This window comes from Streptomyces sp. NPDC093252 (genome assembly GCF_040683675.1).
GTDB lineage: Bacteria > Actinomycetota > Actinomycetes > Streptomycetales > Streptomycetaceae > Streptomyces.
The window spans coordinates 398489-512238 of sequence record NZ_JBFBEM010000005.1 but is presented as its reverse complement, the minus strand read 5'-3'; the positions used below and the strand labels follow the sequence as shown (position 1 = coordinate 512238).

108 protein-coding genes and 2 pseudogenes (2 of these 110 running past the window's edge) are annotated in these 113750 nt (G+C 71.9%); 75 read left to right on the top strand and 35 right to left on the bottom strand.

Features of this window, described 5'->3' with window-relative positions:
* From AB0O01_RS13955 to AB0O01_RS13945, 3 genes are all read right to left on the bottom strand, one after another.
* Positions 1–476, bottom strand: the 5' end (the start) of a protein-coding gene (locus tag AB0O01_RS13955; protein WP_365313098.1) for a DUF5667 domain-containing protein. It extends 784 nt beyond the left edge of the window; 476 of the gene's 1260 nt are visible here — the first part of the coding sequence; the start codon lies at positions 474–476; the stop codon falls past the left edge of the window.
* Positions 477–721: 245 nt separating this feature from the next.
* Complete coding sequence (locus AB0O01_RS13950) at positions 722–1513, bottom strand: ECF subfamily RNA polymerase sigma factor, BldN family (protein WP_365313096.1); 792 nt, start codon at positions 1511–1513, stop codon at positions 722–724.
* Positions 1514–1944: 431 nt separating this feature from the next.
* Positions 1945–2871, bottom strand: coding sequence for an HAD-IB family hydrolase (locus tag AB0O01_RS13945; RefSeq protein WP_365313094.1), 927 nt, complete (start codon positions 2869–2871; stop codon positions 1945–1947).
* Between the two features lie 127 nt (positions 2872–2998).
* Between AB0O01_RS13945 and AB0O01_RS13940 the strand changes: the two genes are divergently transcribed.
* The 5 genes from AB0O01_RS13940 to AB0O01_RS13920 all read left to right on the top strand — a co-directional run bounded on the left by AB0O01_RS13940 (position 2999) and on the right by AB0O01_RS13920 (position 8737).
* Positions 2999–3301 (top strand): glutaredoxin family protein, encoded by a 303-nt coding sequence (locus tag AB0O01_RS13940; protein WP_365313092.1) that lies wholly within the window; start codon positions 2999–3001, stop codon positions 3299–3301.
* A 279-nt stretch (positions 3302–3580) separates the two neighbouring features.
* A complete protein-coding gene (locus AB0O01_RS13935) occupies positions 3581–4366 on the top strand; it encodes a redox-sensing transcriptional repressor Rex (protein WP_365313090.1) in 786 nt (261 codons plus the stop codon).
* A complete protein-coding gene (locus AB0O01_RS13930; protein WP_365313089.1) occupies positions 4363–6087 on the top strand; it encodes a glutamyl-tRNA reductase in 1725 nt (574 codons plus the stop codon). Before AB0O01_RS13935 ends, AB0O01_RS13930 begins: the two co-directional genes overlap by 4 nt.
* Positions 6084–7043 carry a hydroxymethylbilane synthase gene (hemC, locus tag AB0O01_RS13925; RefSeq protein WP_365313087.1) on the top strand — a complete coding sequence of 320 codons (960 nt, stop codon included), beginning with the start codon at positions 6084–6086 and terminating at the stop codon, positions 7041–7043. Before AB0O01_RS13930 ends, hemC begins: the two co-directional genes overlap by 4 nt.
* Entirely contained in the window at positions 7040–8737 is a 1698-nt protein-coding gene (locus AB0O01_RS13920) for a bifunctional uroporphyrinogen-III C-methyltransferase/uroporphyrinogen-III synthase (protein WP_365313086.1), read from the top strand. The genes hemC and AB0O01_RS13920 overlap by 4 nt, the downstream gene beginning before the upstream one ends.
* 17 nt (positions 8738–8754) lie before the next feature.
* Here AB0O01_RS13920 and AB0O01_RS13915 read toward each other — a convergent pair whose 3' ends face one another.
* Positions 8755–9291 (bottom strand): hypothetical protein, encoded by a 537-nt coding sequence (locus AB0O01_RS13915; RefSeq protein WP_365313084.1) that lies wholly within the window; start codon positions 9289–9291, stop codon positions 8755–8757.
* Between the two features lie 138 nt (positions 9292–9429).
* Between AB0O01_RS13915 and hemB the strand changes: the two genes are divergently transcribed.
* Complete coding sequence (gene hemB / locus AB0O01_RS13910) at positions 9430–10422, top strand: porphobilinogen synthase (protein ID WP_365313082.1); 993 nt, start codon at positions 9430–9432, stop codon at positions 10420–10422.
* A 15-nt stretch (positions 10423–10437) separates the two neighbouring features.
* On the opposite strand, the gene AB0O01_RS13905 is transcribed toward hemB, so the two are convergent.
* Positions 10438–11118 carry a DUF4232 domain-containing protein gene (locus AB0O01_RS13905; RefSeq protein WP_365313080.1) on the bottom strand — a complete coding sequence of 227 codons (681 nt, stop codon included), beginning with the start codon at positions 11116–11118 and terminating at the stop codon, positions 10438–10440.
* Positions 11119–11318: 200 nt separating this feature from the next.
* On the opposite strand from AB0O01_RS13905, the gene AB0O01_RS13900 reads away from it, so the two are divergent.
* Together AB0O01_RS13900 and AB0O01_RS13895 are read left to right on the top strand one after the other, a co-directional pair.
* Positions 11319–12605, top strand: a complete 1287-nt coding sequence (locus AB0O01_RS13900) for a helix-turn-helix transcriptional regulator (protein ID WP_365313078.1) — start codon at positions 11319–11321, stop codon at positions 12603–12605.
* Between the two features lie 102 nt (positions 12606–12707).
* The gene (locus AB0O01_RS13895) at positions 12708–13937 is read left to right on the top strand and encodes a PLP-dependent aminotransferase family protein (protein ID WP_365313076.1); all 1230 of its coding nucleotides are present in this window, start codon (positions 12708–12710) and stop codon (positions 13935–13937) included.
* Between the two features lie 87 nt (positions 13938–14024).
* Here the strand turns inward: AB0O01_RS13895 and AB0O01_RS13890 are convergent, their stop codons facing one another.
* Entirely contained in the window at positions 14025–14669 is a 645-nt protein-coding gene (locus tag AB0O01_RS13890; protein ID WP_365313074.1) for an NAD(P)-binding domain-containing protein, read from the bottom strand.
* Positions 14670–14819: 150 nt separating this feature from the next.
* On the bottom strand, positions 14820–16592 hold the full coding sequence (argS, locus tag AB0O01_RS13885) for an arginine--tRNA ligase (protein WP_365313158.1): 1773 nt from the start codon (positions 16590–16592) through the stop codon (positions 14820–14822).
* 259 nt (positions 16593–16851) lie between these two features.
* Between argS and lysS the strand changes: the two genes are divergently transcribed.
* Positions 16852–18594: a lysine--tRNA ligase gene (lysS, locus tag AB0O01_RS13880; RefSeq protein WP_365313072.1), complete on the top strand. Its 1743-nt coding sequence runs from the start codon at positions 16852–16854 to the stop codon at positions 18592–18594.
* An 82-nt stretch (positions 18595–18676) separates the two neighbouring features.
* Here the strand turns inward: lysS and AB0O01_RS13875 are convergent, their stop codons facing one another.
* From AB0O01_RS13875 to AB0O01_RS13865, 3 genes are all read right to left on the bottom strand, one after another.
* Entirely contained in the window at positions 18677–19987 is a 1311-nt protein-coding gene (locus tag AB0O01_RS13875; protein ID WP_365313070.1) for a DUF2637 domain-containing protein, read from the bottom strand.
* 119 nt (positions 19988–20106) lie between these two features.
* Entirely contained in the window at positions 20107–20946 is an 840-nt protein-coding gene (locus AB0O01_RS13870) for a DUF3558 family protein (RefSeq protein ID WP_365313068.1), read from the bottom strand.
* 143 nt (positions 20947–21089) lie between these two features.
* A complete protein-coding gene (locus AB0O01_RS13865) occupies positions 21090–21908 on the bottom strand; it encodes a DUF3558 domain-containing protein (RefSeq protein ID WP_365313066.1) in 819 nt (272 codons plus the stop codon).
* A gap of 217 nt (positions 21909–22125) precedes the next feature.
* Here AB0O01_RS13865 and AB0O01_RS13860 point away from each other — a divergent pair, with 217 nt between their 5' ends.
* A complete protein-coding gene (locus AB0O01_RS13860) occupies positions 22126–23319 on the top strand; it encodes an RtcB family protein (RefSeq protein ID WP_365313063.1) in 1194 nt (397 codons plus the stop codon).
* Between the two features lie 57 nt (positions 23320–23376).
* Here AB0O01_RS13860 and AB0O01_RS13855 read toward each other — a convergent pair whose 3' ends face one another.
* On the bottom strand, positions 23377–24147 hold the full coding sequence (locus AB0O01_RS13855) for an SDR family oxidoreductase (RefSeq protein ID WP_365313061.1): 771 nt from the start codon (positions 24145–24147) through the stop codon (positions 23377–23379).
* Positions 24148–24372: 225 nt separating this feature from the next.
* Between AB0O01_RS13855 and AB0O01_RS13850 the strand changes: the two genes are divergently transcribed.
* The 5 genes from AB0O01_RS13850 to AB0O01_RS13830 all read left to right on the top strand — a co-directional run bounded on the left by AB0O01_RS13850 (position 24373) and on the right by AB0O01_RS13830 (position 29260).
* Entirely contained in the window at positions 24373–24816 is a 444-nt protein-coding gene (locus tag AB0O01_RS13850) for a hypothetical protein (RefSeq protein ID WP_365313059.1), read from the top strand.
* A 98-nt stretch (positions 24817–24914) separates the two neighbouring features.
* Complete coding sequence (locus AB0O01_RS13845; protein ID WP_365313057.1) at positions 24915–26048, top strand: LLM class flavin-dependent oxidoreductase; 1134 nt, start codon at positions 24915–24917, stop codon at positions 26046–26048.
* Positions 26045–26743: an FMN reductase gene (locus AB0O01_RS13840; protein WP_365313056.1), complete on the top strand. Its 699-nt coding sequence runs from the start codon at positions 26045–26047 to the stop codon at positions 26741–26743. Before AB0O01_RS13845 ends, AB0O01_RS13840 begins: the two co-directional genes overlap by 4 nt.
* A gap of 108 nt (positions 26744–26851) precedes the next feature.
* A complete protein-coding gene (locus AB0O01_RS13835) occupies positions 26852–27820 on the top strand; it encodes a response regulator (RefSeq protein ID WP_365313054.1) in 969 nt (322 codons plus the stop codon).
* Positions 27821–29260 carry a HAMP domain-containing sensor histidine kinase gene (locus tag AB0O01_RS13830; protein WP_365313052.1) on the top strand — a complete coding sequence of 480 codons (1440 nt, stop codon included), beginning with the start codon at positions 27821–27823 and terminating at the stop codon, positions 29258–29260.
* A 23-nt stretch (positions 29261–29283) separates the two neighbouring features.
* Here the strand turns inward: AB0O01_RS13830 and AB0O01_RS13825 are convergent, their stop codons facing one another.
* Together AB0O01_RS13825 and AB0O01_RS13820 are read right to left on the bottom strand one after the other, a co-directional pair.
* Complete coding sequence (locus AB0O01_RS13825) at positions 29284–29646, bottom strand: hypothetical protein (protein ID WP_365313051.1); 363 nt, start codon at positions 29644–29646, stop codon at positions 29284–29286.
* A gap of 217 nt (positions 29647–29863) precedes the next feature.
* On the bottom strand, positions 29864–30373 hold the full coding sequence (locus AB0O01_RS13820) for a hypothetical protein (protein WP_365313049.1): 510 nt from the start codon (positions 30371–30373) through the stop codon (positions 29864–29866).
* Between the two features lie 370 nt (positions 30374–30743).
* Here AB0O01_RS13820 and AB0O01_RS13815 point away from each other — a divergent pair, with 370 nt between their 5' ends.
* The 6 genes and pseudogenes from AB0O01_RS13815 to AB0O01_RS13790 all read left to right on the top strand — a co-directional run bounded on the left by AB0O01_RS13815 (position 30744) and on the right by AB0O01_RS13790 (position 34540).
* Positions 30744–31436, top strand: a complete 693-nt coding sequence (locus AB0O01_RS13815) for a hypothetical protein (protein ID WP_365313047.1) — start codon at positions 30744–30746, stop codon at positions 31434–31436.
* Positions 31437–31644: 208 nt separating this feature from the next.
* Complete coding sequence (locus AB0O01_RS13810; RefSeq protein ID WP_365313156.1) at positions 31645–32190, top strand: sigma-70 family RNA polymerase sigma factor; 546 nt, start codon at positions 31645–31647, stop codon at positions 32188–32190.
* A 173-nt stretch (positions 32191–32363) separates the two neighbouring features.
* A pseudogene (locus AB0O01_RS13805) lies at positions 32364–32663 on the top strand (sortase-dependent protein); the annotation flags it as partial.
* A gap of 29 nt (positions 32664–32692) precedes the next feature.
* Positions 32693–33310 carry a class F sortase gene (locus AB0O01_RS13800; RefSeq protein ID WP_365313045.1) on the top strand — a complete coding sequence of 206 codons (618 nt, stop codon included), beginning with the start codon at positions 32693–32695 and terminating at the stop codon, positions 33308–33310.
* A 131-nt stretch (positions 33311–33441) separates the two neighbouring features.
* On the top strand, positions 33442–33933 hold the full coding sequence (locus AB0O01_RS13795) for an RNA polymerase sigma factor (protein ID WP_365313043.1): 492 nt from the start codon (positions 33442–33444) through the stop codon (positions 33931–33933).
* Positions 33917–34540: a hypothetical protein gene (locus AB0O01_RS13790; protein ID WP_365313041.1), complete on the top strand. Its 624-nt coding sequence runs from the start codon at positions 33917–33919 to the stop codon at positions 34538–34540. The genes AB0O01_RS13795 and AB0O01_RS13790 overlap by 17 nt, the downstream gene beginning before the upstream one ends.
* Before the next feature lie 7 nt (positions 34541–34547).
* On the opposite strand, the gene AB0O01_RS13785 is transcribed toward AB0O01_RS13790, so the two are convergent.
* The 4 genes from AB0O01_RS13785 to AB0O01_RS13770 form a co-directional block, all read right to left on the bottom strand.
* Positions 34548–35621, bottom strand: coding sequence for an ABC transporter ATP-binding protein (locus tag AB0O01_RS13785; protein WP_365313039.1), 1074 nt, complete (start codon positions 35619–35621; stop codon positions 34548–34550).
* Complete coding sequence (gene modB, locus AB0O01_RS13780; protein ID WP_365313154.1) at positions 35618–36376, bottom strand: molybdate ABC transporter permease subunit; 759 nt, start codon at positions 36374–36376, stop codon at positions 35618–35620. The genes AB0O01_RS13785 and modB overlap by 4 nt, the downstream gene beginning before the upstream one ends.
* A 200-nt stretch (positions 36377–36576) precedes the next feature.
* A complete protein-coding gene (gene modA, locus AB0O01_RS13775; RefSeq protein WP_365313037.1) occupies positions 36577–37425 on the bottom strand; it encodes a molybdate ABC transporter substrate-binding protein in 849 nt (282 codons plus the stop codon).
* Between the two features lie 72 nt (positions 37426–37497).
* Positions 37498–37884, bottom strand: coding sequence for a TOBE domain-containing protein (locus tag AB0O01_RS13770; RefSeq protein ID WP_365313036.1), 387 nt, complete (start codon positions 37882–37884; stop codon positions 37498–37500).
* A 138-nt stretch (positions 37885–38022) separates the two neighbouring features.
* On the opposite strand from AB0O01_RS13770, the gene AB0O01_RS13765 reads away from it, so the two are divergent.
* From AB0O01_RS13765 to AB0O01_RS13750, 4 genes are all read left to right on the top strand, one after another.
* Complete coding sequence (locus tag AB0O01_RS13765) at positions 38023–38514, top strand: molybdopterin-dependent oxidoreductase (protein ID WP_365313034.1); 492 nt, start codon at positions 38023–38025, stop codon at positions 38512–38514.
* Entirely contained in the window at positions 38511–39545 is a 1035-nt protein-coding gene (locus tag AB0O01_RS13760) for a class I SAM-dependent methyltransferase (RefSeq protein ID WP_365313032.1), read from the top strand. The genes AB0O01_RS13765 and AB0O01_RS13760 overlap by 4 nt, the downstream gene beginning before the upstream one ends.
* A gap of 206 nt (positions 39546–39751) precedes the next feature.
* Positions 39752–40699 (top strand): LysR family transcriptional regulator, encoded by a 948-nt coding sequence (locus AB0O01_RS13755; RefSeq protein ID WP_365313030.1) that lies wholly within the window; start codon positions 39752–39754, stop codon positions 40697–40699.
* A 113-nt stretch (positions 40700–40812) separates the two neighbouring features.
* Positions 40813–41973: an NAD-dependent formate dehydrogenase gene (locus AB0O01_RS13750; protein ID WP_365313028.1), complete on the top strand. Its 1161-nt coding sequence runs from the start codon at positions 40813–40815 to the stop codon at positions 41971–41973.
* A gap of 59 nt (positions 41974–42032) precedes the next feature.
* Here AB0O01_RS13750 and AB0O01_RS13745 read toward each other — a convergent pair whose 3' ends face one another.
* Positions 42033–42437 (bottom strand): helix-turn-helix transcriptional regulator, encoded by a 405-nt coding sequence (locus AB0O01_RS13745; RefSeq protein ID WP_365313026.1) that lies wholly within the window; start codon positions 42435–42437, stop codon positions 42033–42035.
* Positions 42438–42477: 40 nt separating this feature from the next.
* The gene (locus tag AB0O01_RS13740) at positions 42478–42933 is read right to left on the bottom strand and encodes an SHOCT domain-containing protein (RefSeq protein WP_365313153.1); all 456 of its coding nucleotides are present in this window, start codon (positions 42931–42933) and stop codon (positions 42478–42480) included.
* A gap of 241 nt (positions 42934–43174) precedes the next feature.
* On the opposite strand from AB0O01_RS13740, the gene AB0O01_RS13735 reads away from it, so the two are divergent.
* The gene (locus AB0O01_RS13735; protein WP_365313025.1) at positions 43175–44584 is read left to right on the top strand and encodes a DUF2252 domain-containing protein; all 1410 of its coding nucleotides are present in this window, start codon (positions 43175–43177) and stop codon (positions 44582–44584) included.
* A 55-nt stretch (positions 44585–44639) separates the two neighbouring features.
* On the opposite strand, the gene AB0O01_RS13730 is transcribed toward AB0O01_RS13735, so the two are convergent.
* Together AB0O01_RS13730 and AB0O01_RS13725 are read right to left on the bottom strand one after the other, a co-directional pair.
* Positions 44640–44840, bottom strand: coding sequence for a hypothetical protein (locus tag AB0O01_RS13730; RefSeq protein WP_365313023.1), 201 nt, complete (start codon positions 44838–44840; stop codon positions 44640–44642).
* Positions 44841–44930: 90 nt separating this feature from the next.
* Positions 44931–47603 carry a LuxR C-terminal-related transcriptional regulator gene (locus AB0O01_RS13725; protein WP_365313021.1) on the bottom strand — a complete coding sequence of 891 codons (2673 nt, stop codon included), beginning with the start codon at positions 47601–47603 and terminating at the stop codon, positions 44931–44933.
* A 483-nt stretch (positions 47604–48086) separates the two neighbouring features.
* Between AB0O01_RS13725 and AB0O01_RS13720 the strand changes: the two genes are divergently transcribed.
* On the top strand, positions 48087–48494 hold the full coding sequence (locus tag AB0O01_RS13720) for a hypothetical protein (protein ID WP_365313020.1): 408 nt from the start codon (positions 48087–48089) through the stop codon (positions 48492–48494).
* A gap of 316 nt (positions 48495–48810) precedes the next feature.
* Positions 48811–49356: a flavoprotein gene (locus AB0O01_RS13715; protein WP_365313018.1), complete on the top strand. Its 546-nt coding sequence runs from the start codon at positions 48811–48813 to the stop codon at positions 49354–49356.
* A 50-nt stretch (positions 49357–49406) separates the two neighbouring features.
* On the opposite strand, the gene AB0O01_RS13710 is transcribed toward AB0O01_RS13715, so the two are convergent.
* Positions 49407–49844, bottom strand: coding sequence for a hypothetical protein (locus tag AB0O01_RS13710; protein WP_003974483.1), 438 nt, complete (start codon positions 49842–49844; stop codon positions 49407–49409).
* A gap of 662 nt (positions 49845–50506) precedes the next feature.
* Between AB0O01_RS13710 and hemL the strand changes: the two genes are divergently transcribed.
* The 8 genes from hemL (at position 50507) to AB0O01_RS13670 (ending at position 59263) form a co-directional block, all read left to right on the top strand.
* Positions 50507–51823 (top strand): glutamate-1-semialdehyde 2,1-aminomutase, encoded by a 1317-nt coding sequence (gene hemL, locus AB0O01_RS13705; protein ID WP_365313016.1) that lies wholly within the window; start codon positions 50507–50509, stop codon positions 51821–51823.
* Positions 51823–52554, top strand: coding sequence for a histidine phosphatase family protein (locus tag AB0O01_RS13700; protein WP_365313014.1), 732 nt, complete (start codon positions 51823–51825; stop codon positions 52552–52554). Before hemL ends, AB0O01_RS13700 begins: the two co-directional genes overlap by 1 nt.
* Before the next feature lie 275 nt (positions 52555–52829).
* On the top strand, positions 52830–54179 hold the full coding sequence (locus AB0O01_RS13695; protein ID WP_365313013.1) for a hypothetical protein: 1350 nt from the start codon (positions 52830–52832) through the stop codon (positions 54177–54179).
* Between the two features lie 66 nt (positions 54180–54245).
* Positions 54246–54896, top strand: a complete 651-nt coding sequence (locus AB0O01_RS13690; RefSeq protein WP_365313012.1) for a TlpA disulfide reductase family protein — start codon at positions 54246–54248, stop codon at positions 54894–54896.
* Between the two features lies 1 nt (position 54897).
* A complete protein-coding gene (locus tag AB0O01_RS13685) occupies positions 54898–55701 on the top strand; it encodes a cytochrome c biogenesis protein CcdA (RefSeq protein ID WP_365313010.1) in 804 nt (267 codons plus the stop codon).
* A gap of 7 nt (positions 55702–55708) precedes the next feature.
* Positions 55709–57721 (top strand): cytochrome c biogenesis protein ResB, encoded by a 2013-nt coding sequence (locus AB0O01_RS13680; RefSeq protein WP_365313008.1) that lies wholly within the window; start codon positions 55709–55711, stop codon positions 57719–57721.
* A complete protein-coding gene (ccsB, locus tag AB0O01_RS13675; protein ID WP_365313006.1) occupies positions 57718–58836 on the top strand; it encodes a c-type cytochrome biogenesis protein CcsB in 1119 nt (372 codons plus the stop codon). Before AB0O01_RS13680 ends, ccsB begins: the two co-directional genes overlap by 4 nt.
* A 40-nt stretch (positions 58837–58876) precedes the next feature.
* A complete protein-coding gene (locus AB0O01_RS13670) occupies positions 58877–59263 on the top strand; it encodes a nuclear transport factor 2 family protein (RefSeq protein ID WP_365313005.1) in 387 nt (128 codons plus the stop codon).
* Positions 59264–59271: 8 nt separating this feature from the next.
* Here the strand turns inward: AB0O01_RS13670 and AB0O01_RS13665 are convergent, their stop codons facing one another.
* Complete coding sequence (locus AB0O01_RS13665) at positions 59272–59694, bottom strand: PLDc N-terminal domain-containing protein (RefSeq protein WP_365313003.1); 423 nt, start codon at positions 59692–59694, stop codon at positions 59272–59274.
* An 89-nt stretch (positions 59695–59783) separates the two neighbouring features.
* On the opposite strand from AB0O01_RS13665, the gene AB0O01_RS13660 reads away from it, so the two are divergent.
* The 3 genes from AB0O01_RS13660 to AB0O01_RS13650 all read left to right on the top strand — a co-directional run bounded on the left by AB0O01_RS13660 (position 59784) and on the right by AB0O01_RS13650 (position 62934).
* Positions 59784–61241, top strand: a complete 1458-nt coding sequence (locus AB0O01_RS13660) for a menaquinone biosynthesis decarboxylase (protein ID WP_365313002.1) — start codon at positions 59784–59786, stop codon at positions 61239–61241.
* 151 nt (positions 61242–61392) lie between these two features.
* Complete coding sequence (gene mqnP, locus AB0O01_RS13655) at positions 61393–62313, top strand: menaquinone biosynthesis prenyltransferase MqnP (RefSeq protein ID WP_365313000.1); 921 nt, start codon at positions 61393–61395, stop codon at positions 62311–62313.
* A gap of 45 nt (positions 62314–62358) precedes the next feature.
* On the top strand, positions 62359–62934 hold the full coding sequence (locus AB0O01_RS13650; protein ID WP_365312998.1) for a Uma2 family endonuclease: 576 nt from the start codon (positions 62359–62361) through the stop codon (positions 62932–62934).
* On the opposite strand, the gene AB0O01_RS13645 is transcribed toward AB0O01_RS13650, so the two are convergent.
* Positions 62925–63470: a rhomboid family intramembrane serine protease gene (locus AB0O01_RS13645; protein ID WP_365313152.1), complete on the bottom strand. Its 546-nt coding sequence runs from the start codon at positions 63468–63470 to the stop codon at positions 62925–62927. The genes AB0O01_RS13650 and AB0O01_RS13645 overlap by 10 nt on opposite strands.
* A gap of 417 nt (positions 63471–63887) precedes the next feature.
* Here AB0O01_RS13645 and AB0O01_RS13640 point away from each other — a divergent pair, with 417 nt between their 5' ends.
* From AB0O01_RS13640 to AB0O01_RS13595, 10 genes and pseudogenes are all read left to right on the top strand, one after another.
* Entirely contained in the window at positions 63888–64580 is a 693-nt protein-coding gene (locus AB0O01_RS13640; RefSeq protein WP_365312997.1) for a UbiX family flavin prenyltransferase, read from the top strand.
* A 116-nt stretch (positions 64581–64696) separates the two neighbouring features.
* Positions 64697–65152: an Lrp/AsnC family transcriptional regulator gene (locus tag AB0O01_RS13635; protein WP_279550938.1), complete on the top strand. Its 456-nt coding sequence runs from the start codon at positions 64697–64699 to the stop codon at positions 65150–65152.
* A 54-nt stretch (positions 65153–65206) separates the two neighbouring features.
* Positions 65207–66178, top strand: a complete 972-nt coding sequence (locus AB0O01_RS13630; protein ID WP_365312996.1) for an aminofutalosine synthase MqnE — start codon at positions 65207–65209, stop codon at positions 66176–66178.
* 16 nt (positions 66179–66194) lie between these two features.
* A complete protein-coding gene (locus AB0O01_RS13625) occupies positions 66195–66797 on the top strand; it encodes a GNAT family N-acetyltransferase (protein WP_365312995.1) in 603 nt (200 codons plus the stop codon).
* A 208-nt stretch (positions 66798–67005) separates the two neighbouring features.
* Positions 67006–67299 (top strand): annotated as a pseudogene (locus tag AB0O01_RS13620) (DUF4229 domain-containing protein); the annotation flags it as partial.
* Between the two features lie 461 nt (positions 67300–67760).
* Positions 67761–69062, top strand: a complete 1302-nt coding sequence (locus AB0O01_RS13615; RefSeq protein ID WP_365313151.1) for a dicarboxylate/amino acid:cation symporter — start codon at positions 67761–67763, stop codon at positions 69060–69062.
* A 211-nt stretch (positions 69063–69273) separates the two neighbouring features.
* Positions 69274–70104 (top strand): TetR/AcrR family transcriptional regulator, encoded by an 831-nt coding sequence (locus tag AB0O01_RS13610; protein WP_365312994.1) that lies wholly within the window; start codon positions 69274–69276, stop codon positions 70102–70104.
* Positions 70105–70670: 566 nt separating this feature from the next.
* Complete coding sequence (locus AB0O01_RS13605; RefSeq protein WP_365312993.1) at positions 70671–72650, top strand: AMP-dependent synthetase/ligase; 1980 nt, start codon at positions 70671–70673, stop codon at positions 72648–72650.
* 79 nt (positions 72651–72729) lie between these two features.
* A complete protein-coding gene (locus AB0O01_RS13600) occupies positions 72730–73131 on the top strand; it encodes a hypothetical protein (RefSeq protein WP_365312992.1) in 402 nt (133 codons plus the stop codon).
* A 55-nt stretch (positions 73132–73186) separates the two neighbouring features.
* The gene (locus AB0O01_RS13595; protein ID WP_365312991.1) at positions 73187–75307 is read left to right on the top strand and encodes a tetratricopeptide repeat protein; all 2121 of its coding nucleotides are present in this window, start codon (positions 73187–73189) and stop codon (positions 75305–75307) included.
* On the opposite strand, the gene AB0O01_RS13590 is transcribed toward AB0O01_RS13595, so the two are convergent.
* Complete coding sequence (locus tag AB0O01_RS13590; RefSeq protein WP_365313149.1) at positions 75240–75743, bottom strand: DUF6817 domain-containing protein; 504 nt, start codon at positions 75741–75743, stop codon at positions 75240–75242. The two genes, AB0O01_RS13595 and AB0O01_RS13590, sit on opposite strands and share 68 nt — an antisense overlap.
* 275 nt (positions 75744–76018) lie before the next feature.
* Here AB0O01_RS13590 and AB0O01_RS13585 point away from each other — a divergent pair, with 275 nt between their 5' ends.
* A complete protein-coding gene (locus AB0O01_RS13585; protein WP_365312989.1) occupies positions 76019–76912 on the top strand; it encodes a LysR family transcriptional regulator in 894 nt (297 codons plus the stop codon).
* Here the strand turns inward: AB0O01_RS13585 and AB0O01_RS13580 are convergent.
* On the bottom strand, positions 76899–77249 hold the full coding sequence (locus tag AB0O01_RS13580; RefSeq protein WP_365312987.1) for a DUF397 domain-containing protein: 351 nt from the start codon (positions 77247–77249) through the stop codon (positions 76899–76901). The two genes, AB0O01_RS13585 and AB0O01_RS13580, sit on opposite strands and share 14 nt — an antisense overlap.
* A 58-nt stretch (positions 77250–77307) precedes the next feature.
* Between AB0O01_RS13580 and AB0O01_RS13575 the strand changes: the two genes are divergently transcribed.
* Positions 77308–77712, top strand: a complete 405-nt coding sequence (locus AB0O01_RS13575) for a hypothetical protein (protein WP_365312985.1) — start codon at positions 77308–77310, stop codon at positions 77710–77712.
* Between the two features lie 344 nt (positions 77713–78056).
* On the opposite strand, the gene AB0O01_RS13570 is transcribed toward AB0O01_RS13575, so the two are convergent.
* The gene (locus AB0O01_RS13570; protein ID WP_365312983.1) at positions 78057–80102 is read right to left on the bottom strand and encodes a hypothetical protein; all 2046 of its coding nucleotides are present in this window, start codon (positions 80100–80102) and stop codon (positions 78057–78059) included.
* Between the two features lie 166 nt (positions 80103–80268).
* Here AB0O01_RS13570 and AB0O01_RS13565 point away from each other — a divergent pair, with 166 nt between their 5' ends.
* Positions 80269–81639: a cytochrome P450 gene (locus AB0O01_RS13565; protein WP_365312982.1), complete on the top strand. Its 1371-nt coding sequence runs from the start codon at positions 80269–80271 to the stop codon at positions 81637–81639.
* Between the two features lie 30 nt (positions 81640–81669).
* Here AB0O01_RS13565 and AB0O01_RS13560 read toward each other — a convergent pair whose 3' ends face one another.
* Both AB0O01_RS13560 and AB0O01_RS13555 read right to left on the bottom strand, forming a co-directional pair.
* Positions 81670–81984, bottom strand: a complete 315-nt coding sequence (locus tag AB0O01_RS13560; protein WP_365312981.1) for an AzlD domain-containing protein — start codon at positions 81982–81984, stop codon at positions 81670–81672.
* Positions 81981–82688: an AzlC family ABC transporter permease gene (locus AB0O01_RS13555; protein WP_365312979.1), complete on the bottom strand. Its 708-nt coding sequence runs from the start codon at positions 82686–82688 to the stop codon at positions 81981–81983. The genes AB0O01_RS13560 and AB0O01_RS13555 overlap by 4 nt, the downstream gene beginning before the upstream one ends.
* Before the next feature lie 83 nt (positions 82689–82771).
* Between AB0O01_RS13555 and AB0O01_RS13550 the strand changes: the two genes are divergently transcribed.
* The gene (locus tag AB0O01_RS13550) at positions 82772–83347 is read left to right on the top strand and encodes an XRE family transcriptional regulator (protein WP_365312977.1); all 576 of its coding nucleotides are present in this window, start codon (positions 82772–82774) and stop codon (positions 83345–83347) included.
* A gap of 176 nt (positions 83348–83523) precedes the next feature.
* Here AB0O01_RS13550 and AB0O01_RS13545 read toward each other — a convergent pair whose 3' ends face one another.
* Entirely contained in the window at positions 83524–83727 is a 204-nt protein-coding gene (locus tag AB0O01_RS13545; RefSeq protein WP_003992177.1) for a cold-shock protein, read from the bottom strand.
* A gap of 298 nt (positions 83728–84025) precedes the next feature.
* Here AB0O01_RS13545 and AB0O01_RS13540 point away from each other — a divergent pair, with 298 nt between their 5' ends.
* The 5 genes from AB0O01_RS13540 (at position 84026) to AB0O01_RS13520 (ending at position 89502) form a co-directional block, all read left to right on the top strand.
* Entirely contained in the window at positions 84026–84874 is an 849-nt protein-coding gene (locus tag AB0O01_RS13540; protein WP_365312975.1) for a menaquinone biosynthesis protein, read from the top strand.
* 240 nt (positions 84875–85114) lie between these two features.
* Positions 85115–86878, top strand: coding sequence for a serine/threonine-protein kinase (locus AB0O01_RS13535; RefSeq protein WP_365312973.1), 1764 nt, complete (start codon positions 85115–85117; stop codon positions 86876–86878).
* 6 nt (positions 86879–86884) lie between these two features.
* The gene (locus tag AB0O01_RS13530; RefSeq protein ID WP_365312972.1) at positions 86885–87592 is read left to right on the top strand and encodes an A24 family peptidase; all 708 of its coding nucleotides are present in this window, start codon (positions 86885–86887) and stop codon (positions 87590–87592) included.
* A gap of 92 nt (positions 87593–87684) precedes the next feature.
* Entirely contained in the window at positions 87685–88884 is a 1200-nt protein-coding gene (mqnC, locus tag AB0O01_RS13525; protein ID WP_365312970.1) for a cyclic dehypoxanthinyl futalosine synthase, read from the top strand.
* Between the two features lie 15 nt (positions 88885–88899).
* Positions 88900–89502 (top strand): hypothetical protein, encoded by a 603-nt coding sequence (locus AB0O01_RS13520; RefSeq protein ID WP_365312968.1) that lies wholly within the window; start codon positions 88900–88902, stop codon positions 89500–89502.
* Positions 89503–89613: 111 nt separating this feature from the next.
* On the opposite strand, the gene AB0O01_RS13515 is transcribed toward AB0O01_RS13520, so the two are convergent.
* The gene (locus AB0O01_RS13515; RefSeq protein ID WP_365312966.1) at positions 89614–90666 is read right to left on the bottom strand and encodes a chitinase; all 1053 of its coding nucleotides are present in this window, start codon (positions 90664–90666) and stop codon (positions 89614–89616) included.
* 150 nt (positions 90667–90816) lie between these two features.
* Between AB0O01_RS13515 and AB0O01_RS13510 the strand changes: the two genes are divergently transcribed.
* Positions 90817–91512, top strand: a complete 696-nt coding sequence (locus AB0O01_RS13510; RefSeq protein WP_365312965.1) for a demethylmenaquinone methyltransferase — start codon at positions 90817–90819, stop codon at positions 91510–91512.
* Between the two features lie 108 nt (positions 91513–91620).
* On the opposite strand, the gene AB0O01_RS13505 is transcribed toward AB0O01_RS13510, so the two are convergent.
* Both AB0O01_RS13505 and AB0O01_RS13500 read right to left on the bottom strand, forming a co-directional pair.
* Positions 91621–91950 carry a PASTA domain-containing protein gene (locus AB0O01_RS13505; RefSeq protein WP_365312963.1) on the bottom strand — a complete coding sequence of 110 codons (330 nt, stop codon included), beginning with the start codon at positions 91948–91950 and terminating at the stop codon, positions 91621–91623.
* A gap of 139 nt (positions 91951–92089) precedes the next feature.
* Entirely contained in the window at positions 92090–92596 is a 507-nt protein-coding gene (locus AB0O01_RS13500; RefSeq protein WP_365312961.1) for a GNAT family N-acetyltransferase, read from the bottom strand.
* Positions 92597–92719: 123 nt separating this feature from the next.
* Between AB0O01_RS13500 and AB0O01_RS13495 the strand changes: the two genes are divergently transcribed.
* Positions 92720–94027, top strand: a complete 1308-nt coding sequence (locus AB0O01_RS13495; protein WP_365313148.1) for a geranylgeranyl reductase family protein — start codon at positions 92720–92722, stop codon at positions 94025–94027.
* Positions 94028–94167: 140 nt separating this feature from the next.
* Here the strand turns inward: AB0O01_RS13495 and def are convergent, their stop codons facing one another.
* Positions 94168–94794: a peptide deformylase gene (gene def / locus AB0O01_RS13490; protein WP_365312959.1), complete on the bottom strand. Its 627-nt coding sequence runs from the start codon at positions 94792–94794 to the stop codon at positions 94168–94170.
* A 129-nt stretch (positions 94795–94923) separates the two neighbouring features.
* On the opposite strand from def, the gene AB0O01_RS13485 reads away from it, so the two are divergent.
* Positions 94924–96780, top strand: a complete 1857-nt coding sequence (locus AB0O01_RS13485) for an FAD-dependent oxidoreductase (protein WP_365312958.1) — start codon at positions 94924–94926, stop codon at positions 96778–96780.
* 28 nt (positions 96781–96808) lie between these two features.
* On the opposite strand, the gene AB0O01_RS13480 is transcribed toward AB0O01_RS13485, so the two are convergent.
* Positions 96809–97669, bottom strand: coding sequence for a C40 family peptidase (locus AB0O01_RS13480; protein WP_365312957.1), 861 nt, complete (start codon positions 97667–97669; stop codon positions 96809–96811).
* A 767-nt stretch (positions 97670–98436) separates the two neighbouring features.
* On the opposite strand from AB0O01_RS13480, the gene AB0O01_RS13475 reads away from it, so the two are divergent.
* The 14 genes in view from AB0O01_RS13475 to nuoN are tightly spaced (at most 15 nt apart) and all read left to right on the top strand, a layout consistent with a single transcriptional unit that may run on beyond the window.
* Entirely contained in the window at positions 98437–98796 is a 360-nt protein-coding gene (locus AB0O01_RS13475) for an NADH-quinone oxidoreductase subunit A (RefSeq protein ID WP_007383963.1), read from the top strand.
* Positions 98797–98809: 13 nt separating this feature from the next.
* On the top strand, positions 98810–99364 hold the full coding sequence (locus AB0O01_RS13470) for an NADH-quinone oxidoreductase subunit B family protein (protein ID WP_362753241.1): 555 nt from the start codon (positions 98810–98812) through the stop codon (positions 99362–99364).
* Complete coding sequence (locus AB0O01_RS13465) at positions 99361–100101, top strand: NADH-quinone oxidoreductase subunit C (protein WP_365312955.1); 741 nt, start codon at positions 99361–99363, stop codon at positions 100099–100101. The genes AB0O01_RS13470 and AB0O01_RS13465 overlap by 4 nt, the downstream gene beginning before the upstream one ends.
* Positions 100098–101420 carry an NADH-quinone oxidoreductase subunit D gene (locus tag AB0O01_RS13460; protein ID WP_365312954.1) on the top strand — a complete coding sequence of 441 codons (1323 nt, stop codon included), beginning with the start codon at positions 100098–100100 and terminating at the stop codon, positions 101418–101420. The genes AB0O01_RS13465 and AB0O01_RS13460 overlap by 4 nt, the downstream gene beginning before the upstream one ends.
* On the top strand, positions 101417–102274 hold the full coding sequence (gene nuoE / locus AB0O01_RS13455) for an NADH-quinone oxidoreductase subunit NuoE (RefSeq protein WP_365312953.1): 858 nt from the start codon (positions 101417–101419) through the stop codon (positions 102272–102274). Before AB0O01_RS13460 ends, nuoE begins: the two co-directional genes overlap by 4 nt.
* On the top strand, positions 102271–103620 hold the full coding sequence (gene nuoF, locus AB0O01_RS13450) for an NADH-quinone oxidoreductase subunit NuoF (RefSeq protein ID WP_365312951.1): 1350 nt from the start codon (positions 102271–102273) through the stop codon (positions 103618–103620). The genes nuoE and nuoF overlap by 4 nt, the downstream gene beginning before the upstream one ends.
* Positions 103617–106121 (top strand): NADH-quinone oxidoreductase subunit G, encoded by a 2505-nt coding sequence (locus tag AB0O01_RS13445; protein WP_365312949.1) that lies wholly within the window; start codon positions 103617–103619, stop codon positions 106119–106121. Before nuoF ends, AB0O01_RS13445 begins: the two co-directional genes overlap by 4 nt.
* Positions 106118–107485, top strand: a complete 1368-nt coding sequence (gene nuoH / locus AB0O01_RS13440) for an NADH-quinone oxidoreductase subunit NuoH (protein WP_365312948.1) — start codon at positions 106118–106120, stop codon at positions 107483–107485. The genes AB0O01_RS13445 and nuoH overlap by 4 nt, the downstream gene beginning before the upstream one ends.
* Positions 107478–108080 (top strand): NADH-quinone oxidoreductase subunit NuoI, encoded by a 603-nt coding sequence (nuoI, locus tag AB0O01_RS13435; protein WP_365312946.1) that lies wholly within the window; start codon positions 107478–107480, stop codon positions 108078–108080. The genes nuoH and nuoI overlap by 8 nt, the downstream gene beginning before the upstream one ends.
* Positions 108077–108919 carry an NADH-quinone oxidoreductase subunit J gene (locus AB0O01_RS13430; protein ID WP_365312945.1) on the top strand — a complete coding sequence of 281 codons (843 nt, stop codon included), beginning with the start codon at positions 108077–108079 and terminating at the stop codon, positions 108917–108919. The genes nuoI and AB0O01_RS13430 overlap by 4 nt, the downstream gene beginning before the upstream one ends.
* Positions 108916–109215 carry an NADH-quinone oxidoreductase subunit NuoK gene (gene nuoK / locus AB0O01_RS13425; protein ID WP_073940625.1) on the top strand — a complete coding sequence of 100 codons (300 nt, stop codon included), beginning with the start codon at positions 108916–108918 and terminating at the stop codon, positions 109213–109215. Before AB0O01_RS13430 ends, nuoK begins: the two co-directional genes overlap by 4 nt.
* Positions 109216–109230: 15 nt before the next feature.
* Complete coding sequence (nuoL, locus tag AB0O01_RS13420) at positions 109231–111144, top strand: NADH-quinone oxidoreductase subunit L (RefSeq protein WP_365312943.1); 1914 nt, start codon at positions 109231–109233, stop codon at positions 111142–111144.
* 5 nt (positions 111145–111149) lie between these two features.
* Positions 111150–112721 (top strand): NADH-quinone oxidoreductase subunit M, encoded by a 1572-nt coding sequence (locus tag AB0O01_RS13415; protein ID WP_365312941.1) that lies wholly within the window; start codon positions 111150–111152, stop codon positions 112719–112721.
* Positions 112718–113750 carry the 5' portion of an NADH-quinone oxidoreductase subunit NuoN gene (gene nuoN, locus AB0O01_RS13410; RefSeq protein WP_365312939.1) on the top strand. The gene runs 617 nt beyond the window's last position, so 1033 of the gene's 1650 nt are visible here — the first part of the coding sequence; the start codon lies at positions 112718–112720; the stop codon falls past the right edge of the window. Before AB0O01_RS13415 ends, nuoN begins: the two co-directional genes overlap by 4 nt.

The window sequence follows — 113750 nt, the reverse complement described above, 5'->3', positions numbered from 1 at the left end:
TAGAGCGAGTCACCGGGGAGGGCGTCGGAGCTGGCGGCGGCGACTCCGCCGAAGGCGCCCGCCGCCACGCTCACGCTCAGACCGCCGGCCGTGAGGCCCTTGGCGAGCCGACTGCGCGGGCGGAACTTCCCCAGTGAGGCGGCCCGGTGAGCGCCCTTGGTTCTACGGGAGCGCTGCTCGGGCACCGAAGGGTCCGCTGCCGCCGCTGTGGCGGTGCCCTCCTGGAGCATTGCCTCCATCGCGGCCACCAGTTGTGCCCGCTGAACGACCTTGACCTCGGGGTCCAGCTCCGGACGGGGCAGCTCGCCGAGACGGGTCGCGAGGGCCAGCAGACGGCCCTGCTCGGTCTGTTCGGCGGCTGCCGCGGCCGGGGGCGAACCCTCGGTCTGCTCGGCCGCCGTGCCCCGGCCGGACTGTTCCTCCGTGGCCTGGGCGAAGGCGTTCGCCCGCCGGTGTGCCGATACGTTCGCGATCACTGGCGGCACCTCCTCTCGTCATGACGGTCGACTCCCCAGGGGGTCCTGAGGGTTGCACGCCCTGGCCATGAGCACACGATCGGGTGATCGGAGTCGGCCAGGGGGTGACCACAGGGAGCCTGCATCCCGCACAACGAGCGGCGCGGCACTTGGGTTACGGACTGCGGATGATCGGATCGGGGAGCCAACGGACTTTCACTGACCGTGAGTTGATGGTTGCTGAACGTGTGTGAGCGAAGTGGGGGTCAGCGGGCGTCCTCGGGGAGCAGCCGGGCGAGGGTGCGGACGGCGCGGTACTGGAGGGTCTTGATCGCGCCCTCGTTCTTGCCCATGACGCGGGCGGTCTCCGCGACGGACAGGCCCTGGAGGAAGCGCAGGGTCACGCATTCCTGCTGCTGGGGGTTGAGCCGACGGACCGCGTCGAGCAGGGCGGCGTTGGAGAGGGACTCCAGGACCGAGTCCTCCGGGGAGCGCTCGACCTCGTTGGCGTCGAGCATCTCGCCGGTGGTGACCTCCAGCCGGAAGCGGCTGGACTTGAAGTGGTCGGCGACCAGGTTGCGGGCGATCGTGACCAGCCAGGCGCCGAAGTCGCGGCCCTGCCAGGTGAAGGTGCCGATCCGGCGGAGGGCGCGCAGAAAGGTCTCGCTCGTGAGGTCCTCCGCGGTGGCCTTGCCGCCGACGCGGTAGTAGATGTAGCGGTAGACGGTGTCGCTGTACTGGTCGTAGAGGCGGCCGAAGGCGTCGGCCTCGCCCGCCTGGGCGCGCTCCACGAGATCCATCATGCGGGCGCTGTCGCTGTCGGCCGCGGGACGGCGGGCGGGGGCGGTCGCGGTTGCGGCGCCGGTCGTGCGGGACCTTCTGCCGACCGCGGCGGTTCCTTCGGCGAGTGCGTAGCACGGGCCTACGGGCGCGGTGGCGGAGGTGGAGGCGAGGGCGGGGACGGCGTACGCGGTGGGGACGAGGTCGCGCAGCAGTTGTTGGACCGTTGCGCGCAGCGTAGCCAGGCCCGAGGCGTCAACCCCGACGTGTGGGTACACGGGACTCCCAGAGGCAGAGCTTCCATCACGTGCAGTGCGGGACCGTTCACCCGTCGTAGCGACGGAGGGGTACCGGTTTGCGTCTGAGGAGAATAACGCTTCGTGCAGGCCCTGCTACACCCAGTTGCTCAAATCATCGATTACGTCGCTTCTGTAACCGGTTGATGCTCGATCAAGTGTCGATGTCTGAACGGCTGTTGATTGGATCGGATCGGTTTGGGGGTGGATACGGGGCGTGTTGTGGCGGTGCGCGGACAAGGGGAGTGGTCAGGGGGTTTCTTGGGTACGGTCCGACGATTGGCCGGTTTTCGGGGATGGGCCGGTTGGGTGTGTCGGGGTTTTTCGGGTGTGTCGGTGTTTGTGCGGGGTGGGGGTGTGTGGTGGTGGGGGTCACTCGAATGGTGCCGGGGCCCGGGGCGGGGCGTGCGGGGCTAGCGGCGCTTTCGGTGCAGGGCGATGGCTGCCGCTGTGCCGCCCGCCACCGCGCCCACTCCTGCCGCCGCCGGGATGCCGACCTTGGCCGCCTTGCGGCCCGTGCGGTAGTCGCGCAGGCGCCAGTCGAGGGTGCGGGCGTGCTTGCGGAGCTTGCTGTCGGGGTTGATGGCGTAGGGGTGGCCGACCAGGGACAGCATGGGGATGTCGTTGTGGGAGTCGCTGTAGGCGGCGCAGCGGGTCAGGTCCAGGTGCTGGGCGGCGGCCAGGGCGCGGACCGCCTCCGCCTTCGCCGGGCCGTGCAGCGGTTCGCCGACCAGCTTGCCGGTGTAGACGCCGTCGACCGACTCGGCGACCGTGCCGAGCGCGCCGGTCAGGCCCAGGCGGCGGGCGATGACGGTGGCGATCTCGACGGGGGCGGCGGTGACCAGCCAGACCCGCTGGCCCGCGTCCAGGTGGGCCTGGGCGAGGGCGCGGGTGCCGGGCCAGATGCGCTCGGCCATGTACTCGTCGTAGATCTCCTCGCCGATCGACATCAGCTCGGCGACGCGGTGGCCCTTGACGATGGACAGGGCGGACTCGCGGACGTCCTGCATATGGTCCGGGTCCTCGAAGCCGGCCAGTCGGAACCAGGTCTGCTGCCAGGCGAACTTCAGCAGGTCGCCGGTCTCGAAGAACTTCCGCTTGTAGAGGCCGCGGCCGTAGTGGAAGAGGGCGGCGCCCTGCATGACCGTGTTGTCCAGGTCGAAGAAGGCGGCGGCGCGGGTGTCGCCGGGGACCGGGAACGCGGGTTCCCCGCCGGCGGCCGGTTCCGCGGCGGACCCCTCGGTGGTCTTGCGCGCGGCCTCGGCCGAAGCCTCGCCTGCCAGAACGCTCCGCGCCGTGGCGGAGCGCCTACGGGGGGTGAGCCATCGTAGAGCGGCCATGTCCGTGAGCATAGCCAGTCTGTTCGGTGGTTCCGGAGTGGGGAGGTTTGCGGGGTGTGAACTCTCCGCGTCCCGGGCGTGACGGCGGGGCGGGTGCGGCGGGCGGTTCCGGCGGGACAATGACGTCATGAGTCCCCTCTTTCGGCGCAAGGAATCCGGCGGTGCCGGTGGCCCGGATCCGCGTGGGCGGGTCGTCACCCTGATCGGCAGGCCCGGCTGCCATCTGTGCGACGACGCCCGGACGGTGGTCGAGAAGGTGTGCGGGGAGGTGGGGGCCGCCTGGGAGGAGAAGGACATCACCGGGGACCGGGCGTTGTACGACGCCTACTGGGAGCAGATTCCCGTGGTGCTGGTCGACGGGAAGCAGCACACGTTCTGGCGGGTCGACCCGGACCGGCTGAGGAAGGCACTGACCGGCCAGTACAAGTAGTCCGAAAATCGCTTAGGATCGACGGCGAATCGGTCTCGGGGGCGTGGACCTTGAAGGAGTGTGTGCGGTTTGACCCCCAGGGTCGTGGGTGCGCGGTGCCTGTGCGCCGGTGTCCGATGTGTGCGCCGGGGGCGCGTGACCCCGGTCACGTTCGCCGGGCAAATCGGACACCATCTTTGTGCACGCGTTCACAAAGACATAGCCTGCTGTCGACGGGGCGGTCCGGGGACACCGGAGACACATGCCCGCCCGCAGCCCCGCTCTACCCGCAGGAGCACCGTGGCAACTGGCCGAACTCACCGACCGGCGACCCGTAGCCGAGGGATTCCCGAGGCCACCGTCGCCCGGCTTCCGCTGTACCTCCGTGCCCTCACCGCGCTCTCCGAGCGTTCGGTGCCCACCGTCTCATCCGAGGAACTGGCCGCCGCCGCGGGGGTCAACTCCGCGAAGCTGCGCAAGGACTTCTCGTATCTCGGTTCCTACGGGACGCGTGGCGTGGGCTACGACGTCGAGTATCTCGTGTACCAGATCTCCCGCGAGCTGGGGCTGACCCAGGACTGGCCGGTTGTGATCGTCGGTATCGGTAACCTCGGCGCCGCGCTCGCCAACTACGGCGGGTTCGCCTCCCGCGGTTTCCGGGTCGCCTCGCTGATCGACGCCGATCCGGCGCTGACCGGGCGGACCGTCGCCGGGATCCCGGTGCGGCACACCGATGATCTGGAGCAGATCATCTCCGACAACGGCGTCTCGATCGGGGTGATCGCCACCCCCGCCGGGGCCGCCCAGCAGGTGTGCGACCGGCTGGTGGCCGCCGGGGTCACCTCGATCCTGAACTTCGCCCCGACCGTGCTGAGCGTTCCCGAGGGTGTCGACGTCCGCAAGGTCGATCTCTCCATCGAACTCCAGATCCTCGCCTTCCACGAGCAGCGCAAGGCCGGTGAGGAGCAGGAGCAGCAGGAGCAGGAGCGCTCCGGCGGGAGCGCCGCGCCCGCCGCCCGCAAGGGCGTCAAGGAGTCCGCCGAGCAGGGGCCCGACGGGGACGTACCCGCCGTGATGCCGGCATGAGTCTGCTCGTCGTCGGGCTGAGCCACCGCAGTGCCCCCGTCAGTCTCCTGGAGCGGGCCGCGCTGAGCGGTGACGCCCGGATCAAGCTGGCCCAGGACACGGTCGCCGCCGACCCGGCCGCCGAGGCGGCGGTGCTGGCCACCTGCAACCGCATCGAGCTGTACGCCGACGTCGACAAGTTCCACGCCGGGGTCGCCGAGCTGTCCACGCTGCTCGCCCAGCACAGCGGGGTCGGCCTGGAGGAACTCACCCCCCATCTCTATGTGCACTACGAGGACCGGGCCGTCCACCATCTCTTCTCGGTGGCCTGCGGGCTCGACTCCATGGTCGTCGGCGAGGGGCAGATCCTCGGGCAGATCAAGGACTCGCTGGCCACCGCCCAGGACGTGCACACCGCCGGGCGGCTGCTCAACGACCTGTTCCAGCAGTCCCTGCGGGTCGGCAAGCGCGCCCACACCGAGACCGGCATCGACCGCGCCGGGCAGTCGCTGGTCACCTTCGGGCTCCAGCAGCTCGCCGCCGGTGCGGAGACGGCCGCCTGGGCGCGCGGGAAGCGGGCCCTGGTGATCGGGGCCGGCTCGATGTCCTCGCTGGCCGCCGCCACGCTGGCGCGGGCCGGGGTCGCCGAGATCGTGATCGCCAACCGCACCGCCGAGCGCGCCGGGCGGCTGGCCGAGATCCTTCACCAGTCCGGCGAAACGGACGTGCTGGCCCGCGCGGTACCGATGGACGCGGTGCCGGACGAGCTGACACGTGCCGACATCGCCGTTTCCTGCACCGGAGCCACCGGGCTCGTCCTCACCGCCGACCTGATCGCCGAGGCCCTGGAGGGCCGCACCGGCGTGCCCGCGGTCGAGATCGACGACGACCGGGAGAGCCGTACCCGGCCCGGGGGCGGGCTGCCGCCGACCTCCGTGGGGAGCGAGGACGGGTGTCCGCTGGACCTCGCCGCCGCCCAGCCCGGGTTCTCCGTCCTGGGCGAGGCCGCCGTCGCCGGGATGGACGCGGCCACGCTGGAGCAGCACGCCACCTGGGCGGCCGGGGGAGCCGCCGCCGAGCGGCGCGAGAGCGCCCGGCGCGGGCCCGGCGCCGACGCCGGACTGATCAGCGCGCTCGCCGTGACCGCCGCCGCCACCGGCCGGGTCCCCGAGCACCGCAAGCCCGAACCGGTGGCCGCCCCCGGGCGCCCCGAGCCGGTGCTGTTCCTGCTCGACCTCGCCATGCCCCGCGACATCGACGCCGCCGTCCACCGCCTCGCCGGGGCCCGGCTGGTCGACATCGAGACCCTCGCCGGAGCCTCCGCCGACGCGCCCATGGCCGCCGATGTCGACCTGGTGCGCGGAATCGTCTCCGCCGAGGTCACCGCCTTCGGCGCCGCCCAGCGTGCCGCGCACATCACCCCGACCGTGGTCGCGCTGCGCACCATGGCCGCCGAGGTCGTCGCCCAGGAGATCGCCCGGCTGGAGGGGCGGCTGCCCGCCCTCGACGACAAGCACCGCGCCGAGATCACCCAGACCGTGCGCCGCGTCGTCGACAAGCTGCTGCACGCGCCGACCGTACGGGTCAAGCAGCTCGCGGCCGAACCCGGCGGCGCCGGGTACGCGGACGCGCTGCGGACCCTGTTCGACCTCGACCCCGAGACGGTCGCCGCCGTCTCCCAGGCTGCCCAGGCCGTTTCCCGGGCCGAGGACAGCACGGAAGTGAAGGACCGACGGGTATGACCGAGAAGGCACTGAGACTGGGGACGCGGCGCAGCAGGCTCGCCATGGCCCAGTCGGGACTGGTGGCCGACGCCGTGCGCCAGGTCACCGGACGTCCCGTGGAACTCGTCCCCATCACCACCCAGGGCGACATCTCCCGCGAGCACCTCACCCAGATCGGCGGCACCGGTGTCTTCGTCACCGCGCTGCGGGACGCGCTGCTGCGCGGCGAGGTCGACTTCGCGGTCCACTCCCTCAAGGATCTGCCGACCGCCCAGCCCGCCGACCTGGCGCTGGCCGCCGTGCCCCCGCGCGAGGACCCGAGGGACGTCATCGTCGCCCGGGACGCGCTGAAGTTCACCGACCTGCCCCGCGGGGCCCGGATCGGGACCGGCTCACCGCGCCGCACCGCGCAACTGAACGCGTACGCGCGCGGCCACGGGCTGGACATCGAGACCGTCCCGATCCGCGGAAACGTCGACACCCGCATCCGGTACGTGCAGGATGGGGACCTCGACGCCGTCGTACTGGCCGCCGCCGGGCTCAACCGGATCGGCCGCGGCGACGAAGTGACCGACTTCCTGTCGGTCGACACCGTTCTGCCCGCCCCCGGCCAGGGGGCACTGGCGATCGAATGCACCGCGGACAACGCGGAGCTGATCGCCCTGCTCGGCGAACTCGACGACCCGTTCACCCGGGTCGCCGTGACCGCCGAGCGATCACTGCTCGCCGCCCTGGAGGCCGGCTGCTCCGCCCCTGTGGGCGCGCTGGCCGACCTGCTGGGCGACGGGCGGACTGCCAAGGAAATGCGTCTGCGGGGCGTCGTCGGCACGACCGACGGCACCCGTACGGTGCAGATGTCCACCACCGGTCCCGTGCCCGAGACGCACGAGGGCGCGATGGCTCTCGGCCGCGAACTCGCCGCCGAGATGCTCGCCCAGGGCGCGGCCGGTCTGATGGGGGAGCGAGCACAGTGAGCCCCACCACCCTTCCCGCCGGTCCCGACCACGGGCACGTCACCTTCCTGGGTGCCGGACCCGGAGATCCGGGACTGCTGACCTTGCGCGCCGTGGAGGCGCTGACGCACGCGGACGTACTGGTCGCCGAGCATGAGGTGCTCGACGTCGTACGCGTCCACGCGCGGCCGGGCGTCTCCGTGGTGAACACGGATCCGGAGTCCCGCGCCTCCGATCCGGGCACACCGCAGCTCACGGTCGTTGACGGTTCGTCAACTCCCGTTCAGAGCCCTGCCCATCGGGATGCCGCACATCTTGTCATGGAGGCCGCGCGGGGCGGCAGGCGGGTGGTGCGTGCCGTCTCCGGGGACCCGGGGCTGGACACCTACGCGGCCGAGGAGATGCTCGCCTGCGCCGCCGCCGGGGTGCCCTTCGAGGTCGTCCCCGGGATCGCCGCCGCCGTCGGCGTGCCCGCCTACGCCGGGGTGCCGCTGCGGGACGCGGAGGGCGCGGACGTCCGGTTCGTGGACGCCCGGACCGCCTCCGACCGGTGCTGGACCGAGGTCGGGGCGTCGGACGGCACGGTCGTGGTGTCGACCTCCCTGGACTCGGTGGCTTCGGCCTGCGGGGAACTGGTGTCGGCCGGCCGCAAGCCGGACACCCCGATCACCGTCACCGTCGCCGGGACGACGACCCGGCAGCGCACCTGGACCGCCACCCTCGGCACCATCGCGCAGACCCTGAAGCAGGCCAAGGTGCTGCCCTCGCCCGAGGGCGGGCGGCCGGTGATAGCCGTGGTCGGTGAGCGCAGCGCCGCCGCCCAGCGCGACCAGCTCTCCTGGTTCGAGTCCAAGCCGCTGTTCGGCTGGCGGGTGCTGGTGCCGCGGACCAAGGAACAGGCCGCGTCGCTCTCCGACCAGCTCCGCTCCTACGGGGCCGTACCGCACGAGGTGCCGACGATCGCCGTCGAGCCGCCGCGCACTCCGCAGCAGATGGAGCGGGCCGTCAAGGGCCTGGTCACCGGCCGCTACGAGTGGATCGCCTTCACCTCCGTCAACGCGGTCAAGGCGGTCCGGGAGAAGTTCGAGGAGTACGGGCTCGACGCCCGCGCCTTCGCCGGGATCAAGGTCGCCGCGGTGGGCGAGCAGACCGCCAACGCGCTGATCGCGTTCGGTGTGAAGCCGGACCTGGTGCCGAGCGGGGAGCAGTCCGCGGCGGGCCTCCTGGACGACTGGCCGCCGTACGACCCGGTGTTCGACCCGATCGACCGGGTGTTCCTCCCGCGGGCCGACATCGCCACCGAGACCCTGGTCGCCGGGCTGATCGAGCTGGGCTGGGAGGTGGACGACGTCACCGCCTACCGGACCGTGCGGGCCTCGCCGCCGCCGGCCGAGACCCGGGAGGCGATCAAGGGCGGCGGCTTCGACGCCGTGCTCTTCACCTCGTCCTCCACCGTGCGCAACCTGGTCGGGATCGCCGGGAAGCCGCACAACGTGACCGTGATCGCCTGTATCGGGCCCGCCACGGCCAAGACCGCCGAGGAGCACGGGCTCAGGGTGGACGTGATGGCTCCCGAGCCTTCCGTGCACCGGCTCGCGGAGGCGCTGGCCGAGTTCGGCACGCGGCGGCGGACCGCCGCGGTCGAGGCGGGCGAGACGGTCACCCGGCCCAGCGAGCGACGGCCGGGGGCGCGCCGCAGGCGCAGTACGACATAGGGGAGCGCGGCCCGGGGTTACTGCGCCCAGGTGCGCAGGAGTTGTTCCCGGGCCGCCCGCTTCGGGGTGGCCGGGCCCGCCGTGCGGCCCCAGTCGGCCATGGCCGACAGCGTCGTCGACATCGTCGCGGCGCCCTCGGTGAGGCGGGCCAGGACGGTGTGGGAGAGGGCGGCCTCGGAGGCGGTGTAGCCGGTGGCCGCCGCCACGTACACGCTCGGTTCGTGGGTCGCGTCCGGGGTCTCCACCCGGACCGTCATCAGCGCCGGGTCCCCCTCCGCGAGGCCGCTGTACGGGCCCGGGGCCATGTCCAGGACCGCGCCGACCGTGCCGAGCGCCAGGTCCGTCACCGCGCCCGCCCGGCGCCGCAGGGTCTGGACGGGGACATCGGTGACCGTGAGGGAGCGGACGTCCTCCCAGGGGTAGAGGGCCGACTGCCTGTCGCCCAGGGCCAGGACGCCCTCCGGGGTCAGTCGGACGCCGGGGGCGAGGCCGGACGGCTTCGAGCCCAGATAGACATCGCCCTCGGTGATCCAGAACAGGCCGACCATGGCCATGCGGTACTCACTCCACTCATGCGCTCGGGTGTCGCTGTCTAGGACGCAGGGTGCGGGGCCCGCGTTCCCGCGCGGGGCCGGGGCGGGCCGACCGGGCGTCGGCAAAGGGGGCGGGGCGGCGGGCGTAGCGTAGGGGGCATGTCGAAGTACGGATCCTTCCCCGGGGCGCGGCCCCGCCGGCTGCGCGGGTCTGCCGTGATGCGGCGGATGGTGGCCGAGACCCGGCTGCACCCCGCCGATTTCATCCTGCCCGCCTTCGTCCGGGAGGGCGTCAGCGAGCCGGTGCCGGTCGCCGCCATGCCCGGTGTCGTCCAGCACACCCGGGACAGCCTCAAGAAGGCCGCCGTGGAGGCCGTCGAGGCCGGGGTGTCCGGGATCATGCTGTTCGGGGTGCCCGAGGAGAGCAAGAAGGACGCCCTCGGCACGCCCGGCACCGATCCCGACGGGATCCTCCAGGTCGCCCTGCGGGACGTCCGCACCGAGGTCGGTGACGCCCTGCTGGTGATGTCCGACCTGTGCCTGGACGAGACCGTCGACCACGGCCACTGCGGGGTGCTGGACGCGCAGGGCCGGGTCGACAACGACGCCACCCTGGAGCGGTACGCCGAGATGGCCCGGGTCCAGGCCGACGCCGGGGCCCATGTCGTCGGGCCCAGCGGGATGATGGACGGGCAGGTCGGGGTCGTCCGCGAGGCCCTGGACCGGATCGGGCGGCAGGACGTGGCGATCCTCGCCTACACCGCCAAGTACTCCTCCGCCTTCTACGGACCGTTCCGGGAGGCCGTCGCCTCCTCGCTGACCGGGGACCGCAAGACGTACCAGCAGGACCCCGCCAATGTCCGGGAGTCGCTGCGGGAACTGGCCCTGGATCTGGCGGAGGGCGCCGACATGGTGATGGTCAAGCCCGCCGGGCCGTACCTCGATGTGCTCGCCAAGGTCGCCGACTCCGTCGACGTACCGGTCGCCGCCTATCAGATCTCCGGGGAGTACTCGATGATCGAGGCCGCCGCCGAGAAGGGCTGGATCGACCGGGACCGGGCGATCATCGAGACGCTCACCGGCATCAAGCGGGCCGGTGCGCAGAACATCCTCACCTACTGGGCCACCGAAGTGGCCCGCAAGCTGGTCTGAGCCGCCGCCGGGCCCTCAGTCGAGGGCGCTGCCGGGCTCGGACTGCCAGTACGTCACCGAGAGGGTGCTGTCGTAGTGGATGCCCCCGGCCGGGAGGGTCGGGGTCGCCGAGGGGCCACCGTCGCTGTCCGGGGTGGGGCCCTGGAACATCACCGTGAGCCTGCGGCCGGTGCTGCCGCCCGTGCCGGAGCCGTCGGCGGCGCTCAGCCGGATACCGGCGTAGCCGGACTCGCCGGGCTCCAGCATCGGCACCGACTGGGGCTTGGTGTCCTCGATGGCCTGCGGCACCCACTGCATCTCGTCGAAGCGGATCACCGGGTAGTACATCAGGGCACAGACCTCGGAGCCGGTGTTGGTGACGGTCATCAGCATGTGGTTGAGGGGGCGGGGGACCTCCTGGACGGTGGTGCGGGTGTTGGTGCCGTTGCAGAGGGTCCAGTCGTTGTCGTCCGGGGTGGGGTTCCGGGTCGGGTCCGGGTTCGGGCGGGGGGTGTTGGTGGTGGTGCCGCCCTGGCCGGAGGGGGCGGTGTCGCCGTCCTTGCCGGTGGTGGTGGTGTCCGGTTCCGGGGTCTGCTCGGTGAGGGTGGGGGCTCCCTCGTCGCGGGTGCCGGTGCCGTTCGCACAGGCGGTCAGGGCGAGGGCGGTGAGGGCGGCGCCGGTGGCGGCGAGCAGTCGGGTGCGGTGGAACGTACGCATGGTGGATCCCCGTTTCTGTGCAGGTCCGAGGTGTGGCGTGCTGGGATGACCGGAGCTTGTCCGCCGGTTCGTCCCGGCCGCCAGCGCTCCCGGGCCATTCGGGACGCTGGAATGACTGCAACCGTCTGACCTGGGGGAACGTCGTTCCCCTGGAACGGGGAAATGGGACGAGGGAGAGGGAAGAACGGGTGTCGGAAGGCATGGGTCCGACCGGGTTCGCGGAACTTCTGAGGGAGCTGAAGGAGCGCTCCGGACTCAGCTACGGGGTGCTCGCCAAGCGGCTGCACCTGAGTACGTCGACACTGCACCGCTACTGCAACGGCGATGCCGTCCCCGCCGACTACGCGCCCGTCGAGCGTTTCGCCCGGGTGTGCCGGGCCGCGCCGGAGGAACTGGTCGAGTTGCACCGGCGGTGGGTGCTGGCCGACGCGATGCGGGGGAGCGGGGCGAAGAAGGGGGCCGAGGAGAAGGAGGCCGAGGTTTCGGAGGAGGTTGCGGCGGCTGTGGAGTTGCCGGGGCCGCCGCTGCTGTCGGCCGGTGCCGCGGGGCGGGCCCGGGGGCTGCGGCGGCGTACCGTCGTGCTCGCCGGGGTCGCCCTGGCCGCGGTGCTCGGGGCGGTCGCGTTCGCGGTGGGGCTGCCGACGGAGGGGGCCGGGCGGGGCGGGGGCGAGCGGGCGGCGGGGGTGGGGCCCGGTGTCGGCGGGGGGTCCGGGGAGCCGTCGGGTGGTGGATCGCCGTCGGTCCCGGGTTCGGCCTCGCCGTCGGATGCGTCCTCGCCGTCGGTCTCGGTCTCGTCGTCCTCTTCGGCTTCGGCTTCGGCTTCCGCTTCTGTGGGGGGTGGTGGGGGCGCGGTGGACGCGGGGGTGCCGCCGCTCGCCGTCACCACCCGCCCGTACACCTGGGAAGGGCCCTGCTCCCAGCACTATCTGATCGACCGTGCGCCGGCCGAGGTCGGGCCGCCGCCCGTGGAGCAGGACGCGCCCGCGTGGGTGGGGGCGTACCGGGCGGTGTCGGCGGGGGAGCAGGTGCTGTCGCTGACCGTGCAGGGCACCGGGGCGGACACCGTGGTCGTGGAGGGGCTCGCGGTCCGGGTGGTCGGCCGGGACACGCCGCTCGCCTGGAACGACTATGTGATGGGTGTCGGGTGCGGAGGGGACGTACCGGTGCGGCCGTTCAGTGTCGCGCTCGACGGGGCGCGGCCCGAGGTGGTGGCGGGGGCGGGACAGCGGGACTTCCCGTTCAAGGTCAGCGAGTCGGATCCCGAGGTCTTCGAGATCACCGCGGACGCCTCGGCGTACGACGTGTCCTGGTATCTGGAGCTGCGCTGGTCCAGTGGGGAGCGTGGGGGGACGGTCGTCGTCGATGACGGTGGGCGGCCGTTCCGGACGAGTGGGAACAACGGGCGGCCGGGGTACCAGTTCCCGCTGGGCGGCGAGGAGTGGGTGGACGCGGTGGACGGGACGGAGGGGGACGGGGAGGGGCCCTGAGGGGAGAGGGCCAGTGGAGCGTCCGGATCGCGGAAATGTCTGTGCAGGGTGCAGTCATCTCCGTAGGCTGCGCGGATCCAGCCACCTGAGGAGCCGCCGCCCATGACCGTCGCCGAGTCCGCGCCCCTTCCGCCCGCCCGCTCCGGGCCCGCCGCCCTGCCCCCGTTCGCCGCGCGGGCACGGGCCGTCGGGGGGTCCCCGGTGCGGGACATCCTCGCCGTCACCGCCCGGCCCGAGATGATCAACTTCGCGGGTGGGCTGCCCGCGCCCGAGCTGTTCGACACGGAGGGGATAGCGGAGGCGTTCCGGGCGGTGCTGGCGGAGACGCCGGAGCGGGCGTTGCAGTACGCGACGACCGAGGGCGAGCCCGCGTTGCGAGAGGGGCTGGCGGGGCGGTTCCGGGGGCGCGGGCTCGCCACCGATGCCGGGGACCTGATCGTCACCACCGGGTCCCAGCAGGGGCTGGCGCTGGTCGCGACGGCTCTGCTCGAACCCGGGGACACGGTGCTGGTCGAGGACCCGTGCTACCTCGCCGCGCTCCAGGCGTTCGGCTTCGCCGGGGCGCGGGTGGTGGCGGTGCCCGGGGACGCGTACGGCATCGATCCCGGGGCGCTGGAGGAACTGGTGGTGCGGGAGCGGCCCAAGCTGCTCTACACCGTCCCCACCTTCCAGAACCCCACCGGCCGCACCCTGCCCGCCGACCGCAGGGCCGCCGTCGCCGCCGTCGCCGCCCGGCGCGGGCTGTGGATCGTCGAGGACGACCCGTACGGCGAACTGCGCTTCGAGGGCGAGCGGGTGCCGTGGATCGCGGCGCAGCCCGGGGCCGGTGACCGGGTCGCGCTGCTCGGTTCCCTCTCCAAGGTCATGGCACCGGGGCTGCGGCTCGGCTGGCTGCGGGCCCCCGCCCCGCTGCTGCGGGCCTGCGTGGTCGCCAAACAGGCCGCCGATCTGCACACCCCGACCGTCAACCAGCTCGCCGCCGCCCGCTATCTCGCCGACCGCGATCTCGACGCCCATGTCGGCCGGGTCGCCGCCGTCTACCGGGAGCGGCGGGACGCCATGCTCGCCGGTCTTGCCGATGCCCTGCCCGAGGGCTCGACCTGGAACCGGCCCGAGGGCGGCATGTTCCTCTGGGCGCGGCTGCCGGAGTCGTACGACACCACCGCGCTGCTGCCGGGGGTCGTCGCGCACGACGTGGCCTATGTCCCGGGGGCGCCCTTCTTCGCCGGGGAGCCCGACCGGGCGACGCTGCGGCTCTGCTTCGTGACGCAGACGCCGGAGGAGATCGGGGTCGGGCTGGGGCGGCTGCGGGCGGGGCTGCTGGGGGAGTGAGCGCCGGGTGCGCCGGGTGGGGGCCGGTGCGCCGGGTGGGGGCGCCCGTCCTCTCCCCCGGGGAGGACGGGCCACCGCACGGACGCGCTACTTCGCCGGGACGACCCGCAGGCCGAAGTGGTGGGTGCCGAGTGCCTCGGCGATACCGATGAACAGATACGCCATATGCTCCTGACCGGCCGCCGCCCCGATGCCGCCGAGGTCGAGCAGTGACTCCCCGGGCCAGCCGAGGTCGGTGAGCAGAGCCGAGACGGTCCGTTTGGCCTCCGGGTCGTCGCCCGACAGGAACTGTGTGCTGGGGCCGGTCAGCACCGCCGGGTCCGCCATCACCACCGCGTCCACCGTGGTGAAGGTCTTCACCACCCTGAGGTGCGGGAACGTCCGCTGGATCTCCTCGCCGAGGGACTCGTGGAGATGGGAGAGGGTGCCCTCGGGGGTGAAGCCCACCGCGATGTCCATCAGGACCTTGCCGGACAGGGCGTCCGCGTCGATGCCGCGGAGCAGGGCGACGGACCCGGTCCCGGGGGTGACGTTCACCAGGACCTCGCCATGGGCCGCCGCCTGGGCGACGGACGCCACGGGCAGACCGTCCAGCTCGGCCTTGCGGGTCTCCGGGTGGCGTGAGCCCAGCAGGACATCGTGCCCGGCGTCGATCAAGGCGGGGGCGAGGGCACGGGCCACATGGCCGGTGCCGAGGAAGCCGATACGTACGGGATTCTCGGTGGTTCGCATACCCGGGACGCTAGGCGCGCGCCCCGGGCGGCGGCATCGGGCCGGGGGACCATCCGGGGCGTACGTCCCGGACGGTCCCGTCCTCACAGGGACGTACGTCCCCCGGCCCCGGCCTCGGACTTTCGGCCCGCGCCCCGGCGTGCTCGGAGCTCAGAGGCGCTCGGGGGTGCGGATGCCGAGCAGCGCCATGCCCCGGTGGAGCGTACGGGCCGTCACCTCGCACAGGAACAGCCGGTTCTCCACCTGCTCCGGCGTCTCGGCCTTCAGCACCGGGCACTTGTCGTAGAAGGTCGTGTACAGCGACGCCAACTGGTACAGATACGCCGCCAGCTTGTGCGGCGCGTACTCGCCCGCCGCCTCCGCGACCGTCGTCCCGAACCCGTCGGCGTGCAGCCCCAGCGCCCGCTCCGCCTCGTGCAGCGCCAGCTCCGGGTGGGCCACCGCGGGGCGGGTCTCGCCGGCCCGGCGCAGGATCGACCGGATCCGGGCGTACGCGTACTGGAGGTACACCGAGGTGTCCCCGTGCAGCGACACCATCTGGTCCAGGTCGAACTTGTAGTCCCGGCTCGCCGATGTCGACAGGTCCGCGTACTTCACCGCACCGATGCCGACCTGCGCTCCGCGCTCCGCGATCTCCTCCTCGGAGAGGTCCTGTGCCTTCTCCCGGACCACCGCCGACGCCCGCTCGATCGCCTCGTCCAGCAGATCCACCAGCCGTACGGTCTCGCCCTCACGGGTCTTGAAGGGCTTGCCGTCCTTGCCGAGGACCGTGCCGAAGGCGAGCTGGTGGGCCGTGGTGTCGTCGTTCAGCCAGCCCGCCCGGCGGGCGGTGTCGAAGACCATCCGGAAGTGCAGCGACTGCCGGGCGTCCACGACGTACAGCAGGGTGTCCGCCTTGAGGTGGAACACCCGGTCGCGGATCGCGGACAGATCGGTGGCCGCGTAGCCGTAGCCGCCGTCCGACTTCTGCACGATCAGCGGGACCGGATTGCCGTCCGGGCCCTTGACGTCGTCGAAGAAGACACAGAGAGCGCCCTCGGAACGGACCGCGACCCCGGACTCCTCCAGGAGGCGGCAGGTCTCCGCGAGCATGTCGTTGTAGCCGGACTCACCGACGATGTCCGGGTCCCGGACCTCCAGGTCCAGCTTCTCGAAGACGGAGAAGAAGTAGATCTTCGACTCGTCCACGAACTTCTGCCACATCGCGAGGGTGTGCTCGTCGCCCGCCTGGAGGTCCACCACCCGGCGCCGGGCCCGCGTCTTGAACTCCTCGTCCGCGTCGAACAGCCCCCGCGCGGCCTTGTAGAGCCGGTTCAGACCGGACATCGCCTCTTCGCCGGCGTCTCCGGTATCTCCGGTGCCGCCGTGGTCCAGTTCGTGCGGGTGCTCGTCCAGGTACTGGATCAGCATGCCGAACTGGGTGCCCCAGTCGCCGATGTGATGGCGCCGGACCACCGTTTCCCCGGTGAACTCCAGCAACTGCACCACGGCGTCGCCGATCACCGCGGAGCGCAGATGCCCGACGTGCATCTCCTTGGCGACGTTCGGCTGGGCGTAGTCGATGACCGTGGTGCCGGGGTGCGGGGCCGTGGGCACGCCGAGACGGCCCGTGTCGTCGGCGTAGCGCTCCGCGAGGTTCCGGATGATCGCGGCGTCGGTGACCGTGATGTTCAGGAAGCCGGGGCCGGAGACCTCGATGTCCTGGATCAGCTCACCCGTGGTGACCCGGGCGACGACGTCCGTCGCCAGCTCGCGGGGGTTGCGCTTCTCCTTCTTGGCCAGCGCGAGGATGCCGTTGGCCTGGAAGTCGGCTCGGTCGCTCCGTCGCAGCAGTACGTCTCCGACGGTTTCCGGGAGGGTGGCCGTGAGGGCGGAGGACAGGTGCTGATCGACTGCGTCGCTGAGGGACGTGACCGGGGCCATGGGGTGGGTGCCGTTCTCCTCGTGGGGATTGTTAGACACGGTCAGTATTTCATGGGGGGTGTAGCGGTTTTCTCGGGCGCTGCGGGCCGGTGGGGGTTGGTCGCGCAGTTCCTCCCCCAGAGGGGGTACCCCCAGCGCCCCTGTGCCCTGAGCGCGGCTGTGCCGCTGTGAAAAGGGGTTTTCGTCGATCGGAGGGTTGCTGGGAGAATGGCGGGGTCGGCCGGTGACCGTACCCGGCTGCCTCTGGAGAAAGAAGGACGTGCCGATCGTGGCTCAGAGCACCGAGACCACCGACTGGGTCTCCCGTTTCGCGGATGAGGTCATCGAGGAGTCGGAGCGCCGGGCCCCGGGCAAACCGGTCGTCGTCGCCTCGGGGCTCTCCCCCTCCGGACCCATCCACCTGGGCAACCTCCGCGAGGTCATGACCCCCCACCTGGTCGCCGACGAGATCCGGCGCCGGGGCCGCGCGGTACGCCATCTGATCTCCTGGGACGACTACGACCGCTACCGCAAGGTGCCCGCCGGGGTCACCGGGGTCGACGAGAGCTGGGCCGAGCACATCGGCAAGCCCCTCACCTCTGTCCCCGCCCCGCACGGCTCCGCCCACCCGAACTGGGCCGAGCACTTCAAGGCCACCATGGTCGAGGCCCTCGCCGGGCTGGGCGTCGAGTTCGACGGCATCAGCCAGACCGCCCAGTACACCTCCGGCGTCTACCGCGAGCAGATCCTGCACGCCATGCGCCACCGCGCCGACATCGACGCCATCCTCGACCAGTACCGCACCAAGCCGAAGGCGTCCGCCAAGCAGTCGCAGAAGCCCGTGGACGAGGCCGAGCTGGAGGCCGCCGAGGGCTCCGGCGCCGCCGCCGAGGACGACGGCTCCTCCGGCGCCTCCGGCTACTTCCCGTACAAGCCCTACTGCGGCAACTGCGGCAAGGACCTCACCACCGTCACCTCCTACGATGACGACACCACCGAGCTGACCTACTCCTGCGGCGCCTGCGGCTTCTCCGAGACCGTCCGGCTGAACGAGTTCAACCGCGGCAAGCTGGTCTGGAAGGTCGACTGGCCCATGCGCTGGGCCTACGAGGGCGTCGTCTTCGAGCCCAGCGGCGTCGACCACTCCTCACCCGGGTCCAGCTTCCAGGTCGGCGGGCAGATCGTCGGCATCTTCGGCGGCAAGCAGCCCATCGGCCCGATGTACGCCTTCGTCGGGATCTCCGGGATGGCGAAGATGTCGTCCTCGCGCGGCGGGGTGCCCACGCCCGCCGACGCTCTGAAGATCATGGAGCCCCAGCTCCTGCGCTGGCTCTACGCCCGCCGCCGCCCCAACCAGTCCTTCAAGATCGCCTTCGACCAGGAGATCCAGCGGCTCTACGACGAGTGGGACAAGCTGGACGCGAAGGTGAGCGAGGGTGCCGCCCTGCCCGGCGATGTCGCCGCGCACGCGCGGGCCGTCGGCACCGCCGGGGGCCCGCTGCCCCGCACCCCCCGCCCGCTGCCCTACCGCACTCTCGCCTCCGTCGCCGACATCACCGCCGGACACAGCGACCAGGCCCTGCGGATCCTCTCCGAACTGGACCCCGAGCAGCCGCTCGCCTCCCTGGACGAGGTCCGGCCCCGGTTCGACCGCGCCGAGGCGTGGATCAACACCCAGGTCCCCGCCGACCAGCGCACCATCGTCCGCGACCAGCCCGACACCGAGCTGCTCAAGTCCCTCGACGACCACGGCCGGGAGTCCCTGCGGCTGCTGCTCGACGGACTCGCCGGACAGTGGTCGCTGGACGGGCTCACCCATCTCGTGTACGGCGTGCCCAAGGTCCAGGCCGGATTCTCCGCCGACGCCACACCCAAGGAGCTGCCGGCCGAGATCAAGGCGGCCCAGCGGTCCTTCTTCGCCCTGCTGTACCACCTGCTCGTCGGGCGGGACACCGGGCCCCGGCTGCCGACGCTGCTGCTCGCGGTGGGGCAGGAGCGGGTGCGGGGGCTTTTGGGGGAGTAGGGGTTCTCCGTTTACCGGGGGGAGCAGGAAGAGGGCGGGCGTTCGGCGGGGTTTGCGCCGGGCGCCCTCTTTTTGTTTCGGGTTACGCGATGTGCTCGTCTTCCAGGTCCGCCATATGGCGCTTCTGGAAGCGCAGCACCATCCGCTTGGCGTCCGCGTCCGCGAGCGGAGTGCCGTACGTGGCCTCCACGTCGTTGCTGAACTCACGCGGGGTCGGATAGCCGCTGCCGCTGCTGATCGGCTGCTTGAAGACCTGGTACAGGTCCTCTTCGGAGGGCTCGGTGGGGTCAGCGGGGTCGGCGGGCTCGGCGGGCGGGGTGCCGCCGCCCTCGCCCAGCTCCCGGGTACGGCCCGGACTCACCGGGATCGGGAAGGTGCCGGTGTCCTCCGGGGAGGGGGGCGGGTCCAGCGGGGGTTCCTCGAACTGGGGCGCCTGCTCTTCGTAGCGCTGCTGCTCCGCGTACCAGTCAGCGTACTGCTCCACCGGGTCGTAGGTGGGGTCGTAGGCGCCCTGGTAGTCGACTTGCTGGGGGGCGTTGAACCAGGGGCTCTGCGGGTCGGGCACGTGGGGGTCGGCCACGGGCTCGGGGCGCTGCCCGCTGTGAGGTGCCGCCGCGTCGGTGCGGGGGCGGACCGCGGTCAGGTCGTGGGGGAGAGCGGCGGGGAGTTCCATGGCCGGCGGAGGCGGCGGGATCAGCGCCGGTTCGATGCCTGCCGCTGCCAGGCCCGCCGGGGCCGTGTCGGCCAGGGGGACGCCGTACTTCGCCAGGCGCAGGGGCATCAGGGACTCGACCGGGGCCTTGCGGCGCCAGGCGCGGCCGTAGCGGGAGCGCAGACGGGCCCGGTACACCAGGCGCTCCTGCTCCAGCTTGATCACCTGGTCGTAGGAGCGCAGCTCCCAGAGCTTCATCCGGCGCCAGAGCAGGAACGTGGGGACCGGGGAGAGCAGCCAGCGGGTGAGGCGGACGCCCTCCATGTGCTTGTCGGCGGTGATGTCCGCGATCCGGCCGATCGCGTGCCGGGCCGCTTCGACGGAGACCACGAAGAGGATCGGGATCACCCCGTGCATCCCCACGCCCAGCGGGTCCGGCCAGGCCGCCGCGCCGTTGAAGGCGATCGTCGCCGCCGTGAGCAGCCACGCCGTCTGGCGCAGCAGGGGGAAGGGGATACGGATCCAGGTGAGCAGGAGATCCAGGGCCAGCAGGACACAGATGCCCGCGTCGATACCTATCGGGAAGACATAGCTGAAGTTCCCGAAGCCCTTGTCCAGGGCCAGTTCACGGACCGCCGCGTAGGAACCCGCGAAACCGATCCCCGCGATGATCACGGCACCGAAGACGACCAGACCGATGAGAACGCGGTGCGTCCGTGTCAGCTCAAGTGGCGCGGCCACCCGTACTCCCCTCCCACTGCGTGTCGTTGCGCGTGCGCGTGCGCTTGCGCGCGGCCAACAGAGTGGCACATGTGAGCGAAAGACGGGGGGCCGGTCTCCGGTCCGTGACTACACCGACGTCAGCTCTTCGCCACCGACGCGCCGGCGGACGGGGAGGAAGAGGACTTCTCGGAAGGGGCGCCGGAGGCGGAGCCGGACGGGGGCGAGCCCTCCTCGTTCGCCTTCGTCACCGACTCGACGGCCGCCTTCGCCGCCGCCTTCGCGTCCTTCAGCAGCTCATCCGCGTCCGGGGTCTTCTCGCCCGCCAGACCGGCGCCGTTGTAGTCGAGGGTCACCACCACGTTCTCGACCCGGGCTATCACCGTCTGCTGCTTGAAGTCGCCCTCCGACTTCTTCAGGTCGTACCGCACCGCCGTCGCCGTCTGGCCGGTGCCCGACAGCGCCTCCGACTTCACGTTCTTGGCGCCGTCCACCGCCTTGGTGTCCGTGACCTGCTTCTCGTAGTACTCCTGGGCGAGTTCGTCCCCCGCGCCGCGCGTGGCGTCCGACTCGAAGCGCAGCAGCGACACATTCAGCCAGCGGAACTGCGAGCCGTCCACACCGTTGTTGTCCAGGCTGCTCCAGGAACAGCTCGCCCGGGTCGTCGGGTCGCCCGACGAACCCTCCTTGCCCTTGGTGTCCTCCGGCACCAGGTCCTCCAGCGTCTTCTTCGGCAGCACACCGCACACCTCGGGCAACTGCCGGTACGCCGCCGCCTGCACGGTCGGGGAGGGGCTCGCGGAGGCCGCCGCGCTCTCGGACGCCTTCTTCGCGTCGTCACCGCCGTCGCTGTCGCCGCCGTCCGAGCCGGAGGAGCAGGCCGCCGCCAGCAGCAGCACGGGAACGGCCGCCGCCCCGAGCAGCACCCTGCTCCTGCGCCGGGGGGCGTACTGGTCGGCTCGCTGTGCTCGTTGCTGCATGGGCTGCGTGGTTCCTTCACTCATGACGTACGTGCCTTCTGCCATCGGATCGGGGGCCGAGGGGCCACGGTACGCGGTGAAGAACCCGGGTGAGCCGGGTTCGCCCGCTTCACGGGCAAGGGTGTGGAACGAGTCACATGTCGTCAGCCGGAGAGTGAATCCGCCAGCCGCGCGGCGAGATTACGCGCCTTGTCCTGCATTTCCTGGCTGTCGGGGACCGCGCCGACCGTGCCCGGCTGCTCCGCGTACTCGATCGTGACGATCACATTCGACGTGCGGAACGCCACAGTCACCGTGCGCTGCTCCGCCGTCGAACCCGAGTCGCTGAGGGCGTCGTCGAGGAACGCCTCGTCGCCGAGGTCGTCGAGCGTGCGCGGCTGGAGACCGGTGGGGGAGGAGAAGGGGGTGGAGGGGGTGGAGGGGGAGGAGGTGGAAGAGGGAGAGGGGGAGGGGGGAGAGGAAGGGGTGCCTGAAGGCGAAGGGGAGGGGGAGGCGGAGGGGGGCGGGGTCGGTTCCGGGAGGTCGGCGGCGGTGCGGGCGGTGGCGAAGAGTTGCTCCGCCTGGGTCGCGTCGCTCACCGCGGTGTCGTACGACACCACGCGCTCGAAATCGACCAGGAGATGGTCCGTCGCGGTGGCCGACTGGACCTTCCAGCGGCAGCCGACCTTGCGGTCCGTGTCGTAGGTGAGGGTGGCCTCGCCCTCGTAGGCTCGCTCGCGCTGCTGCGCGTCCGGCATCTCCTGGACGCCGGGCAGCAGGGAGTCGAGGGTGTCCTCGCCGACCACGCCGCAGGGTTCGGGCAGGGTGCGGTAGCGGCCGGGCTCGGCGGCGGCGCTGGCCGTACCGGCGTCGCCGGGGTTGGAGTTGTCGGACTCGCCGGTCTCGCCGGAACCGCCGGTGCAGCCGGCCAGCAAGGCGGCGAGGAGGGCGGCGACGCCGGGTACGTACGCCTTCCGCTGCACGGTCAGGCTCCTCTCGACGGGGGTTTCGGCCTGGTGGACGCGGGCCGGGACTCCAGTGTCCCCGCTGGTTAATCGCTTGCTGCGCGGGGGTGGTCACCGGGCACCATGTGTATCGCACGCCGAGCCGTGGACGCCGGTCCGTTGCCCCTTTTCTGGACCTTGGCGCCGGTTTTGCGATTTCAGGCTTTTGCTTTCTTTCCGGTCCTGGGGGATGGATATGTCGTATGTAGAGGTGCCGGGGGCGAAGGTGCCCATCCGGATGTGGGCCGACCCCGCGTCCGTCGAGGACGGGGCGATGCAGCAGCTCCGCAATGTCGCCACCCTGCCCTGGATCGAGGGCCTCGCCGTGATGCCGGACGTGCACTACGGCAAGGGCGCGACGGTCGGGTCCGTGATCGCGATGCGGGGTGCGGTGTGCCCGGCGGCGGTGGGGGTCGACATCGGGTGCGGGATGTCGGCGGTGAAGACGTCCCTGACGGCGAACGATCTGCCGGGTGATCTGTCCCGGCTGCGGACGAAGATCGAGCAGGCGATCCCGGTGGGGCGGGGGATGCATGACGAGCCGGTCGGTCCGGGGCGGTTCCATGGGCTGGCCACCGGGGGGTGGGACGGGTTCTGGGGGCGGTTCGACGGGGTTGCGGATGCGGTCAAGTTCCGTAATGAGCGGGCTCGTAAGCAGATGGGGACGCTTGGGGCCGGGAATCACTTCTGCGAAGTTTGTGTGGATATGTCCGGTTCGGTGTGGCTCATGCTGCACTCCGGGTCCCGGAACATCGGCAAGGAACTCGCCGAGCACCACATGGGCGTGGCCCAGGGGCTCCCGCACAACCAGGGGCTCGTCGACCGGGACCTCGCGGTGTTCGTCGCGGACACCCCGCAGATGGCCGCCTACCGCAACGATCTGTTCTGGGCGCAGGAGTACGCCAAGTACAACCGCACGCTGATGATGGCGCTCCTGAAGGACGTGGTCCGCAAGGAGTTCAAGAAGGCGAGGCCCACCTTCGAGCAGGAGATCTCCTGCCACCACAACTATGTGGCGGAGGAGCGGTACGAGGGGATGGACCTGCTGGTCACCCGGAAGGGCGCGATCCGCGCCGGATCCGGCGAGTACGGCATCATCCCGGGCTCGATGGGCACCGGGTCGTACATCGTGAAGGGGCTCGGCAACGAGAAGTCCTTCAACTCGGCCTCCCACGGCGCCGGTCGGCGGATGAGCCGCAACGCGGCCAAGCGGCAGTACACCACCAGGGACCTGGAGGAGCAGACGCGGGGCGTGGAGTGCCGGAAGGACTCCGGTGTCGTGGACGAGATCCCGGGTGCCTACAAGAACATCGACCAGGTGATCGACCAGCAGCGGGATCTCGTGCAGGTGGTGGCGAAGCTGAGGCAGGTGGTGTGCGTCAAGGGGTGAGCGCCCGCTGGCGCCGAAGGGTGGGCGCCCCCTCAATCGCCGAGGGGTGGGCGCCCACTAGTGCCCCTCGCCCGATTCCCGGTACAGCTTCGTGTTCGATGCCTGGGCCCTCGGGCGGACGACCAGGAGGTCGATGTTGACGTGGCTGGGGCGGGTGATCGCCCAGGTGATGGTGTCGGCCACGTCGTCGGCGGTGAGGGGGGCCGGGACGCCCTCGTAGACCTTGGCCGCGCGGGCCTCGTCGCCGCCGAAGCGGGTCAGGGCGAACTCGTCCGTCTTCACCAGGCCGGGGGCGATCTCGATCACCCGGACCGGGCGGCCGACGATCTCCAGGCGGAGGGTCTCGGCGAGGACATGGGCGCCGTGCTTCGCGGCGGCGTAGCCCGCGCCGCCCTCGTAGGTGGCCAGGGCCGCGGTCGAGGAGACGACGACCACCGTGCCGTCGCCGCTCGCCTCCAGTCCGGGCAGGAGGGCCTGGGTGAGGTGGAGGGTGCCGAGGACGTTCGTCTCGTACATCCGGCGCCAGTCCTCCGGGTCGCCGCTCTCCACCGGGTCCAGGCCCAGCGCGCCGCCCGCGTTGTTGACCAGGACGGCGATCGCCTTGAAGGCGGTCGCGAACTCGTTCACCGCGGCCCGGTCGGTGACGTCCAGGGGGTACGAGGTGGCCTGGCCGCCGGCTGCCGTGATCTCCTGCGCCAGCGCGTCGATGCGGTCCTTGCGGCGGGCGGTCAGGACGACGCGGTAGCCGGCCGCCGCGAGCTGCCGGGCCGTCGCCGCACCGATGCCGCTGCTCGCGCCGGTGACGATCGCGATGCGGGAGGGGGGCATGGAGGGCTCCTGGGGGTTGGGGGTGAGGTTGTGCCGGGTGTGGGGGCAGCTTGGCATGGGGGTGGGGGGTCGGTCGGGGCGGGATCACCTGTTGGACGGCGGTTGGGGTGGTGGGGTTTGGGGATATTTTTGGTGTTATGGGTTTTTTGGGGTGACTAGTGGTGGGTGGTGGTTGCTGTGGGATCTGGGTCTTTGCGCGGCTGGAAGCGGGTGCTGGGTGGGTGTGTGCTCGCTGTGGGGGTGATCGGGTCGTCGGGGGTCGGGGTGGCCGTCGGGGCCGGGCAGCCCGAGGCCGACCTCGCTTATCACGGGGACGCGCTGATGAGTGCCGGGCGGGTGGATCTGCGGTTCGTGCCGCGCAATCACGGGCCCGCCGGGGTGTCCGACGCGACCGTGCGGCTGCGGTGGTCGGCGGCGCTGGCGGACCGGCAGGAGCTGCCGGTGGGGTGTGCCCGGTCGGGGGAGCGGGTGGTGCTGTGCCGTACCGGCGCGCTCGCCGCCGGTGAGGTGGGGCGGCCGGTGGAGCTGCGGGTCCGGCTGCGGGAGGCGCCGACCGAGGTGCTGGTGGAGTTCGACACGGCGTGGGGCGGCGGGGCCGTCGACCGCAACGGGGAGAACGATCAGCAGCGGGTGCTCGTGCTCGATACCGGGGACACCTATTACTTCTGATCGCCGCCCTGCTTCTGATCGCCGTCGGGAATAGCGGTGACGGGTGCCTCGTTCTCCGGGTATAGTTGAACCGTAAACAACCTGGAGGGTGAGCGACCATGCAGTTCGGGATCTTCAGCGTCGGGGATGTCACCCCGGACCCGACGACGGGACGGACGCCGACCGAGCGCGAGCGGATCAAGGCGATGGTCGCCATCGCGCTCAAGGCCGAGGAGGTCGGACTGGACGTCTTCGCGACCGGCGAGCACCACAACCCGCCGTTCGTGCCGTCCTCGCCGACGACCATGCTCGGTTACATCGCCGCCCGCACCGAGCGGCTGGTCCTGTCCACGTCGACGACGCTGATCACCACCAATGACCCGGTGAAGATCGCCGAGGACTACGCGATGCTCCAGCACCTGGCCGACGGCCGGGTGGACCTGATGATGGGGCGGGGCAACACCGGGCCGGTCTATCCGTGGTTCGGGCAGGACATCCGGGAGGGCATCAACCTCGCCGTCGAGAACTACGCCCTGCTGCGGCGGCTGTGGCGCGAGGACGTGGTGGACTGGGAGGGGAAGTTCCGGACGCCGTTGCAGGGGTTCACCTCGACACCGCGTCCGCTGGACGGGGTGGCGCCGTTCGTCTGGCACGGGTCGATCCGGTCGCCGGAGATCGCCGAGCAGGCCGCCTACTACGGTGACGGCTTCTTCCACAACAACATCTTCTGGCCGGCCGACCACACCAAGCGGATGGTCGAGCTGTACCGGCGCAGGTTCGCGCACTACGGGCACGGGACGCCGGAGCAGGCGATCGTCGGGCTCGGCGGGCAGGTGTTCATGCGGAAGAACGCGCAGGACGCGGTCCGTGAGTTCCGGCCCTACTTCGACAACGCGCCGGTCTACGGGCACGGGCCCTCGCTGGAGGACTTCACCGAGCAGACCCCGCTGACCGTGGGCAGCCCGCAGCAGGTCATCGAGAAGACGCTCGCCTTCCGCGAGTACGCCGGGGACTACCAGCGCCAGTTGTTCCTGCTGGACCACGCCGGGCTGCCGCTGAAGACCGTCCTGGAGCAGCTCGATCTGCTCGGGGAGGAGGTCGTGCCCGTGCTGCGCAAGGAGTTCGCCATCGGGCGGTCGCCGGAGGCGCCGGAGGCTCCGACGCACTCCTCGCTGGTCGCCGCCCAGGCTGCCGACAAGGCCGCCGACAAGGACAAGGACAACGAGAAGCAGGGAGAGGTGAGTGGCGTATGAAGCTGGTCGTCGTCTCGGCGGGGCTGAGTGTGCCCTCGTCCACCCGGCTGCTGGCCGACCGGCTCGCCGCCGCCACCGGGCGGGCCGCGCCCGGCGGGGCCGGGGCCGAGATACGGGTGGTGGAGCTGCGTGAGCTGGCCGTGGAGATCGCGCACAACTTCACCAGCGGTTTCCCCGGCACCAAGCTGGCCGACGCGCTGGACGCGGTCATCGGCGCGGACGGGCTGATCGTGGTCACCCCGGTGTTCACGGCCTCGTACAGCGGGCTGTTCAAGTCGTTCTTCGATGTGCTGGACAAGGACGCGCTGGACGGCAAGCCGGTGCTGATCGCCGCGACCGGTGGCACCGCCCGGCACTCCCTGGTGCTGGATCACGCGCTGCGCCCGCTCTTCTCCTATCTGCGGGCGGCCGTCGTGCCGACCGGGGTCTACGCGGCCTCGGAGGACTGGGGCGCGGAGGGCCTGGAGGAGCGGATCGAGCGGGCGGCGGGGGAGCTGGCGGCGCTGATGGCGGCGAAGGGCGGGGTTGCCGGGGTCGCCGGTGACGCCGGGGACGGTGGCGGCCGGGTGACGGTGGTCGGGCCCCGGGTGGTCGCCGGGCGGTCGCCGGAGCGCGGTCCGGCCGCGCTGACCGACGCGGCGTTCGAGACGGTGGTGCCGTTCGAGCAGCGGCTCGCCGCGCTCCGGCAGGGCTGAGAACCGCCGGGAGGGGGCGGAGGCGGGCGGGGTGAGAGGGGAGTAAGAAGGGCGTACCGGGGGCGCAGGACAAGGTGTGCGCCCCCGGGGTTTTGCCACACTGGGTCCGTGGCCCCGACTCTGCTGCTCGCCGAAGACGATCGCGCGATCCGGCACGCCCTGGAGCGTGCCCTCACCCTGGAGGGCTACCGGGTGACCGCGGTCGCCGACGGGGTCGAGGCGCTGGCCAGCGCCCACCGCACCCCGCCGGACATCCTGGTCCTCGATGTGATGATGCCCGGCATCGACGGCCTCCAGGTCTGCCGGGTGCTGCGCGCCGAGGGCGACCGCACCCCCATCCTGATGCTCACCGCGCTGGTGGAGACCCAGGACCGGATCGCGGGCCTGGACGCGGGCGCGGACGACTATGTCGTCAAGCCGTTCGATGTCGAGGAGGTCTTCGCCCGGCTGCGCGCGCTGCTGCGCCGCACGGGCGACGGTGGCGACGGCGGACCCGGAGCCGGAACCGGAGCTGCGGCGACGGTGGCGGCGGCTCCGGGTGACCCCGCCCCCAGTGATACCTCCGCCTCCGGCGATACCTCCGCCTCCGGCGATACCTCCGCCTCCGGCGGTGCCCAGGTCTCCGGTGCTCCCTCTGCCTCCGGCGCCCCCCCGGCCTCCGCGGGTACCCCCGCCTCGGCCGGTACCCCCGCCCCCGCCGGCACCCCCGGCATCCCCGCCCTGGACCGTGCCCCCGCCCCCGCCGTCCCGGCCCCCGATCCCTCCCCCGCCGTCGCTCGCCAGCTTCTCGCCGCCGGGCTGCGGATGGACCCCGAGGCCCGCCGGGTGTGGCGCGGCGGGCGGGAGCTGGAGCTGACCCGGACCGAGTTCGAGCTGCTGGAGCTGCTGCTGCGCAACGAGGGGATCGTCCTCGACCACTCCACCATCTACGACCGCATCTGGGGCTACGACTTTGGCCCCGGCTCCAAGAACCTCGCCGTCTACGTCGGCTATCTCCGCCGCAAACTGGACGAGCCCGGCGCCCCCCAGTTGATCCACACGGTCCGCGGGGTGGGTTACGTGCTGCGGGAGGACTGAGTGGGGCTCGGCCGCAGCGGGCGGCTGCCCCGGCTGCTCTCCCTGCGGACCACGCTCGCCGTGTCGTTCGCGCTGGTGGCGGCGGCCGTCACGGTCCTGGTCGGGATCCTCTCCTACAACTCCGCCGCCCGGCTGCTGCGGGTGGACAAGGAATCGATCTTCAACGAGGTGGTGCGGGACCTCCAAGGCGAGATCCGCGACCGGCGGATGTCCCCGCGGGACTTCTCCTCCTCCGCGCCCGGCCACGACCTGGTCCGCCCGGCCCGTACCGATGTGCAGGTGCTCGGCGCGGACGGCCGGGTCGTCGACAAGGGCAGCCCCGGACTGCCGGTGACCGACGCCGACCGGAAGATCGCGGCGGCGGCCCTTGCCGGGCGGCTGGTCGTGCACAAGGACATCGACGTCGGGGACGATGTCTACCGGATCGCCACCGTCGCGCTGGGCGACGGCCGGGGCGCGGTGCAGGTGGCACAGGAGTTCAGCGACACCGAGGATCTGCTGCGGACCCTCCAGCAGCGCATTCTGCTGCTGATGGCGGCGGTGGTGGCCGCCGCCGGGGTGTTCGGCTGGTGGCTGGCCCGGCGGATCACCCGGCGGCTGGTGGCGCTCACCTCGGCCGCCGAGGCGGTGGCCCGCACCCGGCGGCTCGGTATCGACGTCCCCGTCGCCGGGAGCGACGAGGTGGGGCGGCTGGGCCGGGCCTTCGACCGGATGCTGGGCCGCCTCGCCCAGTCCGAGGACGACCAGCGGCGGCTGGTGCAGGACGCCGGGCACGAACTGCGCACCCCGCTCACCTCCCTGCGGACCAACATCTCCCTGCTGCGCCGGATGGACGAGCTGCCCCCGGAGACCCGGGAGGAGCTGGTCACCGACCTCGGGAACGAGGCGCGGGAGCTGACCGACCTGGTGAACGAGCTGGTCGACCTGGCCGCCGGGCAGTCCGACACCGAGCCCCCGCAACGCGTCGACCTCGCCGACCTCGCGGAGGAGGTGGCGGGCGCGGCCCGCCGTCGTACCGGGCGGCGGATCGTGCTGCGGGCCGCCGGGGACACCTCGACCCTGGGGCGTCCGCAGATGCTGACCCGGGCGCTGACCAACCTGGTGGAGAACGCGGCCAAGTTCGACCGGGGCGGCAGCGAGCCGATCGAGATCGTCGTCGCCGGTCCGGCCCGGCCGGGGACGGTCCGGGTGGAGGTGCTGGACCGGGGGCCGGGGGTCGCGGACGCCGATCTGGTCCGGGTCTTCGACCGGTTCTTCCGGGCCGCCGACGCACGGGCGCTGCCCGGGTCGGGGCTCGGTCTGTCGATCGTCCGCGAGGTGGCGCTGGCCCATGGCGGTGCCCCGTTCGCCCACCGCCGGGAGGGGGGAGGGTCGGTGGTCGGCTTCACGGTGGGCGGGGGTGGGGGCGGGGAGGGGGAGGGGAACGAGGACGGGGGCTGAGGGGTTCGTCGGCTGGGGGCGGGCTACGGTCGCGGTGCGCGTGCCCGGTAGCCCGAGGCCGCCTCCCTCCCCATCGCCGCCGTGACCGTGACGTACAGGGGTGTGCCCGTCGCGAAGGCGGTGGTGATGTCGGTGCCGAGCGGGCCGTCCGGCAGCGGGATCTCCTCGCGGGTCTCGCCCGTGGTCTCCACCAGCAGGGAGAGCTGTCCGCCGGTGATGTCCCGCAGCAGGTACTGGGTGCGGGTGACGACCGGGACCACCACGTCCGTGGCCACGGGACAACGGGCCTCCAGGGGCGCCCGGGTGAAGAGATCGACGCCGGTGAGGCGGACCGTCTCGCGGTCGACCGAGACCGTGACGATCCGGGCGGGGCGGCCGTGCAGCACGGCGTGGCCTCCGGGGCGCAGACCGGACGCGGGGGCGCGGTAAGTTGGTGCTGGTGCTGGTGCTGGTGCTGGTGCTGGTGCTGGTGCTGGTGCTGGTGCTGGTGGTGTCGTCGGTGTCGGTGTCGTCGTGGGAACGTCCGTCTCGCTCATCGCGCGCCTCTCGACCGGGTCGACCGGGTCCACCGTCGGACAACCAACGAGCGGGGGCCCGGGGAGGCTACGACGCCGTTCGCCGGGCGGCGCCTTCCGGCCACACCACCTCGACCGGCAGCCCCGCCTCCCGCGCCACCCGTACGGCGTCCGCGGTGCCGCCGCCGGTGCCGGGCGCGGTACGGCCGTCCCAGACGGCGATCAGCCGGTCGGCGCGGGCGAGCATGGCGCGGTTGGCGTCGGCGTAGGCCGCCGGGCCCGCCTCGGGGTGCGGGAGGACGAGGAGTTCACCGGCCGCCGCCGCGAGCCGGTCGAAGGTCCCGGCGTGGCCGGGCCCGACCACCCGCTCCCGGTAGTCGAGCGAGGGCACGATCGCGACGAGCCGCCCCCCGAGGTCCAGTACGGCGTCGGCGAAGAGCGAGTCGGCGCCCATGGCCAGGCAGGACACCCCGGTCAGCCCGCCGTCCGCGAAGGGGGCGAGGGCGGTGCGCAGGGCGTCCCGGACGAGCGGGACGCTCGCCTCGGTGAGATGGATGTGCCCGGTGATCGCGATCGTGGTGGGGGTGGTCGTGGTCATGGTCCGGACTCCGTATCCGGTCTCCGTGCCGGCCTTGTGCCGGTCTCCGTGCTGGCTCTGTGCCGGTCTCCGTACCGGTCTCGTACTGGCCTCGTGCTGGCCTCGGTACCGGTCTCGGTACCGGCCGAGGCTAGCGTCCCGGACCCCGATGCGGCAGAGTCGGTCTAGACCTTTTTCCGGTGGAGGGGATTCCACAACCGCCCCGGTGGGCAGACGTGTTGTGGATCACGTGCGTGGAATCGAGCGCCGGAAGGGTGCCGTCCGTATACCGGACCGTACTCGGGACCGTACGCGGTCCGCTCCGGCGGCAGGATCTCGGAGCGGATGCTCGGACGCAGCCGCCCGCAGGCGGATGCGAGGATGAGGCGCCATGACCGCAGGGTGGTGTTCGCGCACGATACGGGCCGCGTTGTTCGCGGCCGTCTGTGTGCTGCTCGCCGCCCTGGGGCACGTGATGATGTCCGGCAGCCCGGTCCCGGGCTGGATGCTCGCCGCCGGACTGGCCGCGACCGGCGCCACCGGCTGGTGCCTGGCCGGACGGGAGCGCGGTCCCGGGCTCGTGGTGACCGTCTCCGTCCTCACCCAGACCCTGCTGCACTCCGGCTTCTCCCTGGCGCAGTCCGCCACCGGAGCCGCCGGAGCCACCGGGACCGGCGGTGCCACCGCCCCCGGCATGAGCCATGCCTCCATGGGAGCCGCGCCCATGGGATCCGTGGGTTCCATGGGATCCGTGGGTTCCATGGGGTCGATGGATCACATGGAGCATCTCGGGCACGCCGTCCAGGGCTCCTCCTCCCTCGGCATGTACGCCGCCCACCTGCTCGCCGCCCTGCTCAGCGGGGTGTGGCTGGCCTTCGGGGAGCGGGCCGCCTTCCGTATCCTGCGGACCTTCGCCGGACGGCTCGCCGCACCGCTGCGGCTGCTGCTCGGGCCGGTGCCGCTCACCGGGGCGCCGCCGTCGGCTCCGGCCCGGCGCCGCGACGGCGGTGACGCCGCCCGCTCGCTCCTGCTCGTCCACGCGATCACCTCCAGGGGACCGCCCGCGGGGACCGCTGTCGTCTGACGACAGCCGGTTCGCCCGGGGCCGCCGTCCGCGCCGCCCCGGGTCACACCGCCGTGGGCCCGGCTCCGGCCCCGCGGCTCTCCCCGCCTGCTCACCGTGGCACCGGACCGCCCGCGCACCCGCGCCGGGGCGGCCCGGCGCCCGGTCCACCCCGAAGGAACGACTGGTGATCACCCCCACCCTGCCCGTCCCCGAGAGAACCCCGCAGATGGACCTCGACGACGTCACGACCGCGCTCGCGCTCGCCGCCCGCAGCGGTGACGCGCTCGCCGTCGAACGGTTCGTCCGCGCGCTGCACCGCGATGTGCTGCGCTACGTCGCCCATCTGTGCGCCGATCCGCAGGCCGTCGACGATCTCGCCCAGGACACCTTTCTGCGCGCGCTCGGCAGTCTCCACCGGTTCGAGGGACGCTCGTCGGCCCGTGCCTGGCTGCTCTCCATCGCCCGGCGGGCCGTGATCGACAGCTACCGGTACGCCGCCGCCCGGCCCCGGCCGTCGGACACCGCCGACTGGCAGCTCGCCGTGGAACTCGCCCAGCCGCGCGGGCTGCCCGGCTTCGACGACGGGGTCGCGCTGCTCGATCTGGTGGCCGCGCTGCCCGCCGAGCGCCGGGAGGCGTTCGTCCTCACCCAGCTCCTCGGACTGCCGTACGCGGAGGCCGCCGAGGTCAGCGACTGCCCGGTGGGGACCGTCCGGTCCCGGGTGGCCCGCGCCCGCGCCACGCTGACGGCCCAGCTCGACCGGGCGGCGTGAGGGGGCGGGTGCGCGAGTGAGGAGGGGGAGGGGGCCTGCCCGCCCCCTTCCCCTCCGCGGCTTTGCCAGTTCTTTACAACCCGTTCCGTTTCCGGCTCGTCTCTCCGCTCGATCCGTCCGCACCCCACCGGACGGTCCGCAGAAGAAGCTGACGAAAGAGAGCGAAGAGCCCGATGCGCCGAACCCTTCTCACCGCCGCGGCACTGCTGTGCACCGCCGTCCTCGCGGGCACCGCCCCCGCCTTCGCCACCGACCCGAAGCCCACCCCGAGCGTCTCGGTCCCGCCGAGCGAGGCCCCGTCCCCGGTGCCCAGCCCCTCCGACCCCGACCGGGCCACCCCCACCGTGGCGCCCTCCGACCCCGACCGGGCGACCCCCACCGTGGCGCCCAGCGACCCCGCCCGCGCCACTCCCACCGAGGCGCCCGGCGGCCAGGTCAGGGTCGTGCCCAGCGGCGCCCCCGACACCGGTGTGCCGGCCGTGGACGGTCCGGGTTCGCGGGCATGACCCCGGCGCTGCTGTCCCGGCGCGCCTTCGCGCTCGCGGCCACCGCCACCACGGCCGCGCTGCTCACCGGGTGCGGGGGAGGCGGGGACGGCGGGGGCAGTGGGTCCGGGAAGGCGGCGGAACCCGAAGGCCCCGCCGGTTCCACCGGCTCCTCCGACGCCTCGCCCCCCGTCCGCCTCACCATCCCGGCGATCGATGTCGACACCCCGGTCATCCGGCTCGGGCTCGATCCCGACGGGACGGTGGAGGAGCCGCCGGTCACCGCGGACGACCGGGCCGGCTGGTACGAGCACTCCCCGGTGCCGGGCCGCCTCGGACCCTCCGTCATCCTCGGCCATGTCACGGTCGGCGAGTTCGGCGACGGCGTCTTCCGTGCCCTCGGCCGGCTGCGCCCCGGCGACGGCATCAGCGCCCGGCTCGATGACGGCACCGAGGCCGAGTTCGCCGTCACCTCCCTGCGCACGGTCCGCAAGGCCGACTTCCCGACGGACGAGGTGTACGGCGACGTGGACCGGCCCGAGCTGCGGCTGATCACCTGCGGCGGTCCCCGTACCGGCGACGACGAGTACCGGGACAACGTGATCGTCTTCGCGGAGCGGCGCGGGGACACCTGACGACGGCGGGGGCGGGACCGGCGCCGGCGGCGGGAACGCCCGGCGCCGGTCCGGCCTCTTGACCGCTGAAGACCCAGGCCACACCCACGCATACCCCGGCCCCCCGGCACCCCCCACACCCTTGGAGAGCGTTGAAACGGTCCCGTGAGAGCGCGGCGTCCGAGCTGTTCGCCGTCCTCTATCCGCGTCTGGCCGGCTGGTGCCGCCGTCTGGTGGACGACGACGAGACGGCGCACGAGATCGCGTCCGAGGCGTTCACCCGGCTGTGGGCCCGCTGGACCAAGGTCGAGGAGCCGCGCGGCTTCGTCTATGTCACGGCCGCGAACCTGGTCCGGGACCACTGGCGCAAGCTGGAGCGGGAGCGGCGGGCCGTGCGCCGGGCCGGTCACGAGGTGGCGGTCCGCCCGCACCCCGAGCAGGCCGACCCCTCCGTACGGCTGCTGGTGCAGTCGCTGCCGGAACGGCTGCGGGTGCCGATCCTGCTCCACTACTACGCTGACATGCCGATCCGGGAGGTGTCCGCGCTGACCGGGCGCAAGGAAGGGACCGTCAAGGCCGATCTGCACGCGGCCCGCGAACTGCTCCGCGTCCACCTGAGGAGAAGCCTTGACCACACGCTTTGACCCGGAACCGGAACCGGAGCCGGGACCGGAATCCGGACGGGGACCCGGGCCCGGGGGCGGCGGCTCCGCCCGCTTCGGCGACCTCGGCGACGCCGGGGACATCGGTGGTACCGGTGCCCCGGACGGTTTCGGCGGTCCCGACGACCCGCTCGCCGTCATCCTGCGCCCCGCCCCCGGGGACCGGCTCCCCGTGCCGCCGGGGCGTTACGAGAGCGTCCGGCGGGCCGCCGCCCGGCGCCGGATGCTGCGGACCGCGGTCGGTGCCGGGCTGGCCTGCGCCGCCGCCGCGCTGATCGCGCTGCCCGTCGTCCGGTCCACCGCCCCCGACGGCCCCCGGCAGCCGACGGTCCCGCTGGCCCCGCCCGACCCCTCGCCCAGCGTCTCCGTGCCGGAACGGACGCCCACGCCCTCGGCGTCCCACCCCCCGACCCCGTCCCTCGCCACGCCCTCCACGCCCTCCGAGCCCAGCGAGCCCACCGCCCCCTCCGACGCGGACACGATCGTCCCCGGGCGCCCGCCGGTCCCGACCCCGACCCCCACCCCGTCGCCGACCGGGACCTCGGGGCGGCCGACCCCGTTCCCCACCACCGCCCCGGAGCGCGGCTGACCCCCGCTCACGCCGGGTAGGCGTGGGTCTGGGCGGCCTTCACCGAGGCCCAGACCTCGACGCCGGGCCGCAGCTCCAGCTCCGCCGCCGCGACCGTCGTCAGATCGGCGAGCACCGGCAGTTCGCCGGTCAGCGCCGCCCGGAACTGGTTCCCGTGGGTCTCCATCCCGGCCACCGTGCAGTGCCACAGGTTGCGGGCGCTGGCGCCGGTCGGGCGGTCGCGGTGCAGGGTGACGGCGGTGGGCGGGAACGCGACGAAGACCGGGCCGGTCAGCTCCTCCGTGGTGGTGATCTCGGGCCCGTCGGGGCCGGAGACCCGCACGGTGTGGCCGGTGGCGGTGCCCCGGTAGAGGTTGAGGCCGACCAGGTGGGCGATGTAGTCGGTGCGGGGGCGGCGGGCGATGTCGCCGGGGGCGCCCTGCTGGACGATCCCGCCGTCCTCGATGACCACCAGATGGTCGGCGAGGACCATCGCGTCCAGCGGATCATGGGTGACCAGGACGGCGACCGCCTCGAAATCGGCCAGATGGCCGCGGAGCTGGGCGCGGACGTCGAGCCGGGTCCGGGCGTCCAGCGCGGCCAGCGGTTCGTCCAGGAGCAGCAGCCGGGGACGGGTGGCCAGGGCGCGGGCCAGCGCGACCCGCTGGGCCTGCCCGCCGGACAGCTTGCGCGGCTTCTTGCCCGCGTGCGCGGCGAGATCCATCCGGGCCAGCCACTCGGCGGCCTGGGCGCGGGCCTCGGCCTTGCCGGTGCCGTGGCAGCGCGGGCCGAACGCCACATTGTCCAGCGCGGTGAGGTGCGGGAAGAGCAGGTAGTCCTGGAAGACCACCCCGACCGGGCGGGCCTCGGGCGGGACACGGTCCAGGGCGCGGCCGTCCAGCCGCAGATGGCCGTCGCTGAGCGGGACCAGCCCGGCGAGCGCGCGCAGGGCGGTGGTCTTGCCGGCGCCGTTCGGGCCGAGCAGGGCGATCACGTCCCCCGGGCGGGCGGTCAGGGTCACATCGAGGCGGAAGGCGCCGCGCTCGACGACCAGCCGGGCGTCCAGCCCCTGTGCGGGGAGGGTGGTCGGGTGGTCGGTCATGACGGGGCCATCCAGCGGTCGCGCAGTCCGGCCAGGACCGCGATGGACACGGCGAGCAGGACCAGACTGAGGGCGATGGCCGCCTCCGGGTCGTTCTGGAGGGCGAGATAGACGGCCAGCGGCATGGTCTGGGTACGGCCCGGGAAGTTCCCGGCGAAGGTGATGGTGGCGCCGAACTCGCCCAGCGCCCGCGCCCAGGCGAGCACCGCCCCGGCGGCGACGCCGGGGGCGATCAGCGGCAGGGTGACCCGGCGGAACGCGGTGAAGCGGGAGGCGCCCAGCGTGGTGGCGGCCTCCTCGTAGCGCCGGTCGGCGGCGCGCAGGGTGCCCTCCACGCTGATCACCAGGAACGGCATCGCCACGAACGCCTCCGCGATCACCACGCCGGTGGTGGTGAACGGCAGGGTCAGCCCGAACCAGTCGTCCAGCCAGCGGCCCACCACCCCGTTGCGGCCCAGCGCCATCAGCAGGGCGACACCGCCGACGACCGGCGGCAGCACCAGCGGCAGGGTCACCAGGGCCCGGACCAGGCCCCGGCCGGGGAACTCGACCCGGGCCAGCAGCCAGGCCAGCGGCACCCCGAACACCAGGCACACCAGCGTCGCCAGGGTCGCGCAGATCAGCGAGAGCTGGAGCGCCTGCCACACCTCGGTACTGCTGAGCAGTTCCGGCATATCGCCCCAGGGGGCCCGGATGAGGAGGGCGGCCAGCGGCAGCACCAGGAAGACCAGGGAGACGAGGGCGGGCAGCAGCAGGGCGAGGGGGACGCCGCCGCCGAGACGCCGGGGCCGGGACCGGGGCCGGGGCCAGGGTAGGGGCCGGGGCCAGGATCGCCCGGTCCTTCCCGTAACGCTCTTCCCCGTTCCCTTCCGCGTTCCCTTCCGCCGGACGCGGCGGCGCCGCGGGCCCCCGGTGAGGGTGTCCGCGGCGCCGGGCGGCTCGGGGGTGTCGTCCGTCACGGCTGGAGGAACCCGGCGTCGATGAGTACCTGCTGCCCCTCGGCGGACCGCACCAGCTCGATGAACGCCTCGGCGGCGGAGGCGTTGGGCGCCTCGCGGAGCAGGGTGATCGGGTAGTCGTTGATCGCCTCGGACGCCTCGGGGAACTCCACGCCCTCCACGTCGTCACCCGCGGCCAGGACATCGGTCTGGTAGACGACCGCCGCGTCGGCCTCCTTGAGGACCACGCTGTTCAGGGCCGACCGGACGTCCTCCGCGTAGGAGGCGGGCGTCAGCTCCAGACCGGCCTCGTCCAGCGCGGTCTGGGCGGCGGCCCCGCAGGGCACGGCCTCGTCGCAGAGCACGACCGTGAGGTCGGGGTTGGTGAGGTCCTCCAGGGAGTCGATGTTCTCCGGGTTGCCCGGGAGGGTGGCGATCTCCAGTTGGTTGCGGGCGAAGGTGGCGGGGGTGCCCTCGGCGTCCCCGGCGTCCGTGACGATCTGCATCGTCCGGGGGCTCGCCGAGGCGAACACATCGGCCGGGGCGCCCCCGGTGATGCTCGCCGCGAGGGCGTCGCTGCCGCCGAAGCTGAAGGTCACCGTGACCTCCGGGTGGGCCTGCTCGAACTGCTCGCCCAGCGCCTCGAAACTGTCCTGGAGCGAGGCCGCCGCGAACACCGTGACCTCGCCCGAGAGGTTCGGGGCGGTGGAGGCGGAGGCGGAGCCGGACGGCGACGTGGAGGAGTCCGAGGCCGACGACGAGGAGGAGTCGTCGGAGCTGCACCCGGTCATTATCAGCAGGGCGGCGGCGGTGCCTGCGCCGGCCGACTGCATGGTCCACCGGGTCCGGCGCGCGGAACGGGTCATCACGGGTCCACTCCCTCTGGTCTGCGGAACCCTCAAGGGCCCCTGGTGTGCTGCCTGGTGAGCGGCCCCGCCCTAAGGCCGCTCCACGACCACATTGGTCGACTTGATCACCGCGACCGCCGGGACACCCGGCTCCAGCGCCAGTTCCTCGGCCGACTCGCGGCTGACCATCGCCACCACCCGGAACGGCCCGGCCTGGATCTCCACCTGCGCCGACACATCCCCGAGGATCACCTCGGTGACGATGCCGGACAGCCGGTTGCGGGCCGAGGAGCCGGTCGGCTCCCGTTCCGCCCGCCGGGAGGCGCGCGCATAGGCCGCGAGCGCAGGCCCCGGGATGATCCGATGGCCCAGCTCATCGCGTTCGGCGATGAGCTTGCCGCCGTCCACCAGCCGCCGCACGGTGTCCACGCTGACGCCCAGCAGGGCGGCGGCCGTCCCGATCCGGTAGGTGTGCATGTGCCGATGATACTGCCGCACTTGCTAGGCGAAAGTCTTCTGTCACATCGCATGAGCCTGATCACTTTTCGATATGCCTCGCATGTGCGTTTGTACGGGAGTGGAGTTCGGGTACCGTCAACCGGGAGGTGATAGCCCGTGAGTCAGTCCCTCACCGCCCCCGGTCCGGCCGTCCGCCCGCTCGCCGAACTCGCCCTCACCGGCGATCTGGGCCGCCCGTCCCGGCTGACCGTCCCCGATCTGCTCGGCTGGCCCCAGCACCGCGCCGAGGTCGCCTTCGAGTGCGCCACCAGCGGCGTCCAGCGCCACCGCTTCACCGGCCCGCTGCTGCACGAGGTGCTCAGCGACGCCCGCCCCGCCTTCGACCCCGCCCGCCGCAAGGACCGGCTGCGCTTCCTGATCGCGGTGCGCGGCGCCGACGGCCATCACGCGCTGCTCACCTGGGCCGAGATCGACCCCGACTTCGGCCGCGCCCCCGTCCTGCTCGCCGTCACCCTCGACGGCCACCCCCTGGACCGGGCGGGCCCCCAACTGGTGCTCCCCCAGGACCGCTGCGGCGCCCGGCACATCAGCGGCATCGACACCGTCCATGTCGACGGCGGCTATCCCGCCGGGAACGGCACCCGGTGACCCGGGACGCCCTGCTCCTCGAACACGCCCCGCACCCCGCGCCCCACCCCGCCACCGAGGCCCTGGAACACGCCGGGCTACGGGTCCGGGTCTGCCGGGTATGGGCGGGGGAGGGCGTACCCGGGGCACTGGAGGGCGTGGTGGCGGTGGTGGTGACGGACGACGGGACGTACGGCGACGGCGGCGGCGGTGAACCTCCGTGCGGGGCAGCCGAGGTGACGCTGCTGCGGGCCGCGCTCACCGCCGGGGTCCCGGTGCTCGGCGTCGGCCTCGGCGCCCGGCTCCTGGACCGCGCGGCACCGGGCACCACCGGGGCGGGCGGGGACGGCGGTGGGGACGGCGACGGCGTCCGGGTCTGGCCGCCCCTGCCCCCCGGCCCCGGCACCCCCGACCCCACCCCCCTCCTCACCCGGTTCGCCGACCACGCCGCCCGGCGCTCCGCCCTCACCGCCACCCGGGCCTTCTTCACCCCCCGCGCCGCCGACTGGGAGGCCCGGTTCGCCGCCGACGGGCCCCGCTACGCGGCGGCGGTCGCCCGGATGGGCCTGCGCGGCGGACAGCGGGCGCTGGACGTGGGCTGCGGCAGCGGCCGTGCGCTGCCCGCGCTGCGCGCCGAGGTCGGCCCGGCGGGCGCGGTCCTCGGCGTCGACCTCACCCCGGCGATGCTCACCGCCACCGCCCGCGAGGGCCGGGGCGCACTGGCCCGGCTGCTGCTGGCCGACGCCTGCCGGCTGCCACTGGCGCCGGGCGCGGTGGACGGCGTCTTCAGCGCCGGGCTGGTCGACCACGTCCCCGACCCGGCCGCCGCGCTCGCCGAGTGGGCCCGGGTCACCGCCCCCGGCGGGGTGCTGCTGCTGTTCCACCCCTCCGGCCGCGCCGAGCGCGCCGCCCGCCACGGCCGCCCCCTGGACCCCGCGGACCCCCTGGACCGCGCCAACCTGCACGCGGCGCTGGAGGCCGCGGGCTGGCGTCCCGCCCACTACGAGGACGCCCCCCACCACTTCCTGAGCCGATCCGTCCGCCCGGGGTGACCGCCCCTACCCTTGCCCGCCCCCTCCCGCCCCCTCCCGCCCCCTCCCGCCCCCTCCCGAACCCTCCCGGACTCCCCTGAACCCTTCCCGAGCCGGGCCGCCCCCTCCCACCCCCTCCCGAACCCTCCCACCCCTCCCGAACCCTCCCGAGCCGAGCCGGGCCGCCCGAGGCCGGTGACCGGCGTGACCCGAGGAGCCGTCCGCCCGTGCTGCGTCAGTTGGAGTACCTCGTCGCGCTCGCCAGGGAGCGGCACTTCGCCCGCGCGGCAGCCGCCTGCTACGTCTCCCAGCCCTCCCTCTCCGCCGCGATCCGCCGCCTCGAACACGAACTCGGCGTGCCCCTGGTCCGGCGCGGCAGCCGGCGCTACGAGGGGCTCACCCCGGAGGGCGAGGTGGTCCTCGCCTGGGCCCACCGGATGCTGGCCGAGCAGGACGCGCTGCGCCAGGAGTTGTCGGCGCTGCGCGGCGGACTGACCGGCACCCTGCGCCTGGGCGTCGTACCGACCGCGCTCCCCGTCGCCTCCCTCCTCACCACCCCGTTCTGCGACCGGCATCCGCGGGCCGGGGTCACCCTGGAGTCGCTGTCCTCGGCCCAGATCCGGCACGGCCTCGCGGAGTTCGAACTCGACGCGGCGATGACCTACCTGGACGACGACACCCTGCGCCGGGTCCGCAGCCTCCCCCTCTACGAGGAGCGGTACATGCTGCTCACCCCGGTCGACGGCCCGCTCGGCGCGGCGGACCGTGCGCGCTGGGCGCAGGCCGCCGCGCTGCCGCTGTGCCTGCTGTCCCCGCGGATGCGCAACCGCCGGATCATCGACGAGTGCTTCGCCGCCGACGGGGCCGTCGCCGCGCCCGCCATCGAGTCCGACAGTGTCGCCGGGCTGTACGCCCATCTGCCGGGCGGGCGCTGGTCCAGCGTGGTCTCGCACGCCTGGCTGCATCTGTTCGGGGTGCCGGACGGCATGCGGGTCGTCCCGCTGGAGGGCCCCGCGCACGGACCCCGGGTCGGGCTGGTGGTGGCCCGCAGCGAACCCCAGTCGATGCTGGCGCGGGCCCTGCTGACGGTGGCCCGCGAGGCGGGCGTACGGGACGCGCTGGACGCCCGGCTGCACACCTATCTGCGGCCCGCCGCACCCCGGCACCGCTCATAGCCATCCGCTATCCCCGCATAGCAACGTTCGTTTTGACCGGGCCGAACGACCCCGAGGATGGTGAGAGGCACCACAACGCCAGTCACCGCAATGGAAGTTGAGGAGCCGCGACCATGGCCAAGGTGCTCTGCGTCCTGTACGACGACCCCACCGACGGTTACCCGGCGACCTACGCCCGGGACGACCTGCCGCCCATCGACCACTACCCCGGCGGCCAGACCACCCCCACCCCCGAGGCGATCGACTTCACCCCCGGCCATCTGCTCGGCAGTGTCTCCGGGGAGCTGGGGCTGCGCGACTTCCTGGAGAAGGCCGGCCACACCCTCGTCGTCACCTCCGACAAGGAGGGCGCCGGTTCCGTCTTCGACCGGGAGCTGGCGGACGCGGACATCGTGATCTCGCAGCCGTTCTGGCCGGCGTACCTCACCGCCGAGCGGATCGCCGCCGCGAAGAACCTGAAGCTGGCGGTCACCGCGGGCATCGGCTCGGACCATGTCGACCTGGACGCGGCCATCGCGCGCGGGGTGACCGTGGCCGAGGTGACCTACTGCAACAGCATCAGCGTCGCCGAGCACGTGGTGATGATGACGCTGTCCCTGGTCCGCAACTACCTCCCGTCCCACCGGGTGGTCCTGGACGGCGGCTGGAACATCGCCGACTGCGTGGCCCGCTCCTACGACCTGGAGGGGATGCACGTCGGCACGGTCGCCGCCGGGCGGATCGGCCTCGCGGTACTGCGCCGCCTCGCGCCCTTCGACGTCAAGCTGCACTACACCGACCGGCACCGGCTGCCCGAGGCGGTCGAGCGCGAGCTGGGGCTGACCTGGCACGAGAGCACCGCCGACATGGCCCCGCACTGCGATGTCATCACCATCAACGCCCCCCTGCACCCGGAGACCGAGGGCCTCTTCGGCGACGAGCTGCTCGGCACGATGAAGCGGGGCGCCTATCTGATCAACACCGCGCGCGGGCTGATCGTGGACCGGGACGCGGTGGTCAGGGCGCTGGAGTCCGGGCAGCTCGCCGGGTACGCCGGTGATGTCTGGTACCCGCAGCCCGCCCCCGCCGACCACCCCTGGCGGTCCATGCCCCACCACGGCATGACCCCGCACATCTCCGGCTCCTCCCTCTCCGCGCAGGCCCGCTACGCGGCCGGGACCCGGGAGATCCTGGAGTCCTTCTTCGCGGGCCGCCCGATCCGCGACGAGTATCTGATCGTGGACGGCGGCGCCCTGGCCGGGACGGGCGCGCACTCGTACTCGGTGACGAAGTAGGACGGGGGGAGGACGGGGGAGGGGGCGCCCCTTTTTGGAGTGAGGGGTGGGGGGCGCGGTCAGGCCCGGTCGATGTGCACATTGGTCGACTTGACCCGCGCGGTGGCCTCCATCCCCACCTCCAGCCCCAGTTCCTCCACCGCCTCCCGGGTGAGCAGCGAGACCAGCCGGTGCGGCCCGGCCTGGATCTCCACCTGCGCGGCGACATCGCCGAGCTTGACGGCGGTGACGATCCCGGGGAAGGCGTTGCGGACGGAGGTGTGCGGGGTCTCCTCGTCGCCGGGCCCGGCCGTGCCGCCCTTGGCCAGTTCCACCGAGAACGCGGCGAGGGCGGTGCCCTCGATGAACCGCCGCCCGGCCTCGTCACGATGGGTGGCGACCCGGCCCGCGTCCGCCCAGCGCCGGGCGGTGTCCGGACTGACGCCGAGCAGCCGGGCGGCCTGACCGATGGTGTAAGCGTGCATGACGGCCAAGATAGGTGACGGCCGCCCCCGCCCGGGTGCCCTACCGGCTGCCGCTGTCGCCGCTCCCGCTCCCGCCGACGCCCGCGCCGTGCCCGGTCAGCACCAGTTCCTTGGCCCGGCGGAACTCGTCGTCCGTGATGTCGCCCCGGGCGCGGATCTCGGACAGCTTGGCCAGCTCGTCCGCGCTGCTGGTCCCGGCGGAGCCGCCCGCCGTCTTCTTGATGTAGTCGTCGAACTGCTCCTGCTGCGCCCGCGCCTGCTCGATCTCCCGGCGGCCCATGTTCCGGCCCCGCGCGATCACGTAGACCAGCACGCCGAGGAAGGGCAGCACGATGCAGAACACCAGCCAGCCCGCCTTCGCCCAGCCGCTCAGCCGGTCGTCCCGGAAGATGTCGAGGACGACCCGGAACAGCAGGATGAACCACATGATCCACAGGAAGAACAGGAGCATGGTCCAGAAGGCGCTCAGAAGCGGATAGTCGTACGCCAGATACATGGGTGCGCTCTTCTCTCTTCGCCGGTCCCCCTTGCCGTTCGTGTCGAGGGTCCGCCCGCCCGGCGCCCCGCGGGTCACCCCCGGAGGGTGATCCGGTCCAGTCGCCCGGGGAGGGTGATCCGGGCCAGTCATCCGGGGAGGGCGATCCGGTGGAGTCGGCCCCCCGCTGGTGAGGTGCGCGAACCTCTGATGAGCTGGAGGGTGGAGCGGGGGACGCACGAAGACACTGGGAGGTCCGGCCATGACCTCGGCGAGCGACTTCACCGCCGCCCTCACCCCCGCGGAGCGGGCGGCGTACGGCAAGCAGGCGCGGGAGCGGGTGTCCCGCTCGGCGCACGCCCGGTTCGAGCCGCCCCCGGACCGGTTCGACCCGATCGCGGTGATCGAGGGGCAGTCCGCCGAGCGCGTCCCCGAACTGGTGCCGCTGCGCTACGGACGCATGATGGAATCGCCGTTCCGCTTCTACCGGGGCGCGGCGGCCATCATGGCGGCCGACCTGGGCGCCCAGCCCGACACCGGCCTCGGCGTCCAGCTCTGCGGCGACGCCCACCCGCTGAACTTCCGGCTGCTGGCCTCACCGGAGCGCCGCCTGGTCTTCGACATCAACGACTTCGACGAGACCCTGCCGGGCCCCTTCGAGTGGGACGTCAAGCGGCTCGCCGCCGGGCTGGCCATCGCCGCCCGCGCCAACGGCTACCCGGTCAAGGACCAGAACGACCTGGTCCGGGCCTGCGTCGCCGAGTACCGGCTGCGGATGCGGGAATTCGCCGGGATGCGCACGCTGGACATCTGGTACTCCCAGGACGACCCCGACACCGTACGGGAGCTGCTCGGCTCCTCCCTCGACGCCCGCTCGGAGCGCCGTACCCAGCAGGCCGCGCGCCGGGCCCGCACCCGGACCAGCACGAAGGCGTTCGCCAAGCTGACCACCGTCACCGCCGAGGGCCGCCGGATCGCCGCCGACCCGCCCCTGATCACCCCCCTCGACCAGCTCCTGGACGACCCGTCCGAGGAGGGCCGGGAGAAGGAGCTGCGGGGCGTGCTGGAGAGCTACGCGCGGACCCTGCCCACCGAGCGCCGCCATCTGCTGCGCCACTACCGGCTGGTCGACATGGCCCGCAAGGTGGTCGGCGTCGGCAGCGTCGGCACCCGCTGCTGGGTGGTGCTGCTGCTCGGCCGGGACGACGACGATCCCCTGCTGCTCCAGGCCAAGGAGGCCGGACCGTCGGTGCTGTCCGGCCCCACCGGCGGCGACGGCTACGACAACCAGGGCCGCCGGGTGGTCGAGGGACAGCGGCTGATCCAGACGACCAGCGACATCCTCCTCGGCTGGACCCATGTCGTCGGCCTGGACGACCGCCCCCGGGACTTCTACGTCCGCCAGCTCTGGGACTGGAAGGGCATCGCCCGCCCCGAGACCATGGACCCGCGGATGCTCACCCTCTTCGCCCGGCTGTGCGGGGCGTGCCTGGCCCGCGCCCACGCCCGCTCCGGCGACCCGGTCGCCATCGGCGCCTACCTGGGCGGCGGCGACCGCTTCGACCGGGCGCTCGCCGAGTTCGCCCAGTCCTACGCCGACCGCAACGAACGGGACTACGAGGAACTGCGGACGGCGGTACGGGACGGCCGGGTGCGGGCCCAGCACCTGTAGGCCGTACGACGGCCGACGTACGACGGCCGGTGTCACCCCTCCGGGAGGGCCGGTGTCATCCCTCCGGGAGCTGGCGCAGCTCCACCACGCGCAGGCCGAGCGACTGGAACCGGGACAGCAGCCCGTACAGATGCGCCTCGTCGACGACCGGCCCGAACAGCACGGTCTGGCCCAGGATCACGACATGCCGCAGCTCCGGGAAGGCACGCGTCAGCGTGTCCGACATCAGCCCGTCGACCCGGATCTCGTAGCGCATGCCTACGATGCTGGGCCGGGACGGGGGCCCCGCGGTTCACCCGATACAGGTGAGCCGGGGAGGGGAGGGGGACGGAGCGGGCGGGGGGGCTCAGAGGAGCCCCAGTTCGCGGGCGCGGCGCACGGCGTCGTTGCGCCGGTTCACGGCGAGCTTGCGGTAGACGCCCTTGAGGTGGGTCTTCACGGTGTTGACCGAGACACACAGGTCGGCGGCGATCTCCTGCGTCGACATCATCCCCGCCAGCCGCCGCAGCACCTCCCGCTCCCGCTCGCTCAACTCCCCCACGGGCGGCGAGTCCCCGCCCACGGCACCCCCACCCACCCCATCCCCGCCCACGGCACCCCCACCCACCGCGTTCCCGCACGGCAGCCAGCCCGCCGCCAGCTCGTCCAGTGGCGGCGCGGTGAGCAGCGGCCCGAGCCACGCCCCGGCGTCGAGGAACGGCCGCCGCAGCCGCTCGCGCCGCCCGTCCAGCAGCGCCTGCCCCAGCAGCCGCCGGGCGGTACCGGTGTCCCCGGCCAGCTCCGCGAGCCGGGCCCGCACCAGCGCGGCCCGTACGGTCACCGCGGGTCCGGCGCGATGATCGCCCCGTACCCGCCCCACCAGGGCGGCGGCGGCGCGGGCCCGCCCGGCGGCCAGCAGCAGCCACGCACCCTCGACCGCGTCCAGCGGCGCCGGACACCCGGCCCCGGCGAGCACTTCAGCGGCTTCGGCAGCTTCAGCGGCTTCGGCACGGCCCGAGGCGAGGGCGAGCGCCGCGCGCCGGGCGTCGATCCAGGGAGAGGGGGTGGCACCGGGAACGATCCCCGGCACCACCCCTCGGGGGTGCCCGCGGGCGAGCGTCAGCCGGGCCCGGACGAGGGCGCGGACGGCATCCAGCAGCGGGTCGCTGAGCGTGCCGCCTGCCGTGGATGTCTCCCGCCCCTGGGAGGTGTCCGTCCCGCCGGCCGTTTCGTCGAGCAGTGCCCGGGCCCGGTCGAGGTCGTCGCGTTCGATGGCCACGGCGGCGAGGACCAGCGCCCCGAGACCGGTCCCCGCGCCCCCGGCCGGGACCTTCCGTTCCGCCCGTCTGGGCCAGCCGTACAGATGGTCGATCAGCGCGAGCAGCTCCCGTGCCTCGGCCCGGGGCCCGTCGCAGGGGTCGCCGCCCGGGGCGGCCTCGGTGAGCACCGCCCGCGCCTCCTCGAACCGCCCGCCCCACACATACGCGCCCCCCACCTGGACGAGCAGCAGCGCCCGCAGCTCGGGATGGCGCCCGAGCAGCGCGGCGGGTACGTCCGTACAGGCGGCGGAGAAGTCGTGCAGGGCGCGGGTGGCGAGGTCGGGGTCGCCGGTGAGGCGGGCGCCGACGCCGTGCAGGAAGGCGGAGCAGACCCGGGTGGCCGGGGACACCTCCCCCCGGTCGGCGCGCGCGAGCAGGGCGAACCCGAGCCGGATGTCGCGCGCGCGGAAGGCGCGGGCGGCGTGCAGCAGGACGGTGGAGGAGGAGAGCGGCCGGCATCCCCCGACTCCCTCCATGCCCTCCATGCCCTCCATCCCGGCGAAGAGCCGTTGCAGCCCCCCGGCGCGCAGACCGGTGAAGTACTGCCCGAGGGCGAGGTCGTCCACGAGGGCACCGGCGGCGAAGTCCCAGTCGCCTGCGGCGGCGGCGTGGGTGAGGGCCTCGGCGAGATCCCCGGAACCGAGCAGGCGGCGGGCGGCCCGGCGGTGCAGCTCGGGTTCGAGGCCGGGGAGGCGTACCCGCAGATGGGCGCGGAGGATCTCCCGGAAGAGCGGGTGGAGCCGGTACCAGTTGTGCCCGAGCGGCTCCACGAAGGCGTTGTCGCGGTGCAGCCCGACCAGCAGCGGTTCGGCGTCGGAACGCCCGGTGAGGGCATTGGCGAGCGGGGGGCTGAAGCGCCGCAGGACGCTGGTCCGCAGCAGCAGGTCCTGGGCGTCGCCGGACTGCTGTGCGAGCACCTCGGCGAGCAGGAAGTCGGCGACGGCACCGCGGTCGGCCTCGAACTCCTTGAGATAGATCTCGGGGTCGTCGGCCTCCAGCGCGGCCATGGCGCACAGCCGCAGCCCCGCGGCCCACCCGCCGGTCCGCTCCACCAGGGCGTGCACGGTCGCCGACGGCAGCCGCAGCCCGTGCAGCTCCAGCAGCAGGGCGGTCTCGTCGTCGGTGAAGGCCAGCTCGGCGCCGCGCACCTCGGTGAGCTGCCCGGCGACCCGGTACCGGTGCAGCGGCAGCAGCGGCTCGGTCCGCGCGACCAGCACCAGCCGCAGCCCGCCCCCGGCGTGCCGCAGCACGAACTCGATCTGCTCGGCGACCTCGCCCCCGGTGACCTGCTCGAACGCATCGACGACGGCCACGACACCGCCGTCGTCCCGCCCGCGCAGTTGCTCGGCGAGCAGGGCCAGCATCCGCCGGTCGACCCGGACGGCGTCCGCGGGCACCCGCAGTGCCGGGGCGACCCCGGCCCGCCGCAGCGACTCCAGCAGATACGCCCAGAACTCCCCGGGGCGACGGTCCCCGGCCTCGGCGGTGAGCCAGGCCACGGGCCGCCCGAGCCCGGCGGCCCACTCGGCGACGGCGACCGTCTTCCCGGCCCCGGCGGCGCCATTGACCAGGGTGAGCGGGGTCGCCAGCCCTTGATCCAGATGCCGGGTGAGGCGCGCCCGGCGGAGGGCGCGGGCGGGGCGGTCGGGCACGACCGTGCGGGTGAAGAGAAGAGGATCCCCGAGCGGGTCGTCGCTGCGCGGCACATCCACGACGTTCACCACCCCAGCCTTCGGAGGACGGCAGGGCCCGGCGCCCGGCCGGTCGGCGGGACGGGCATCACGGCTCCATGATCCCAGCCGGGGGGCGGGGGCGCGCGCTGCGGGCGGGCGCTGCGGGCGGGGGCGGGGCGGGGCGCGGGATTGGCGGGGGGCGCCGGGTCGGCGGGGGCCGGGTGTGGTGGCGGTGGCCGGGCGCCGGGTGGCCGGGTGACTGGGTGTGATGCCGACACCGGGCGATGGTGCCGGGTGCCGGGCGGCTGGGCGGCTGGCGGTGGGCCGCTGGGCGCCGGATGACTGACTGGCCGGGTGCCGGGTGGCCGCGTGGCCGGGTGTGATGCTGCCCGTCGCTTTCCCCCACCCCCCGGTGGGAGAATCCACCACAGCGTCCAGCGTCGAACGTCGAGCGTCCACGCCGATGAAGCCGATGAAGCGGTCGGTGTCCCCGCCGCCGGGGAGGACGGGAGGGAACCGGGTGCCGTCAGCATGATCAAGTGGGTGTTTCTGAGCGCCGGGGCCAGACCCGTCCCGCACCCCGTGGCCACCCCGCTGGTGTGGGCGACCGCCTTCGCGGGTGCCCTGACCTTGGTGGCCCTGCACAACGCCCTCATGGGCCCGGACCGCCCCGGCCCCGCCCTCGCCGCGCTGTCACTGCTGGCGGCGCTGCTCGGCGTATGGGCCCGTTTCACGGCGGCGCCGGGTATCGCGGTCCTGTGCTGGCTGTTCCTCAACGGCTTCGCGATCCCGCCCGCGGGCACCCTCACCTGGACCGCCCCGCGCGACACCCTGTGGCTGGCCTGCCTGCTGACGGCGGCGCTGGTGGGGACAGTGGTGGCGAGGGTGGCGCACGCGAGGGCGGCGTATCGGCGGGTGACGGCGGGGGGTTCCCTGTAGCGGGCGGGCTGCGGCTCAGGGGGTCTGCGACTCAGCGGGTCTGCGACTCAGTGGGCCTGCGGGTCTGCGGAGCCTCACCCTCACCGCCCGGTCGAGCGTCGATGAGTTCACGGCGGTTCGCGAGCACCGCCGACCTTCGCGGCGACCGAGGCCCGCAGATACCCGAGGAACCCGCGCAGCAACACTTTCAACATCTGGGGCGGCGAGGGTATCCGCCGCCCTGGCCCCGGGCAGCCCTTCTGCGAGGCGCAGCCCGCGACCGCCGCCGCGCACTGCCCGAGCTGCACCACTTCAGCCGCCAACTGGGAGCCCCCGCGTGACTGACCCGCACGGTAACCCGTTCCTCCAGATCGTCGTCTGCGCGGCCGGTGTCGCCGCCGATGTCAGCCGGCTGATCACCGCGGCGCAGGAGCGGCACTGGGATGTCGGCGTCATCGCCACCCCGCAAGGGCTCGGCTTCCTGGACGTGGCGGCGGTCGAGGCCCGGACCGGTCGCCCCGTCCGCTCGGCCTGGCGGTCCCCGGGAGAACCCCGCCCGACGCGGACCGCGGATGCGATCGCCGTCGCCCCGGCGAGTTTCAACACGGTCAACAAATGGGCCGCCGGGATCTCCGACAACCTCGCCCTGGGCGTCCTGTGCGAAGCGCCCGCCATGGGGATTCCGGTCGCTGTGCTGCCGTATCTCAATTCCGCCCAGGCCGCCCATCCCGCCTACCGGCAGAGTCTGGATCGGCTGCGCGAGATGGGCGTCCTGATCGGCTCGTACGAGCCGCACCGTCCGAAGGCCGGGGGCGGCGCCCACCGCTACCGCTGGGCGGAGGCGCTGGAGCTGCTGGCGCCCCATTCGTCCCGGTGGCCGTGATCAGTGCCGTCGTGCCCGCGAGAGAGGGAGGAAGAGGGAAAAACCCCGGCTCAGGGCCACACCAAGCAGTACGGCTGATGCCCCGCCTCATGCAACCGGTGCGAGAAGTCCTGCCACTCGTGCAGCAGTTGATACACATTGAACGCGTCCCGAGGCCCCCCTCGATCCGGCACCGTCGACCAGATGAACGCCGCCGCGCCCACCGCTTCCTCGCCGATGCCGCGCAGGGGGTCGACGACCGTCATGGGGAGCTTGACCACCGCGTAGTCGGGGTGCAGCACGACCAGCTCCAGGGGCGGGACCTTGTGCAGCGGGACGCCCTCGATGCCGGTGAGGACCATCGCGGCCATCGTCTCCGGCTTGATCTTGGTGAACATGCCGTTCATCCCGAGTTCGTCGCCGCCGAGTTCCTCGGGGCGCATCGAGATCGGCACCCGGGCCGCGGTCGCCCCGTCGGGCGCGCCGAAGTACTTGTACGTCACCCCCACCCGACCACCATTCCTGCTCCCGGCCCGCAGGCCGTCCAGTCGGCGGTCGATCGGTCGGTCGATCCGTCGGTCGATCGGCTCGGGTTCGTTCGGCGCACCCTGTGCCTGACGTGTCTCGGCGGCTTCCTCCGCGTCGCGCCGGTGCCTTCCCCGCCGGGCACGTCGAGGACCCAGGTCATCAGTCCCCTCGCCCAGTCCGCCACCGCGATGCATATCTCCACCCGACTGCTTTTCTGGGACGCCCGGCCCCGGCCGTGCAACCCGATCATCGTGTCAGTGACCTCCCCCACGGCCGCTCGCCGAAACGTGCGGTGAAACACCTGTCCGCAGGTTCTTCGCAGCACCCATCCCATACGGCCGTGGACGCTGTACGTATCAACGGTCATTTTCGCAGATGGTCCGGGAAGGATCATCGGTTTGCGCCGCCGGTTCGCGCCACGACCGCCCGCACGCCCCCATGCCGCGCTGCCCCGCTGCCCGGATGCCCGGATGCCCCCACGCCTCTGTGCCTCTGCGCCCTCCGAGGGTCACCCGCTCGCCCCCGGCCCCCTCACCCTCCCCACACCCCCCGACCACGCCCACCCCCCTCCACCCCCACCCCCTGTCCTACCCTGAGGTATCACTGCCCCCGGAGTCCGAGAAGTCGGAGAAGTCGCAAGGTCATGAGCGAACTGCCATATCCATACGAAGCACCCGCCTCGCAGGCGCTGTTCGACCGTGCCGCGGCCGTCACGCCCGGTGGCGTGAACTCGCCGGTCCGTGCGTTCCGCGCGGTCGGCGGCACCCCCCGGTTCATGGTGTCCGGCACCGGGCCGTATCTGACGGACGCGGACGGGCGCGAGTACGTCGACCTCGTCTGTTCCTGGGGGCCGATGATCCTCGGGCACGCGCACCCGGAGGTGAGCGCCGCCGTGCAGGCGGCCGTCGCCCGCGGTACCTCCTTCGGTACGCCCGGTGAGGGCGAGGTCGCGCTCGCCGAGGAGATGACCGGGCGGGTCGGCCCGCTGGAGCAGGTCCGGCTGGTCAGCAGCGGCACCGAGGCCACCATGTCCGCCATCCGGCTGGCCCGCGGCTTCACCGGGCGGACCAAGGTGATCAAGTTCGCCGGCTGCTACCACGGGCACGTGGACGCGCTGCTCGCCGCCGCCGGGTCCGGCCTCGCCACCTTCGCGCTGCCCGACACCCCCGGGGTCACCGGGGCGCAGGCCGGGGACACCATCGTCCTGCCGTACAACGACCTCGAAGCCGTCCGGGCCGCCTTCCGGGCCCACCCGGGCGAGATCGCCTGTGTGATCACCGAGGCGTCCCCCGGCAACATGGGCGTCGTCCCGCCGCTGCCCGGGTTCAACCAGGGGCTGAAGGACGCGTGCGCGGAGCAGGGCGCGCTGTTCATCTCCGACGAGGTGATGACCGGGTTCCGGACCAGCCGGGCCGGGTGGTTCGGGATCGACGGGGTCGTGCCCGATCTGATGACCTTCGGGAAGGTCATGGGCGGGGGCTTCCCCGCCGCCGCGTTCGGGGGGCGGGCCGATGTGATGGCGCACCTCGCCCCGGCCGGGCCCGTCTACCAGGCCGGCACCCTCTCCGGGAACCCGGTCGCCACCGCCGCCGGGCTCGCCCAGCTCCGGCTGCTGGACGAGGCGGCGTACGAGACCGTCGACGCCGTGTCCGCCCGGATCCAGGGGCTGGTCGCCGACGCGCTGGGCAAGGAGGGCGTCGCTCATCGCATCCAGAACGCCTCCAACATGTTCTCCGTCTTCTTCACCGACCGTGAGGTGCGGGACTACGAGGACGCGCGGCGGCAGGAGTCGTTCCGCTTCAACGCCTTCTTCCACTCGATGCTCGCGAGCGGGGTGTATCTGCCGCCCTCGTCCTTCGAGTCCTGGTTCGTGTCCACCGCGCACGACGACCGGGCCGTCGAGCGGATCGCCGACGCGCTCCCGGCGGCGGCCCGAGCGGCGGCGGAGGCCACGGAGTGATGGCGTACCAGGAAAAAGGGGTTGAAGAAGGGGTCGAAAAGGGAGAAGGGGGCGGTGGGCGGGAGCTGACCGTCGTCCATCTCGTGCGGCACGGCGAGGTCGCCAACCCCGAGGGCATCCTGTACGGGCGGCTGCCCGGCTACCACCTCTCCGAGCTGGGGCAGCGGATGGCCGACCGGATCGCCGACCACCTCGCCGACCGGGATGTCACCCGGGTCGTCTCCTCCCCGCTGGAGCGCGCGCAGGAGACCGCGGCCCCGATCGCCAAGGCGCACGGCCTGGACATCGCGACCGACCGTCGGCTCATCGAGGCCGGGAACGTCTTCCAGGGCAAGACCTTCGGCGTCGGCGACGGCGCCCTGCGCCGCCCCGAGAACTGGCGCCACCTCACCAACCCGTTCCGCCCGTCCTGGGGAGAGCCGTACGTCGATCAGGTCGTGCGGATGATGGGGGCGCTGGACGCCGCCAGGGACGCGGCGCGCGGGCACGAGGCCGTGCTGGTCAGCCATCAGTTGCCGATCTGGATCGTCCGGTCGTACATCGAGCGGCGGCGGCTGTGGCACGACCCGCGCCGACGGCAGTGCACCCTCGCCTCGCTGACGTCCTTCACTTACGAGGGCGACCGGATCGTGTCGGTGGGTTACTGCGAGCCCGCGCTGGAGCTGGTGCCGCCGCATCTGCGGGTGGGGGCCAGGCCGGTGAAGGGGAAGGACAAGGCGTTCGGGGCCTGAGGCCGTCCGGCCGTTTCCAGTAAGCCGGTGCCGTCAGGCCGCTGCCGCCCGGATGCTGCCGTCCGGCCGTTGCCGTTCGGCGGTTGCCGGTCGGTCCTTGCCGGTCGGTCCTTGCCGTCCGGCCGCTGCCTTCCGTGCCCTGCGCTCCGCGCTTCGTACCCCTTGTGACCCGATCGTCATATTTGTCGGCAAACCTTCACTTCTGCAAGGAACCTCCCCGTTCCTGTCCGCCTCTGACTGGGTGACCACAGAGGACGTACAGGGACGGGGACTCCATGTCGCACATCAGCCGCAGGGGAGCGATAGGACTGGGCGCGGGCGTCGCCGCCACGGTGGGGCTCGCGGCGTGCGGTACCGGTACTGGTGCCGGTACCGGTACCGGGGCGGACGGCTCCGGGGGGTCGGGGCAGGGGCGGGACGGGGGGAGTCCCTCGCCCAGTGCCAAGCCCATCGGCGACGGATCCACCTCCTTCACCGGCAAACAGCCCCGCCAGCCCGGGGCGCCCCGGGCGCTGGAGCCGGGGGAGACCCCGCCGCAGTTCGTGGTCTTCTCCTGGGACGGGGCCGGTGAGGTCGGCAACGGGCTTTTCCCGCGCTTCCTGGATCTCGCCAGGGAGCACGACGCCGGGATGACCTTCTTCCTCTCCGGGCTCTATCTGCTGCCCGAGTCGAAGAAGCGGAAGTACAACCCGCCGAACAACGACCGCGGCGCCTCCGACATCGGCTATCTCACCGACGCCCACATCAGGGACACCCTGGCGAACATCCGCCGCGCCTGGCTCGAAGGCCATGAGATAGGCACCCACTTCAACGGGCACTTCTGCGCCGGTTCCGGCTCGGTCGGCAACTGGACCCCGCAGCAGTGGCGCAGCGAGACGGACCAGGCCAAGGCGTTCGTGAAGGAGTGGCGGACCAACACCGGCTGGACCGATCTGCCGTCCCTGCCCTTCGACTACGACAAGGAACTCGTCGGCGGTCGCACGCCCTGTCTGCTCGGCCAGGACAATCTGCTGCCCGTCGCCCGCGAGCTGGGCTGGCGCTACGACGCCTCCTCACCCGGCGGACGCCAGGTCTGGCCGGTCAAGCGGAACGGGATCTGGGATCTGCCGTTGCAGCAGATACCGTTCCCGGGGCGCGGCTTCGAGGTGCTCTCCATGGACTACAACATCCTCGCGAACCAGTCCGTGAACTCCACCAACGCCCCCGCCCACCACTACCCGGGCTGGCGCGAGCAGGCCACCAAGGCGTATGTGAAGGGGTTCAAGCGGGCTTTCGAGACGAATCGGGCGCCGTTCTTCGTCGGCAACCACTTCGAGCAGTGGAACGGCGGGATCTACATGGACGCCGTCGAGGAGTCGATCAAGCACATCGCGCGCGAGCGGGAGAAGGGTGAGGACGTCCGGATGGTCTCCTTCCGGCAGTTCGTGGACTGGCTGGACGTGCAGCGGCCCGAGATGCTCGACCAGCTCCGGACGCTGGATGTGGGGCAGGCGCCCACCGGCGGCTGGCAGGGGTTCCTCGGCGGCGGCGCGGCCACCTCCTCCTCGCCCTCCTCGGCCACCTCCGCCTCACCCTCCTCGGCCACCTCCACCCCACCCTCCTCGGGGGCGTCGAACGCGGCCTGAAATGGCCGTTTGCGGTCCCGAGGGGGGTGCCCAAGATCCCCGGAACGGACATGCGAAACTTTTCACATGAGTGCCGCCAGCCGCGCCCCCCTGTGCTCGAACCGGTCCCGCCGCAGCCATCGCACCACCGCTCCCGCCCGCCGCCGCGCCGCCCTGGGGGCCGGTGCCGCCGTGGTCGCGCTGTTCGCCACCGCGTGCAGCTCCGGCGGTACGTCCGGCGGAGGCGGCGGCACCGGCTTCATCACCGGCGCCGACGGCATCGCCACCGTCGAGCCGGGTGAGCGCACCGACGTCCCCGAGCTGTCCGGCCCGACCGTCGACGGCGCGACCGCGGATGTCGCCGACTACGAGGGCAAGGTCGTCGTCCTCAACATCTGGGGCTCCTGGTGCCCGCCCTGCCGGGCCGAGGCCAAGAACTTCGAGAAGGTCTACCAGGACGTCAAGGACGAGGGCGTCCAGTTCGTCGGCATCAACACCCGGGACCCCTCCACCAATCTGGCCCAGGCATTCGAGGACGAGTACGGGATCACCTACCCGAGCCTGTACGACCCGACCGGCAAGCTGATGCTCCGCTTCGAGAAGGGCACCCTCAACCCGCAGGCCATCCCCTCCACGCTGATCATCGACCGGCAGGGCAGGATCGCCGCGCGCACCCTCCAGGCACTCAGCGAGGAGAAACTGCGCTCCATGCTCGAACCGGTGCTGGCGGAGAAGTGACATGACCGGATTGTCCGGAGTGTCGACGCTGGCCGCGAGCGGCTCCCTCGACCTCGCCGCCGTCGGCTACAACAGCACGGTCCTCAACGGCGCCCTTCTCGTCGCCCTGCCCATCGCCCTGCTCGGCGGGCTGGTCTCCTTCTTCTCCCCCTGCGTCCTCCCCCTCGTCCCCGGTTATCTCTCCTATGTCACCGGAGTCACCGGCACCGATCTCGCCGAGGCCCGCCGGGGGCGGATGGTCGCCGGGGCCTCCCTCTTCGTCCTCGGCTTCACCGCCGTCTTCGTCTCCACCGGGGCGCTCTTCGGGTTCTTCGGGCAGACCCTGATGGAGAACCAGAGCGTTCTCACCAAGGTGCTCGGCGTCATCATGATCGTGATGGGCGTCTTCTTCATGGGTCTGATGCCCTGGCTCACCCAGCGCGAGTTCCGCCTCCACCGGCGCCCGGTGACCGGACTCGCCGGCGCCCCGCTGCTGGGCGCGCTGTTCGGCATCGGCTGGACGCCCTGCATCGGCCCCACCCTCTCCTCCGTGCTGATCCTCTCCTCCGAGCAGGGCAGCGCGGGCCGCGGCGCCATACTCACCATCGCCTACTGTCTCGGCCTCGGCCTGCCCTTCGTGCTCGCCGCGGTCGCCTTCCGCCGGGCCCTCGGCGCCTTCGGCTGGATCAAGCGCCACCATGTCTGGGTCATGCGGGTCGGCGGCATCATGATGATCGCGACCGGTCTGCTGCTGCTGACCGGCGTCTGGGACACCCTCGTCCAGCAGATGCAGACCTGGTCCAACGGCTTCACTGTGGGGATCTGATCGACCGATGAGCGACACCGACACCGGGACCGGCACGGGAACCGGGACCGACAGCGGCACCGGGACCGACAGCGGTACGGGCACCGGCACCGCGACCGGCACCGCGACCAACGTCGACGCCGACACCGGCACCGGCACCAAGTCCGGCGCCCGGGACAAGGGCCCCGCCGCCGCGCGCGCCGGGAAGCGGGCGGCGACCCGCACCCCCGACGACGACGGACTCGGCGAGGCCGGCACCCGGCTCTCCACCGCCCCCCGCGACGACGCCCCGAACCTCCCCTCCCTCGGGGTGATCGGCTGGCTGCGCTGGTTCTGGCGCCAGCTCACCTCCATGCGGGTCGCGCTGCTGCTGCTTCTGCTGCTCTCGCTCGCCGCCGTACCCGGCTCCCTGATCCCGCAGAGCGGTATCGACATCACCCAGGTCGACGACTTCCGCGAACGGCACGAGACCCTCGCGCCGATCTACGACCGGCTCGGCCTCTTCAATGTCTACAGCTCGGTGTGGTTCTCCGCGATCTACATCCTGCTGTTCATCTCCCTCATCGGCTGTATCGTCCCGCGCACCACGCAGTTCGTCGGCCAGCTCCGCAGCCGCCCCCCGGGCGCGCCCAAGCGGCTCACCCGGCTCCCCGCCTACACCACCTGGCGCACCGAGAGCGAGCCCGAGCAGGTCCACGAGGCCGCCCTCGCGATCCTCAAGCGTGGCCGGTTCCGCGCCCACCCCGCCGGGGACTCCATCGCCGCGGAGAAGGGCTATCTGCGCGAGGTCGGCAATCTGGCCTTCCATATCGCGCTGGTCGTGATGCTGATCGCCTTCGCCTGGGGCCAGCTCTTCAAGTCCGAGGGCAACAAGCTGATCCTGGAGGGCGACGGCTTCGCCAACACCCTCACCCAGTACGACGACTTCAAGTCCGGCAACCTCTTCTCCCAGGACGACCTGGACGCCTTCAGCTTCATCCTCGACGACTTCCGCGGCACCTACGAGCCCACCGGCCCCAACCGCGGCACCCCCCGCACCTATGAGGCGACGATCACCTACAGCGTCGGCGCCTACGGCGAGGAGAAGACCACCACCCTCCGGGTCAATGAACCTCTGGCCATCGGCGACACCAAGGTCTATCTCGCCAGCCACGGCTACGCGCCGATCGTCACCGTCCGCGACGCCACGGGCAAGGTCGTCATGGACAAGGAGGCCGTGGCCCTGCTGCCGCTCGACGGTTTCTCCACCTCCACCGGCGCCATCAAGGTCATGGACGGCTACCGCAACGCCGACGGCGAGCGGGAGCAGCTCGGCTTCAACGCCTTCTTCGTCCCCACCTTCGCCGGTGAGGGCGAGGGCACGATGGTCTCGCAGTTCCCCGCGCTGCTGAACCCGCGCCTGGCGCTCTCCGCCTACCACGGCGACCTCGGGGTCGACGCCGGTATCCCGCAGAGCATCTACCGGCTCGACCAGACCAATATGGAGGAGTTCAAGGACTCCAAGGGCGAGCTGTTCAAGCAGCGGCTGGCCGTCGGCGACACCATGACGCTGCCCGACGGGGCCGGGTCGGTCACCTTCGAGGGCGTCCAGGAGTGGGCCGGTTTCCAGATCGCCCAGCAGCCCGCCAGCGGCTGGGCCCTGGCCGGGTCCGTCGCCGCCATCTTCGGTCTCGCCGCGTCCCTGTTCGTCCAGCGCCGCCGGGTGTGGGTGCGGGCCGTCAAGGGCGCCGACGGGATCACCGTCGTCGAGATGGCCGGGCTCGGCCGCAGCGAGTCCGCGAAGGTACCGGAGGAACTCGGCGAACTGGCCGGGCTCCTGTACGACAAGGCACCGGGCACCCCCGAGCCCGCCGACCCCGACACCCCGGACCTCGACGCCCCAGAGTCCGGCGCACCAGAGCCCGACGCTTCAGACCCCGGCGGCTCGGACCCCGACACTCCGGCCCCTGACGCCCCTGATGCCCCTGACGCCCCCGAGCCAGCCGACCCCGTATCCGACTCCCCCGACCCCGCCGTACCTGCCGAAGGGGCTGAGAAGTGACTCTCGCCGCCGCGACCAACGAGAACCTCGCGAACATCAGCAACACGCTGATCTACTCCTCGATGGCCGTCTACACCCTGGCCTTCTTCGCCTATATCGCCGAATGGCTCCTCGGCAGCCGCAGCAAGGTGGGCCGCACCTCCGCCGCCCTCACCGCGGACACCTCCGCGGACGCGGCCACCACCGCACCGGCCGTGACGGTACGCAAGGCCGGCGGGACCGCCGTGCTGGAGCGGCCCAAGGTCGTCGTACGGGCGGTGGCCGGGGCGCGGGACGTGCCCGACGGGCCCGGTGCGCACGGGGGCAGTGAGAAGGGCGACCTCTATGGGCGTATCGCCATCTCGCTCACCGTCGTCGCCTTCCTCGTGGAGTTCGGTGGGGTGCTCACCCGCGCGCTGTCCGTGCAGCGGGCGCCGTGGGGCAACATGTACGAGTTCAACATCACTTTCTCCACCGTGGCCGTCGGGGTCTATCTGCTGCTGCTCGCGCTCAAGCAGAACGTGCGCTGGCTGGGTCTCTTCCTGACCACCGTCGTCCTCCTCGATCTCGGCCTGGCCGTCACTGTCTTGTACACCGCCAGTGACCAATTGGTTCCCGCTCTGCACTCGTACTGGCTCTACATCCATGTCTCCACGGCGATCCTGTGCGGCGCGGTCTTCTATGTCGGCGCGGTCACCACACTGCTCTACCTCTTCCGGGACTCCCACGAGGCCAAGCTCGCCTCCGGCGGCACCCCCGGCCGCTTCGCCCACTCCTTCCTGGAGCGGCTGCCCGCCGCCGCCTCCCTCGACAAGTTCGCCTACCGCGTCAACGCCGCCGTCTTCCCGCTCTGGACGTTCACGATCATCGCGGGCGCGATCTGGGCCGGGGACGCCTGGGGCCGCTACTGGGGCTGGGACCCCAAGGAGACCTGGTCCTTCATCACCTGGGTCGCCTACGCCTGCTATCTGCACGCCCGCGCCACGGCCGGCTGGAAGGGCCGCAAGGCCGCGTACCTCGCCCTGATCGCCTTCGCCTGCTGGCTGTTCAACTACTACGGCGTCAACATCTTCGTCTCCGGCAAGCACTCCTACGCCGATGTCGGCCTCGGGGCGCTCCAGGCCGTCGGGTTCTGAACACCGGCCGGTCCCGGAGCGGGCCGGTCATACTGAGGGGATGCAGGAAGAGACCGCTCAGTTCGCGATCGACACGTTCCTCTCCGCCTTCAACGCCTCCGACGACACCTATGTGCCGGGCCTGCTCGCCCAGGCCCTCACGCCCGATGTCCTTCTCTTCGGCCCCCTCGGCCGCAGTGAGGGCATCGAGGCGGTCGAACGGTTCGTCCTGGACATCCGCAACCACCCGGCGGGCACCGGCACGATGGTCCGCGCCTCCGGCGTCGACATGCCCGACGAGTGGGCCCGGTACCGGTGGGTGTTCACGACGCCGGGCGGCGGGCCCCGGCTGGCCGGGACGGATGTCGTCCATCTGCGCCGCGACCGGATCGACCAGATCGTGGTGTTCGCGGGGGAGATCAAGCCCGGGGCACAGGCGGGGGCATAGCCGGGGCGTCATACGCCCTTGGGACCCTCGTCCTTCCCGGAGTCCCTGCCGGTGTCCTTCCCCGAGTCCTTCTCGTCGTCCCTCTCGCCGTTCTGCCCGTCGTGGGCGTCGCCCTCCCCGGACCCCTTCCCCTCGCGGGGCGGGCGCGTCTCGTCGGAGAGGGACTTCAGGAACTCGGGGTTGTCGTCGGGGGCGACGAAGCGGGCGCGGCCGGAGCCGGAGCGGACGCCGGACCAGCCCTCGGCGGCCGGGGAGCGCTTCTTCCCGGCGATCAGCCAGGACAGCGACCCCACCAGCGGGAACAGCAGCACGAGGATCGCCCACAGCGGCTTGGGCATATGACGGATGTCCTCGTCCTTCGTACTGATGCAGTCGATGAACGCGTAGATGCTCAGCGCCAGCGGTACGAGGAACATCAGCAGCCTGAGCATGGGTCGAAAGCCTCCTGGAACGCGGGGGAGGGCGGCTCGCACCGGCCCCGTGACGGGGCCAGGGTAACCGCTCGGGGATACTGGACCCCATGGCTTACGACGATCTTCGCTCCCTGCTCAGGGCACTGGAGCGCGAAGGGGACCTCAAGCGCGTCAAGGTCGAGGTGGACCCGTACTTGGAGGTCGGTGAGATCGTCGACCGGGTGCAGAAGGCGGGCGGTCCGGCGCTGCTCTTCGAGAACGTGAAGGGCTCCTCGATGCCCCTCGCGATGAATGTGTTCGGCACCGACCGGCGGCTGCTGAAGGCGCTGGGGCTGAAGTCGTACGGCGAGATCAGCGAGAAGATCGGCGGGCTGCTGCGGCCCGAGCTGCCGCACGGGTTCGTCGGGGTGCGCGAGGCGTTCGGGAAGCTCGGCGCGATGGCCCACGTACCGCCGAAGAAGGTGAAGCAGGACAACGCCCCGGTGCAGGAGGTCGTCCTGCACGGGGACGAAGTGGACCTGGAGCAGCTCCCGGCGCTGTTCACCTGGCCGCAGGACGGCGGGTCGTTCTTCAATCTGGGCCTGACCCACACCAAGGACCCCGAGACCGGTATCCGCAATCTCGGGCTCTACCGCCTCCAGCGCCACGACAAGCGCACGATCGGCATGCACTGGCAGATCCACAAGGACAGCCGCAACCACTACCAGGTCGCCGCCCGCCGAGGTGAGCGCCTCCCGGTCGCCATCGCCTTCGGCTGCCCGCCCGCCGTCACCTACGCCTCCACCGCCCCCCTCCCCGGGGACATCGACGAGTACCTCTTCGCCGGGTTCCTCGCGGGCAAGCGGACCGAGATGGTCGACTGCAAGACCGTCCCGCTCCAGGTCCCGGCGCAGGCCGAGGTCGTGCTGGAGGGCTGGCTGGAGCCGGGGGAGATGCTCCCGGAGGGGCCGTTCGGCGACCACACCGGCTTCTACACCCCGCAGGAACCGTTCCCCGCGCTGACCATCGACTGCGTGACCATGCGCAGGCGCCCGCTGCTCCAGTCGATCGTGGTGGGCCGCCCCCCGACGGAGGACGGCCCGCTGGGAAGGGCTACAGAGCGCTTTTTCCTGCCCCTCCTGAAGATCATCGTGCCGGACATCGTGGACTACCACCTCCCGGAGGCGGGCGGATTCCACAACTGCGCGATCGTCTCGATCGACAAGAAGTACCCCAAGCACGCGCAGAAGGTCATGCACGCGATCTGGGGCGCCCACATGATGTCCCTGACCAAGCTGATCGTGATCGTGGACAGCGACTGCGATGTGCACGATCTGCACGAGGTGGCGTGGCGGGCGCTCGGCAACACCGACTACGCCCGCGACCTGTCCGTCGTCGAAGGCCCGGTCGACCATCTCGATCACGCCTCCTACCAGCAGTTCTGGGGCGGCAAGGCGGGCATCGACGCGACGGAGAAGTGGCCCGAGGAGGGCTATACGAGGGACGGCGGCTGGCCCGACATGGTGGTGTCGGACCCGGCCACGGCGGCGACGGTCGACCGCCGCTGGAAGGAGTACGGACTGTGACGGCCACCGGGACGACGGCCACGGGGACGCGTACGGGCACGGGTACGGCGACGGGGCCGATGGCCACGGGCACCGCGGAGACCGGCGCCCTCGCCGCCGCCACGGCCCCGGGGCCCGCCCCCCGCCACCCGGGTGAACCGGGGTGCGCCCGGTGAGCAGCGCCTCCGCCGCGATCCCGCAGCCCGGACGCCCCGGACGCCCCGGACGCACCAAGGCGTTCCTCCGGCTGGTGATGATCGAGCACTCGGTCTTCGCCCTCCCCTTCGCCTACATCGCCGCGCTCACCGCGATGTACGACTGGGACCGGAACATCCACTGGGGCCGGCTGCTCCTGGTCACCGTCTGCATGGTGGGCCTGCGCACCTTCGCGATGGCCGTCAACCGGATCATCGACCGCGAGATCGACGCCCGGAACCCGCGCACCGCCCACCGCGAACTGGTCACCGGCGCGATGTCGGTCCGGCACGCCTGGACCGGCGCCCTGATCGCCCTGGTGGTCTTCCTGGGCGCGGCGGCGCTGCTCAACCCGCTGTGCCTGGCCCTCGCCCCCATCGCGGTCGTCCCGATGGTGGTGTACCCCTACGGCAAGCGCTTCACGAACTTCCCCCAGGCCATCCTCGGCCTCGCCCAGGCCATGGGCCCGATCGGCGGCTGGCTGGCGATCAGCGGCACCTGGTCCTGGGACGCGGTCATCCTGGGCCTGGCCGTCGGCATCTGGATCGGCGGATTCGATCTGATCTACGCCTGCCAGGACGTCGAGACGGACCGCGAGGTCGGGGTCATGTCCGTCCCCGCCCGCTTCGGCATCCCGGCCGCGATCTGGGCGGCCCGCGTCTGCCACGCCCTGACCACGGCCCTGTTCGCCTGGTACGCGCTCGCCACCGACGCCGGGGCGTTCTTCTGGCTGGGCCTGCTGATCGTCGCCGGGGCGTTCGTCTACGAGCACTCCATCGTGCGCCCCCATGACCTGTCCCGGCTGAACCGCGCCTTCTTCAGCGTCAACGGCTTCATCGGCATCGCGCTGTTCGTGTGCGCGCTGCTGGATCTGCTGGTGCGGGGGCTGACCGTGTAAGGAGCGTGCGGCCTACGATGAGGGGCAGGACCTCAGGAGGCCACCGTGACCGTCACCTCGGACCTTGACCGCCTGCACTCACAGCTCAGCAAGCTGGGGGACATTTTTCCCGGCTATGTGATGGAGATCGTCGAGGGCTGCATTGTGATGAATCCGGTCAAGCCGTTCCACGGTAAGACCATCCAGCGTGTGTGGGGACTTCTTGAGGACCAGCTCTCTGCGGAGTGGTCCGTGGTCAGCGATGTGGCGTTTCCGTTTGACGACGTCAATGAGTTCTGCCCGGACTTGGCCGTCATTCCCGCCGCTGAGGAGGACGCGAACCAGGGGGCCTATCCGGCGGATCTCATCGAACTCGTCGCCGAGGTGGTGTCCCCGGAGAGCGTCCGCCGCGACTACGAGATCAAGGCCCAGCGCTATGCCTCGCGCGGTATCCCCAACTATCTGATCTTCGATCCGCTCAAGGGGCATGTGGTCACCCTGTGGAACCCCGGTCCGAAGGGTTATCGCGGCCGGGACACCATCGTCTACGGGCCTGAGCTGACCGTCGATTCCCCGCTGGGGAAGCTCAGGATCGACACCGGTCGGCTGCCGATCGACCCCAAGGCCCGGCCTCAGGCCTGAACCGCACCCCCGACCGGTCTCCGCCCCCGCACCAGGAACGCCGCCGCGACCCCCGCTATCAGCCCGATCAGATGCCCCTGCCAACTGATGCCGGTCTGGGTCGGGGCCAGGCCCGCCAGGAAGGTGCCGCCGTAGACCGCGGCGACCAGGACGCCGACCAGGATGCCCAGCGGGCGGCGCTCCACGAAGCCGGTGACCAGCAGATAGCCGAAGAGGCCGAAGATCAGGCCGGACGCCCCGGCCGTGTTGGTGCCGGACGGGGCGACCAGCCAGACCCCCACCCCGTCGGCCACGACGATCAGCGCGCACACCAGCAGGAACCGGCGTATCCCGCCCAGCGCGGCCAGGAAGCCCAGGACCAGCAGCGGGACCGTGTTCGCCATCAGGTGGCCGAAGCCGAAGTGGATGAAGGACGCCGGGATCACATCGATCAGCTCGGACGGGGTGCGCGGCACGATCCCGAAGCCGTCCAGCTCATGGCCGGTGAGGACATCGACCACCTCCAGCAGCCACAGCAGCGCCACGAAGCCCAGCATCAGCTTGGCCGCCGCCCACGCGCGGGCGCCTCCGCCCCGCCGCCCGCCCGGCTGACGGGCCCGGCCCGGTCCCGGAGCCGATCCGTGGTGGCCCGATCCGTAGTGGCCCGATCCGTGATAGTTCGCCATGACACCCCCCGCGACTGGTTTGTCCCTCCAAGGAACGCCTCGGACCCCATCCCCGGTTCCCGGCCCACCGGGGCGGATCGCTCCCGCCCCGCCGTGCCCGGTGGCTCCCGCGCCCTGCCGTGCCCGGTGGCTCCCGCCCTGCCGTGCCCGGCCCCGTGGCTCCCGCCCCGCCGTGCCCCGTGGCTCCCGCCCGGCCAGGGCGAATGGCTGGCGTCGGCCCCCGCCGGATCCTCCCTTCCCCGCCGGGCCGGATATTCGCACCCCCTCGGGCCGGATAGGCTCGGAGGTGTGAACCCAGTCAAGCCAGGAGAGACGCCCCGTCCGCCTTGGATCGTGGGGGTCTCCGGGGCTTCCGGCACTCCTTACGCCGCCGCTGTGCTCCGTGCCCTCCTCGCGGCGGGGGAGCGGGTCGACCTGGTCGTCTCCCGCGCCTCCCGGCTCACCCTCCTCGACGAGACCGGCCTCCCCTTTCGGGACGCCCACTGGCAGGACGACCTGCGTGAATGGCTCTCCCGGGGTGCCGACGGCAAGCCCGGCACCTTCGCCCCGGACCTCGGCGGCGTCCGCTACTGGAACGCCGGTGACCTGGCCGCCGGGCCGTCCTCGGGGTCGTACGCCACGCAAGGGATGGTCATCGTGCCCGCCTCCACGGCCTGTGTCGCCGGGGTCGCCCTCGGGCTGTCCAAGGATCTGCTCCAGCGTGCCGCGAGCGTCACCCTCAAGGAGCGCCGCCCCCTGGTCGTCGCCGTCCGGGAGACCCCGCTGAACGGGCAGACCCTGCGGCATCTGGTCACACTGGACGACGCGGGGGCGGCCGTCGTCCCCACCTCGCCCGCCTTCTACGCGGGCGCCACCCATATCCAGGACCTGGTGGACTTCGTCGCCGGACGGGTCCTGGACGCCGCCGGGGTCCCCCACTCCCTCTACCGGCGCTGGACCGGCGAACTCGGCGGCGGATCGGCCGCCCCCGCCACCGGCTGACCGCCCGCCCCCAAGGCCCCGGAGCCCCAAGGCTCCAAAGCCCCAAGGCTCCAACAGACCTCTCCAGCACGCACGAACACCCCTACTTCGGTACTTCAGTGGAAGGCTTCTATCGCATGGACGCCGTGGACAGGCAGCTCATCCAGGCCCTGAGGGAGAACGGCCGGGCCTCGTACGCCGAGCTGGGCCGTCTCGTCGGACTGTCGGGGCCGAGTGTCACCGACCGGATCAACCGGCTGGAGGCGGCCGGTGTCATCACCGGCTACCGGGCCACCGTGGACGCCGCCTCGCTCGGGCTCGGCGTGATTGCGCTCATCGGCATCTCGCTGTCCGACGCCGCCGACCACGAGGACGTGGCCCGGCGGCTCAAGGACCTCCAGGAGATCGAGGACTGCTGGTTCATCGCCGGGGACGACTCGTTCATGCTCAAGGTCCGCGCCACCGACGTGGACGGCCTGGAGAAGATCATCCGGCGGCTGTCCGGCACCAAGGGCGTCTCCCGCACCCGGACCACCATCGTGCTCTCCACCAAGTGGGAGAACCGGGTCGGGGAGTTGCCCGAAGAGGTCTGAGACCGCAGGCGTACGGTGGGGCGGGTCGGGTTGCCGGAGAGAAAGGGCAGGTGCATGGAGGTCGGGGTCAAGCGCGAGCTGGAGGAGAAGGTCCGTTCCGGTGAGCGGCTGACGCGCGAGGACGGCCACGCGCTCCACGCGGCGGACGACCTGGCCTGGCTCGGCGGTCTCGCCCACGGGGTCCGCACCCGCGTCAACGGCACGGCCGGGCACTTCGTCGCCGGACGGCACATCGACACGCCGGTCGAGGACGCTGTGGCGCTCGCCGGGGACCTCGCGGACGAGGGCCTGACCGAGCTGCGGCTGACCGCCGGAGTCCGGGACGGGCTGCCCTGGGAGGCGTACCCGCGCGCGATGCGGGCGCTCCGGGACGCCCTGCCCGGCGTGTCGCTCCAGATCTTCACCGCCGGGGACATCCTGACCCTGGAGACCCTCGCCGGGCGGGACGCCTCCGCCGTCCTGGACGAACTGATCGACGCCGGACTCGGCGCCCTCACCACCGGCTCCACGGGCGCCACCGAGACCGGCTTTGCCGAGTCCGGCGACGACTGGCCCGGCCTGTCCCGCGTCCACCGCCTCGCCCACGCCAAGGGCCTCCTGACGCCGGCCGTCGTGGGCCACGGCCCGGACGGCGTCGACCATCTGCTCCAACTGCGCGCTCTCCAGGACGAGACCGGCGGCTTCCAGGTCCTCGTCCCGCTGCCCCGCCCGCAGGGCCCCGCGGTCACCCCGCTGGAGGCGCTCAAGACCTTCGCCGTCGCCCGGCTCCTGCTCGACAACGTCCCGCACCTGAGGGCCCTGTGGACGGCGTACGGCCTCCAGACCGCGCAGCTCGCCCTCCAGCACGGCGCCGACGACCTGGACGGCTCGCTCACCGAGGCGGACCTCACCCGGGACGACCTGGTCGCGCTGATCCGGGACGCCGGATTCCGCCCGGTCCGGCGGGACGCCCGCTACGGGACCGTCCAGGAGCACGAAGGCCCCGACCCGGCCCGCCGGGAGGCCCCGCAGCCGATGCGGATCTGACGCGATGCCCGTGTCCATGTCCACGTCCACGTCCGGTGACACAGGTGACACAGGTGACACAGGTGACTCCGGTGACTCCGGTGACTCCGGGGCCCTGGCCTTCACCCTCGACCCTGCCGTCGACCCCGCCCTGCGCGACGGCATCCTCGACCTCTGGGTCGATGTCACCCACGCGGGCGGGGCCGTCGGCTTCGTGCCCCCGGTGGACCGCGAGACGATCCGCCCCGAACTGCTCAAGCACTTCACGGCGATGGCCGACGGCCGCACCCGTCTCCTCGTCGGCCACGACGAGGACGGCCGGGTCGCCGCCACCGCCTTCTTCGCCTTCAACACCCACCGGCTGATGACCCACTGGGTGTGGCTGTACACGGTGATGGTCCACCCCCGCCACCAGGGCCGCGGCCACGGTCGCGAACTGCTCGCCGAGGCCGCCCGCGTGGCGCGCGGGGCCCCCGGGTTCGACGGCGTCGAGGCGATCCGGCTGGGCTGCCGCGGCGGCCACGGCCTGGAGCGGTTCTACGGTTCCTGCGGCTACAAGGAGGTCGGCCGCATACCCGGGGCGATCCGGGTGGCGCCGGGCGACGACCGCGACGACATCGTCATGCTGCTGCCCCTGTGACCAGACCCCGTACGGCCCCCCCTACTGACCCCCCTCCGCGACCGGCCGTAACGGCGTGCTTCACTGGACGGTGTCCCCCCGGTGAACGCGACGACTGAACGCGGCGACTGATCACGACGGCCGAATACGATCACCGGAACACGATCGCCGAACACGATCACCGAAACACGGCGACGCGGAAACGCAGGAAACGGAAGAGTGGATTGAGATGCTCCGCTACACGCTGATGCGCCTCGGGATCTTCGTGGCCTGCCTGCTGGCCGTCTGGGGCCTCGTCTACTCCGGGATCGCGCCGCGCGGGCTCGGGGAGTCCAACGGCATGTGGATCGTCCTGCTCGCGCTGGTGATCTCGGCCCCCATCAGCTTTGTGGCGCTGCGCAAGCAGCGGGACGTCGCCTCGGTCGGGATCGTCGGCCGGGTCGACCGGATGAAGGCCAACCTGGACGCCAACCGCACCCAGGAGGACGACGCCGACGACGCCGCCCGCGCCGCGCAGGCACAGCACCAGGAGCAGGCGCAGGTGCAGGCGCAGGCCCAGCCCTCGGCCCAGTCCCAGACCCGGAGCCGCGCGCAGTCGCAGGGCCACACGACGGGCCAGGCGCAGACCTCGTAAGCGCGCCCCGCACCTTCACCCCCGCACCCCGGTTCGCCCCGGGGTGCTTTGCTTTGGCGGGGTATAGGGCGTGTTGTACCTCTCAAAGAAAGGCTTTGAGGATCTCAAAGCCTGGGTGTTACGGTCTAGACATGAAGTCCGCAGCCGAGTCCGCCATGCCTCCGAGCGTTCCGCTCGTCGAGCGCCTGCATGTGGACCTCTGCCGGTGCGCCTCCGCAAGCTGTCGTCACTGACAACGTTCTCCCGGACGTTCCCTGGACCAGTCCCCGGTCCGGGCCCGCCCGTTCGGCCACTTCGGCCAGTTCAGCGCCAGCACTTCCCCGTCCCCGTCGCGCATCCCCCACCGGAGCCTGTCCGTGTCTGACACGAAGTCCCTCAAGCTGCCCATAAGAGTGCCCTTCTGGGCGCAGATCATCATCGGTCTCCTGCTGGGCGTGGCGCTCGGCTGGATCGCCAGGTCCGCCGATGTCTCCTGGCTGGTGACCACGCTCGACAAGATCGGCGGCATCTTCATCGGCCTGCTGAAGCTGGCCGTCGCCCCGCTCGTCTTCTTCGCGATCCTGGTCTCCATCACCAATCTGCGAAAGGTCAACAACGCCGCCCGGCTGGCCTCCCGCACCCTGCTCTGGTTCATGATCACCTCGCTGATCGCGGTCGCCATCGGCATCACCATCGGCCTGGTCACCAACCCCGGCTCGGGCACCGGCCTGACCCCGGCCGACGGCGCCGCGCCCGAGAACCGGGGCTCCTGGCTGGACTTCCTGACCGGGATCATCCCGACGGACGTCATCACCCCGTTCACCGAGCTGAACGTCCTCCAGATCGTCTTCATGGCCGCCGTCGCCGGTATCGCCGCCCTTCAGCTCGGCGAGAAGGCCCAGCCGATCCTGACCCTCAGCGAGTCGGTCCTCGAACTGCTCCAGAAGGCCCTGTGGTGGGTCATCCGGCTCGCCCCGCTCGGCACGGTCGGTCTGATCGGCAACGCCATCGCCACCTACGGCTGGGACCTGATCGGCAAGTACGCCACCTTCACCGCCGACATCTACATCGGCTGCGCGATCGTCCTCTTCCTCGTCTACCCGGTGCTGCTCGCCACCGTCGCCAAGGCGAACCCGCTCCAGTTCTTCAAGGGTGCCTGGCCGGCGATCCAGCTCGCCTTCGTCTCCCGCTCCTCGGTCGGCACCATGCCGGTCACCCAGCGGGTCACCGAGCGGCTCGGGGTGCCGAAGGAGTACGCGTCCTTCGCGGTGCCGTTCGGTGCCACCACCAAGATGGACGGCTGCGCCGCGATCTACCCGGCCATCGCCGCGATCTTCGTCGCCCAGATCTTCGACGTCCAGCTCGGCGTCGGCGACTATCTGCTGATCGCGTTCGTCTCCGTCGTCGGCTCCGCCGCCACGGCCGGACTGACCGGCGCGACCGTGATGCTGACGCTCACCCTCTCCACCCTCGGCCTGCCGATGGAGGGCGTCGGTCTGCTGCTCGCCATCGACCCGATCCTCGACATGATCCGCACCGCCACCAATGTGGCCGGGCAGGCGCTGGTCCCGGTGCTGGTCTCGGCCCGCGAGGGCATCCTCGACCGGGACGCGTACGACAAGGCGGGCGGCGGTTCGCCGCTGGAGGACAAGCGGGTACCCGTCCCGGCCTGATCCGGCCTCCCCCTGGGCAGTCCCTACAGTTCCTACAGTCCCCATAGCTCCCACAGTCCCCACGGGAATCCGGTCCAGGGGCCGTCCGCGTCGTCTCACTCGTCGAGACGCGGGCGGCCCCCGGGGCGTGCCGCGGGCGGGTCGTGGGGGTCGTGGGGGGCCGTCCGGAGCATGGTCATCACCGGCCCCGGCCGGACGTACGCTAAGGCGCATGGGTGCCGTGAAGACCAAACGGATGCCGCGCGCGGTGCGTGAGCAGCAGATGCTGGACGCCGCCGTACGGATCTTCGGGCGGCGCGGGTACATGGCGGCCTCCATGGACGACATCGCGGAACTCGCGGGTGTGTCCAAGCCGTTGGTCTATCTGTATCTGAACTCCAAGGACGACCTCTTCACCGCCTGTATCCGCCGCGAGGCCCAGGCGCTCGCCGACGCCGTGCGCGCCGGGGCGCGCGCCGGTCTGCCCGCCGACCGGCAACTGTGGGAGGGGCTGCTGGCGTTCTTCACCCACACCGCCGAGCACCCCGACGGGTGGGCGGTGCTGCATCTGCGGGCGCGCACCCATGGGGACCGGTTCGCGGCCGAGGTCGATGAGATGCGCGCGGAGATCGTGGCGTTCGTCGGGCAGTTGATAGCAGCCGCGGTGCGGGACGCCGGGGCGGATGTCCGGCCGGACGCGGGCGCGCATGTCCGGCCGGACGTTGGCGCGGATGCCCGGCTGGGCGCGGGCGCGGATGTCCGGCCGTTCGACGGGGTGGATGCCCGGCCGGACGCCGGGCAGGGTGGGCCGGAGCCGGAGCCGGAGCCGGAGCCGGAGCCGGAGCCGCAGCCGCAGCCGGAGGTGGAGCCGCAGCCGGAGGTGGACCTTGCCGGGCTGGCCGAGGCCCTGGTCGGCGCCGCCGAGTCCCTCGCGGCCTGGGCGAACGCCACGCCCGGGATCACCGCCCGGCAGGCGACGGCCTCGCTGATGAACTTCGCCTGGACCGGCCTGGGCGCACTCCTGGGCGGCCACCGCTGGACACCGCCTCCGCCGAACCCCTGACCCACCCGGATGTCCGCCGTCCCCTCTGACCGGCCGGGGGCGGGGGTGCCCCGCTCGGACTCCCTGGCCCTCTGACCGGCCAGGGCGGACCCGTCCCGCTCGGATCCTCTGGCCCTCTCACCCGCCCTTGGCGGACCCGTCCCGCCCGGACGTCCCCGGCCCCCTGACCCGTCCCAGGGGCGGCTGCCCCCCGTCCAGACCTCCTCCCAGCCCGCTGACCCGCCCGCCCGGGGCGGACATCCCCGCCCAGACCTGCACCCGGCCCCCCGACCCGCCCCCGGCGGGACCCGCCGCAGACTTCGCCGCCCCCCTACCCCGCCCCCGCCGGAGGCGCCCCCCACCCCCAAGCGGACGCGCCTAGCCGCAGACCTCCGCCGTAAAGTCCCCGAACCCGCACCAACTCCCCATCACCCCGCCGTACGATCACGACTCGTCCGGCGCGGAGGCCGACCCGCGGCCGTGCCGCCGCTGAACGCCTCCCCACGCCCAGCGCGTACCACAGGCAGCAGAGCGCAGTAGTCGCTCACCACGCACGCACGGCTGCCACCGCAGGCCCAGGAGCTGCCATGACCCTCCCGCACCCGTCCTCCCCCTCAACCGAACCCTCTTCCTCCCCCTCCCCCTCCCCCTCCTCCCCCCTCCCCTTCGAGGACTACGACCCCGACGGCGGGCCCGTGCTCGTGGTGCCGGAGGTGCGGTGGGTGGACGGGGAGGTGCGGGAGGCGGCCGTACCGGCGCTGGTGGCGGCCGGGTCGCACGGCTCGCTGGCCGATCTGCCGTTCGACAACGCCTCGGAGGCGCCCGCGCACCCGGTGCTCAGCCGGCGCACGGCGGACGGGAGCTGGCGGGACGTCACGGCGGCGGAGTTCGCGGCCGAGGTGCGGGACGTGGCCAAGGGGCTGATCGCGGAGGGGCTGAACCCGGGGGACCGGATCGCGCTCATGTCCCGGACGTCGTACGAGTGGACGCTGCTGGACTTCGCGGCGTGGGCGGCCGGGCTGGTGAGTGTGCCGGTGTATCCGACCTCGTCCGTCTTCCAGACGCGCTGGATCCTCCAGGACTCGGGCGCGGTCGCGCTGCTCACCGAGACCGCCGAACAGGCCGCCGCGCTGGGCCCGGAGCTGGGGCATCTGCCCGATCTGAAGCATCTGTGGACCATCGGCAAGGGGCATGTCGAGCGGCTGGCGGAGCTGGGGCGGGCGCTGCCGGACGCGGAGGTGGACGTCCGGCGCGGGGTGCTGGGACCCGACACCCTCGCCACCATCGTCTACACCTCGGGTACGACGGGTCGCCCCCGGGGCTGCGCGCTCACCCACGGCAACTTCCTCACCGAGGTCGACAACGCGATCGAACTCCTCTACCCCGTCTTCAAGGCCCGCCACCACGACGAACCCGCCACCCTCCTCTTCCTCCCCCTCTCCCATGTCTTCGGCCGGATGGTGGCCATCGCGTGCGTCCGCGCCCGGGTCCGCCTGGGCCACGCGCCCAGCCTCAGGTCCGAGGACCTCCTCGCCGACCTGGCCGCCTTCCGCCCGACCTTCCTCCTCGCCATCCCCTACATGCTGGAGAAGGTCTTCCACAGCGCCCGCGCCACCGCCGAACGCCGGGGCAGGGGCGGTTCCTTCGACCGCGCCGCCCGGGTCGCCCGCCGCTACGGCGAGGCCCTGGAGTCCGCCGAGCACGGCACGGGCGAGGGCCCCGGGCGGGGACTGCGCGCCGCCCGCGCCCTCTACGACCCTCTCGTCTACCGCAGGATCCGGGCCGCCCTCGGGGGCCGGGTCCGCCAACTGATCTGCGGCGGCTCCCCGCTCTGCCGGGACATCTCCGCCTTCTACGCGGGCGTGGGTCTGGAGATCTACGAGGGGTACGGGCTGACCGAGTCGACGGGCGCGGCGACCCTCACCCCGCCGCTCCGCCCCCGGATGGGCACGGTCGGCTGGCCCCTGCCCGGGGTCCGGGTCAGGATCGCGGCGGACGGCGAGATCCTGCTGGCCGGCGGCCCGGTCTTCCGGGGCTACTGGAACCCGGCGGCGGGCGGGGTCGTCCCCGCGTCCCCCGACGGCTGGTTCCCGACCGGCGATCTGGGCCGCCTGGACGACGACGGCTATCTCACCCTCACCGGCCGCAAGAAGGAGATCATCATCACCGCGGGCGGCAAGAACATGGTCCCGGCCCCCCTGGAGCACTACCTCCGTACCCACCCCCTGATCTCCCAGGCCCTGGTCCTCGGCGACCGCCGCCCCTGCGTCACCGCCCTGATCACCCTCGACGCCGACGGCATCACCCACTGGCGCCGCATGAACGGCAAACACCCCGTACCCCCGGAACTCCTGGTGGACGACGAGGAACTCCTCGCGGTCCTCCAGCGCGCGGTGGACGAGGCCAACAAGCTGGTCTCCCGCCCGGAGTCGATCCGCCGGTTCACGGTCCTGCCGGTCGACTTCACGGAGACCGGCGGCCACCTCACCCCCACCATGAAGGTCCGCCGCGAGCAGATCCTGCGGGACTTCTCGGCGGTGGTGGAGGAGATGTACGCCGGGGAGTGAGCGGATTCGCGGGGCGCGGGCCGGGGCGGGCGTGCCAGCATGGACGGTCCGACAGGCTGACGCGCTCGGGGGGTTGGCGATGACGGCTGCTGTGGTGCGGTGGCTGGTGGCGGTGGTGGGATCGGCGGCGGCGTTCGCGGTGGTGGCCGTGCCGTGGGCGGTGCTGGTGGAGGGGGGTGACGACCCCTGGGACGTGATCGGCCCCGTGGCCGGGGTGGCCGCGGCGGGGACGCTGGCCGCGCTCGGCTGGTGGGCGTCACAGGCGACGGGCGGCCCGGGAGTGCGCCGGGTGCGCCGGGTGCGCCGGGTACGGCAGTCGGCGCGCGGCGGCGGCCGGATCCGGCAGACGGGCGGGAGCGCGGGGACGTCCGGGAGTACGGGTTCCGGGAGTACGGGTTCCAGTGGGCCCACGGACATCCGCCAGCGCGCCCGCTCGAACGGCTCCGGCGACATCGACCAGGTCGGCGGGGACCGGGGCTGACGGTGACGATGGTGATGACGGTGATGGTGATGGTGATGGGGGAGTGGGGCGGCTGATGGCGGTGGAGGGCTCGGGGGAGCGGCGGGCGCGTCAAGGGGCGCGGGCGGGCCGGGACGTGACACAGGTGGCCGGGGACCTGCACCTGCATCCGGCCCCGGAGCCGGGCCCCTCGGTGGAGTGGCCGGTGTGGGTCGGGGACGTACCGCGCAGGGCGGCGGCGTTCCAGCCGAGGACGGCGGTCCGGAAGAAGGCCGACGCGGCGCGGGGCAGGGGCGCGGACGTGGTGCTGTCCGGCCCCGGTGGGGTGGGCAAGAGCCAGTTGGCGGCCTCCCTGGCCCGTGAGTCCCGGGACGCGGAGCGCGGCGAAGGGACCGGCCTGGATGTGCTGGTGTGGGTCCGCGCGACCAGCACGGACCAGGTGATCAGCGCGTACGCGCAGGCGGCGGGGCGGTTGCAGCTCCCGGGCCTGTCCCCGGACGACGACGACAGCGCCGCCCGCCTCCTGCTGCGCTGGCTGGCCGCGACCGGGCGCCGCTGGCTGGTGGTGCTGGACGACATCGACGACCCGGCGGACGTCCGGGACTGGTGGCCGGACAGCGGGGCGGGACGCGGCTGGGTGGTGGCGACGAGCCGACGGGACGACGCGGAACTCAGCGGGGCGGGGCGCGCGTTGATCAGACTGGGCCTGTACTCGGACGGGGAGGCGCGGGCCTACTTCCACCGCAGGCTGGCGGACGCGGGCCACGGCCATCTCCACGACCCGGGCCGGGCGGTCGAGCTGGCGCGGGCGCTGGGGTACCTGCCGCTGGCCCTGGGGCATGCCGCCGCGTATCTGATCAACAAGCGGGTCGTGATGGCCGACTACCTCGCCCTCCTGGAGAACACCGGAAACCGGCTGGGCGACCTGCTCCCGCCGAGCGCGGACACGGAGGGGTACGGCCGCCCGGTCACCGTCTCCCTCCTCCTCTCCCTGGACGCGATCGAGGAGACCGACCCCAGCGGCCTGGCCCGTCCCCTCCTCCACCTGGCCGCCCTGATGGACCCCCTCGGCCACCCCGCCGACGCCTGGACCACGCTGGAGGCGCGGGACCACCTGGGCACCGTCCGCCCACCCCGGCGCCGCCGCTTCCGCAAGTACCGCCCGGCGGTCACGGAGGCGGAGGTGCGGGACGTCCTGGAGCGGCTGCGGATCTACGCCCTGATAGCCCAGGACACGGCGGGGGCGCCGATCCGGATGCACGCGCTGACCGCGCGGGCGGTACGGGAGTCGATGGCGCCGGAGGCCCTGTCCACGGCGGCGCGCGTCGCCGCCGACGCGATCATGGGCTTGTGGCCCCGGCATGAGCACAAGGAGCGGGAAGCAGCCGCACTGCTCCGCGCGAACGCGATCCACCTCGAAGAGACCACCCGCCCGGCGCTCTGGCGGCCCGAGGTCCACTCCTGCGTCTTCCGGGTCAGCCGTAGCCTCACCCAAGCCGGTCTGTACGACCAGGCGGTGGAGAACGACGAGACGGCCGTCCGCGTGAGCACGGAGATCTATGGCCCGGAACACCTCCACACACTCCTCGGCCTGCACAATCTCGCCGTCTCGTACAACGATGCCGGGCGGAATCAGGACGCCCTGCCCATTCGTGAGCGGGTGTTGGGACATTGGGAGCGGCTCTTCGGCGTCGGTCACCCCGACACCCTCACCGCCCGCCACAATCTCGCCGTCTCCTACAGGGATGCCGGGCGGGTCGAGGAAGCGCTGGATCTGAGTGAGCGGGTGTTGGCGGACCGGGAGCGGCTCCTGGGTGTCGACCACGCCGACACTCTCAGCGCCCGCCACAATCTCGCCATCGCCCTCGGTGACGCCGGGCGGGTCGAGGAAGCGCTGGATCTGAGTGAGCGGGTGTTGGCGGACCGGGAGCGGCTCCTGGGTGCCGATCACCCCGACACCCTCCACGCCCGTCACAATCTCTCGGTCTCCTACCGGGACGCCGGACGGATGCCGGAGGCGCTCGCGCTCAACGAGCAGGTACTGACCGAGTACGCGCGGATCCTCGGAGCCGACCACCCCGACACGTCCCGCGCCCGAGCCGTACTCGCCAAGTTCCGCGCCACCGCCCCTATCCCCGAAGAACCGCCCGGCAATCCCCCCAGGCCGCATCCCCCAGCAGCGGACGCATCCGGCTGAACAGCGCCAGCAGCTCCCGCCCGTACCGTGCCCGGAACTCCTCGTCCCGCTCCGCGAGGTCCAGTTCGTTCGCGGCCGTCAGCTCGGCGAAGTCCCTCAGCCGCCCCGCCGGAGGCATCCGCACCACCCCCGTGAACCGGTCATGGAACGGCCCCTCCGGCAGCCCCGGATACGTCGCCCCCCGATCGCAGCTCGCGTACAGATACACCAGCGCCTCCGCCTCCGCCCCGATCGCGGCGGCGATCGCGCCCCGCCGGTCCAGTGGCAGCAGTGCCTTCGGGAAACCGTCCGTCCCGTACAGCGCGTGGCAGAACCCGGCCAGTTGCAGCGCGGGCCGCGCCTGCCATCTCGCCAGCCTCAGATGCACCCGGTCGAGATGCGCGTACAGCGTCCCGCCGGGATGCGGAATCGATTCCGCGCCGAGATGCCGCAGCAGGGTCGCGGCGCGGGTGTGGGTGGACGGCGGCGGTGCGGTCGTCCCTTTGCGCGGCTGTACGGAGGGCACGGTTGTCCCCTTTCCGACGCGGCTCGTCGTGGGGTCGGCACCCGCTCCGCGATCGGCCCCGGTCCGGACCCGGGGCACGAGGAACGGACAGCGGGTTGCCGCCCTGGGGAGCGCGGCCGGCTCCCCGGTGATCGATCGTCCCAATGGCCACTCCGCCAAGTCAATCCTAAGAATTTCTCGCAACACCCAAGTGTTAGCTTGGAGTTATGACTCTTGAGGATCTGCGTATCTTCGTCGCGGTGTGCCGCGCGGGCAGTCTGAGCGCGGTGGCGCGGCAGTTCGGGGTGACGCAGTCGGCGGTGAGCCAGCATGTCAAACGCCTGGAGCGGGAGACGGGGGTGAGCCTGCTGGAGCGCCAGCCGCGCGGGGTCGTCCCGACGCGGGCCGGGCAGATTCTCGAAACGGCGGCGTCCGAGGGGCTGGCCGGCCTGGATCTGGCCCTGCGCAATCTCCGCGAACTGGCCGACGGCGAAACAGGCTCGGTCCGGGTGGCCACGGGTGCGACAACCGTCCGGCACTTCATGGCGGACGCGGTGGTGGCCTTTCGCCAGCGCTATCCCGAGGCCAGCCTCGAATTCCGTACGGAGCCCTCCAGCCGGGCCTGCTTCGACGCCCTCACGGACAGCGAACTGGACCTGGCGTGGGTGACGCTGGGACCGCCGGTGCGGGGCATAGAGCAACGGGCGGTGGTGGATCTGCCGTGGGTCCTGGCCGTACGCGCCGACGACCCTCTCGCCGACCGCCCCCACGCCCGGGTCCGGGAACTGGCCGACCTGCGCCTGATCCGCCTCCCCCCGAACTCGACCTCGGCCGCACAACTCGACGCCGGATGCGCGCAGTTGGGCGTACGGTTCGCCTTCGACACCAGCGTGACGGACTGGGACACGGCACTGCTGCTGGCGGAGCTGGGCTTGGGCAGGGCGGTGGTTCCCGCCCTGCCCCGCTTGCACATCAATGGCACGGACGCGGTGCCCTCCGGGGACCTGCGGCTGGTTCCCCTCCCCGAGTTGCCCCCGCTGACGGTTGGTTGGGCGGTACGCCGCTGGTCGGCGCTGTCCCCCCTGGCGAGGGCATTCGCGGAAACGGTCAGCGTCCCGTGAGCCCCAGGAACCGGTCCCAGGCGTCAGTGGAGAGGGTGAGCTGGGGGTCGGTGGGGTTCTTGGAGTTGCGGATGTGGATGGTGTGGGGGCGGGTGGAGATTTCTACGCACTCGCCGCCCTCGCCGTCGCCGTGCCTCGACCGAGATCCTGCGTGTCGAGGTGAGCGATCCGAGGGGCGAGCGCAAGGCTCCGGTTCGTCACCGACCCGGGCCGAGAATGGACGGGGCCTGATCACCGTCCCCTGCTGGGCCTGGCGTGGGGGAGAGTGGACCGGCGGATCGGCAAGACGGTGTAGGCGGAGGTGTCCCTGAAGGAGCCGGGTGGCGGCCACCGGCATGTCTGGGAGTGAGGGCTCCTAGACTTGCACGGCCCGCCCAGAGAGGATTTTGATGCCCATGCGTTCCCGACGGTTCCAAGCCTTCGTCCTTGATGTACTCAAGAACACGCCGGGAGCGACCCAGGTCCAGACCCTGGCGGATGCCGGCGACACCAAGCATCCGTGTGGTGTGGCCGTCATCACACAAGGCGACGAGTCCCTCTGGCAGATCGTCGGTCAACTCGCCGACGGCGAACGCCATGATCATGAGGATCAGCCTGGGGAGGGGCCTCTGGCCGAATGGGCCGAGGCCAAGCCGGGTGACAACGCCGAGGGCGTCCTCGCCGCAGCGATCGGCCGGGCGGAGTCCCCGGAGATCGCCCGCATCGAGCGGTGGTCGGTACGGGAGGGGGAGCGCCCGGGGCGTCAGGGGCTCACGGTGTACTTCCACAACGGCTCGCGCGCGTACATGCGGAAGCTCTAGGTTCCTTCTCCGGTCCTGTGGGGGAGGTCGCACAGCACCACCTGTCAGCACCACCCAACGGTGTGAGGAGCTTGATATGGGATGCACGCATGCCAACCCCAACCACTTCGATCCAGGACAGTGCTCTGCCGCATGCCCTGTCTGCGGTGCGTACGGCAGCGCTGAGCCCGGTCAGCCGACCGCCATGCACCAGGCGTCGGGCAGCCGTGAAACCTGCCCCGGCAGCGGCCAGCCCGCCGTCTGACATGCGCTGGTAGTCCCCGAGCCGACCGCCACCCCCGGCGGCGGTCGGCCCCGGGTCGCCGCACCCCGTGCCGAAGGCGCTCCCTCAAGGAGCCCGGCGCTCACACCTGGTCGCCCGTGCGCTGAGCGCTGCCCGCCCCGCACATCACCCACCCCACCCGAAACGCCTCCAGCATCACGTCATGGGCCGCGCCCGGTGCCATCACGGCCCGCATCAACCGCCGTATCGCCACCCGCGTGTTGGGCGAGTTGCTGGTCATCGCCCTGTGCAGCTCCGGGACCCGGTGCCAGAGGCTCACCTCCTTCTCCAGGGCCTCAGCGAGTGTCCCGGCGCCCACGGAGTCACGGTCCAGGCCGTGCAGTACATGGGCCAACTCGCCCTCCAGGCGCTCGGCGCACCCACAGACCCTGTCAGCACCAAGACCCCTACGAACCCCCAAAACCCGAACCCCAAGGTCTTCACGAACCCCACGACCCTCACCAACCCCCCGCGCGGCGCGCGCCCCCCGCGCGGCGGCCGACTGCACCCGGTCCCAGTCGCCCGGCGCGGGCTCGTCCGGGACCGGCTCACCCCGTAGCCGCGCGCCGAACCGCATCACCCGGGCGTAAACGTTTCCGCGCTCGCCCCACCAGCAGTAGGCCATCCCGGACAGCAGCATCCGGTCCGCGATGTCATCGTTTTCCGGCCTCAGTGGCAGGAATTCGTGCATACGTCCCACCAGTCGGCCGGTGGCGGACGCCGTGAGCGCCCGGCACAGGGTCCCGGTCTCGTAGGCGGCTGCCTCGGCGTCGATATCGGTGAAGGACGGCACCAGGACCGCCAGCATCATGTTCCAGGCGCCGTACAGCATTTCCGGCAGACTCCGGGGCGCCGGAAACGCCCAGACCCCGTAATTGGAATATCCCATGGCCACCATCGCGGCGACCCGAAGTCCTGGAGGATAGCCGGAGAGCCAGCCGGTGAACGGGGTATCCGCGATCCGGTACGGGGCCTGTCCGGCGATGGCGTCCATGTCCCGCTGGAAGCGGATCCCGTGATTGGCGACCGAATGCCGCCAGGCCGCGTGCCCGACCGTCGGGAAACGCAGATTCTCGGGGATGTCCAGACTTCCGCCGAGGCCCAGCCGGCCGTAGGAGTCCCCGTAGTCCGCCATCGAGGTGAGACAGAGGTAGAAACGCGCCCGCTGTTCCGCCTCGGGCATTCCGTCCCGCCCGACCACGTTCCACCATCCCAGCAGCAGTCCGGGAATGCTGCGGTAGCTGTCGGCGCCTATGGCGCGGAGATCTCCATGGGTCGTCCGGGGGTCCACCTTGGGTGTCGGCGGGAGCGTGGGGAGGTCCCCTTCGGCTGCGCGGGCCGCCCGGCTCGGCGACCCCTCGACTCCGTCCGGATACCCCTGCTGAGCTGCGACTCTCTCCCTACGGCCCAGCTCCGCCAGCGTCACCCGGTAGGACATCACGATGCCCGTCCAGGTCAGGATCAGGTGCACCCGGTCGGCGAATGGGGCCGAGGTGTTCGCCGCCGCCCGCCGGAAGGCCGCCGTGTATCTCCCGAAGACCCGCGCGCACTCCTCCCCTGCTTTCCGCGACCACGGCGACCTCAGTTTTCCGCGCAGTGAGCCGATACTCTCCCAGTCGCCGTCATGCCGCCCTTCCCCCGGTCCGCACGCCGCAAAGAGCGCGCTCCACTCGGCATACGCGGAGAGGTGGAAGTCCCGCGCTCCCTCGTCCGGTTCCGGGACCGTCCGTGCCCCGTCGCAGTCCGACTCGCAGAAGAATCTCTCCGGCTCCCGCAGGTGATCGCCGGACGAATGCACCACCCCCGCCCCCGAGGGCACCCCCACCCCCGGTGTTTCGTGCGCCATCTCCTCGAAGAGTCCGGCGATCCAGGCCAGGGCCGCCCGGTGATCCCGGTCCTCCAGGGAGAAGATCCCGAGATCCACCGGTCTCACCCCGGAGTCGAAATTGCCCGTCGGGGCGGTGAATTCCCCCGAATCCACGACCGCTTCCGCATATCCCCATCCGGGAAACGAAGAAGCGGCGAACCAGGCGGGTATCTCATCGACCGGCAGGGAATTCATCATCGCATCGCCGAACCAGCCCCGCAGTATTCCCTCCAGCTCCCGCTGTTCATCCTTGAGCGCCATATGCTCCCACTCCCGTAATTCCGCGACCAGGCACAGCCGCCGCCCGTGGATTGCCGGGCGGCGGCTGCGAAGGGCAGAAGTTACGAGCCCAACAGTGCGGGTTGCAAGGGGCATTGACAGGTTTCAGCGAGGTGCTTATGGTCCAACGACCACCGCCGGAGGAATCATGAGAGCCGCTGAATCATCCCTCCACCCCCCGCGCGTTCCGGGGGGTTTTCCATTGCTCGGACACACCCCGCATCTGATGCGGAACCCCCTGTCCTTCCTCCGTTCTCTCCCCGCCGCCGGTGAACTGGTCGAGGTGCGGCTCGGGCCCTGGCCGGCCTATGTCGTGTGCAGTCCCCGGCTGACCCGCCAGCTCCTCCTGGACGACCGCACGTTCGACAAGGGCGGCCCCCTCATCGACCGGGCCCGGGAGGCCCTCGGCGATGGTGTCGCCACCTGCCCGCACGCCCGTCACCGCAGACAGCGGCGGCTCAACCAGTCCGCCTTCCACCAGGCCCGGATGCCCGCCTACGCCACCCGCATGACGGCCCACCTCGACGCCCTGACGGCGTCCTGGGAGGCGGGCCGGAGCGTCGATGTACTCACCGCGCTGGAGGAGACCGCGGTGCGCATCCTCATCGGCACGATGTTTCTCGGCACCCCGCTCCCGGCGGCCGAGCAGACCCGGATGGTGCACGATGTGCTGGGTATATCCCGGGGCGTCTTCCGGCGGATGTTCATGCCGCCCGCGCTCGCGAAGCTGCCGCTCCTGGGAAACCGCGGATTCGAGAAGGCCCGCACCCATCTGCGGCACACCGCTCTGCGAACCATCGCCCATCACCGGGACACCGGACGGGATTATGGAGATCTTCTCTCCACTTTGGTCGGCGCGCAGGACCCGGGCGCGGACGCGGAAAGCGCCCGCCTCTCGGACGAGGAACTCGCCGACACGATCATCACGTATTTCTTCGCCGGAGCGGAGACCAGTGCGGCGCTCGCCGCATGGGCCGTGTATTTCACCGCCCGGCACCCCGAGGTGGAAAAGCAGGTGCAGGAAGAGGCGGACCGGGTTCTCGGCGGCGCCGCCGCGACCCATGACGATCTGCCCCGACTGGAGACCGCCCGGCGCGTCATCACCGAGACCCTGCGCGTCCGCCCGCCCGGCTGGATCTTCACCCGCGTCACCGCCCGGGACACCCTGCTCGGCCCCTACCGGCTCCCCGAGGGCAGCACGCTCCTCTACAGCCAGTACCTCGCCCACCACCGCGACGACGACTTCCCCGACCCGGACCGCTTCGACCCCGACCGCTGGGCCGGTCAGGGGCCCGGCGGCACCCCGCCCTCCGGCTCCTTCGTCCCCTTCGCCCTCGGCGCCCGCAAATGCATCGGCGACACCTTCGCCACCATGGAGGCGACCCTCGCCCTGGCCACCATCGCGTCCCGCTGGACCCTCAGACCGGCCCCCGGCATGCGGCTGCGCACCTCCCCCCGCGGCCTCGTCCTGCGCCCCGACGGCCTGCGGATGATCCCCACCCCACGCGCCCGCGTCTGAACCCCGCCAGCCCCGGGACGCCTGTACAGATCACGCCACCCCCACCCACCGCAGCACCCCCGTCACCCCCGCCGCCCCCAGCACCACCACCACGAACGGCGCCCCCCGCCACGCCAGCACACCCCCCGCCAGCACCCCCGCCGGGCGCGCCCACCCGGCGAAACCGGCGTCCTCGGTCAGGGCCCCGGCCGCCAGCAGGGCCACCAGGAGCACCACCGCCCCGGCCGCCAGCAGTTCCCGCAGCCGCTCGGGCAGTTCCACGCGGCCGTGCAGGACCGGTCCGACCAGCCGGAAGGCATACGTGCCCACCGCCAGCGCCAGGATCATCGCCACCGTCGCGTTCATGCGCGCACCGCCGCTTCCCGTCGTCCGTGCAGGGCGAGGCCCGCCAGGGCCAGGAGGACCGGCAGGCCGGCCGGGACCAGGGGGGTCACCGCCAGCGCCACCGCCGCCCCGGCCAGCGCGGCCCTGCGGACCGCCGGGTCCTTGCGCAGGGTCGGCAGGACGAGGGCCACCAGCACCGCGGGGAAGGCCGCGTCCAGGCCGAAGCGGGCCGTGTCGCCCAGCGCGCCACCCGCCAGGGCGCCGCCCAGGACCCCGAGGTTCCAGACCGCGAACAGGCCCAGCCCGGAGATCCAGAACGCGGCCCGGCGCCGGGCCGGGTCCTCCTGGGCGAGGGCGAAGGCCACCGTCTCGTCGGTCACCAGATGCGCCCCGAGGAACCGGGCCACCCGGCCCCGGCCCAGCACATCCGCCACCGCCAGCCCGAAGGCGACCGTACGGGTGTTGAGGAGCAGGCCGGTCGCGGCGGCGGCCAGCGGACCCCCGCCCGCCAGCAGCACGCCGACCGCGCTGAACTGCGCCGATCCCGCGTACACCACCAGCGACAGCACCACCGGCACCCACACCGGCAGCCCGCCCGCCACCGAGATCGCCCCGAAGGACACCCCGACGACCCCGCTGGCCAGCCAGACCAGCGAGGCATCCCGGACGAGGTCCCCGGGGGCGACACGGAGGAGCACTGAGGGTGTTCGAAGTAGCGAACGCATGTTCTCTACAATGAACAGCAGAGACTCTGTTCGTCAAGGCGAACGAAGAGACCGGCAGAGCGAACGGAATGGACGGCCCGCCCATGGACGACGACACCGCACCCCCACCCCGCCTCCCCCTCGACTGGCTCGCCGCCGCCCTGCGCCGGGAGCGCACCCGCGTCGGGCTGTCCCTCTCCGAGCTGGCGAAACGCGCCGGGATCGCCAAGTCCACGCTCAGCCAGTTGGAGGCGGCGAGCGGGAATCCGAGCATGGAGACGATCTGGGCGCTGGCCGTGGCCCTCGGGGTGCCGTTCAGCGCGCTGGTGGAGCCGCCCGTTCCGGCCGTCCGGGTGATCCGGGCGGGGCAGGGGCCCGCGACCCGCTCCGGCCAGCTCGGCGGCTACTCGGCCGCGCTGCTCTCGGCCAGCCCGCCCGGCGCCCGCCGCGATCTGTACGACGTCCAGATCGAACCCGGGCCCGCCCATGAGTCGGAGCCGCACATTCCGGGGACCGTGGAACACCTCGTGGTGGCGGCCGGACGGGTGAAAGCGGGGCCGCGCGGCGCGGAGGAAGAACTCGGCGCCGGGGACTACATGACCTATCGGGGAGATATCGCCCATTCGTACCGGGCGCTGGTGCCGGGGACGAAGTTCGTCCTGGTCATGCAGCATGTTTGAGCGGGGCCCGGAGGGAATTCGCAAAGAATTCACCCGACCCCGGCCCACCCGGTGCGGCGGGCCGTCCCGGCCCGGCCGGGAAAAGGGCAGGAGCCCCGCTCGCCTTGCGGCGTGGGGCTCCTTGGGTACTGCTAATCGATCCTTGATCCGAGAGAGATCAGACCAGTCAGACCGGTTCAGACCGGGGTGACGTTCTCCGCCTGGGGGCCCTTCGGGCCCTGGGTGACGTCGAAGGACACCTGCTGGTTCTCCTCAAGGGAGCGGAAGCCGCTCGCGTTGATCGCGGAGTAGTGGACGAAGACGTCGGGGCCGCCGCCTTCCTGGGCGATGAATCCAAAGCCCTTTTCGGCGTTGAACCACTTCACGGTTCCGGTAGCCATAAGCCCTCCTTGGGCCCAAAGGGTTGCCCTGCTCCAGAACCAGCAAGTGTGAAGATGTGTTTCTGCACAACTGCCATAAGTCCAAGAACGACGAGAGCCCGCGGTCACATGCTCCGCAGGCTCTGTACTGCAAGGGAAACCAAACTGCAACTTGCGGCGAGCCTAGCACGCGGGCCCGGGAATGCAATAGAGGTCAAGATCACGTCACTCAGGTGTTTGAACGGCCGCACGCGGCCCCCGCCCGACGCGGACGCGCCCCACCCCCGCCGCGGGGCCACCCAGGGTCTAGCCTCGCGATGTGGACAATTCTCGCACCCGGCCGCGCGTCGGCCACATCCAGTTCCTCAACTGCCTGCCCCTGTACTGGGGGCTCGCGCGCACCGGCACCCTCCTCGACTTCGAGCTGACGAAGGACACGCCGGACAAGCTCAGCGAGCGACTGGTCCGCGGTGATCTCGACATCGGCCCCATCGCCGTAGCCGAGTTCGTGAAGAACGCCGACGATCTGGTGGTCTTCCCCGACATCGCGGTCGGCTGCGACGGCCCCGTGATGTCCTGCGTGATCGTCTCCCAGGTCCCGCTGGACCGACTGGACGGCGCCCGGGTCGCCCTCGGCTCCACCTCCCGCAGCTCGGTCCGCCTCGCCCAGATCCTGCTGGCCGACCGTTACGGTGTGCGACCCGACTACTACACCTGTCCGCCCGACCTCAGCGTGATGATGCAGGAGGCCGACGCCGCCGTCCTCATCGGCGACGCCGCCCTGCGCGCCCTGCTGCACGACGGACCGCGCTACGGCCTCGCCGTGCACGACCTGGGCTCGCTGTGGAAGGAGTGGACCGGGCTGCCCTTCGTCTTCGCCGTCTGGGCCGCCCGCCGCGACTACCTGGAGCGCGAGCCCGAGCTGACCCGCCAGGTGCACCAGGCGTTCCTGGACTCCCTGGAGCTGTCCCGCCAGGAGGTCACCAAGGTCGCCGAGCAGGCCGCCCGCTGGGAGGCGTTCGACGCGGAGGTCCTGGAGCGGTACTTCACCACCCTCGACTTCCACTTCGGCGCCCCGCAGCTCGCCGCCGTCGCCGAGTTCGCCCGCCGGATCGCCCCGGCGAACGGGTCTCCGGTGGACCCGAGGGTGGAGCTGCTGGGGGGTTAGGGCCGGGGTGCCCGTCCCGGGGTGGAGCGGCGGGGGCGGAGGGCCGTGGGCCGGACCTCGCGGGTGGAGCGGCGGGGGTGAAGCGCCGTGGGTCGGACCTCGCGGGCGGAGGGTCGTGCGTCGGCCGCCGTGCGCCCGTAGTGCCGGCCGCACGGTCGCGGGCTCTTCTGGCGCCGGGCGGGCTGCTTATACGCTTCCGGGCGGCAGGCGCGTACGGGCACACAGGGGGAAGAGGCCGCCATGCAGCCGCTCGGAGCCGATGAACCGACCGTCATGGGTCCCTACCGGCTGCTCGGCCGGCTCGGGGCGGGCGGCATGGGCCGGGTCTATCTCGGCCGCAGCGCGGGCGGCCGTACGGTCGCCGTGAAGATCGTCCATCCGCACTTCGCGCTGGACGAGGAGTTCCGCGCCCGCTTCCGCCGCGAGGTGGAGGCCGCGCGGCGGGTCGGCGGGGCCTGGACCGCGCCGGTCCTGGACGCCGACCCCGGGGCCCCCGTGCCCTGGGTGGCCACCGCCTACGCCGCCGGGCCCTCCCTGACCTCGGCCGTCGCCTCCGTCGGCCCCCTGCCCGCGCACTCCGTGCGGACCCTGGGCGCGGGCCTCGCCGAGGCGCTGACCGCCGTCCACGAACTGGGCCTGGTGCACCGGGACGTGAAGCCGTCCAACGTCCTGCTCACCCTCGACGGCCCCCTCCTCATCGACTTCGGCATCGCCCGCGCCACCGAGGGCACCGCCTCCCTCACCGCCACCGGCGTCTCCGTCGGCTCCCCCGGCTACATGGCCCCCGAGCAGATCCTCGGCAAGGGCGCCACCGGCGCGGCGGACGTCTTCTCGCTGGGCGCGGTCCTGGCGTACGCGGCGACCGGCGAGCCGCCCTTCTCCGGGGACTCCTCGGCGGCGCTGCTCTACAAGGTCGTGCACGAGGAGCCGCAACTGACCGGGCTGGAGGGGACGCTGGGCGCCCTCGTCGCCGAGTGCCTGGCGAAGGACCCGGGGGTCCGGCCGACCCCCGCCGGGATCGCCGCCCGACTGGCTCCCGACGGCGCGGCCCGGCTGGTGGCGGGGGGCTGGCTGCCGGGTCCGCTGGTGGAGCAGGTCAGCCGGAGCGCCGTGCAGTTGCTGAACCTGGAGGCGGGGGAGGGGGCGGGTGCGGTCGCGTCGGGGCCGGTGGGGTTCAGCAGTCCGGCGGTGGGGGAGTTCGGGCCCGCGCCGACGATGGGGACGACGGTGGGGTCGGGGCCGCAGGACGGGGTTCCGGCGGCGTTCGTGGGGGGCGGCGGCCCGTCCGGTCCCATGCCCTCCCCTCCTACTTCCGTGCCCTCGCCGTCCTCCCCGTCCACTTCCGTGCCCTTCCCGTCCTCCCCGTCCTCCTCGCCCCCTCCCTCCGGGCGCGGGCGAGTCTCCGTCTCCGTCGCCGCCGGTACCACCACCGGGCCCGTCGGGCGGGGGCGGCGGCTGAGCTGCACCCTCGCCCTCGGGGTGGCGGCGGCGCTCGCGGCGGTGACCCTGGGGTCCGCCTTCGTCTTCGATCTGCTGCCGGGCCAGGGTTCCCGGGACACCGGTGCCCAGGACGGCCGGGACAGTACCGGCGATCCGGCCGCCACCCCCTCGTCCAGCCCGACCGGGACGGACCCGGAGGCGGGGGCGGGGCAGGGGTCCGGCGTACCGGAGCGCTACCTCGGCACCTGGGAGGGGCAGGGCTCCGCGCAGGGCCTGCCGATGGGCACCTTCCGGGTGGTCCTGAAGCAGGCGGAGATCGGCGGCGACCTGGGCGAGGTGCGCCAGACCGATCTGCTCGGCGGGGTCTGCGTGGACGAACTCAGTCTGAAGTCGGCCTCCGCGACCGAGGTGGTGGCGGAGGCGAAGGGCGCCGACGACAACCCCGTCCAGTGCTCCCCGACCCCGCACATGGTCACCCTCACCCCCACCGGGGACGACGTCACCTACACCTCGGACAGCGAGGACTCCGGCAAGCCGACGGCCCGCCTGTCGAAGGCCGGGTGACCGCCGGTGGGAACCGCGCTCGCGCTCACCGCGGCGGCCCTGCTCTGGGGCGCGGCCACCGGCACCCTGCTCCCCGGCGCCGCCCACCGCCTCTCCGTCCCCCCGGACGAGCCCTGGCGGACCACCGCCCCGGACGGCACCGCCCTGCCCCCCTGGCCGGTCCCGTCCCGCGCCCTCCCGCTTCCCGCCCTCACCGCCCTCACCGCCGTCCTCTGCGCGGGCCTCGCCGCCGCGGCCGGTCCCCGCCCGGAACTCGCCGTCTGGCTGCTCGCCGCCCCCGTGGGGGTCCTCCTCGCGGTCGTGGACATCCGTGTCCACCGCCTCCCCGACCTCCTCACCCTCCCCCTCGCCGCCGCGCTCCCGGCCGCCCTCGGCGTCGCCGCCCTGCTCCCCGCCCACGCGGGCCACTGGCCGACGTCCCTGCTCGCCACCCCCGCCGTCGGCGCCGCCTACCTCGCCCTCCACCTCCTCAACCCCTCCGGCCTGGCCTTCGGCGATGTGAAACTCTCCCTCGCCGCGGGCGCGTCCCTCGGCTGGTACGGCTGGCCGGCGGTCCTCGTCGGCACCTTCACCGCGTTCGTCTCCGGCGCCCTCTACGGCCTCCTCCTCATCGCCCTGCGCCGCGCGAACCGCCGCACCGCGATCCCGTTCGGGCCGTTCCTGCTGGGCGGGGTGTACGCGGGGGTGGTGCTGGGGGCGGTGGCGGCGGGCTGAGGCCATGGCGCGAAATGCGCTGACGTAGGCTGGTTGCGTCCGTCCGGAAGACCCCGGGACCCGGTCCCGACCCCGACGAAAGGGACGCTTCGGTGAGCGAGAAGGCCGACCTTCAGTCCGTGCTGGACCGTGCCGCCGAAGGGGGCCGGATCACGCCCGAGGAGGCCCTCGTCCTCTACCGGGACGCCCCGCTGCACGCGCTGGGCGCCGCCGCCGACGCCGTACGCCGCCGCCGGTACGCCGGGACCGAGCACATCGCGACGTACATCATCGAGCGGAACATCAACTACACCAACGTCTGCGTCACGGCCTGCAAGTTCTGCGCCTTCTACGCCCCGCCGAAGGCCAAGGACAAGGGCTGGACCCGGGATCTGGACGACATCCTGCGCCGCTGCGCGGAGACCGTCGAACTGGGCGGCACCCAGATCATGTTCCAGGGCGGCCACCACCCGGACTACGGCGTGGAGTACTACGAGGAGCACTTCGCGGCGATCAAGAAGGACTTCCCGCAGCTCGTCATCCACAGCCTGGGGGCCAGCGAGGTCGAGCACATGGCCCGGATCAGCAAGGTGGGCGTCGAGGAGGCCATCCGGCGCATCCACACCGCCGGGCTCGACTCCTTCGCCGGTGCCGGTGCCGAACTGCTGCCCGAGCGGCCCCGCAAGGCCATCGCCCCGCTCAAGGAGAGCGGCGAACGCTGGCTGGAGATCATGGAGACGGCCCACGGGCTGGGCGTGGAATCCACCTCCACCATGCTCATGGGCACCGGCGAGACCAACGCCGAGCGCATCGAGCATCTGCGGATGATCCGTGACGTACAGGACCGGACGGGCGGGTTCCGCGCCTTCATCCCGTACCTCTACCAGCCGCAGAACAACCATCTGAAGGGCCGCACCCAGGCCACCATCTTCGAGTACCTGCGGATGATCGCCGTCGCCCGCCTCTTCCTCGACAACATCGCCCACATCCAGGGCTCCTGGCTCACCACCGGCAAGGACGCGGGCCAGCTCACCCTGCACTACGGCGCCGACGACCTCGGCTCGATCATGCTGGAGGAGAACGTCGTCTCGGCGGCCGGTGCCCAGCACCGCTCCAACCTGCTGGAGATGATCGAGATGATCCGCGGCGCCGGCCGCACCCCCGCCCAGCGCTCCACCACGTACGAGCACCTCGTCGTGCACGACGACCCGGCGGACGACCCGGTGGACGAGCGGGTCATGTCCCACATCTCCTCCACCGCCATCGAGGGCGGCACGGCCCACCCGGAGCTGAAGCTCCTCGCCTCCAACTGACCCCCCCTCTCCTCCGTGCTGACGATCCACGCCGACGGACGGGGACGGGCGTACGCGGTCCGCGGGTCCCGGATCGCGGCCGTCGGTGACCTGGACGCCCTGACCGCCGCGTTCCCGGCCGCCCGGGTCCGCCGCTGGCCCGGCCTCCTCACCCCCGGACTGGTCAACCTCTACGGCCCCGAACTCCTCGACCACGCCTACCACCCCGACCCGCGCGAGGCCGACGCCCTCGGCACCGAGCCCCTGACCGGCCCCGCTCTGGACGCCCTGCGCCCGGACGACACCCGCTGGGGCGCGAGCGCCCGCCGGGGCCTCCAGCGGATGCTGGCCCACGGGACGGTCGCGGTGGCGGGCACCCCGACCCGCCCGGCGGTCGTCGCGGCCCTGCGCCGCTCCGGGCTGGGGATCGCCGGACGGCTGGGCGCGCCCCGGGGCCCGGCCTCCCTGGACCCCTTCGCCTGCGGAGCCCCACCGGAGTTCGCCCCGGCCCGGGAGGAGGGCTCGGCGGCCCGATTCGCGGTCTTCGACGTACGCGACGAGGGGGAACTGGCGGAACGGGGGGCGGGGACGTGCGTGGCGACGGTGGTGGAGGGCCGGATCGCCTTTCGACGCCGGTGAGCGCTGAGGCTTCTGAAAACGCGGGGCGGCTGCGCGACCGGCCCCCACCCACCCGCACCCGACAACGAAACCCCCACCCACCCCCACCCGGTGACGCCCCCCTCACCCCCCTCACCCCCCGAACGCCTCCCCGAACGCCCCCTCCCCCTGCTCCACCCCACTGCACTCCGTGGTCTGCCCCTCCCCGCACGCCCGGTCGCGATGAGCCGCCCACATCGACACCCACCCGATCCCCTTCTCCTCCGCGAACGCCCGCACCTGCCCCGCGTCCTCGACCGTGAAGGTCTCACCCTTCACATCGTTCACCCCGATCATCGAGGTCAGCGCCATCCCGCCCCACACCTCCGCCTCCGTACGCCCGAACACCTCCATCAACTGCCCGTGCGCCGCGCCCGCCGCCTCGATCGCGTAGTCCCCCATGTCACCGTCGAAGGACTCGCCGTAGTTCATGGTCATCAGATTGACCGTGTGGACCTCGACCCCCTGCTCCTCGGCGGACGCCAGCAGATCGAGCCCGTCCTCCTCCAGCCCGGACGGCATCACGGGCAGGGTGTACGACACCTCCAGATCCGCCCGCTCCCGCTGGAGCAGCGCGATCGCCTCGTTGCGCCGCTCGACCGACCCGGCGTCCCCGAGGTCGTCGCCCTCGATGTCGAAGTCGGCCTTGTCGGCCCCGGCCGCGTCCAGGGCCGCCCCGTACGCCCGGGCCAGTTCCTCCGCGCTGTCGCAGACCGCCGCCAGTTCCTCGCCGTCGGCGCCGCCGAAGGAGACCCGGACATCGGCGCCGGACCTGGTGAGCATCGAGATCCGGGTCGGTATCGCCGCGTCGTCGATCGCGACCACCCCGTCCCACATCGGCGTGCACCCCTTCCCGTCGGAGAGCACGAAGGCCAGGTTGTACGACTGCGGCGCGCCCGCCCCGTCGACCAGGGAGGGGGTGGTGGCGATGACGTACGGGGCGTATTCCGTCCCGTCGCCACCGCCACCGCCACCGCCACCGCTGCCGTCGCCGTCGCCCGCGTCCGTCGCCGACGCGGACAGCGACGGCTCGGCGGAGGATCCCGCGCCCGAACCCTCGCCCTCACCGGACGAGCACGCCGTGCCCCCCGCCGTCATGGCCAGAACGAAACCCAGTCCGGCCGCAGGCCGCAGCAGACCCCTCATCGCACACCCACCCGTTTCCACGACTTCTGTTCCTGTTGTGCCAGTTGAGGGACAAGGTATGTCGGGGGAGGGGCCGATGGGGTCGAATGCCCGGTTCCGGACGCCGGAGGCGCAGGCCGGGTACCGGGGGCGGGCTGCAAGAATGGCTCCGTGACCCGCGCCTCCCTGACCAAGCAGCCGCACGAAGTCGCCACGATGTTCGACGACGTGGCAGCCCGCTACGACCTCACCAACGCCGTGCTGTCTCTCGGCCGGGACCGCGCCTGGCGCGGGGAGGTGGCCAGGGCGGTCGACGCCCGGCCCGCCCAGAAGGTGCTGGACCTGGCCGCCGGTACGGCGACCTCCTCGCTGCCGTTCACCCGTGCCGGTGCCTATGTCGTGCCGTGCGACTTCTCGATCGGGATGCTCCAGGTCGGCAAGGAGCGCCACTCCTGGATGCCGTTCACGGCGGGGGACGCGACCCGGCTGCCGTTCAGGGACGATGTCTTCGACGCCGTGACGATCTCCTTCGGGCTGCGCAATGTGCAGGACACCGATGCCGCGCTGCGCGAGATGTACCGGGTGACCCGGCCGGGCGGGCGCGTGGTGATCTGCGAGTTCTCCCGGCCGACCTGGGCGCCCTTCCGGACCGTCTACACCGAGTATCTGATGCGTGCGCTGCCGCCGCTGGCCCGGACGGTGTGCTCCAACCCGGACGCGTACGTCTATCTCGCGGAGTCCATCCGCACCTGGCCCGACCAGCCCGAACTCGCCGAGCGGCTGAAGTCGGCGGGCTGGTCGCGGGTGGCGTGGCGGAATCTGACGGGGGGCGTGGTGGCGCTGCACCGGGGGTTCAAGGCGGACTGAGCACCCAGGCCCCGGGGGGCAAGGCGGACTGAGCGCCCAGGCCCCCAGGGTTTCGGGATTTCCCGGGGTTTCGGGGTTTCCCGGGGTCTCCCGGGGTTCCCCGGGGTTTCAGTGCATCGGCTCGAACGCGTCTCCCGGCGCCCCCAGCTCCCGCTGCATCCCGCCGCTCGGCGGCCTCGGCACCCGGGGTTCCCGGACCCCCGCGCCACCCCCGCCCCCGTCGTCCCCTCCGTCGTCGCCCCCGTCCAGGTCGAACCAGATGGTGACCACCGCGCCCCGGGGCACCTCGACCCCGGGCGGCGGATACTGCCGGACGACGTAGTCGACGACGGTGAGAGGGAAGTCGGGCCGGTCGGGCGCGGCGAGCAGGACCCCGTGGGTCTCGGCGGCGTCGCGGGCGTCCACAGCCATCAGTCCGACCAGCTTCGGTACACGCACTTCGGGCGTATTGGGTGGTATATGCACAGATGTCACCCCCAGCGGTACTGGCAGGGTAACCGCACGGGGGTGCCGACCGGAAGCGTCAAGTGTCTTTCTGTAGCCGACAATTACCCAGGGTGACGAGTGTCGGTGATCGTCAGAGGTCGAGCCGGTAGCAGTGGCCCTGCTGCCGGGTCTCCGGGGTCATGAAGGTCTCCGCGAGCCGCATGCCGAGCCGCTGGGTCACCGCGATCGACCGGGTGTTGCGGGCGTTGACCATGGCGACGACCCGCGCGGTGCGCCCGTTGCGCAGTCGCTCCAGGGTGAGCCGGGCGGCGGCGGTGACATAGCCCTTGCCCCAGTGCGCGCGCCCCAGCCGCCAGCCGATCTCGATCTCCCCCTGCGGGCCCCAGTCGCCGGGCCAGGGCTGCGCGCCGGTGAAGCCGAGCACCTGGTCCCGCTCGTCCAGCACGGTCCAGAGGCAGAAGCCGTACTCGGCGTCGTGGCGGCGCTGGCGGGCGGTCAGCTCCTCGTAGACGGACGGCTCGCTGCTGCGTCCCCCGTGGAACTCCATGACCTCCGGGTCGTCGAAAACCCGGTGCCAGGCCATCGCGTCCTCGTCGGTGGGGACCCGCAGCCGCACGGCGGGGAGAGCTGGGTTCACAGGGCATCCCTTCGGCCGGTCGATCAATTCTGCTGAATAGACTGCCCATGTCCAGTGCCGGCCGGCACGCAGATTTCGAGCATTGGGGAGATCCCAGTCGTGACCGAGCCCCTGACCGAGCCGCTGACCGAGCCCCCGACCGAGTCGCTGTCGGACAACACCGCCGATGTGATCGTCGTCGGCGCGGGCCCGGCCGGCTCCACCACCGCCTACCACCTCGCCCGCGCCGGACTCGATGTCCTGCTGCTGGAGAAGACCGCCTTCCCGCGCGAGAAGGTGTGCGGCGACGGACTCACCCCGCGCGCGGTCAAGCAGCTCGTCGCCATGGGCATCGACATCTCCGAGGAGGCCGGCTGGCTGCGCAACAAGGGGCTGCGCATCATCGGCGGCGGCTCCCGGCTCCAGCTCGACTGGCCGGATCTGGCCGCCTACCCGAACTACGGACTCGTCCGCAAGCGCGACGACTTCGACGAGCAGCTCGCCCGGCAGGCCCAGAAGGCGGGCGCGCGGCTGTACGAGCGCTGCAATGTGGGCGAGCCGATCGTGGACGACCGCACCGGACGCATCACCGGCGTCCGCGCCAAGCTCGGCGACCCCGACTCCACCGACAAGCGCGAGGTCACCTTCCACGCCCCGCTGGTCGTCGCCGCCGACGGCAACTCCACCCGGCTGTCCCTGGCGATGGGCCTGCACCGCCGCGAGGACCGCCCGATGGGCGTCGCCGTCCGGACGTACTTCACCTCCCCCCGCCACGAGGACGACTACCTGGAGTCCTGGCTGGAACTCTGGGACCGGCGCGGCCCCCAGGACCGGCTGCTCCCCGGCTACGGCTGGATCTTCGGCATGGGCGACGGCACGTCCAACGTCGGCCTCGGGGTCCTCAACACCTCCTCCTCCTTCAAGGAGCTGGACTGGCGGGAGATCCTCAAGGCGTGGTGCGCCTCCATGCCGGAGGACTGGGGCTACACCCCGGAGAACATGACCGGCCCGATCCGCGGCGCGGCCCTGCCGATGGCCTTCAACCGCCAGCCGCACTACACCCGCGGGCTGCTGCTGGTCGGCGACGCGGGCGGGCTGGTGAACCCGTTCAACGGCGAGGGCATCGCCTACGCCATGGAGTCCGGGCAGATCGCCGCCGAGATCGCCGTCCAGGCGTTCGCCCGCGCGACCCCGGCCCAGCGCGAGATCGCCCTCCGGCGCTATCCGCAGGTCCTCAAGGACACCTACGGCGGCTACTACACGATGGGCCGCGCCTTCGTGAAGCTGATCGGCAACCCGAAGGTGATGAGGCTCGCGACGGAACGCGGGCTCACGCATCCGCTGCTGATGAAGTTCACCCTCAAGCTCCTCGCCAACCTGACCGACCCGACGGGCGGGGACGCGATGGACCGGATCATCAACGGGCTGAGCAAGGTGGCGCCGAAGGCGTGACGCCGGGGGTGGTGGTGGCCGAGGGGCGTGGAGCGTGATGCCGGGGGGGGCGGTGGGGGCGGGCCCCGGTTGTCACGGCCGCGCCCTCACCCCGAGGTCACCGGCCCGTCACCCCGTCAGGGCCCGCCCCTCGGCGGTCCTCACCCCGTCAGCGCCCGCTCCTTGGCCGCGCGCCGCGCGTAGACCCGCTCCCGGCGGTCGTCCGCCTGGCGCAGGGCCTCCTTGCGCTCGCGCCGGGACAGCCGGTCGAGATACACCTGCCCGTTGACGTGGTCGGTCTCGTGGGCGAGGCAGCGGGCGAAGTACCCCGTCCCCTCGATGACCAGCGGCTGTCCCTCGCGGTCCTGGCCGCGCACCACCGCCCGGTCCGGGCGCGGCACCTCCATCGTCGCCCCCGGCACCGAAAGACAGCCCTCGTCCTCTTCGATGAGCCGTCGCTCGTCCGGGGTGAGCGGGTCCAGCACCGGGTTGACGAGATGTCCGACATGCCGCACCCCGTCGTCGTCCGCGCAGTCGTAGACGAACAGCCGCAGATCCACCCCGACCTGGTTCGCGGCGAGTCCGGCGCCCTCGGCGACGTACATCGTCAGGAACATGTCGTCGATGAGCGCGGCGAGGTCCGGTCCGAACTCGGTGATGTCCCGGCAGGGCTTGTGCAGCACCTCCGTGCCGAACTCGGTGATCCGCCGGACGGAGCCGCGCCGGGCCTCGGGCGCGAGCGGGGGGTAGGAGCCGACGGGGCGTCCCTGGACGAAGACACTGGGCATGGAGCTGTCCTGCCTCTCTCATACGGGTCTGTTCTCATTTGGGTCTGTTCTCATGCGGGTCTGCTGAGACGCGAGTGGCCGGTAACCGTCCTTTCGGTCCCGGCCGCTCCTCCGTACCCTCCCCTGCCCATGACCACGGAACACCCCCCACGCCCCGCGTCCGACGCCCCGCTCGGCGGCGCGACCCGCCGCCGCTTCCTCGCCGGAGCGGGTGCCGGTGCCGGTGCGGTCACCGGCCTCCTCGCGCTGAGCACGACGGACGCCGCCGCCACCACCCGTACCGCCCTTCCGGCCCCCCACGTCGCCGTCCTCGGCGGAGGCGTCTCCGGCCTGAGCGCCGCCCAGGAACTCGCCGAGCGCGGCTACCGCGTCACCGTCTACGAGTACTACGACGCCCTCGGCGGCAAGGCCCGCTCGATGGACGTCCCCGGCACCGCCGCCGGAGGACGCGCCCCGCTCCCCGGCGAACACGGCTTCCGCTTCTTCCCCGGCTTCTACCGGAACCTCCCGGACGCCATGCGCCGCATCCCCTTCCCCGGCAACGCCGACGGCGTCCGGGGCAACCTCCGCAACGGCACCGAGGCCCTGTTCGCCCGCGCCGACGGACGGCCCGACCTGCATGTCCCGCTGCGCCGCGTCACCACCCCGCCCGACCTGGGCAGTCTCACCCCGTCCTGGCTCCGCGACCAGCTCCTGTCCGTCCTCGACCTCGGCACCCGGCTGCCCGCCCACGAGGCCGCCTACTTCGCCGGGCGGGTCCTCGTCCACCTCACGAGCTGCGACGCCCGCCGCGAGGACCAGTGGGAGCGGACCGCCTGGTGGGACTTCATCCGGGCGGGGGAGATGAGCCCCGAGTACGGCACGCTCCTCGGCGTCGGCCTGACCCGCAATCTGGTCGCCACCCGCGCGGAGACCGCCTCCACCCGGACCGTCGGCCGGGTCATCGTCGAGGCACTGCTGCTGTGGGGCCTGCTCGGCCGGGGCATGGACGGCCCGGACGCCGATATCGACCGGGTGCTCAACGCCCCGACCAGCGAGGCGTGGATCGACCCCTGGGAGCGGTATCTGCGCTCACGGGGCGTGGAGTTCGTCCTCGGCACCGAGGTCCGCGAGATCGCGTACGAGGCGGGCCGCGTCACGGGCGTACGGGTCGCCGAACGGGGCCCCGGTGCGGGCGGACGGGTCCGTACGGTCCACGCCGACCACTACATCTGCGCCCTGCCCGTCGAGCACGCGCGGCGGACCTGGGGACCGGCCCTGCGCGCGGCCGACCCGCAGCTCGCCCGCTGCGACGCGCTGACCACCGACTGGATGACCGGCGTGATGTTCTATCTGCGCACCCCCACCCCCGTGGTGCACGGCCACGTCAACTGCCTCGACTCGCCCTGGTCGGTGACCGCGATCGGCCAGGCCCAGTTCTGGGACGGCCGGGACTTCGCCCGCGACTACGGCGACGGCCGGGCGCGCGACTGTCTCTCCGCGATCATCTCCGAGTGGGACAAACCCGGCATCCTGTATGGGAAGACGGCACGCGAGTGCACCCGGGAGGAGGTCGTCGCCGAACTCTGGGCGCAGCTCAAGGACAGCCTCAACGACTCCGGCAAGACCACCCTCACCGACGCCGACCGGCTCGGCTGGTTCATGGACCCGGCGGTGACGGGGCTGGGCGGGCCGGATCCGCAGAACCGGGAGCAGCTCCTCGTCCACCCGACCGGCACCTGGTACCACCGGCCCACGGCCCGGACCCGTGTTCCGAACCTCTTCCTCGCCGGGGACTACGTCCGCACCGATGTGGACCTCGCGACCATGGAGGGCGCCAACGAGTCCGCGCGCCACGCCGTGAACGCGCTGCTGGACGCGGACGGCTCGGCCGCGCCCCGCTGCCACGTCTTCGAGCTGTACCGCCCGCCGGAGTTCGAGCCCCTGAAGCGCGTGGACGAACTGCGGTACGGGCTGGGGCTGCCCAATACCTTCGATCTGGGGTGACCGACGGCGATACGGAGGACCCGGCGGTTCAGAGAACCCGAACCGCCCCCGACGCCGGGTAGCCCGACAGGTCCTGGATGACGACACCCTTCGCGGGGTTCGCCGCGTCCAGGTACTGGCCGTTCCCGATGTAGACACCGGTGTGGTAGGCGGAGCCCTTGCCGCCCCAGTACAGGATGTCCCCGACCTGGAGGTTGGACGTGCCGACCTCGGTGCCGACCGTCGACTGGTCCTGCGAGACCCGCGGCAGATCGACGCCGACCTGCTTGAACGCGGCCTGCACCAGGCTGGAGCAGTCCCAGGCGTTGGGGCCGGTGGCGCCCATGACATAGGCGTCGCCGAGCTGGGCCTTGAGGAAGGCGATGACGGTGCCGACGCTGCCGCTGGCGGGCGTGGACGTCGACTCGGAGCCGCTGTCGGACGAGGACGAGGACGGGGCGGGCGAGGACGCGGTGGTCAGCGTGGTGCGCTCGGCGTCGCGGGCGGCGCGCTCGGCGGCCTCCTTGCGGGCCTCCTCGGCCTTCTTCTTGGCCGCGGCCTTCTTCTTCGCCTCCGCGAGATCGGCCTTGGCCTTCTTCGCGGCGTCGGCCGCGGCGGCGTCCCGCTCGGCCCGCAGCTCGTAGTTGGCGGCGGCCAACTGGGTGGCGTGGGCCGACTTGGACACCTGGACGGACAGGTCCGCCGTCAGGGTGGGCAGTTCGAGCGTCTGCGTCACCGGCTCGGCGTTCGCCGAGGCCGAGGCCGAACCGACGGCCACGGTGCTGAGGATGCCACCGGCCACTCCGGCCTTGAGCGCGAGCGACGAGGCGCTGCGGGGCCGGGGTTTCCGGTGGCTGCGTATGTGAGCGGTGTGGGGCATGGGACCAACCGGTATCAGGGGCTCCTCCATACCTTCAAGGAACGTGTGCTGCGCCACAGTTGTTCAATCGGCGTGATGAATCCCGGGCGTGTCACTCTTTATTGACGCCGTAACGGACATTGCGGACGGGCTGTAATACGCCTGTGATCATGGGCTTTCGTGGTTACGTCCGAATTGCCCCGCGCCTACCACCGGTGGCGAAGGTTGGCCAAGCCCGGTTCCCGGCCACCTCCTGCGGGTGTGGCGGAGGTCACGGAACGGTCTCCGGGGGTGGTTGCGTCCAGTAAGGGCCACTTGGTCGATGCGTAACGACCGGGGTGGATCACTCCTGATCGGCTCGTGAATGCATGCACACGTCCACACCGGGCCCGAAGCCTCCCCCCGAGGTGTGAACGCGCTCCTCTATCAAGCGCCCCTGTCCACCGCCAATTTGCATGCAGCGGAACTCTCTTGATATGGAGACGCCCCCTTCGGGACCCCTCTGAGCTGCCGTTTCGTCGTGCGGGCGGCCGAGGATGTCGCGATTGGTGATCGCTCGACTGCTTCCAGTATGAAGATCACCGCTCATCCGGCTTCATGATCCTTCGTCAGGTGGTGGAGATCACAAAGCTTGTGTAATACCCCGTGTCGCAGATCACAGAGCGGCGGGCATAAGATGCGGAGCAGTTGGGCTTGTGACCTGCTTCACATGTTCTCGATCTTCGCCGGGACGAGTGGACCTCGTGGGACTGGTGGGGCGGATGTGAGCCCATGCACCACCGCCAGCAGTCAGTGCCGACTGAGAGGAGCGAGGAGCGGTGAACGCGTATGCGCCCATCCTCGTACTGGGAGCCCTCGGGGCAGGCTTTGCGATCTTCTCCGTGGTCATGGCCACGCTGATCGGTCCGAAGCGGTACAACCGCGCCAAGCTCGAAGCCTACGAGTGCGGAATCGAGCCGACCCCCACGCCGGCCGGCGGCGGGCGCTTCCCCATCAAGTACTACCTGACGGCGATGCTCTTCATCGTCTTCGACATCGAGATTGTCTTCCTCTACCCGTGGGCCGTCACCTTCGACGCCCTGGGTGTGTTCGGGCTCGTGGAGATGCTGCTCTTCGTGCTCACCGTCTTCGTCGCCTACGCGTATGTATGGCGGCGCGGCGGCCTGGAATGGGACTGAGGGGCCTTTAGCCATGGGACTCGAAGAAAAGCTGCCGAGCGGATTCCTGCTGACCACCGTCGAGCAGGCCGCGGGCTGGGTGCGCAAGTCGTCCGTCTTCCCGGCCACCTTCGGCCTCGCCTGCTGTGCCATCGAGATGATGACCACCGGCGCCGGCCGCTACGACCTCGCGCGCTTCGGCATGGAGGTCTTCCGCGGCTCACCGCGCCAGGCCGACCTGATGATCGTGGCCGGGCGGGTCAGCCAGAAGATGGCGCCGGTGCTGCGGCAGGTCTACGACCAGATGCCGAACCCCAAGTGGGTCATCTCCATGGGCGTCTGCGCGTCCTCGGGCGGCATGTTCAACAACTACGCCATCGTGCAGGGCGTCGACCATGTCGTCCCGGTCGACATCTATCTCCCCGGCTGTCCGCCGCGTCCGGAGATGCTGCTGGACGCGATCCTCAAGCTCCACCACAAGATCCAGAACTCCAAGCTCGGGGTGAACGCCCAGGAGGCGGCCCGGGAGGCGGAGGAGGCGGCGCTGAAGGCCCTGCCGACGATCGAGATGAAGGGGCTGCTGCGATGAGCGACGCCAACGGCACCGGGGGCGGGGCCCCGAACGGGGTGACCCCCGGGACGCCCCCCGCCCGGCGCGGCGAGGGCGGCGAGGAGATCCGCGTCCAGCGCGGCATGTTCGGCGCCAACAACGGCGGCGACACCTCCGGCTACGGCGGCCTGGTCCGCCCCGTCCGCCTCCCCGGCGCCTCCGCCCGCCCCTACGGCGGCTGGTTCGACGAGGTCGCCGACGAGCTGGAGGGCGCCCTGGAGGAACAGGGCCTGGTCCCCGGGAACGCCATCGGGAAGACCGTCGTCGACCGCGGTGAACTGACCTTCCACATCGAGCGCGAGCACCTGGTCCGCGTCGCCCGCACCCTGCGCGACGACCCGGCCCTGCGCTTCGAGCTGTGCACGGGCGTCAGCGGCGTCCACTACCCGCACGACAAGGGCCGCGAACTGCACGCCGTCTACCACCTGCGCTCGATCACCCACAACCGGCTGATCCGGCTGGAGGTCAGCGCCCCCGACGGCGACCCGCACATCCCCTCGCTGGTCCCGGTCTACCCGACCAACGACTGGCACGAGCGCGAGACCTACGACTTCTTCGGCATCGTCTTCGACGGTCACCCCGCCCTGACGCGGATCATGATGCCGGACGACTGGCAGGGCCATCCGCAGCGCAAGGACTACCCCCTCGGCGGCATCCCCGTCGAGTACAAGGGCGCCCAGATCCCGGCTCCGGACCAGCGGAGGTCGTACTCATGAGCACGCAGCACGCAACGCCGCGGGAGACCACCGAGGGCACCGTCTACACGGTCACCGGTGGCGACTGGGACGAGGTCGTCCAGTCCGCGGCCCGCGCCGACGACGAACGCATCGTCGTCAACATGGGCCCCCAGCACCCCTCCACCCACGGAGTGCTCCGGCTGATCCTGGAGATCGACGGCGAGACGGTCACCGAGGCCCGCTGCGGCATCGGCTACCTCCACACCGGCATCGAGAAGAACCTGGAATTCCGCACGTGGACGCAGGGCACCACCTTCGTCACGCGCATGGACTACCTGACGTCCTTCTTCAATGAGACCGGCTACTGCCTGGCCGTCGAGAAGCTCCTCGGCATCGAGGACGAGATCCCCGACCGCGCCACGATCATCCGCGTCCTCCTCATGGAGCTGAACCGGCTCTCCTCCCACCTGGTGTGCATCGCCACCGGCGGAATGGAGCTGGGCGCGACCACGATCATGATCTACGGCTTCCGCGACCGCGAGATGATCCTCGACCTCTACGAGCTGATCACCGGTCTGCGCATGAACCACGCCTACATCCGCCCCGGCGGACTCGCCCAGGACCTGCCGCCCGGCGCGGTCGACCAGATCCGCGCCTTCATCAAGAAGATGCGCAAGAACCTTCCCGAGTACGACAAGCTCGCCACCGGGAACCCCATCTTCAAGGCGCGGATGCAGGGCATCGGCTATCTGGACCTGGCCGGCTGCATGGCGCTCGGCGCCACCGGTCCGATCCTGCGCTCCACCGGCCTGCCCCACGACCTGCGCAAGTCCCAGCCGTACTGCGGCTACGAGACCTACGACTTCGACATCCCGACTGCCGACACCTGCGACTCCTACGGCCGCTTCCTGATCCGACTGGAGGAGATGCGCCAGTCGCTGCGGATCGTCGAGCAGTGCCTGGACCGGCTGGAGCCCGGCCCGGTCATGGTCGGCGACAAGAAGATCGCCTGGCCCGCCCAGCTCGCCCTGGGCCCCGACGGGCTCGGCAACTCCCTCGACCACATCAAGACGATCATGGGCACCTCCATGGAGGCCCTGATCCACCACTTCAAGCTGGTCACCGAGGGCTTCCGGGTCCCGCCCGGCCAGGCGTACACCGCCGTCGAGTCGCCCAAGGGCGAACTCGGGGTGCATGCCGTCTCCGACGGCGGCACCCGCCCCTTCCGGGTCCACTTCCGCGACCCGTCCTTCACCAACCTTCAGGCCATGGCGGCGATGTGCGAGGGCGGCCAGGTCGCCGATGTCATCGTCGCCGTCGCGTCCATCGACCCCGTGATGGGAGGCGTCGACCGGTGACCACCTCTTCTTCGGAGCGCGGCGTCAGCCTGGGCATGCCCGAGCTGCCCGCGCCCGCCTACCCGGACGACGTCCGCACCCGACTGGAGCGGGACGCGCGCGAGGTGATCGCCCGCTACCCCGACTCCCGCTCGGCCCTGCTGCCGCTGCTGCACCTGGTCCAGTCGCAGGAGGGCCATGTCACCCGCACCGGGATGCAGTTCTGCGCGGACATGCTCTCCCTGACCACGGCCGAGGTCACCGCCGTCGCCACCTTCTACACCATGTACCGGCGCCGCCCGTCCGGCGACTACCAGGTGGGTGTCTGCACCAACACGCTGTGCGCGGTGATGGGCGGCGACGCCATCTTCGAGGCGCTCCAGGAGCATCTGGCCGTCGGCAACAACGAGACCACCGACGACGGCAAGGTCACCCTGGAGCACATCGAGTGCAACGCGGCCTGCGACTTCGCGCCGGTCGTGATGGTCAACTGGGAGTTCTTCGACAACCAGACCGTGGGGAGCGCCAAGCGGCTGGTGGACGATCTGCGGGCCGGCCGCGAGGTGACCCCCACGCGCGGGGCGCCGCTGTGCACCTTCAAGGAGACCGCCCGGATCCTGGCCGGTTTCCCCGACGAGCGCGACGGCGCCGTCGCCGCGGGCGGCAGCGCCGGACCCGCCTCCCTGATCGGACTGCGCCTGGCCAAGGGCGACACCGCCGCCGCCCGGGTGGTCCACCCGCGCGACGCGGTCCCCGGGGCACCCGAGGACGCAGCACCGTCCGCCGGACCCACCGGCTCGCCCGACGCGCCGCAGGACACATCGGCACCGGACCCCGCCCACCCGGCGGGGCCGGTCGCCGAGGAGGGGGAGTGATGACCTTGGCACCCGAGCTGAAGGGCACCAGCCCGGAGAAACTGCTCGCACCCGTGCTGTCCGCCTTCTGGGACGAGGACCGGTCCTGGACGCTGGACGTCTACCGGCGGCACGAGGGCTACGAGGGCCTGCGCAAGGCGCTCGCCATGTCACCGGACGACCTCATCGCCTACGTCAAGGACTCCGGTCTGCGCGGACGCGGCGGCGCCGGATTCCCCACGGGCATGAAGTGGCAGTTCATCCCGCAGGGCGATGGAAAGCCGCACTATCTAGTTGTCAACGCCGACGAATCGGAGCCCGGGACCTGCAAGGACATCCCGCTCCTCTTCGCGAACCCGCACAGCCTCATCGAGGGCATGATCATCGCGTGTTACGCCATCAGGTCGTCGCATGCCTTCATCTATCTCCGCGGTGAAGTCGTCCCCGTGCTGCGGCGGCTGCACTCGGCGGTCGCCGAGGCGTATGCGGCCGGTCTCCTCGGCGAGAACATCCTGGGCAGCGGGCTCGACCTCGACATCACCGTGCACGCGGGGGCGGGCGCGTACATCTGCGGTGAGGAGACCGCGCTGCTCGACTCGCTCGAAGGCCGCCGCGGCCAACCGCGGCTGCGTCCTCCCTTCCCTGCTGTCGCGGGCCTCTATGCCTGCCCGACTGTGGTGAATAACGTCGAGTCGATCGCTTCCGTTCCCGCGATCCTGAATCAGGGCAAGGAATGGTTCAGGTCGATGGGCAGCGAGAAGTCCGCGGGCTTCACGCTCTACTCGCTCAGCGGCCATGTCGCCTCCCCCGGCCAGTACGAGGCCCCCCTCGGCATCACCCTGCGCCAGCTCCTGGAGATGGGCGGCGGGATGCGCCCCGGCCACCGGCTGAAGTTCTGGACGCCGGGCGGCTCCTCCACCCCGATGTTCACCGACGAGCACCTCGATGTCCCCCTGGACTACGAAGGAGTGGGCGCCGCCGGTTCCATGCTCGGCACCAAAGCGCTCCAGTGCTTCGACGAGACGACCTGCGTGGTGCGCGCCGTCACCCGCTGGACCGAGTTCTACGCCCATGAGTCCTGCGGCAAGTGCACCCCCTGCCGCGAAGGCACCTACTGGCTCGTCCAGTTGCTCCGCGACATCGAGGCGGGCAAGGGCACCCTGTCCGACCTCGACAAGCTGAACGACATCGCCGACAACATCAACGGCAAGTCCTTCTGCGCCCTCGGCGACGGCGCGGCGGCACCGATCTTCTCCTCGCTGACCTACTTCCGCGAGGAGTACGAGCAGCACATCACGGGCCGGGGCTGCCCCTTCGACCCGGCCAAGTCGACGGCCTGGGCGGACCGCCCGGAGGTGAACGCATGACCGTGACCACCAGCGCCCCCACCGGCGGGGGAGAGGCGGCGGTCCCGCCGGAGGATCTCGTCTCGCTGACCATCGACGGCGCGGAGATCAGTGTGCCCAAGGGCACCCTGGTCATCCGGGCCGCCGAGCAGCTCGGCATCGAGATCCCCCGGTTCTGCGACCATCCGCTCCTCGCCCCGGTCGGCGCCTGCCGCCAGTGCATCGTGGAGGTCGAGGGCCAGCGCAAGCCGATGGCGTCGTGCACCATCACCTGCACGGACGGCATGGTCGTCAGGACCCAGCTCTCCTCCCCGGTCGCCGAGAAGGCCCAGCACGGGGTGATGGAGCTGCTGCTCATCAACCACCCGCTGGACTGCCCGGTCTGCGACAAGGGCGGTGAGTGCCCGCTCCAGAACCAGGCCATGTCGCACGGCCAGGCCGACTCCCGCTTCGAGGGCAGGAAGCGCACCTTCGAGAAGCCGGTGCCGATCTCCACCCAGGTGCTGCTGGACCGCGAGCGCTGTGTGCTGTGCGCCCGCTGCACCCGCTTCTCGAACCAGATCGCGGGCGACCCGATGATCGAACTCCTGGAACGCGGCGCGCTCCAGCAGGTCGGCACCGGTGAGGGCGATCCCTTCGAGTCGTACTTCTCCGGCAACACCATCCAGATCTGCCCGGTCGGCGCGCTCACCTCGGCCGCCTACCGGTTCCGCTCCCGCCCCTTCGACCTGGTCTCCACGCCCAGCGTCTGCGAGCACTGCTCCAGTGGCTGCGCCACCCGCACCGATCACCGGCGCGGCAAGGTCATGCGGCGGCTCGCCGCCAACGACCCCGAGGTCAACGAGGAGTGGATCTGCGACAAGGGCCGCTTCGGGTTCCGCTACGCCCAGCAGCGCGACCGGCTCGGCACCCCCCTGGTGCGCAACGCCGAGGGCGATCTCGAACCGGCGTCCTGGCCGGAGGCGCTCCAGATCGCCGCCCAGGGGCTGCTGGCCTCGCGCGGCCGTACCGGGGTGCTCACCGGCGGACGGCTCACCATCGAGGACGCCTACGCCTACAGCAAGTTCGCGCGCGTGGCGCTGGACACCAACGACATCGACTTCCGCGCCCGCGTCCACAGCGGCGAGGAGGCCGACTTCCTGGCCGCCCGCGTCGCGGGCCGGGGCCGCGACCTCGACGGTACGGGTGTCACGTACGGGCTGCTGGAGAAGGCGCCCGCGGTGCTGCTCGCCGGGTTCGAGTCCGAGGAGGAGGCGCCCGGCGTCTTCCTGCGGCTGCGCAAGGCGTGGCGGGCCCATGGGCAGAGGGTGTTCTCGCTGGCCACGCACACCACCCGGGGCCTTCAGAAGGCGGGCGGCACCCTGCTGCCGGCCGCGCCCGGCACCGAGACCGAGTGGCTGGACGCGCTGGCGGGCGGCGTCGGTCTGGAGGCGCCCGGCGAGGAGGCCGCGCAGGCGCTGCGGGCCGAGGGCGCCGTCATCGTCGTCGGCGAGCGGCTGGCCGCGGTGGCGGGCGGGCTGACGGCCGCGCTGCGGGCCGCGACCGCGACCGGGGCGCGGCTGGTGTGGATCCCCCGGCGGGCCGGGGAGCGCGGGGCGATCGAGGCCGGTGCGCTGCCCTCGCTGCTGCCGGGCGGGCGCCCGGCGACCGACCCGCGCGCGCGGGAGGAGGTCGCGGCCGTGTGGGGCGTGGCCGAACTCCCGCACCGCTACGGCCGGGACACCGGGCAGATCGTGGAGGCCGCCGTCTCCGGCGAACTCCAGGCGCTGCTGGTGGCCGGGGTGGAGACCGCCGATCTGCCGGACCCCGCCCGCGCGCGGGAGGCCCTCGACGCGGTCGGGTTCCTGGTGTCGCTGGAACTGCGGCCCAGTGAGGTGTCCCGGCGCGCCGATGTGGTGCTGCCGGTCGCCGCGGTCGCCGAGAAGGCGGGCACCTTCCTCAACTGGGAGGGCCGGGTGCGGTTCTTCGACGCCGCCCTGAAGCCCGACCAGATGACCCGCCCTCTGCCGCCGGCCGACGCCCGGGTGCTCCAGATGCTGGCGGACGCCATGGACGTCCATCTGGGCCTGCCGGATCTGCGGACCACCCGCTCGGAGATCGACCGGCTCGGCTCCTGGGACGGCCCCCGCGCGGGTGAGCCCCGCGAGAGCGGCGCCCAGACGCCCCGTCCGGCCGCGGGCGAGGCGGTCCTCGCCGGGCACCGGCTGCTGCTCGACCAGGGCGTCCTCCAGCAGGGCGACAGCGCCCTCGCGGGCACCCGGCACGCCGCCCGCGCGCGGGTGTCCGCCGCCACCGCCGTGGAGGCGGGTGTCGCCGACGGTGAGCCGCTGGTGGTGACCGGTCCCGCCGGAACCGTCGAACTGCCGCTGGAGGTCACCGAGATGCCCGACCGCGTGGTCTGGCTCCCGCTGAACTCCACCGGCGGCGGGGTCGCCTCCGACACCGGTGCCGTGCCCGGCTCCCTCGTCCGTATCGGCCCGGCGGCCCCCGCCGACGAGGCCCCCAAGGAGGCCGGGGCATGAGCCCGTACTTCCTCGCCGCCGAGGACCTCTCGCTGTTCGGCCGCGACCCCTGGTGGCTGGTCGTCATCAAGGCGGTCTTCTGCTTCGCCTTCCTGATGGTGACCGTGCTGTTCTCCATCGTCTGGGAGCGCAAGGTCGTCGCCTGGATGCAGTTGCGCATCGGGCCCAACCGGCACGGCCCCTGGGGCATGCTCCAGTCGCTCGCCGACGGCATCAAGCTGATGCTCAAGGAAGACCTGATCGTCAAGCGCGCCGACAAGGCGGTCTACGTCCTCGCGCCGATCGTGGCCGCCATCCCGGCGTTCATGGCCATCGCGGTGATCCCCTTCGGCCCGGCCGGCAACGAGATCTCGATCTTCGGCCAGCGCACCACGATGCAGCTCACCGATCTGCCGATCGCCCTGCTCTACATCCTCGCGGTCGCCTCGGTCGGCATCTACGGCATCGTCCTGGCCGGCTGGAGCAGCGGCTCCACCTACCCGCTGCTCGGCGGCCTGCGCTCCGCCGCCCAGATGATCTCCTACGAGATCGCCATGGGCGCCGCCTTCGCCTCCGTCTTCCTGTACTCGGGCTCCATGTCCACCTCGGCGATCGTGGACGCGCAGGCGGACCGCTGGTACGTGATCCTGCTGCCGGTCTCCTTCATCATCTACATCATCACCATGGTCGGGGAGACCAACCGGGCCCCCTTCGACATGCCCGAGTCCGAGGGCGACCTCGTGGGCGGCTTCAACACCGAGTACTCGTCCATCAAGTTCGCGATGTTCATGCTTGCCGAGTACGTGAACATGGTGACGGTCTCCGCGGTGTCCGTGACGCTGTTCCTGGGCGGCTGGCGGGCCCCCTGGCCGATCTCCACGTTCTGGGAGGGCGCGAACCACGGCTGGTGGCCGATGCTCTGGTTCGTCCTCAAGGTGCAACTGCTGCTGTTCTTCTTCATCTGGCTGCGCGGCACCCTGCCCCGCGTCCGCTACGACCAACTGATGAAGCTCGGCTGGAAGGTGCTGATCCCGGTCTCGCTGGTCTGGCTGATGCTGGTCGCGACCGTGCGGACGCTGCGCAACGAGAACTACGACTTCGCCGACATCGCGCTGTACGTCGGCGGCGCCGTTCTCGTCCTGCTGCTGGTCTCCTTCGTCGCCGACCTCTTCCGCGACCGTGGCGCACCGGCGCCCGAACCGCCCGGCCAGAGCCCCGGGTTCGACCCGATGGCCGGTGGATTCCCGGTGCCGCCGCTGCCCGGACAGGAGCTTCCGCCGGTTCCCCGGCGCCGTTCCCGCGAGGAGCGGGAGCTGATTGTCAGTGGCGGGCCCGATACTCACAGTGACGGATCGCTGGATGGAAAGGAGGCGTCCGATGGCTGAGGAGCCCAAGGAGACCGACCCCGGTTTCCAGAACCCCGTGGCCGGCTTCGGCGTGACCTTCAAGGCCATGTTCAAGAAGCGGCTGACCGAGCAGTACCCGGAGCAGCAGAAGACCACCGCCCCCCGGTTCCACGGACGGCACCAGCTCAACCGCCATCCGGACGGCCTGGAGAAGTGCGTCGGCTGCGAGCTGTGCGCCTGGGCCTGCCCCGCCGACGCCATCTATGTGGAGGGCGCCGACAACACCGACGAGGAGCGCTACTCGCCGGGCGAGCGGTACGGCCGGGTGTACCAGATCAACTACGCCCGCTGCATCCTGTGCGGTCTGTGCATCGAGGCGTGCCCCACGCGCGCGCTGACCATGACCAACGAGTTCGAGCTGGCCGACTCCAGCCGCGCCAACCTCATCTACACCAAGGAGCAGCTCCTCGCCGGTCTGGAGGAGGGCATGGTCGACTCGCCGCACGCGATCTTCCCCGGCATGGACGAGCAGGACTACTACCGGGGCCTGGTCACCGAGGCCGCCCCCGGCACGGTCCAGCAGCCCGCGCTCTCCAAGGGCGAGAAGCCCGAGGACGAGGAGGTGGACGCATGAGCGCGCAGCTCGCCGCCTACTCCACCTCCACCGGCGAGGCCGTCCAGTTCTGGATCCTCGGCACGGTCGCGGTGATCGGCGCCCTGTGCACCGTGCTCATGAAGAGGGCCGTGCACAGTGCGCTGTGTCTGGCCGGGACCATGATCATCCTGGCGGTGTTCTACCTCGCCAACGGGGCCTACTTCCTCGGCGTGGTGCAGATCATCGTCTACACCGGCGCCATCATGATGCTGTTCCTCTTCGTGGTGATGCTGGTCGGGGTCACGGCCGCCGACTCGCTGAAGGAGACCATCAGGGGCCAGCGCTGGCTGGCCCTGCTGTGCGGTCTCGGTTTCGGCGTCCTGCTGGTCGGCGGGATCGGCAACGCCTCGCTGAACCAGTTCGACGGTCTGGCGACGGCCAACGCGGGCGGCAACGTCCAGGGCATCGCCGCCCTCCTCTTCACCAGGTACGTCTTCGCCTTCGAGATCACCGGCGCCCTGCTGATCACCGCCGCCGTCGGCGCCATGGTGCTCACCCACCGCGAGCGCGTCGAGCGCGCCCGGACCCAGCGCGAGCTGGCCGAGCAGCGGGTGCGCGAGGGCAAGCACCTGCCGCCGCTGCCCGCCCCCGGCGTCTACGCCCGGCACAACGCCGTGGACATCGCCGGTCTGCTGCCCGACGGCACCCCCTCGGAGCTGACGGTCAACCGGACCCTGCGCGAGCGCGGCCAGATCCGCGATGTCTCCACCGAGGCCATCAGCGACCTCAAGGCGCTGGAGCAGCGCTCGGCGGAGCGGCTGGAGCGGGACGAGATCGAGCCGCCGCACTTCCAGCGGACCGAGGAGGCGTCCAAGTGAACCCGGTCAATTACCTCTACCTCGCGGCCCTGCTGTTCACGATCGGCGCCACCGGCGTCCTGATCAGGCGGAACGCGATCGTGCTGTTCATGTGCGTGGAGCTGATGCTCAACGCCTGCAACCTCGCCTTCGTCGCCTTCTCCCGGATGCACGGCAATCTCGACGGACAGATCATCGCGTTCTTCACGATGGTCGTCGCCGCCGCCGAGGTCGTGGTCGGACTCGCGATCATCGTGTCCCTGTTCCGCGCCCGCCACTCGGCCTCGGTCGACGACGCCAGCCTGATGAAGCTGTAAGGGGTCGGAAGAATCGTGGAGAACCTGATTGCGCTGCTGATCGCGGCGCCCCTCCTCGGAGCCGCCGTGCTGCTGTGCGGCGGACGCCGGCTCGACGCGGTCGGCCACTGGATCGGCACCCTGCTGTCGGCCGTCTCGTTCGTGTTCGGCGTGATCCTCTTCGCCGATCTGCTGGGCCGGGGCGCCGAGGACCGCACCCTGATCCAGCACTTGTTCACCTGGATCCCGGTCGAGAGCTTCCAGGCGGACGTCGCCTTCCGCCTCGACCAGTTGTCGATGACGTTCGTCCTGCTGATCACCGGCGTCGGCACGCTCATCCACGTGTACTCGATCGGGTACATGGAGCACGACGAGCGCCGCCGCCGTTTCTTCGGTTATCTCAATCTGTTCCTCGCGGCGATGCTGATCCTCGTCCTCGCCGACAACTATCTGCTGCTGTACGTCGGCTGGGAGGGCGTCGGTCTCGCCTCCTATCTGCTGATCGGCTTCTGGCAGCACAAGCCCAGCGCCGCCACCGCCGCCAAGAAGGCGTTCCTGGTCAACCGGGTCGGCGACATGGGCCTGGCCATCGCGATCTTCCTGATGTTCACCACGTTCGGCACCTTCGCCTTCGGCCCGCTGCTCGGCGGCCACGAGGAGCCCGCCCTGATCGGCGGGGCGAGCGAGGGCGTGCTCACCGGCATCGGCCTGATGCTGCTGCTCGCCGCCTGCGGCAAGTCCGCCCAGGTCCCGCTCCAGTCCTGGCTCGGGGACGCCATGGAGGGCCCGACCCCGGTCTCGGCCCTGATCCACGCCGCGACCATGGTCACCGCAGGCGTCTACCTCATCGTCCGCTCCGGCGCGATCTTCAACGCCGCGCCTGACGCGCAACTGGTCGTCACCATCGTCGGCGCGGTCACGCTGCTGTTCGGTGCGATCGTCGGTTGCGCCAAGGACGACATCAAGAAGGCCCTCGCGGGCTCCACGATGTCGCAGATCGGGTACATGGTCCTCGCCGCGGGCCTCGGCCCCATCGGCTATGTCTTCGCGATCATGCACCTGGTGACCCACGGCTTCTTCAAGGCCGGGCTGTTCCTGGGCGCCGGTTCCGTCATGCACGGCATGAACGACGAGGTCGACATGCGCAAGTACGGCGGCCTGAGGAAGTACATGCCGGTCACCTTCGTGACCTTCGGGCTCGGCTATCTCGCGATCATCGGCTTCCCGGGGCTGTCCGGCTTCTTCTCCAAGGACAAGATCATCGAGTCGGCGTTCGCCAAGGGCGGCACCGAGGGCTGGATCCTCGGCGGGGTGGCCCTGCTCGGCGCCGCCATCACCGCGTTCTACATGACCCGCGTGATGCTGATGACCTTCTTCGGCGAGAAGCGCTGGCAGCCCGACGAGAACGGCCACGAGCCCCACCCGCACGAGTCCCCGCGGTCCATGACGATCCCCATGATCGTGCTGGCCGTCGGCTCCGTCGCGGGCGGCGCCTTCTTCAGCATCGGCGACCGCTTCGTGAACTGGCTGGAGCCCATCACCGGCTACGAGCACGGACACCCGCCGGTCAGCGCCCTGACCGTCACCCTGTCCACGGTCGCCGTCATGGTCATCGGCGTCGCCGTCGCCTGGGCCCAGTACGGGCGCCGCCCGGTGCCGGTCACCGCCCCGCGCGGCTCGCTGCTCACCCGGGCCGCCCGCCGCGACCTCCTCCAGGACGACTTCAACCATGTGGTCCTGGTCCGCGGCGGCGAGCACCTCACACGCTCCCTGGTGTACGTCGACCACAGCCTGGTCGACGGAGTCGTCAACGGCACGGCGGCCTCGGTCGGCGGCCTCTCCGGACGACTGCGCAGGCTCCAGAACGGCTTCGCGCGGTCGTACGCGGTCTCGATGTTCGGCGGTGCGGCGCTCCTGATCGCCGCGACCCTGCTGATGAGGGCGGTCTGATACCGATGTCCTTTCCCCTGCTGACAGCGACGGCGGTGCTCCCGGCCGTCGGGGCCATCGCCACGGCCGCCGTACCGGCCGCCAAACGCACCGCCGCCAAATGGCTCGCGCTGCTGTTCTCGCTCGCCACGCTCGCGCTCGCCGTCGCGATCCTGGTCCGCTTCGACCCCGGCGGCGACCGCTACCAGCTCACCGAGTCCCGCTCCTGGATCTCCGACTTCGGGGTCCGCTACGAACTGGGCGTGGACGGCATCGCGGTGGTGCTGATCGCGCTGACCGCCCTGCTGATCCCGTTCATCATCCTGGCGGGCTGGCACGACGCCGACCCGCTGGAGACCGGCTCCACGCGCTGGCGCCCCACCCAGGGCTTCTTCGCGCTGATCCTGCTGGTCGAGGCGATGGTGATCCTCTCCTTCGAGGCCACCGACGTCTTCCTCTTCTACATCTTCTTCGAAGCCATGCTGATCCCGATGTACTTCCTCATCGGCGGCTTCGGGGACCGGGCCCACGAGCACGGCGAGAAGACGGCCGCCACCCAGCGGTCCTACGCCGCCGTGAAGTTCCTGCTCTACAACCTGGCCGGCGGACTGATCATGCTGGCCGCGGTGATCGGCCTCTATGTCGTCGCCGGGAACTTCTCGCTGCCCGAGATCGCCGCCGCCCGCGCCAGCGGCGAACTGACCATGGCGACCAGCACCGAACGCTGGCTGTTCCTCGGCTTCTTCTTCGCCTTCGCGGTGAAGGCGCCCCTGTGGCCGCTGCACACCTGGTTGCCCAACGCCATGGGGGAATCCACCGCACCGGTCGCCGTCCTGATCACCGCGGTGGTCGACAAGGTCGGCACCTTCGCGATGCTCCGCTTCTGCCTCGGCCTCTTCCCGGAGGCGTCGAAGTGGGCCACCCCGGTGATCCTGGTCCTCGCCGTGATCAGCATCATCTACGGGGCGCTGCTCGCCGTCGGCCAGCGCGACATGAAGCGGCTGGTGGCGTACGCGTCGATCTCCCACTTCGGGTTCATCGTCATGGGCATCTTCGCGATGACCAGCCAGGGCCAGTCGGGCGCCACGCTCTACATGGTCAACCACGGGATCTCCACGGCCGCGCTGATGCTGGTGGCCGGCTTCCTGATCTCCCGGCGCGGCTCGCGGCTCATCGCCGACTACGGCGGAGTGCAGAAGGTCGCCCCGGTCCTCGCGGGCACCTTCCTGATCGGCGGCCTGGCCACCCTCTCCCTCCCCGGCCTCGCCCCCTTCGTCAGTGAATTCCTGGTCCTGGTCGGCACGTTCTCCCGCTACCCGGTGATCGGCATCATCGCCACCTTCGGCATCGTGCTCGCCGCGCTCTACACGCTGGTGCTCTACCAGCGGACGATGACGGGCCCGGTGAAACCGGAGCTGGCCAGGATGCCCGACCTCCGGGTCCGGGAACTCGTGGTCGTCGCCCCGCTGATCGCGCTGCTGATCATCCTGGGCGTCTACCCGAAGCCGGTCGCCGACATCGTCAACCCGGCGGTCGAGCAGACCATGTCCGATGTCCAGAAGCAGGACCCCCGGCCCGATGTGGAGGCGGCAAGGTGAGTGCGGCAGCCGTCCACAGCCTGTGGACAACCGCGGCGACCCCGATCTCGAAGATCGACGCGCCGAAGATCGAGTACGCCCAGCTCTCGCCCATCCTGATCGTCGTCGGCGCGGCGATCCTCGGGATCCTGATCGAGGCGGTCGTACCCCGCAAGTCCCGCTACTACGTCCAGACCTTCACGGCCGTCGTGGCGCTCGCCGCGGCCTTCGCCGGGGTGGTGGCGCTCGCCGCCGACGGCTACGCCACCACCAAGTCCGGCATCGCCGCCATGGGCGCCATCGCCATCGACGGACCGACCCTGTTCCTCCAGGGCACGATCCTGCTCGTGGCGCTGGTCAGCCTGTTCACCTTCGCCGAGCGCCGCCTCGACCCCGAGGCGCACGGCAACCGGGTCGACTCCTTCGCCGCCCAGGCCGCCGCCGTCCCCGGCAGCGACGCCGAGAAGGCCGCGGTGAAGGCCGGGTTCACCACCACCGAGGTGTTCCCGCTGCTGATGTTCGCGGTCGCGGGCATGCTGCTCTTCCCGGCCGCCAACGACCTGCTGACCCTGTTCGTCGCCCTGGAGGTCTTCTCCCTCCCGCTCTACCTGCTGTGCGCGCTCGCCCGCCGCAAGCGGATGATCTCGCTGGAAGCGGCCGTCAAGTACTTCCTGCTCGGCGCCTTCGCCTCCGCGTTCACCCTGTTCGGCATCGCCCTGCTCTACGGCTACGCGGGCTCCATGTCGTACGCCACGATCGCGCAGGTCGTCGACGGCACGGTCCCCACGGTCACCCCGGCGCTCGCCGACACCATGGACAACGACGCCCTGCTGCTGGTCGGCACCGCGCTCGTCGTCATGGGCCTGCTCTTCAAGGTCGGCGCCGTCCCCTTCCACATGTGGACGCCGGACGTCTACCAGGGCGCCCCGACCCCGGTCACCGGCTTCATGGCCGCTGCCACCAAGGTCGCCGCCTTCGGCGCCCTGCTGCGCATCCTCTACGTCGTCCTGCCCGGCCTGCGCTGGGACTGGCGGCCGGTGATGTGGGGCG

Coding starts and splice junctions, on each gene's coding strand:
- AB0O01_RS13930 (WP_365313089.1), top strand. CDS start 4,363: ATGAGTCTGCTCGTCGTCGGGCTGAGCCACCGCAGTGCCCCCGTCAGT.
- AB0O01_RS13750 (WP_365313028.1), top strand. CDS start 40,813: ATGGCCAAGGTGCTCTGCGTCCTGTACGACGACCCCACCGACGGTTAC.
- AB0O01_RS13665 (WP_365313003.1), bottom strand. CDS start 59,694: ATGCTCAGGCTGCTGATGTTCCTCGTACCGCTGGCGCTGAGCATCTAC.
- hemB (WP_365313082.1), top strand. CDS start 9,430: ATGTCGAAGTACGGATCCTTCCCCGGGGCGCGGCCCCGCCGGCTGCGC.
- AB0O01_RS13630 (WP_365312996.1), top strand. CDS start 65,207: ATGGAGGTCGGGGTCAAGCGCGAGCTGGAGGAGAAGGTCCGTTCCGGT.
- AB0O01_RS13610 (WP_365312994.1), top strand. CDS start 69,274: ATGGGTGCCGTGAAGACCAAACGGATGCCGCGCGCGGTGCGTGAGCAG.
- argS (WP_365313158.1), bottom strand. CDS start 16,592: ATGGCCCCGGTCACGTCCCTCAGCGACGCAGTCGATCAGCACCTGTCC.
- AB0O01_RS13905 (WP_365313080.1), bottom strand. CDS start 11,118: ATGCGTACGTTCCACCGCACCCGACTGCTCGCCGCCACCGGCGCCGCC.
- AB0O01_RS13580 (WP_365312987.1), bottom strand. CDS start 77,249: ATGCCGGTGGCCGCCACCCGGCTCCTTCAGGGACACCTCCGCCTACAC.
- modA (WP_365313037.1), bottom strand. CDS start 37,425: ATGACCCGTTCCGCGCGCCGGACCCGGTGGACCATGCAGTCGGCCGGC.
- AB0O01_RS13785 (WP_365313039.1), bottom strand. CDS start 35,621: ATGACCGACCACCCGACCACCCTCCCCGCACAGGGGCTGGACGCCCGG.
- AB0O01_RS13770 (WP_365313036.1), bottom strand. CDS start 37,884: ATGCACACCTACCGGATCGGGACGGCCGCCGCCCTGCTGGGCGTCAGC.
- AB0O01_RS13845 (WP_365313057.1), top strand. CDS start 24,915: ATGCAGTTCGGGATCTTCAGCGTCGGGGATGTCACCCCGGACCCGACG.
- AB0O01_RS13820 (WP_365313049.1), bottom strand. CDS start 30,373: ATGACCACGACCACCCCCACCACGATCGCGATCACCGGGCACATCCAT.
- AB0O01_RS13685 (WP_365313010.1), top strand. CDS start 54,898: ATGACCGGATTGTCCGGAGTGTCGACGCTGGCCGCGAGCGGCTCCCTC.
- AB0O01_RS13555 (WP_365312979.1), bottom strand. CDS start 82,688: ATGCGTTCGCTACTTCGAACACCCTCAGTGCTCCTCCGTGTCGCCCCC.
- nuoH (WP_365312948.1), top strand. CDS start 106,118: ATGAGCCCGTACTTCCTCGCCGCCGAGGACCTCTCGCTGTTCGGCCGC.
- AB0O01_RS13535 (WP_365312973.1), top strand. CDS start 85,115: ATGCAGCCGCTCGGAGCCGATGAACCGACCGTCATGGGTCCCTACCGG.
- AB0O01_RS13670 (WP_365313005.1), top strand. CDS start 58,877: ATGCAGGAAGAGACCGCTCAGTTCGCGATCGACACGTTCCTCTCCGCC.
- hemC (WP_365313087.1), top strand. CDS start 6,084: ATGACCGAGAAGGCACTGAGACTGGGGACGCGGCGCAGCAGGCTCGCC.
- AB0O01_RS13815 (WP_365313047.1), top strand. CDS start 30,744: ATGACCGCAGGGTGGTGTTCGCGCACGATACGGGCCGCGTTGTTCGCG.
- AB0O01_RS13515 (WP_365312966.1), bottom strand. CDS start 90,666: ATGAGGGGTCTGCTGCGGCCTGCGGCCGGACTGGGTTTCGTTCTGGCC.
- AB0O01_RS13945 (WP_365313094.1), bottom strand. CDS start 2,871: ATGGCCGCTCTACGATGGCTCACCCCCCGTAGGCGCTCCGCCACGGCG.
- AB0O01_RS13485 (WP_365312958.1), top strand. CDS start 94,924: ATGACCACGGAACACCCCCCACGCCCCGCGTCCGACGCCCCGCTCGGC.
- AB0O01_RS13890 (WP_365313074.1), bottom strand. CDS start 14,669: ATGCGAACCACCGAGAATCCCGTACGTATCGGCTTCCTCGGCACCGGC.
- AB0O01_RS13625 (WP_365312995.1), top strand. CDS start 66,195: ATGTCCACGTCCACGTCCGGTGACACAGGTGACACAGGTGACACAGGT.
- AB0O01_RS13840 (WP_365313056.1), top strand. CDS start 26,045: ATGAAGCTGGTCGTCGTCTCGGCGGGGCTGAGTGTGCCCTCGTCCACC.
- AB0O01_RS13415 (WP_365312941.1), top strand. CDS start 111,150: ATGTCCTTTCCCCTGCTGACAGCGACGGCGGTGCTCCCGGCCGTCGGG.
- AB0O01_RS13800 (WP_365313045.1), top strand. CDS start 32,693: ATGACCCCGGCGCTGCTGTCCCGGCGCGCCTTCGCGCTCGCGGCCACC.
- AB0O01_RS13860 (WP_365313063.1), top strand. CDS start 22,126: ATGTCGTATGTAGAGGTGCCGGGGGCGAAGGTGCCCATCCGGATGTGG.
- AB0O01_RS13460 (WP_365312954.1), top strand. CDS start 100,098: ATGAGCACGCAGCACGCAACGCCGCGGGAGACCACCGAGGGCACCGTC.
- AB0O01_RS13940 (WP_365313092.1), top strand. CDS start 2,999: ATGAGTCCCCTCTTTCGGCGCAAGGAATCCGGCGGTGCCGGTGGCCCG.
- AB0O01_RS13545 (WP_003992177.1), bottom strand. CDS start 83,727: ATGGCTACCGGAACCGTGAAGTGGTTCAACGCCGAAAAGGGCTTTGGA.
- AB0O01_RS13470 (WP_362753241.1), top strand. CDS start 98,810: ATGGGACTCGAAGAAAAGCTGCCGAGCGGATTCCTGCTGACCACCGTC.
- AB0O01_RS13895 (WP_365313076.1), top strand. CDS start 12,708: ATGACCGTCGCCGAGTCCGCGCCCCTTCCGCCCGCCCGCTCCGGGCCC.
- AB0O01_RS13730 (WP_365313023.1), bottom strand. CDS start 44,840: ATGCGCTACGAGATCCGGGTCGACGGGCTGATGTCGGACACGCTGACG.
- AB0O01_RS13700 (WP_365313014.1), top strand. CDS start 51,823: ATGGCGTACCAGGAAAAAGGGGTTGAAGAAGGGGTCGAAAAGGGAGAA.
- AB0O01_RS13735 (WP_365313025.1), top strand. CDS start 43,175: ATGACCTCGGCGAGCGACTTCACCGCCGCCCTCACCCCCGCGGAGCGG.
- AB0O01_RS13430 (WP_365312945.1), top strand. CDS start 108,077: ATGAGCGCGCAGCTCGCCGCCTACTCCACCTCCACCGGCGAGGCCGTC.
- AB0O01_RS13595 (WP_365312991.1), top strand. CDS start 73,187: ATGGCGGTGGAGGGCTCGGGGGAGCGGCGGGCGCGTCAAGGGGCGCGG.
- AB0O01_RS13445 (WP_365312949.1), top strand. CDS start 103,617: ATGACCGTGACCACCAGCGCCCCCACCGGCGGGGGAGAGGCGGCGGTC.
- def (WP_365312959.1), bottom strand. CDS start 94,794: ATGCCCAGTGTCTTCGTCCAGGGACGCCCCGTCGGCTCCTACCCCCCG.
- AB0O01_RS13915 (WP_365313084.1), bottom strand. CDS start 9,291: ATGGCCATGGTCGGCCTGTTCTGGATCACCGAGGGCGATGTCTATCTG.
- AB0O01_RS13645 (WP_365313152.1), bottom strand. CDS start 63,470: ATGCTGGGCTTCGTGGCGCTGCTGTGGCTGCTGGAGGTGGTCGATGTC.
- AB0O01_RS13635 (WP_279550938.1), top strand. CDS start 64,697: ATGGACGCCGTGGACAGGCAGCTCATCCAGGCCCTGAGGGAGAACGGC.
- AB0O01_RS13465 (WP_365312955.1), top strand. CDS start 99,361: ATGAGCGACGCCAACGGCACCGGGGGCGGGGCCCCGAACGGGGTGACC.
- AB0O01_RS13585 (WP_365312989.1), top strand. CDS start 76,019: ATGACTCTTGAGGATCTGCGTATCTTCGTCGCGGTGTGCCGCGCGGGC.
- hemL (WP_365313016.1), top strand. CDS start 50,507: ATGAGCGAACTGCCATATCCATACGAAGCACCCGCCTCGCAGGCGCTG.
- AB0O01_RS13720 (WP_365313020.1), top strand. CDS start 48,087: ATGATCAAGTGGGTGTTTCTGAGCGCCGGGGCCAGACCCGTCCCGCAC.
- AB0O01_RS13745 (WP_365313026.1), bottom strand. CDS start 42,437: ATGCACGCTTACACCATCGGTCAGGCCGCCCGGCTGCTCGGCGTCAGT.
- AB0O01_RS13565 (WP_365312982.1), top strand. CDS start 80,269: ATGAGAGCCGCTGAATCATCCCTCCACCCCCCGCGCGTTCCGGGGGGT.
- AB0O01_RS13900 (WP_365313078.1), top strand. CDS start 11,319: ATGGGTCCGACCGGGTTCGCGGAACTTCTGAGGGAGCTGAAGGAGCGC.
- AB0O01_RS13870 (WP_365313068.1), bottom strand. CDS start 20,946: ATGCAGCAACGAGCACAGCGAGCCGACCAGTACGCCCCCCGGCGCAGG.
- AB0O01_RS13600 (WP_365312992.1), top strand. CDS start 72,730: ATGACGGCTGCTGTGGTGCGGTGGCTGGTGGCGGTGGTGGGATCGGCG.
- AB0O01_RS13570 (WP_365312983.1), bottom strand. CDS start 80,102: ATGGCGCTCAAGGATGAACAGCGGGAGCTGGAGGGAATACTGCGGGGC.
- AB0O01_RS13810 (WP_365313156.1), top strand. CDS start 31,645: ATGGACCTCGACGACGTCACGACCGCGCTCGCGCTCGCCGCCCGCAGC.
- AB0O01_RS13855 (WP_365313061.1), bottom strand. CDS start 24,147: ATGCCCCCCTCCCGCATCGCGATCGTCACCGGCGCGAGCAGCGGCATC.
- AB0O01_RS13690 (WP_365313012.1), top strand. CDS start 54,246: ATGAGTGCCGCCAGCCGCGCCCCCCTGTGCTCGAACCGGTCCCGCCGC.
- AB0O01_RS13575 (WP_365312985.1), top strand. CDS start 77,308: ATGCGTTCCCGACGGTTCCAAGCCTTCGTCCTTGATGTACTCAAGAAC.
- AB0O01_RS13480 (WP_365312957.1), bottom strand. CDS start 97,669: ATGGAGGAGCCCCTGATACCGGTTGGTCCCATGCCCCACACCGCTCAC.
- AB0O01_RS13695 (WP_365313013.1), top strand. CDS start 52,830: ATGTCGCACATCAGCCGCAGGGGAGCGATAGGACTGGGCGCGGGCGTC.
- AB0O01_RS13680 (WP_365313008.1), top strand. CDS start 55,709: ATGAGCGACACCGACACCGGGACCGGCACGGGAACCGGGACCGACAGC.
- AB0O01_RS13605 (WP_365312993.1), top strand. CDS start 70,671: ATGACCCTCCCGCACCCGTCCTCCCCCTCAACCGAACCCTCTTCCTCC.
- nuoI (WP_365312946.1), top strand. CDS start 107,478: ATGGCTGAGGAGCCCAAGGAGACCGACCCCGGTTTCCAGAACCCCGTG.
- AB0O01_RS13740 (WP_365313153.1), bottom strand. CDS start 42,933: ATGTATCTGGCGTACGACTATCCGCTTCTGAGCGCCTTCTGGACCATG.
- AB0O01_RS13550 (WP_365312977.1), top strand. CDS start 82,772: ATGGACGACGACACCGCACCCCCACCCCGCCTCCCCCTCGACTGGCTC.
- AB0O01_RS13660 (WP_365313002.1), top strand. CDS start 59,784: ATGGCTTACGACGATCTTCGCTCCCTGCTCAGGGCACTGGAGCGCGAA.
- AB0O01_RS13560 (WP_365312981.1), bottom strand. CDS start 81,984: ATGAACGCGACGGTGGCGATGATCCTGGCGCTGGCGGTGGGCACGTAT.